Below are 115,343 nucleotides of genomic sequence, written 5' to 3' on the forward strand. Positions count from 1 at the left end.
CGCGGCTCGTCGGCCAGCAGCAGCGCGTCGCCGCCGCGCAGCGCGTGGCCGTTGACGTCCAGTTCGCCGCGCACCAGGTGCACGTAGCCGAGCCGCGCCGGCGCGAGCGCCAGTTCGGCGGCTTCGGCGCCGTCGAACAGGCCCGCGTAGACGGTCGCGTCGGCATGCAGGCGCAGCGAACCGTCACGGCCGTCGCGGCTGGCGATCGGCCGCAGCCGGCCGCGCCTGTCGGCGTCGTCGAAGCGCTTCTGCTCGTAGCTTGGCTCTATGCCCGCTTCGTCGGGCACGATCCAGATCTGCAGGAAGTGCGTGACGCCGTCGTGCGCGTGGTTGTATTCGCTGTGACGCACGCCGCGGCCGGCGCTCATGCGCTGCACCTCGCCGGCGCGGACCACGCCGCCGTGGCCGTGCGCGCCGATGCTGTCCCGGTGCGCCAGCTCGCCTTCGAGCACCACGCTGAGGATCTCCATGTCGCGGTGGCCGTGCGTGCCGAAGCCGGTGCCCGGCGCGATGCGGTCTTCGTTGATGACACGCAGATTGCCCCAGCCCATGTGCCTGGCGTCGACGTAGTCGGCGAACGAGAAGCTGTGAAAGCTCTTCAGCCAGCCGTGGTCGGCGTGGCCGCGGTCGCAGGATTTGCGCAGCGTGATCATGCGCTCACTGTAGGAGCCACCCAGGGCGCGGGCGCCGAGCCGGCCTTGAAGTTCCCGTTCAAATAAGATGAACCCCTGCCCCAGCCACCACCCGCCGCCATGACCGACCGCCGCAACGTGCTCACGCCCGAGGCCCTCGCGATGATGGACACGATCGCGCGCACCGGCAGCTTCGCCGCGGCGGCGCGCGAGCTGGGCAAGGTGCCTTCGGCGCTGACCTACAACGTGCGCCAGCTCGAGGACGCGCTCGACGTGCTGCTGTTCGACCGCAGCTCGCGCCAGGCGCAGCTCACCGCCGCCGGCGAGGAACTGCTCAACGAAGGCCGCCGCCTGCTCGCCGAGATGGACGCGGTGGCCAACCGCGTGCGCCGCGTCGCCACCGGCTGGGAGACGCAGTTGACGGTGGCGGTGGACACCATCGTCTCGCAGGTCACGGTGTTCGAGCTGTGCGAGGCCTTCTACGCGCGCTGCAGCGAGCAGAGCGTCGAACACGGCACGCGGCTGCGCGTGCGCAGCGAGGTGCTGGCCGGCACCTGGGAGGCGCTGCTGTCGGGCCAGGCCGACCTGGCGATCGGCGTGAGCATGCACACCACGCCGCCGGCGGGCATCGAGTTCGCGCCGCTGGGCGAGGTGGACTTCGTCTTCGCGGTCGCACCGCACCATCCGCTGGCGGCGCTGGACGAGCCGATCGACGACACGGAACTGCTGCGCCACCGGGCCGTGGCGGTGGCCGATTCGGCGCAGCGCATGACGCCGATCACCGTCAACCTGCTGCCCGGGCAGGACGTGCTGACCGTCAGCAGCACGCAGGCCAAGATCGAGGCGCAGATCCGCTGCATGGGCTGCGGCTACCTGCCCGAGCCGATGGCGCGCGCGCACGTCGAGGCGGGGCGGCTGGTGGTCAAGGAGGTCGGCCGCGCGCGCACGCGCGTGCCGATGGGCTACGCCTGGCGCGCCGGCAGCGGCGGACGCGGCAAGCGCCTGCCGCTCGGCCTGGCGCTGCAATGGTGGCTGGGCCAGCTCGACAGCCCGGCCACGCGGCGCGCGCTGCTCGAACGCCACACCTGGTTCGGCTGACGCGCGCATGAGCGCATACGTCGGGCGCTTCGCGCCCTCGCCCACCGGGCCCCTGCACGCCGGCTCGCTGGTGGCCGCGCTGGCCTCGTGGCTGGACGCGCGCGTCAACGGCGGGCGCTGGCTGGTGCGCATCGAGGACGTCGACACGCCGCGCTGCGTGGCCGGCGCCGACACGCTGATCCTCGACCAGCTCGCCGCCTGCGGCCTGGTGCCCGACGAGCCGCCGCTGTGGCAATCGTCGCGCGGCGCGCTCTACCAGGCGGCGCTAGCCCGCCTCGCCGCGAGCGGCTGGGCCTACGGCTGCGCCTGCACGCGCAGCGACATCGAGCGCGCATTGCAGGCGCAGGGCCGCGCCAAGCCGCGCGGCGGCGAACTGGTCTACCCCGGCACCTGCCGCAACGGGCTGCACGGCCGCGCGGCGCGCGCGATGCGCATGCGCACCTCGTTCGGCGCCTGCGCCGACGAAGCCGCGATCGCCTGGCACGACCGCCGCCTCGGCGCGCGGCGGCAGCACCTGTGCGAAGCCGTCGGCGACTTCGTGCTCGAGCGCGCCGACGGCCTGTGGGCCTACCAGCTCGCGGTGGTGGTCGACGATGCCGCGCAAGGCGTCACCGACGTCGTGCGCGGCGAGGACCTGGCCGACAACACGCCGCGCCAGATCCTGCTGCAGCGCGCGCTGGGCCTGCCGACGCCGCGCTACCTGCACACGCCGCTGGTGCTGGGCGCCGATGGCCGGAAGCTGTCGAAGCAGAACGGCGCGGCGGCGCTCGACCTCGGCGACCCGCCGGCCGCGCTGCGCGCCGCCGCGCGCGTGCTCGGCCTGGCCGTCGATGACAGCGCCGGCGTGGCGGGTTTTCTGAGTGCCGCCACCACGGCATGGCGGCGCGCGATGGCATGATGGCGGCCCGTTCCAACCGCCCGCGAAGAGACCACGCCATGCCCCTGACCACCACCGCCTCCGGCCTGCAATACGAAGACACCACCGTCGGCGGCGGCGCCGAGGCGCGCGCCGGCCAGCACGTCACCGTGCACTACACCGGCTGGCTCTACAGCGACGGCGTCAAGGGCGCCAAGTTCGACAGCAGCAAGGACCGCAACGACCCCTTCCAGTTCGGCCTCGGCCAGGGCATGGTGATCCGCGGCTGGGACGAGGGCGTGCAGGGCATGAAGGTCGGCGGCACGCGCGTGCTGGTGATCCCGCCGCAGCTCGGCTACGGCGCGCGCGGGGCCGGCGGCGTGATCCCGCCCAACGCGACGCTGCTGTTCGAGGTCGAACTGCTCGGCGTATGACGCCCCCCGAGGGGGCCGCGGGCCGGCTTGGGAGCGGCCCGGCGCCCGGCCCGCAAGACGCATCGACATGACGGTTCGCTACGACATCGTCCACACGACGATCTACAGCTACCGCGAGCCGGTGCGTTTCGGCGAGCACCGCGTGATGTTCCGCCCGCGCGACAGCCACGACCTGCGCGTGCTCGCCACCGACCTGCAGGTCAGCCCCGAGGCCTCGGTGCGGCTGATCCAGGATCCGCACTCGAACTCGATCGCCATCGTCCAGCCGCTGGCCGAGGCGGCCGAGCTGCGCATCACCTGCAGCTTCACGATCGAGCACGCGCACTCGCAGAACCTCGAACTGCCGCTCGACCCGGCGGCCGAGCGGTTCCCGTTCGCCTACAGCGTGGCCGAGCGCTTCGACCTCGAACACTACCTGCGCCCGCACCACGACGACCCCCGGGGCGAGCTGACCGACTGGGCGCGCCAGTTCATCCGCACCGACGGCCCCACACACACCCGCGAGCTGCTGGTGGCGATGAACCAGCACATCCGCGACCATTTCAGCTACGCCGCGCGCGAAGACGAAGGCACGCAAGGACCGCTGGAGACGCTCGCCAAGGGCAGCGGCTCGTGCCGCGACTTCGCGCTGCTGATGATGGAGGCGGCGCGCCGCCTGGGCATCGCCACGCGCTTCGTTTCCGGCTACCTGTACGACCCGGCGCTGGACGACGCGGCCGCCCCCGGCGGCGGCGCGGCGGCCACCGTGGGCGCGGGCAGCACGCACGCCTGGCTGCAGGCCTACCTGCCCGGCGCCGGCTGGCTGCCGTTCGACCCGACCAACAACCTGCTCGGCGGCAACACGCTGATCCGCGTCGGCGTGGCGCGCGAGCCGCAGCAGGCGGCGCCGGTCTCGGGCACCTGGTTCGGCGCCGCCGACGCCTACCTGGGCATGGACGTGCAGGTGCAGGTGCAGCGCGTGGGTTGAAGCCCGCGGCGCGTGCAGGACGCGTCCTACAGCCACAGCGGGCTTGCGCCTATGGCCGCTTGCGTTGGCGGCAGGCAAACTGTGCAACCGAACCATGTGCGCCTCCGATGCCCGCCTGCGTGTCTTCCTCGTCGAAGACAGCCCCGTGATTCGAGAGAATCTCGTCGCCACATTGGAGGAGATCGCGCGCGTCGAAGTGGTCGGCTGGGCCGACGAGGAGGGCACGGCGCGGCAGTGGCTGGAAAGCGCCGGCGACACCTGCGACCTGGTGGTGGTCGACGTCTTCCTGCGCCGCGGCTCGGGCCTCGGCCTGCTCGACTGGCTGGCCTCGGCGCAGCACCCGGTGCGGCGCGTGGTGCTGAGCAACTATGCGTCGCCCGACATGCGCCGGCGCTGCCTGGCGCGCGGCGCCGATGCGGTGTTCGACAAGCCCGACGAGGTCGACGCGCTGATCGAGCACTGCCGCGCGCTCGCCGAATCCGCCCCGGACGCCCCCGCGCCATGAGCGCCGCGCAGCCCGGCGCGGCCAGCCCCGCGGGACGGATGCTCGCAGCGTTGCGCACCCGCATCCGCCGCTGGCGCAGCAGCGCCTGGGCCTATCCGGTGGCGGTGGCCGTCGGGCTGGCGCTGATCGCCATCAGCGAGGCCTCGTACTGGCTCGCCTCCGGCTCGATGGACGACCTCGGCCAGATCGGCCGCGCGCGCACCAGCATGCAGTTGCTGCACCGGCTGATGCTCGACGCCGAGACCGGCCAGCGCGGCTACCTGCTGACCGGCAACGCCGACTACCTCGCGCCCTACCGCGCCGCCAACGAGGAGATCGCCGCCACGCTGGCCAAGCTGCGCGCGCATTTCCGCGGCACGCCGCAGGCCGGCGCGATGCAAGAGCTGGAGCACCTGGTGCTGCAGAAGTCGTCGGAACTGCAGGAAGTGCTCGCGCTGTACGACCGCGGCCAGCACGCCGCCTGGCGCGAGCTGATGGTCACCGGCATCGGGCGCGAGCAGATGGAGCGCATCCGCACGCTGTCGGAGCAGTTGCTCGCGCACGAGACCGCCGCCGCCGCGCGGGGCCGCGCCGGCGTGTACCGCGCGCTGCTGATGAACCGCGTCGGCGTCGGCGCGATGACGCTGGCCAGCCTGTTCGTGCTGATGCTCTACCTGCGCCAGCACCGCGCCACCGAACAGTTGCGCGAAGCCCAGCGCCTGGCGACGCAGGCCGAGCGCGACCAGCTCGAACGCGAGGTGCTGCGCCGCACGCACGACCTCAGCCAGTTGGCGCGCCACCTGCAGAACACGCGCGAGGACGAGCGCCACCGCCTCGCCCGCGAACTGCACGACGAGCTGGGCGCGCTGCTCACCGCCGCCAAGCTCGACGTGGCGCGGCTGCGCCCGCGCATCGCCGGCGCCGGCCCGGAGGCGCTCGAACGGCTCGAACACCTCTCGCGCATGCTCAACGACGGCGTCGCGCTGAAGCGCCGCATCATCGAGGACCTGCGCCCGTCGGCGCTGGACAACCTCGGCCTGGTGGCGGCGCTGGAGATCCTGACGCGCGAGCATGCGCAGCGCAACGGCATGGAGGTCGAGTGCCTGCTCGAACCCGTGCCGCTGGGCAAGGAAGGCGAGCTGACCGTCTACCGCTTCGTGCAGGAGGCGCTGACCAACGCCTGCAAGCACGCCAAGGCGACGCGCATCGAGGTGCGCCTGGGCGTGCGCGACGGCCAGGTGCAGGTGGGCGTCAGCGACGACGGCGCGGGCTTCGACGTCGACGGCGTGCAGCCGCGCTCGCACGGCCTGGCCGGCATGCGCTACCGCTTCGAGTCGGCCGGCGGCCGGCTCGACATCTTCTCCGCGCCCGGCCAGGGCACGCGCCTCGAGGCCGTGCTGCCGGCCGAGGACGCGTAGCTCAGCGCGCGAACGGGCTGGCGCGGCGCGCGCCGGACGGCTTGGCGCCGCCGTGGGCGCCGCGCGGGCCGGGCTTCTTCGCCGGGCCGCCGAAGCGGCGCGCTCCGGCGCCGAAGCCGGCGCGTTCGTTGCGCGCCGCCGGCGCGCCGGCGAACACACGCGGCGCCGGCGTCTTCGGCTCCAGCCCGGCGACGGTGGCCACCGGGATGTCCTGCGTCGTGAAGTGCTGGATGCGGCGGATCATGCCCACGTCCATGCGCTCGGCCAGCGTCACCGCCAGGCCGTTGCGGCCGGCGCGGCCGGTGCGGCCGATGCGGTGCACGTAGTCCTCGGCCTTCATCGGCAGGCCGTAGTTGATGACGTGGCTGATGGTCGGCACGTCGATGCCGCGCGCCGCGACGTCGGTGGCCACCAGCACGCGCAGGTGGCGGTTGCGCAGGCCTTGCAGCACGCGGTTGCGCCGGCCCTGCGGCATGCCGCCGTGCAGCGAAGCGACCGCGTGGCCGAGTTCGGCCAGGCGGTCGGCCAGCCAGTCGGCGTCGCGCTGCGTGCTGGTGAAGATCACCGCCTGCTCCAGGTCGCGCTCGGTCAGGATGTGGTCGAGCAGCGCGTTCTTGTGGTGGTGGTTGTCGGCCCAGTGCAGGCGCTGCTCGATGTTGACGTGCGTGTCGGTGTGCGAGGCCACGTCCACGCGCTGCGGATCGCGCAGCATGTTGCGCGCCAGCGCGCCGACGTTGCCGGCGAAGGTGGCGCTGTACATCACCGTCTGGCGCGCCGCCGGCACGTGGTCGGCGATGGTGGTGATGTCGTCGATGAAGCCCATGTCGAGCATGCGGTCGGCTTCGTCGAGCACCAGCATCTCGACGTGCTCGAGCACGGCCTTGCCGGTCTGCAGGTGGTCGAGCAGGCGGCCGGGCGTGGCGATCAGGATGTCGAGCGGGCCGCGCAGCGCCTTGATCTGCGCCGGATAGGGCACGCCGCCGACCACCGTGGCCACGCGCAGGCCCTGCACGTGGCGGCCGTAGACCGTGGCCGCCTTGGCGACCTGCATCGCCAGCTCGCGCGTCGGCGCCAGCACCAGGATGCGCGGGCCGTGGACCACGCCTCGGGCCCGGTCCCGGCCGGGTCCCTCCCCGGCCTCGCGCCGCTTGCTGTTGTCGCCGCGCGCGGCCAGCACGCGCTGCAGCGCCGGCAGGATGAACGAGGCGGTCTTGCCGCTGCCGGTGCTGGCCGAGACCATCAGGTCGCGGCCGGCCAGGGCCGGCGGAATGGCGCGCTGCTGCACGTCGGTGGCGTTGTCGTAGCCGGCGTCGGCCACGGCACGGGTCAGGGCCTCGTGCAGGCCCAGGGAATCGAAGCTCATGAAACTCTCTCTCGGGAGGGCGAAAGGCATCGCCGCCAACCTTGGCTGCGCGCCTCGGGCGGCGCGCCAGTTCCGAGAAGAGCCGAAACGAGGTCGAAGGAGATGAACGAAAAGCGCGCGGATGTCACCGCGCGCCAAACGGCATTGTAGCTGCAATGGCGAATTCTTGCTGCGCCGCAGCACGACAGCGCTGGCATGACCCCGCTCAAGCGGGCGTGCACGGGCGGCATGGCAGACTCCCGCCCCATGCGCGACAGCCCCGCCCTCGCCGAGTCACGCCGCTTCGGCACGCGTCGCGTGCCCGTGCTGCGCCCGCTGGGCTGGCTGGCCGCCGGCTGGAGCGACTTCGTGCGCTGCCCGCTGCCCGGGCTGCTGCACGGGCTGGCGCTGGCGCTGTTCGGCGCCGCGCTGTTCTGGGCCGCGCGCGATCATTTCTGGCTGCTGTCGGGCGCGTTCTCCGGCTTCCTGCTGGTCGCGCCGGTGCTCGCCACGGGCCTGTACGCGGTCAGCCGCGAGCTGCAGCGCCACGGCCGCGCCCGCCTCGGCACCGCGCTGGCCGCCTGGCGCCCGCGCGACGGCCGCCTGATCGTGTTCGGCCTGCTGCTGGCCTTCGCCGGCACCGGCTGGGTGATGACCTCGGCGGCGCTGATCACCGGCTTCGCGCCGGCGCCGGTGCGCAACCCGATCGAGTTCCTGCGCGTGGTCGTGCTGGCCGAGCGGGGCCACCTGTTCGAGATCTGGCTCGCGCTCGGCGGCGTGCTCGCCGCGCCGGTGTTCGCCTCCAGCGTGGTGGCGATCCCGCTGCTGCTCGACCGCGAGATCGGCGTGCTCGCCGCGGTGTTCACGAGCTGGCGCGCGGTGATGGACAACCCGGTGGCGATGGCCTTGTGGGCCGCGCTGATCATCGGCCTGACGCTGCTGGGCATGGCCAGCGTGATGCTCGGCCTGGCGGTGGTGGTGCCCTGGCTCGCGCACGCGAGCTGGCACGCCTACCGCGACCTGGTCGACACCTCGGGCCTGGCGCAGCGGCCCTGAGCGGCGGCAACGAGGGCAGGCTGCACGATGTTCGGCTTCAGCGAAGAACAGATCGCCTGGTTCGGCCTGACCGTCGGCGTGACGGCGTTCATGCTGTACATGGTGTTCATCATCCTGCAACTGGCGCGCGAGTCGAAGGCCGGCAAGTTCGGCACCTTCGTGCTGCTGCTCGGGCTGGGCGTGGGCCTGCTCGGCTTCGCGGCCAAGGGGCTGATCAAGTTCTTCATGTCGGGCATCGTCGAGTGAGCGCCGCGCGATGAACGCCGTGAACCCGCCGCTGCGCCACGCCTGGTACGACGACGCGCTGGCCTTCGTCACCGGCACGCTGTTCATCGCCATCGGCGTGACGATGTACACGCACGCCGGGCTGCTCACCGGCGGCACCGCCGGGCTCGCGTTCCTCGCGCATTACGCGACGGGCATCGGCTTCGGGGCGCTGTTCTTCGCGATCAACCTGCCCTTCTACCTGCTGGCCTGGCGCGCGATGGGGCGCGCCTTCACGCTCAAGACCTTCGCCGCGGTGACGCTGCTTTCGGCGCTGACCAGCGCGATCCCGCGCTGGGCCGGTTTCGCGACGCTGGACCCGTGGTTCGCCGCCATCGCCGGCGGGCTGCTGATGGGCACCGGCTTCCTGGTGCTGTTCCGCCACCACGCCAGCCTCGGCGGGCTGAACATCCTCGTGCTGGCGCTGCAGAAGCGCCGCGGCTGGCGCGCCGGCTGGGTGCAGATGGGCATCGACGGCACGATCCTGCTGGCCTCGCTGATGCTGGTGGAGCCGCAGCGCATCCTGATGTCGATCGCCGGGGCGCTGGCGCTGAACCTGACGCTGGCGCTGAACCACCGGCCGGGGCGCTACGTGGCGTTCTGAGGCGGCCTCGCGATCATGCCGGAGCGCCGCACGACGCCATTCGGGCTCGACAAGTGGTTCTTCTGCTTTCTGGCGGGCCTGCTCGTCGGCGGATTCATCATCCTCACCTCCGAAGTCCGCGAGGCCCTGGCCGGTGAGAAGGAGCTGATCGGGCTGATCGACCAGACGCTGCTCGCCCTCGCCGTCGAGCACCGCACGCCGGCGCTGAACGGCGTGGCCGTCGACATCACGGCGCTGGGCTCCGCGGCCGGGCTGTCTATCCTGATCGGCTTCGTCTGCCTCTTCTTTCTGCTCGGCGGACGCCGGACCGCGGTGGCGCACATGCTGCTGGCCGCGGCCGGCGCCGCGGGCCTGACCGCGGCGCTCAAGTTCTACTTCGAGCGGTCGCGGCCGGACGTGTCGCTGCGGCTGGTCGACGTGCAGGGCTTCTCCTATCCCAGCGGCCATTCGCTGGCCTCGGCCGCGATCTACTTCACCTGCGCCATCCTGGTCACCAAGCCGTTCGGCGAGCAGCCGCGGCGATGGCTGCTGTGGGCCTTCTTCCTGGCCCTGATCGCTGCCATCGGATTCACGCGGATCTACCTCGGCGTGCACTTCTTCAGCGACGTGGTCGCCGGCATCATGCTCGGCATCGCCTGGGCTTCGCTGGTCGAATTCGGCATGAACCGATGGAACACAAGAACCTGAGCTTCAGGCAGCGCCTGGGCTTCGCGATGAACGGCATCCGGGCGGCGTACCGGACCGAAAAAAGCCTTCGGGTCCAGGCCGTGGCCGCATTGCTGCTGCTGCCGTTCCTGGCGGCGACGCGCCCGTCCGCGCTGTGGTGCGCCGTGTTGGTGGCGATGGCGGCGTTCGTCGTGTGCCTGGAGCTGGTGAACACGGCCGTCGAGTCCGTGCTCGACAAGCTGCACCCCGGGAAAGACGAGGCGATCGGCTTCGCGAAGGACTGCCTCGCGGGTGCGGTGCTGGTCGCCAGCCTGGCGTCGGTGCTGGTCTTTCTTCTGTACGTCTTCGCCGAGCTGTTCTGAAGCCCGGCCGGCAGGGGCATCGCGGCCTTGCGCCGCGATGCCTCGCCTCAGCGATGGCCCGGGCGGCGCATCAGCCCATGTGCAGGCCGCCGTTGCACGAGAAGTCGGCACCGGTGGTGAAGCCCGACTCCTCGCCCGCCAGCCAGGCGACGATGGAGGCGATCTCCTCCGGCGTGCCCAGGCGCTTGACCGGGATGCCGGCGACGATCTTGTCGAGCACGTCCTGGCGGATCGCCTTGACCATGTCGGTGCCGATGTAGCCCGGGCTCACGGTGTTCACCGTCACGCCCTTGTTGGCCACTTCCTGCGCCAGCGCCATCGTGAAGCCGTGCATGCCGGCCTTGGCGGCCGAGTAGTTGGTCTGGCCGAACTGGCCCTTCTCGCCGTTGACCGAGCTGATGTTGACGATGCGGCCCCAGCCCTTGTCGAGCATGCCGTCGATCACCTGCTTGGTGACGTTGAACAGGCTGGTCAGGTTGGTTTCCATCACCGCGTCCCAGTCGGCGCGGGTCATCTTGCGGAACACGCCGTCGCGCGTGATGCCGGCGTTGTTGACCAGCACGTCGACCGTGCCGTGCTCGGCCTTGACCTTCTCGAAGGCGGCCACCGTCGAGTCCCAGTCGCCGACGTTGCCGACCGAGGCGTAGAAGCTGTAGCCCAGCGCCTTCTGCTCGCCCAGCCACTTGTCGAAGTCGCGGCTCGGGCCGCAGCCCGCGATCACCTTGAAACCGTCCTTGTGCAGGCGCTGGCACATCGCGGTGCCGATGCCGCCCATGCCGCCGGTGACGTATGCAAGCTTCTGAGCCATTTGTCTCTCCTGGTTGAAATCGTGTCTGTGTTGGATGGTTTCAGCGTTCGACCGTCAGCGCCACGCCCATGCCGCCGCCGATGCACAGCGAGGCGATGCCCTTCCTGGCGTTGCGGCGCTGCATCTCGTGCAGCAGCGTGACGAGGATGCGGCAGCCCGAGGCGCCGATCGGGTGGCCGATCGCGATCGCGCCGCCGTTGACGTTGACCTTGCTCGTGTCCCAGCCCATCTCCTGGTGCACCGCGCAGGCCTGTGCGGCGAAGGCTTCGTTGATCTCCAGCAGGTCGAGGTCGGCGGGCTTCCAGCCGGCGCGCTCGAGCGCCTTGCGCGCCGCCGGCACCGGGCCCATGCCCATGATCTTCGGGTCGAGGCCGGCGCTGGCGTAGCTGGCGATGCGCGCCAGCGGCGTCAGGCCGAGCCTGTCGGCGGTCTTGGCGCTCATCACCACCACGCCGGCGGCGCCGTCGTTGATGCCCGAGGCGTTGCCGGCGGTCACGCTGCCGGTCTTGTCGAAGGCCGGGCGCAGGCCGGCCAGGCCTTCGGCGCTGCTCTTGCGGTTGATGAACTCGTCGGCCGCGAAGACGATCGGGTCGCCCTTCTTCTGCGCGATCGAGAACGGCACGATCTCGTCCTTGAAGCGGCCGGCGTCCTGCGCGGCGGCGGCCTTCTGCTGGCTGGCCAGCGCCAGCGCGTCCTGCGCCTCGCGCGTGATGCCGTACTGCCTGGCCACGTTCTCGGCGGTGATGCCCATGTGGTACTGGTTGTAGACGTCCCACAGGCCGTCGACGATCATCGAGTCGACCAGCTTCCAGTCGCCCATGCGCGCGCCGTTGCGCGAGTTGGGCAGCACGTGCGGCGACAGGCTCATGTTCTCCTGGCCGCCGGCGATGACGATCTCGCTGTCGCCGTCGCGGATCGCCTGCGCGGCCAGCATCACCGCCTTGAGGCCCGAGCCGCACACCTTGTTGATGGTCATCGCCGGCACCGCCGCCGGCAGCCCGGCCTTGATCACCGACTGGCGCGCCGGGTTCTGGCCGGCGCCGGCCTGCAGCACCTGGCCGAGGATGACCTCGCCGACCTGGCCGCCCTCGAGCCGGGCGCGCTTGAGCAGTTCGTTGATGACCGCCGCGCCGAGTTCGGGTGCGGGCGTGGAAGCGAGCGTGCCGCCGAACTTGCCGACCGCGGTGCGGGCGGCGGCGACGATGACGATGTCGGTGCTCATGAAAGCGGGTCTCCTGCGGTGGAACGGAACGGGAAATGAAACGAGGGTCGATGCCGACTGTGGCGCGCCCGCCGGGGTGCGGCAAGCCCCCGACAAACCCGCATCAGGCCTTCTGCTTGACGTAGCGGCCCGGCGCCGGCTCGATCGCCTTGTGCGTGCGGTTGCCGTAGGCCTTGGGCGCGGCGACCTGCTTGCCGGCGTGCGGCTCGAGCCAGTCGGCCCAGTCGGTCCACCAGCTTCCGGGGCGCTCCTGGGCCTTGGCGAACCAGGCCTGCGCGTCGGCCGGCAGCGTGCCGCCGGTGCCGATCCAGTGGCTGCGCTTGCCCTTGGCGGGCGGGTTGATCACGCCGGCGATGTGGCCCGAGGCGCCCATCACGAAGCGCACCTTGCCCTTGGCGCCGGTGAGCACCTGGGTGTTCTTGTAGGCGGCGTCCCAGGGCACGATGTGATCCTCGCGCGAGGCGTACACGTACACCGGCGCCTTGATCCGGCCGAGGTCGATCTTCTCGCCGCACACCGTCAGCTTGCCCGGCACGACGAGGTTGTTCTCGTGGTAGGTGTTGCGCAGGTACCAGCAGTACATCGGCCCCGGCAGGTTGGTGCTGTCGCTGTTCCAGTACAGCAGGTCGAAGGGCGGCGGCGTCTCGCCCTTCAGGTAGTTGCCGACCACGTAGTTCCACACCAGGTCGTTGGGGCGCAGGAAGCTGAAGGTCGAGGCCAGTTCCTGGCCGCGCAGCAGCCCGCCGCCGCCGAGCGTCATCTCGCGCATCTGCACCGAGGTCTCGTCGACGAAGATGTCGAGGATGCCGGTGTTGGAGAAGTCCAGCAGCGTGGTCAGCAGCGTCACGCTGGCCGCCGGCTGCTCGCCGCGCGCGGCCAGCACCGCCAGCGCGGTCGCGAGGATGGTTCCGCCGACGCAGAAGCCCAGCATGTCGAGCTGCTTGCTGCCGCTGATCGCCTGCACCTCGCGGATGGCGCGGATCGCGGCGTCCTCGATGTACTGGTCCCAGGTGCAGTGCGCCAGGCTGTCATCGGGGTTGCGCCAGCTCACGACGAAGACGCGGTGGCCCTGCTCGACGGTGTACCGGATCAACGAGTTGTCCGGCTGCAGGTCCATGATGTAGTACTTGTTGATGCACGGCGGCACGAACAGCATCGGCCGCTCGTAGACCTTGGCCGTCAGCGGCTTGTACTCGATGAGCTGGAACAGCTCGTTCTCGAACACCACCGCGCCCTCGGTGGTCGCGACGTTGCGGCCGACCTCGAACACCGTCTCGTCGGTCTGCGACAGGTGGCCCTGCTGGATGTCGTTCCACAGGTGCTTGAGGCCCTGGCCGATGCTCTCGCCCTTGGTTTCCAGCGCCTTGCGCTGCGCCTCGGGGTTGAGCGCGAGGTAGTTGCTCGGGCTCGCGGCGTCGACCCACTGCTGCACCGCGAAGCGCACGCGCTGGCGCGTCTTGGCGTCGCCCTCGACGGCCTCGGCGAGCTGCATCAGCGTGCGCGCGTTGAGCAGGTACATCTGCGCGATGTAGGCGGCGGCGGGGTTGCCGGCCCAGTCCTGCGCGGCGAAGCGGCGGTCCGACGGCGCGGCGGGCTTGCCCTCGCGCTGCAGCGTCTGGTTCCACAGCTCGGTGGCCTGCTTGATGTAGTCGGCCTGCAGCGTGGTCAGCGCCGGCAGCGGCAGGTTCAGCGCCTGCATCGACTTCCAGATCTCGCCGATGCCGTTGCCGAAGGCCTGCGCGACCTCGGCGGGGGTGGATGTCGCTTTCATGTCAGTCTCCTCGCGGATGCTTCGGCATGCCGAAGCTGTTCTTTGTGTGCAGTTTTACCAGTCAAACTTACCGCGTCATGACGCGCGGTTTCACGATTCGATAGCTCACTGTGTATCTCGTTGCAATCGCCTGGCTCTACGTGGTGCTGATGATGGCCGTGGCCGAAGCCACCGGCAGCAACGGCAGCGTGCTCGGCGCGGTCTTCACCCTCCTGCTGTACGGCGTGCTGCCGCTGTCCATCGTGCTCTACCTGATGAACACGCCGCACCGCAAGCGTGCGCGGCGCGAGGCCGAGGCGCGCGAGGCGGCCGCATCAGGCGCGCCGCTCCAGCCAGACCGCGGCGGCCATGCGGCCGGTGACGCGGTCGCGCCGGAAAGAGAAGAACCTTGAGGCGTCCTCGACGCTGCACCAGCGCCCGCCGCCGACGCGCTCGACGCCGGCGCGCCGCAGCCGCGCCCGGGCCAGGCCGGGCAGGTCGGCGAGCCACTTGCCGGCGCCCAGCGGCGTGAAGAAGGCCTCGTCGCCGGCGAAGGCCTGGCGCACGTCGGCGCCCACCTCGAAGCGGCGTGGCCCTATGCACGGCCCCAGCCAGGCCTGCACCTCGCCGGGCGCGCAGGCCGCGGCTTCGCACAGCGCGGCGACGCTGGCTTCGAGCACGCCGCCGGCCAGCCCGCGCCAGCCGGCATGCGCGGCCGCGACGCCGCGCGGCGCGGCGAACAGCACCGGCAGGCAGTCGGCCACCTGCACCGCGCAGGCGATGCCGGGCTCGGTGCAGACGCTGGCGTCGGCGGCCTGAACCTGTCCGCCCTGAGCTTGTCGAAGGGTGCCCGAGGAGCGCGAGGGGGCTTCGACAAGCTCAGCCCGAACGGAAACGGGTTCGCCTTTGGCGGCGAGCCGCACCACCGTCGCGCCGTGCACCTGGTTCAGCCACACCGGCCGCGCGCCGATCGCGGCGGCGAAGATCGCCTGGTTGCGCGCCACCGCCGCCGGGTCGTCGCCCAGGCCGTCGCGCAGGTTCAGGCTCGCGAACGGCCCTTCGCTGACGCCGCCGGCGCGTGTGCTCATCAGCGCGCCGACGCCGGGCGCCGACCAGTCGGGGCGCAGCCAGTCGGGGTGGGCGCCCGCCATCACCACCATCAGGCCGCGTCCGGGCAGGCCGAGGGCTGCGTCTTGGCGAACGCGTCCAGCGCCATGCAGGCCTCGAAGATGCGCATCACCGTGGGCACGTGGTCGAGCCGGCAGTCGAAGCGTTGGGCGTTGTGGATCTGCGGCACCAGCACCACGTCGGCCAGCGTCGGCGTGTCGCCGTGGCAGAAGCGGCCGGTGGCCGGGTGCCCGGCGAGCTGGTTTTCCACCGCCGCGAGGCCGGTCTCGACCCAGTGCCGGTACCAGCGGTTCTTGTCGTCCTCGGGCACCTTCAGGTCGTGCACCAGGTAGCGCAGCACGCGCAGGTTGTTCAGCGGATGGATCTCGCAGGCCACGTCCAGCGCCAGCGCGCGTATGCGCGCGCGCGCCGCGGCGTCGCCGGGCAGCAGCGGCGGCTGCGGGTGCGTCTCGTCGAGGTACTCGACGATCGCCAGCGACTGCGTGACCAGGCGCTCGCCGTCCTTGAGCAGCGGCACCAGCCGCGACGGCGACATCGCCGCGTACGACTCGGCGAACTGCTCGTTGCGCTGCAGGTGCACCGGCATGTAGTCGTAGTCCAGCCCCTTGAGCGCGAGCGCGATGCGCACGCGGTACGAGGCCGAGGAACGGAAGTAGTTGTAGAGCTGCATGGTCACGCCACCCGCACCTGCAGCGAGCCGACGCCGCCGACGCGCGCCGCCAGCGTGTCGCCCGCCACGACGGCGGCCACGCCCTCGGGCGTGCCGGTGAAGATCAGGTCGCCGGGCGCCAGCGTCCAGGCCGCCGAGAGGTGCTCGATGATCTCGGGGATGCTCCAGATCAGCTTGGCGATGGTGCTGCGCTGGCGCGTCGCGCCGTTGACCTCGAGCGCGATCTCGGTGTCGGGGCCGACGCCGCACTGCGCGGCCGGGCGGATCGGCCCGATCGGCGCCGACTGGTCGAAGCCCTTGCCGATGCACCACGGCCGGCCCTGCTTCTTGGCCTCGCCCTGCAGGTCGCGGCGCGTCATGTCCAGGCCGACGGCGTAGCCCCACACGTGTTTCATCGCGTCGGCGGCGGCGATGTCGCGCCCGCCGGCGCCGATGGCCACCACCAGCTCCACCTCGTGGTGCAGGTCTTTCGTCAGGCTCGGGTAGCGCATGCGCCCGACCTCGCCCTCGGCCACCGGCAGCACCGCGTCGGCCGGCTTCATGAAGAAGAACGGCGGCTCGCGGCCGCTGAAGCCCATCTCCTTGGCGTGCTCGACGTAGTTGCGGCCGACGCAGTAGATGCGGTGCACCGGGAAGGCCGCGCCGGGCGCGCCTCCGGCCACGGGCACGGCGGGAACGGCGGGCGGCGTGATCACGAAGTTCATGCGCAGGGCTCCAAAGGCGGTCGGATGCAACGCGGACGATGATGCCACGCCACGGTCGGCGCGAGAGCGCGCGATACACTGCCGCGGCCTATGTTCAACCCGCGCAGCATCAAGCACTGCCGTGCCTGCGGCGCGCCGGCGCAGTACCGCGTGCCCGCCGACGACAACCGCGAGCGCGCCACCTGCACGGTGTGCGGCACCATCCACTACGAGAACCCGCTGAACGTGGTCGGCACCGTGCCGGCCTGGGGCGAGCAGGTGCTGCTGTGCCGCCGCGCCATCGAGCCGCGCTACGGGCTGTGGACGCTGCCGGCCGGCTTCATGGAACTGGGCGAGACCGTGCGCGACGGCGCCCTGCGCGAGACCATCGAGGAAGCCGGCGCCCAGGTCGAGATGCAGGACCTGTACACGATGCTCAACGTGGTGCGCGTCGGCCAGGTGCATTTTTTCTACCGCGCGCGGCTGCTCGACACGCACTTCGAGCCCGGCCCCGAGACGCTGGAGGCGCGGCTGTTCCGCGAAGACGAGGTGCCCTGGGACGAGATCGCCTTTCGCACCGTGAAGGAAACCCTGAGGCACTGGTTCGACGACCGGCGCACGGGTCGATTCGGCTTCCACGCGGCCGATATCGGCTGACCGGCGCCGCCCCGCCATGACCCAGCCGACCCCGACCGTGCGCCTGCGCGAAGACCTGATCCACCCCGATCCGCTGCTCGACTGCCTGGTCGAGCTGTGCCGGCTGCACGGCCAGGCCGCCACGCGCGCCTCGCTGGCGGCATCGCTGCCGCTGCGCGACGGGCGCCTGAGCCTCGACCTGGCCGAACGCGCCGCGGCGCGCGCCGGCATGGCCACGAAGCTGCAGAAGCTGGCGCTGGAGGCGATCGACGCCGCCGCGCTGCCGGCCATCCTGATCCTGGCCGGCAACCAGGCCTGCGTGCTGCTCGGCTGGGACGAGGGCGGCGCGCAGGCGCGCGTGCTGCTGCCCGAGACCGGCCAGGGCTCGGTGAGCCTGGCGCGCGACGAGCTCGCCGCGCGCTACGCCGGCGTGGTGCTGTTCGCGCGGCCGCACTTCCGCTTCGACGCGCGCAGCGAGGCCGACGGGGCGCCCGCCCGGCCGCTGCCGTCGCGGCACTGGTTCTGGGGCGCCCTGCTCGAGCAGCGCTTCGTCTACCGCGACGTGCTGTGGGCGGCGCTGCTGGTCAACCTGTTCGCGCTCGCCTTCCCGATGTTCACGATGAACGTCTACGACCGCGTCGTGCCGAACAACGCCGTCGAGACGCTGTGGGCGCTGGCCATCGGCATGCTGCTGGTGCTGGGCGCCGACCTGTTCATGCGCCTGCTGCGCAGCCACTTCGTCGACGAGGCCAGCGCGCGCATCGACGTGAAGATCTCGGCCACGCTGATGGAGCACGTGCTGGGCATGCGCATGGAGCACCGGCCCGAGTCGGTGGGCTCCTTCGCCGCCAACCTGCGCGGCTTCGAGCAGGTGCGCGACTTCATCGCCTCGAGCACCGTGACGGCGCTGGTCGACCTGCCCTTCGCGCTGCTGTTCGTGCTGGTGATCGCCTGGATCTCGCCGTGGCTGGCGCTGCCGGTGCTGCTGGTGGGCGCGGCCATCCTCGCCGTCGGCTGGCTGCTGCAGGGCCGGCTGCACGAGCTGGCCGAGACCACCTACCGCGCCGGCGCGACGCGCAACGCGACGCTGGTCGAGAGCCTGGCCGGCATCGAGACCATCAAGTCGCAGGCCGCGCAGAGCGTGGTGCAGTCGCGCTGGGAGCGCACCAACGTGTTCCTGGCGCGCGCGACGGTGAAGATGCGCGCGCTGTCGGCCTCGGCGATGTACGGCACCAACCTGCTGACGCAGCTCTGCTCGGTGGCCATCATCATGGCCGGCGTCTACCTGATCGCGCGGCGCGACCTGACCATGGGCGCGCTGATCGCCTGCACCATGCTGGCCGGGCGCGCGCTGGCGCCGGCCGGGCAGATCGTCGGGCTGCTGATGCAGTACCAGGGCGCGCGCACCGCGCTGGACAACCTCAACCAGTTGATGGCCCGGCCGCTGGAGCGGCCCGCCGACCAGGCCTTCGTGCAACGGCCGCAACTGCGCGGCGACATCGAGTTCCGCAACGTCGCCTTCGCCTACCCGAACCGGCGGGACGCGGCGCTGGACGGCGTCAGCTTCCGCATCGCCGCCGGCGAGCACGTGGCGCTGATCGGGCGCGTCGGCTCGGGCAAGTCGACCATCCAGCGCCTGATCATGGGTCTGTACCAGCCGAGCGCCGGCGCGGTGCTGCTCGACGGCATCGACCTGCGCCAGCTCGACCCCGCCGACGTGCGCCGCAACTGCGGCTCGGTGGCGCAGGACGTCACGCTGTTCTACGGCAGCCTGCGCGAGAACATCGCGCTGGGCATGCCCTACGCCGACGACGCCGCCATCGTCGCCGCGGCCGAGACCGCCGGCATGGCCGAGCTCGTGAACCGCCATCCGCGCGGCTTCGACATGCCGGTGGGCGAACGCGGCGAGCTGCTCTCCGGCGGCCAGCGCCAGAGCGTGGGCATCGCGCGCGCGGTGCTGCACAACGCGCCCATCCTGCTGCTCGACGAGCCGACCAGCGCGATGGACTTCTCCACCGAGGCGCAGATCACCACGCGGCTCGCGGCCTTCGCGCGCGACAAGACCGTGGTGCTGGTGACGCACCGAACGTCGCTGCTGGCGATGGTCGACCGCGTGATCGTGCTCGACGGCGGCCGCGTCGTGGCCGACGGCCCGCGCGACCGCATCATGGAGGCGCTGGCCAGCGGCCGCGTCGCGAAGGCGGCCTGATGGACCACAAGCCGCTAGCCGCCAGCGCGCCCGACGACCCGGCGGGCTTCCGCGCCTTCGAGCTGGAAGCCGACGAGGTGATGTCGCGCGCGCGCACGCGGCGCGCGCAGACCATCGTGCGCGCCACGGTGGTGGTCGTGCTGCTGCTGATCGTGTGGGCCGCCTTCGCCCGCGTGGACGAGGTGACCAAGGGCGACGGCCGGGTGATCCCGTCGCGCCAGCTCCAGCTCGTGCAGTCGCTCGACGGCGGCGTGGTGTCGGAGATCCTGGTGCAGGAAGGCCAGGTGGTCGAGCGCGACCAGTTGCTGCTGAAGATCGACGAGACGCGCGCCACCTCCGGCGTGCGCGAGAGCGCGGCGCAGGGCTTCGCGCTGCGCGCGCGCCAGGCGCGGCTGCGCGCGCTGGCCGACGGCAGCGCCTTCGTGCCGCCCAAGGCGGCCGACGGCGAGGAAGCGCGCATCGTCGACGAGGAACGCCGCCTCTACGAGACGCGCCAGACCGAGCTGGGCACGCTGCTGGCCATCAACCGCCAGCAGTTGCAGCAGCGCCAGCAGGAGCTGGCCGAGGCGCGCGCGCGCCGCGCCACCGCCGAACGCAGCCTCGACCTGGGCCAGCAGGAGCTGGCCAAGACGCGCCCGCTGCTGGCCAGCGGCGCCGTCTCGGAAGTCGACATCCTGCGCCTGGAGCGCGACGTGGCGCGCGCCCGCGGCGAAACCGAGCAGTCGGGCGCGCAGATCGCGCGCGTGCAGGCCGCCATCGGCGAGGCGCAGCGCAAGATCCAGGAAACCGAGCTGACCTTCCGCAACGATTCGCGCAAGGAACTCGCCGAGGTGGCGGGCCGCCTGAACGCGCTCAACGAGGGCGCGGTGGCGCTGGCCGACAAGGTCGACAAGTCGCAGATCCGCAGCCCGGTGCGCGGCCGCGTGCAGCGCCTGCTGGCCAACACCGTGGGCGGCGTGGTGCAGCCGGGCAAGGACATCGTCGAGATCGTGCCGCTGGACGACGCGCTGGTGCTGGAGGCGCGCATCGCGCCCAAGGACATCGCCTTCATCGCCCCGGGCCAGGCCGCCACGGTGAAGTTCAGCGCCTACGACTTCTCGATCTACGGCGGCATGGACGCCGCGGTGGAGAACATCAGCCCCGACACCGTGGTCGACGAGCGCGGCAACGCCTTCTACCTGGTGCGCGTGCGCACCAAGGGCGCGAGCTTCAACGACAAGCTGCCGCTGATTCCCGGCATGACCGCCGAGGTCGACATCCTCACCGGCAACAAGTCGGTGCTCGCCTACCTGCTCAAGCCGGTGCTCAAGGCCAAGGCCTACGCCTTGCGCGAACGCTGACGCGGCGCGGCCGCGCGCCGCGTGGCTTTTTTCCTCAAGCGGCGCCGGGCGGCGCCGACAAGCGATGGGCCGGTGTTGCACAAACGCCTTCAACCACCCTTCGGCCCGCGGCGCCTTAACCGCGCACCCAAGGGGGGTTCCGGTGATGTGCTTCACGCCCCGAGCGCCACCAGGCGCATTTAACGCAGGTCTCTCGGTTACCCTCCGTTTCCATTGCACCGCAGCATACAAAAGGCCCTGACATGCCCGTCATCGCACGCACCACCGAAGGCAAAGTCGTTTCCGTCTGGGGTCACGCCCTGATCCGCGGCGCGGACGGCCGGCTGCGCGTGCTGAAGGTGGGCGACGTCGTCCACAAGGGCGACCAGATCCTGACCACGCAGGACGGCATCGTGCAGATCAGCCCCGTCGACGGCGCGCTGCGCAGCGCGCAGGCCGAGGGGTCGTCCGGGAAGCCGGCCGCCAAGGCGGCGGCGGGCGACGAGGTCGAGCAGGCGATCACCAGCCTGAACCGGGGCGACACCGACAGCGCGCCGGCGGCCGGCCCGAGCGGCGGCGACGGCTCGCTGCAGGACGGCTACCGCGTCGAGCGCATCGGCGAGGCGCTGGGCGCCGCCGAACTGGTGCGCACCAGCGGCGACGCCGACGTGCGCCGCGACCCCGAAGCCACCGGCACCGGCCGCGCGAACGGCACGGCCGGCGGCCCGCCGGCGCTGGACGCGCCCTCCAGCGCGATCTCCGCCGCCGAAGAGGGCGCGCCCGTCAACCTCGGCCTGCGCGAGCCGGCCGGGCCCGCCGCGGGCGGAACGATCCGCGTCGACCAGGTGCCGGCGATCGGCGAGATCCACAAGGCCGACGGCACGCTGGTGACACCCGGCACGGTGCTGACGCCGGCCGACCTGCCGGGCCTGGTCTACGTGCCGCCGGCCGACTACGACGGCACGGCGCCGGTGGGCGGCTTCGACTACACGCTCACCACCGGCGACGGGCGCAGCAGCGGCGGCGGCACGACGATCGCGCTGACCGCGGTGAACGACGCGCCGCTGGCCACGCCGGGCAGTGCCACCGGCAACGAAGACAGCAGCCTACCGGTCAGCCTGGCCGGCACCGACGTCGACGGCCACATCGTCGGCGTGACGGTGACTTCGCTGCCGGCCGGCGGCACGCTATGGCTGGCCGACGGCACGACGCCGGTGGCGCCAGGCCAGACGCTGACGCCCGAGCAGGCCGCCTCGCTGCTCTACCGCCCGGGTGCCGATTTCCACGGCGACCAGACCATCCTCTTCACCGTCACCGACAACGGCGGGCTGACCTCGGCGCCGGCGGCCATCGCGCTGACCGTGGTGTCGGTGAACGACGCGCCGGTGGCGCTGAACGACACCGCCTCGACGCCGCTGAACACGCCGCTGGCCAGCATCGCGGTGCTGGCCAACGACAGCGACGTGGACGGCGACACGCTGACCGTCACCACGGCGACGCTGGCGAACCCGGCGCTGGGCACGGTGTCGATCAACCCCGACGGCACGCTGAATTTCACGCCGGCGGCCAACGTCTCCGGCCCGGTGCTGGTCAACTACACCATCGCCGACGGACAAGGCGGCACGGCCAGCGCGACGCTGACGGTCAACGTCGGCATGAACACGCCGCCGGCCGGCGCCGATGCCGGCTTCACCATCGACGAGGACAGCAGCAAGACCTTCTCGGCCGGCGACTTCGGCTTCTCCGACGCCGACGCCGGCCAGACCCTGGCGGCGGTGCGCATCGACACGCTGCCGGGCGCCGGCACGCTGACGCTGAACGGCACGCCGGTCGCGGCCGGCCAGGTGATCGCGGCGGCCGAGCTCGCGCAGCTCGTCTTCACGCCCGCGCCGAACGCGAACGGCAACGCCTACGCGGCCTTCACCTTCAGCGTGCAGGACAGCGCGGGCGACTTCGACCCGACGCCCAACACCATCACCGTCGACGTCACGCCGGTGAACGATGCGCCGGTGGCGCAGAACGACGTGGCGTCCACGCCGATCAACACCTCGCTCGGCAACATCGTCGTGCTCGCCAACGACAGCGACGTCGATGGCGACACGCTCACCGTGACGACGGCGACGCCGGCCGACCCGGCACTCGGCACGGTCTCGGTCAACCCGGACGGCACGCTGAACTTCGTGCCGGCGGCCAACGTCTCGGGCCCGGTCGTCATCAACTACACGATCAGCGACGGCCAGGGCGGCACGGCCACGGCCACGCTGACGGTCAACGTCGGCGCCAACACGCCGCCGGCCGGTGCGGACGCCACGGTCACGATCGCCGAAGACACCAGCAAGACCTTCTCGGCGGGTGATTTCGGCTTCTCGGATGCCGACGCCGGCCAGACCCTGGCCAACGTGCGCATCGACACGCTGCCCGGCGCGGGTACGCTGGCGCTGAACGGCGCGCCGGTCACGGCCGGCCAGGTGATCGCCGCCGCCGACCTCGGGCAGCTCGTCTTCACGCCGGCACCCAACACCAACGGCAATGCCTATGCGTCCTTCACCTTCAGCGTGCAGGACAGCGCCGGCAGCTTCGACCCGGTGCCGAACGCGATCACCGTCAACGTCACCCCGGTCAACGACGCGCCGGTCGCTTCGAGCAGCACCATCACGGTCGCCGAAGAATCGACCAATACACCGCTCGGCTTGACCGCGCCGACCGATGTCGACGGCGACGTGCTGACGATCACCGTCACCGGCCTGCCGGGCATCGGCACGGTCACTCTGGCCGACGGCACGCCCGTCACCAACGGCCAGGTGCTCACCGCCGCGCAGCTCGCGGGCCTGCAATTCGACGCGCCGGCCGACCTGCTCGCCGCCACGAGCACCAGCTTCACGTATTCCGTCAACGACGGTACCGTCACCGTCAGCGCCGGCACGACGATCAACGTCACGCCGGTCAACGACCCGCCGGTCGCCGTCGGCGACAGCGCCATCACGGACGAAGACACACCGCTGAGCATCCCCGCCGCCACGCTGCTGGCCAACGACAGCGATGTCGACGGCGACACGCTGAGCATCGTCAGCGTGCAGGGCGCGGTCAACGGCAGCGTCGCGCTGGTCGGCGGCAACGTCGTCTTCACGCCGGCGGCCAACTACCACGGCCCCGCTTCGTTCACCTACACCGTCAGCGACGGCAACGGCGGCACCTCCACCGCCACGGTGGCCGTCACGGTCGCCTCGGTGAACGACGCCCCGGTCGCCGCGCCCGACGCCGCCTCGACGGCCATCAACGTCGCGCTGCCGGCGATCGACGTGCTGTCCAATGACTCCGACGCCGATGGCGACACGCTGACCGTCACCTCGGCGGCGCTGGCCAACCCGGCGCTGGGAACCGTCTCGATCAACGCCGACGGCACGCTGAACTTCGTGCCGGCGGCCAACGTCTCGGGCCCGGTCGTCATCGACTACACGATCTCCGACGGCAACGGCGGCACCGCCACGTCCAGCGTCACCGTCACCATCGGCGCCAACACGCCGCCGGCCGGCGCGGACGCCACGGTCACCATCGCCGAAGACACCAGCAAGACCTTCTCGGCCGCCGACTTCGGCTTCTCGGACCCGGATGCCGGCCAATCGCTGGCGGCCGTGCGCATCGACACGCTGCCGGGCGCCGGCACGCTGACGCTGAACGGCGCGCCGGTCGCGGCGGGTCAGCTCATCGCCGCGGCCGATCTGTCGCAACTGACCTTCACACCCGCCCCGAACGCGAACGGCAACGCCTACGCGTCCTTCACCTTCAGCGTGCAGGACAGCGCCGGCAGCTTCGACCCGGCGCCGAACACGATCACCGTCGACATCACGCCGATGCCCGACCCGGCCGTCATCGGCGGCGCCTCCACCGGCCAGGTCACGGAAGCCGGCGGCCTTGCCAACGGCACGCCGGGCACGCCGAGCGCCTCGGGCACGCTGACGATCAGCGACCCCGATGCCGGCGAGTCCTCGTTCCAGACGCCAGCCTCGCTGAACGGCAGCTACGGCACGTTCACCTTCGACCCGGCCACCGGCGCGTGGACCTACACGCTCGACGACAACCGCCCCGCCACCCAGGCGCTGCCAGCCGGCCAGGTGGTACACGACACGCTGACGGTGACCAGCCTCGACGGCTCGGCCACGCAGGTGATCGACGTCACCGTCAACGGCACGAACGACAACGCCATCATCACCGGCACCGCCACCGGCTCGGTCACGGAAGCCGGCGGCGTCAACAACGGCAGCGCCGGCACGCCGGGCGCATCGGGCACGCTGGCGGTCACCGACCCCGATGCCGGCGAATCGGCGTTCCGGACGCCGGCCTCGCTGAACGGCAGCTACGGCACGTTCACCTTCGACCCGGCCACCGGCGCGTGGACCTACGCGCTGGACAACAACCGCCCCGCCACCCAGGCGCTGCCGGCCGGCCAGGTGGTGCACGACACGCTGACGGTGCAAAGCCTCGACGGCACGGCCAGCCAGGTGATCGACGTCACCATCAACGGCAGCAACGACAACGCCACCATCGGCGGCACGGCCACCGGCGTGGTGACGGAAGCCGGCGGCGTCGGCAACGCGACGCCCGGCACGCCGACCGCATCGGGCACGCTCACGGTCACCGATCCGGACGCCGGCCAGTCGGGCTTCCAGGCCCCCGCGTCGCTGAGTGGCAGCTACGGCAGCTTCACCTTCGACGTCGCCAGCGGCGCGTGGACCTACACGCTGGACAACAACCGCCCCGCCACGCAGGCGCTGGGCGCGGGCCAGGTGGTGCACGAGACGCTGACGGTCACCAGCGCCGACGGCACGGCCACGCAGGTGATCGACGTAACGGTCAACGGCGCGAACGACGCGCCGGTGGCGCGCAACGACAGCGCGGCCGTCAACGCCGGCGCGTCGACCAGCGCGAGCGCGGCCGGCGGCGTGATCCTGGCCGGCGGCAATGCCGGCAGCGCGGACACCGACGTGGAAGGCGACACGCTGAGCGTCGTCGCCGCGACCGCCGGCACCGGCACACCGGGCACGGCGGTCGGCGCCGCGGGCACCAGCTTCACCGGCAGCTACGGCACGCTGCTGCTGCGCAGCGACGGCAGCTACACCTACACCACCTCCGCCGCGGCCGATGCGATCGCCACCGGCACGACGCGCAGCGACGTGTTCACCTACCAGGTCAGCGACGGCCACGGCGGCACCGCCAACGCGACGCTGACGGTGCAGGTGGCCGGCCAGGCCGACACGCTGACCGCCGCGCCGCCGACGACCACCGCGCTGACGAACACGCTGGGCCTGACGGGCGACTACTACGGCTACAACGACTTCAACCCGACCGGTACGAATGCGAACCGCCGCCACGGCGACGACGGCACGGTGGGCAACCTCGACCACGTCTCCGACTTCGACACCATCGTCAACGGACGCAACGCCACGGCCGGCGGCAGCGGCAGCATCCTCGGCACCAACACCGCCGGGGTGTCGGGCGCGGCCGACGCGCACTTCATGGTCCGCACGCTGGACTACGGCAACTCCGCCAATCCCGTCAGCGCCTCGCTGGGCACCAACGTCAACGTCGCCGCGGGCGGCTCGGTCTCGGGCCTGACCGTCGACAACAGCCAGCTCTACAGGTTCCTCAGCGGCGGCGGCGACCAGGGCACGCTGACGGTCACCACCGGAACGGCCGACAACGACAACCTCGGACGCGGCCCGACCAGCGGGCTGGGCAGCACCAGCGACGCCGCGATCCGCATCACCGGCGACGTCTACCTCGCCGCGGGCGTGTACGACATCCGCGTGACGGCCGATGACGGCTACCGTCTCAAGCTGGGCGGGCAGACGGTCGCGATGGTCGACGACATCCAGTCGCCGACCACACACACCTACACCGGCGTCGGCCTGGAAGGCGGCCTGACGCCGCTGGAACTGCTGTACTGGGAACAGGGCGGCAACGCGGTGCTGAAGATCGAGTACAAGCTCAGCGGCTCCAGCACGTGGTCCACGCTGTCCAGCGACAACGCACCGCTGTTCTCCGCCGGCACCGCGCCGGTGCTCGCCGAGACCGACCAGATCATCCGCGTCGGCGGCGACTGGGTGATCCAGCACGGCTCGACGATCGACGGCGGCGCCGGCAACGACAGCATCACCGGCAGCGCGGGCAACGACAGGCTGATCGGCGGTTTGGGCAACGACACCCTGGCCGGCGGCGCTGGCAACGACATCCTGATCGGCGGCCAGGGCGACGACACGCTGACCGGCGGCGCCGGCCGCGACGTGTTCCGCTGGCAGCTCGGCGACGCGGGCACGGCCGGCGCGCCGGCGCGCGACACCATCACCGACTTCAACAACGCGAACTACGCGGGCGACGTGCTCGACCTGCGCGACCTGTTGATCGGCGAGAGCCACGCCCTCAACACGGTCGGCAACTTCGCCACGACGGCCGGCAACAACGGCACGAACGCGCTGGTGACCACCGCCGACGCCGGCAACCTGTCGAACTACCTGCACTTCTCGACCGTCGTCAACGGCGGCACCACGTCGACGGTGATCGAGATCAGCTCGACCGGCCAGTTCTCCAGCGGCTACGCCGGCTCGAAGGTGGACCAGGTGATCACGCTGGCCGGCGTGAACCTCACCGCCGGCTTCGGCGGCGACGACAACGCCATCATCGCCGACCTGTTCAAGCGCGGGAAACTGATCACCGACACCAGCGGGGGCTGAGCCTCGCTCGCGCAGTGCCGCGACGGGGCTTCGACAGGCTCAGCCCGAACGGAATTTCAGCCGCCCTGCGCGCTGATCCACGGCCCGGTCTGCGCGTCGACGCCGCAGCGCCACAGCGCGGCGGCGTCGTCGGCCTGCGCAACGCCCTCGGCGATCACCTGCGCCGACAGGCTGTGCAGCATCGCCGCCACGCCGGTGACGAAGCCGGCGCGCTGCGCATCGCGGCCGACGCCGCGCGTGATCGAGACGTCGAGCTTGACGTAGTCCAGCCCCAGCTCGAAGAGCCGCTCGACGCGGCCGATGCGCTCGCCGGCGTGCTCCAGGCCGATGCGCGCGCCCAGCGGGCGCAACTGGCGGCCCAGCTCGCGCAGCAGCTCGAAGCGCTCGGCGGCGGCGGCCTCGGGCAGCTCCAGCCAGAGCTGGCGCGCCGCCTGCGGCGCCTGCAGCAGTTGCGCGCGCAGCCGCGCGACGAAACCGCCGTCGGCCAGCGAGGCGGCGGCGAGGTTGACGGCGCGCGGCCGGCCGTCCAGCGCGATCGCACCGAGCGCGAGCGACAGCGCGCGTTCGTCGAGCGCCGCGGTCAGCCGCGCGCGCGCGGCCAGCGGCAGCCAGCGCGCGGCCGGCTCGGGTTCGCCCTCGGGGTCGAGCTGCACGCGCAGCGGGCATTCGAGGTGCAGCACCTGGCCGGCCGCATCGCGCACCGGGTACTCCACCAGCGCCACGCGGCCGGCGGCCAGCGCTTCGTGCAGCCGGCGCCGCCAGCCGCCTTCGCCCAGGCTCGCCAGCGACTGGCCGCCCTCGCCCACGGTCTCGACGGCGAAGGCGCCCTGGGCCTCGGCGCGTGCCAACGCCAGGTCGGCCTGCGCCATCAGCGCGGCCAGCGGCGTGCCGCGCGCCACCTCCACCGCGCCGGCGGCCACCGCCGCCTGCTTGCCGAAGGCCGGCAGCAGCGCCTGCAGCGCGGTGGTGACGGCACGCGCGGTCTCTTCGGCCAGGCCGCCCACCGGCAGGCACATCGCGAAGTCGGAGCCGTTCAGGCGCCCGACGAAGCAGCCGTCGACACGCGCCGTGTAGGCCTCCAGCGCCTGCGCGATGGTGGTGATCATGCGGTCGGCGCTGTCGTGGCCGATGGCGCGGTTCAGCTCGGCGAGGTCGAGGATGCGCAGCAGCACCAGGCCGCCGTCGGCGCTGCCGTCCTCGCGGTGCAGCGCGGCGTCGAGCCGGCCCATGAAGTGCGCGCGGTTCGACAGGCCGGTCAGCGCGTCGCCGTTGGCCTGGCGGCGCAGCGCTTCGAGCTGCTTGGCCTGGCCCTCGAACACCTGCTTCAGCCGCGCCACCATCGAGTTCATCGCGCGCACCAGGCGGCGCAGCTCGGGCGTGGAGGGTTCGGCCACGGTCACGTACTCGCCGCGTTCGAGCGAATGCGCCTGCGCCACCGCGAGATCGAGCGGCGCGCGGATGCGCCGCACGATCAGCGCGCCGGCCAGCGCCGCCAGCAGGCCGAGCAGCAGCATCGCCGCGGCGCCGCGCTTGAGCGCGCGCCACAGTTCGGCGTAGGCGTAGGCGTCGTGGCTCTCGACCTCGACGCGGCCGAGCGCGTGCCAGCCGTCCGACACCTGCGCCACGCCCGGCGCGGCGGCGATCGGCAGCGCGCGCTCCAGCCAGGCCGGCGCGGTTTGCGCCTGCGGCGGCGCCTCGCGCACCAAGCGCGGCGCGCCGTCGGCGCCGACGAGGCGGATGCGCCGGTAGTAGCCGGTGTCGAACTGCGCCGCCAGCGCCAGCTCCATCAGCGCGGCGTCGCCCTTGAGCTGCGACAGCACCTGCGCCAGCGCGGTGGCGTTGTCGGCGTTCTTCAACTGGAGCTGCGTCTGCAGCGTGTCGCGCATCGCGTCGGTGTGGATCGCCACGCCGCCGACGAAGGACAGTACCACGACGACGAGCAGCTTGAGCCAGATCTGGCCGATCAAGGACATGGGTTCCTCCCTGCTTTCATTGTCAGTGGAATCCTTCGGCGCGCGCCTTCGCGATGACTTCGCGCCAGCGCGACAGCCGGTTCACCGGGTCACCCGCCGAGGCGCTGCCGGTGCCCTGCCACAGCCCCTCGCTGTTGAAGCTGAACACCGGCGTCAGGTCGGGCCGCTGCGAGGCCGGGCGCAGCTCGGCGACGAGGTTGTCGAGGATCAGCGGCTCGGCGCCGGGCTGCGCGTACCACGCGAGCACCATGTGCGCCTGGCTGACGGCGTCGGCGCCGCCGGGCGCGCCGATGCGGGCGCGCACGTAGACCAGGCGCAGCCGGCCCACCGGCACGCCGGCGGCGAGCAGGCTGAAGTACTTGGCGATCGCGTAGTCCTCGCAGTCGCCCTGCCCCCTGGCGAGCGTTTCCAGCGGGCTGGCCCAGTGGTCGTTCTCGCCCCACACCGCGAGGTCGTCGGCGAAGGCGATGCGGCGGTTGAAGAAGTCGTTGACGGCCACCAGCAACTGCGTCTCCTCGCCGCGCGCGGCCTCGGCCAGCAGCGGCTGCAAGGCCTTGACCGCCGCCACCGCCTGCGGGCCGAGGCGCTGCGCGGCCTGCGTCATGCGGTCGCGGTCCCAGGCCTGGCCCACCGAGGCCGCCAGCAGCGCGCAGCCCAGCGCGGCCGCGACGAGGCGGCGCAGCCAGGGCCACGGCAGCGGCAGGGAGGAAAGCAGCAACGGGCGCATCGACGCCTTGTTCTCGTCCGATCGCCACCCGGCTTGAGCGCTGCGAAGGCGCCGCAGCGCACGCTCGCGGTCGCAATCTGTTGCAAATCGACGCGGGCGTGCAGTTCAGCCGTGAAAAACGTCGGGGGCCGCGTCATTCGCCGCGGACCGAGCGTCGGCGCTCACTACACTCGATCACGTTCCCCTATCGACATACCCGCCCCGCCCGGAGGCCCCACGAGAATGCAACCGACCCCGAAAGCGATCTGCGCCGCCGTGGCGCTCCTGTGCGCCGCCAGCGGCGCGAGCCTGGCCCAGACGAGCGCCGACCCGCTGCGCAGCGCGGCGCAGAAGGCGGTGCAGACCAACCCCGAGGTGACGGCGCGCTTCAACGCCTACCGCGCCGCCGGCGACGCGGTGAACGTGTCGCGCGGCGGCTTCCTGCCGCGCGTGGACCTGACCGCGCTGGCCGGCCGCGACCACGACCGCATCACCGGCCGGCTGCCCGACGAGAGCCAGTCGCTCGGCCGCGGCCAGATCGGCCTGTCGCTGACGCAACTGCTGTGGGACGGCATGGGCACGCGCCGCGACGTCGACCGCCTCACGCACGAGCGCCTGGCGCGCTACTTCGAGTTGATCGAAACCACCGAGCAGACCGCGCTGGAGGCGGCGCGCGCGCACTACGACGTGCAGCGCTTCCGCCGCCTGGTGCAGCTCGCCGAAGACAACTACGTGCAGCACCGCTATGCGTTCTCGCAGATCCAGTCGCGCGTGAAGGCCGGCGTCGGCCGCGGCGTCGATCTCGAGCAGGCCAACGCGCGCCTGGCGCTGGCCGAATCCAACCTCGCCACCGAGCAGGCCAACCTGCACGACGTGACGGCGCGCTACCAGCGCATCGTCGGCGAGCTGCCACCGGCGCAACTGCCGCCGCTGGCCGTGCTGAAGGACGGCGTGCCGGCCAGCGCGTCCGACCTGGTGGCGCAGTCGCTGCGCAACAGCGCGGCGATCAGCGCCAGCATCGAAGGCCTGCGCGCCGCGCGCGAGGCCGCCAGCGGGCGCGAGTCGGTGTACCAGCCGCGCGTCGAGGCGCGCCTGGCCGGCGCCGGCGGCCGCAACGTCGACGGCATCGAGGACCAGAAGCGCAACGCCTCGGCGCACCTGGTGCTGAACTGGAACCTCTACAACGGCGGCGCCGACAACGCGCGCGTGCAGCAGCAGAAGAACCTGCTCAACCAGGCCGCCGACCTGCGCGACCGCGTCTGCCGCGACACGCGCCAGGTGGCCGCCATCGCCCACAACGACACGCGCAAGCTCACCGAGCAGCTCGTCTACCTCGACCGCAACACGCAGGCGATCGTGAAGGCGCGCGACGCCTACCGCCAGCAGTTCGACATCGGCCAGCGCAGCCTGCTCGACCTGCTGAACGCCGAGAACGAGGTCTACACCGCGCGGCGCGCCTATGCGAACGCCGAGCACGACCTGGCGCTGGCCTACGCGCGCGCCCAGGCAGCCATGAACCGGCTCGGCACGACGCTGGGCATCGCGCGCACCGACCAGGTGGCCGACGAGGCCGCCGGCTGGTCGGCCAGCGACGACGCGCCGACACGCTGCCCGGTGGCGGTGGCCGAGGTCGGTGTGACCGACCGCGCCGCGCTCGACGCGCGCGCCGACGCGATGACGCGCAGCGCTCCCGCGCCGCGCTGATCCGCTACTTTTTCACCGGGGGCAGGTCGGTACACGCCCCCTCGAAGGCCTCGGCCGCCAGGCCGATGCTTTCGCCCAGCGTCGGGTGCGGGTGGATGGTCTTGCCGATGTCCACCGCGTCGGCGCCCATCTCGATGGCCAGCGCGACCTCGCCGATCATGTCGCCGGCATGCGTGCCGACGATGCCGCCGCCGACGATGCGGTGCGTCTCCTCGTCGAACAGCAGCTTGGTGAAGCCCTCGTCGCGGCCGTTGGCGATGGCGCGGCCCGAGGCCGTCCAGGGGAACAGGCCCTTCTTCACCTTCAGGCCGCGCGCCTTGGCCTCGTCCTCGGTGACGCCGACCCAGGCCACCTCGGGGTCGGTGTAGGCCACGCTCGGGATCACGCGCGCGTCGAAGGCGGCCTTCTGGCCGGCGGCGACTTCGGCCGCCACGTGCGCCTCGTGCACCGCCTTGTGCGCCAGCATCGGCTGGCCGACGATGTCGCCGATGGCGAAGATGTGCGGCACGTTGGTGCGCATCTGCACGTCCACCGGAATGAAGCCGCGCTCGCCGACGATCACGCCGGCTTTTTCGGCGGCTATCTTCCTGCCGTTGGGCGTGCGGCCCACGGCCTGCAGCACGAGGTCGTAGACGCCTTCGCTCTTGGCGCCGTCCAGGCCTTCGAACATCACGCGGATGCCGTCCTTCGTGGCCTCGGCGCCCACGGTCTTGGTCTTCAGCATCAGCCGGTCGAAGCGCGGCGCGTTCATCTTCTGCCAGACCTTGACGAGATCGCGGTCGGCGCCTTGCATCAGGCCGTCGAGCATCTCCACCACGTCGAGCCTGGCGCCCAGCGTCGAGTACACCGTGCCCATCTCCAGGCCGATGATGCCGCCACCGATCACCAGCATCTTCTTCGGGCGCTGGCGCAGTTCCAGCGCGCCGGTGCTGGTGACCACGCGCGGGTCGTCGGGCAGGAAGGGCAGCTTCACGGCCTCGGAGCCGGCGGCGATGATGGCCTGCTTGAAGCGGATGGTCTGGCTGCTGCCGTCTTTCGTGAGCGTCACCTGGAGATGGAACGGATCGGCGAACTCGCCCGTGCCCTGCACCACCGCGACCTTGCGCATCTTGGCCATCGCCGCCAGGCCGCCGGTCAGCTTGGCGATGACCTTTTCCTTGTGCGTCTTCAGCTTGCCGAGGTCGACCACCGGCTCGGCGAAGCCGACGCCCAGCGCCTCGAAGTGCTTGACCTCGTCCATCACCGCGGCGACGTGCAGCAGCGCCTTGGACGGGATGCAGCCGACGTTCAGGCACACGCCGCCCAGCGTCGGGTAGCGCTCGACCAGCACGGTCTTCAGGCCGAGGTCGGCGGCGCGGAAGGCCGCCGAGTAGCCGCCCGGGCCGGCGCCGAGCACCAGCATGTCGCATTCGAGGTCGGCGATGCCGGTGTGGGTAGCGGCGCGCGGGGCTTCGACAGGCCTGTCCTGAGCCTTGTCGAAGGGCTCAGCCCGAACGGGGGCTGGGGCGGGTGCAGGTGAATCCGTTCGCGCTGAGCCTGTCGAAGCGCCTGCGCCTGCCGCCTCCAGCGTCAGGATCACCGAACCCTCGCTGACCTTGTCGCCCAGCGCGACCTTCAACTCCTTCACCACGCCGGCATGCGAGGAAGGAATCTCCATCGAGGCCTTGTCGCTTTCCACCGTGATCAGCGACTGTTCGGCCTTGACCGTGTCGCCCGGCTTGACGAGCAGTTCGATGATCGCGACGTCCTTGAAGTCGCCGATGTCGGGAACCTTGATGTCGATGAGTGCCATCGTGTTCCCCTCAGAGCAGCACCCGGCGGAAGTCCGCCAGGATGGCCGCGAAGTAGGCGTTGAAGCGCGCCGCCGCCGCGCCGTCGATGACGCGGTGGTCCCAGCTCAGCGACAGCGGCAGGATCAGCCTGGGCTGGAAGGCCTTGCCGTCCCAGCGCGGCTCGGTGCTGCTCTTGCACACACCGAGGATCGAGACCTCGGGCGCGTTGATGATCGGCGTGAAGTAGCGCCCGCCGATGCCGCCCAGCGACGAGATCGAGAAGCAGCCGCCGCTCATCTCGGCCGGCGAGAGCTTGCCCTCGCGCGCCTTGGCGGCGAGTTCGCTCATCTCCTTGCTGATCGCGAGGATGCCCTTCTTGTCGGCGTCCTTGATCACCGGCACCACCAGCCCGTTGGGCGTGTCGGCCGCGAAGCCGATGTGGAAGTACTGCTTGAGCACGAGCTGCTCGCCGTCCAGCGAGGCGTTGAACTCGGGGAACTTCTTCAGCGCCGCGACCGAGGCCTTGATCAGGAAGGCCAGCATCGTGACCTTGATGCCGCTCTTTTCGTTTTCCTTGTTGAGCTGCACGCGGAAGGCTTCCAGCTCGGTGATGTCGGCGTCGTCGTGGTTGGTGACGTGCGGGATCACCACCCAGTTGCGGTGCAGGTTGGCGCCGCTGATCTTCTTGATGCGGCTGAGATCCTTGCGCTCGACGGGGCCGAACTTCGTGAAGTCGACCTGCGGCCAGGGCAGCAGGCCGGGGAAGGCGCCGCCGCCGGTAGCCGCGCCCGCGCCCGCCTTGCCCTTCTGGGCCTGCGTCTGCACGGCGCCGCTCATCACGCCCTTGACGAAGCCGTGCACGTCGTCCTGCGTGATGCGACCCTTGGGGCCGCTGCCCTTGACTTCTTCCAGCGGCACACCCAGCTCGCGCGCCAGCCGGCGGATCGACGGCGAGGCGTGCGGCAGCGCACCCGATGGTGCGCCCGGTTCGTGCGCCGGCAGCGCGGCGGTGGGCGAACTGCGGCCGCCGGCGGGTACAGGTGCCGCCACTGGTGCAGCGGCTGTGTCCGTTCGCCCTGAGCTTGTCGAAGGGCCTGGCGCGGCACTCGAAGGGGCTTCGACAGGCCTGTCCTGAGCCTTGTCGAAGGGCTCAGCCCGAACGGATGGCGCAGCCGCCGCATCGCTGTCCAGCAGCAGCACCAGCGAGCCCTCGCTGACCTTGTCGCCGATGCCGACCTTCAGCGCCTTGACCACGCCGGCGTGCGACGACGGGATCTCCATCGAGGCCTTGTCGCTTTCCACCGTGATCAGCGACTGCTCGGCCTTGACCGCATCACCCGGCTTGACCAGCAGCTCGATGACGGCCACCTCCTTGAAGTCGCCGATGTCGGGGACCTTCACTTCCACCACTGCCATGTTCTCGTCTCCGTGCTCTCGTTATGCGCTCATGCGTACAGCGGGTTGATCTTGTCGGCGTCGATGCCGTACTTCCTGATCGCCTCGGCCACCTTGGCGGCCGGCACCGTGCCTTCGTCGGCCAGCGCCTTCAGCGCCGCGACGACGACGTAGTGGCGGTTGATCTCGAAGTGCTCGCGCAGCTTGCTGCGGAAGTCGCTGCGGCCGAAGCCGTCGGTGCCCAGCACCTTGTAGGCGCGGCCCTTGGGGATGTAGGCGCGGATCTGGTCGGCGTAGCTCTTCACGTAGTCGGTCGAGGCCACCACCGGGCCGGCGTGCGGCTCGAGCTGCTGCGTCACGAAGGGCACGCGCGGCGTCTCGGTGGGGTGCAGCAGGTTCCAGCGCTCGCAGTCCTGGCCGTCGCGCGCCAGTTCGTTGAAGCTCGGGCAGCTCCAGACGTTGGCGGCCACGCTCCATTCCTTCTCCAGCAGTTCCTTGGCGGCCATGCTCTCGCGCAGGATGGAGCCGCTGCCGAGCAGGTTGACGCGCGGCGCCGAGCCGGAGGCGCTCTTCGAGCTTGGCTTCTTGCCTTCTTCCAGCAGGTACATGCCCTTGATGATCTGCGCCTCGGTGCCGGGCTTCAGGCCCGGCATCGCGTAGTTCTCGTTGAGCAGCGTCAGGTAGTAGAAGACGTTGTCCTGCTTCTCGACCATGCGCTTCAGGCCGTGGTGCAGGATCACGCCGACCTCGTGCGCGAAGCTCGGGTCGTAGCAGACGCAGTTCGGGATCGTGCCGGCCAGGATGTGGCTGTGGCCGTCCTCGTGCTGCAGGCCCTCGCCGTTGAGCGTCGTGCGGCCCGAGGTGCCGCCGAGCAGGAAGCCGCGCGCCTGCATGTCGCCGGCGGCCCAGGCCAGGTCGCCGATGCGCTGGAAGCCGAACATCGAGTAGTACACGTAGAACGGCACCATGATGCGGTTGTTGGTGCTGTAGCTGGTCGCCGCGGCGATCCAGCTCGACATGCCGCCCGCCTCGTTGATGCCTTCCTGCAGGATCTGGCCGGCCTTGTCCTCGCGGTAGTACATCACCTGGTCTTTGTCGACCGGTGTGTACTGCTGGCCCGCCGGGTTGTAGATGCCGATCTGGCGGAACAGGCCCTCCATGCCGAAGGTGCGCGCCTCGTCGACCAGGATGGGCACGACGCGCGGGCCCAGCGCCTGGTCGCGCAGCAGTTGCGTCAGGAAGCGCACGTAGGCCTGCGTGGTGCTGATCTCGCGGCCTTCGGCGGTGGGCTCGATCACGGCCTTGAACACCTCCAGCGCCGGCACGGTGAAGTGCTCGTCGGCCTTGGTGCGGCGGTGCGGCAGGTAGCCGCCCAGCGCCTTGCGGCGCTCGTGCAGGTAGCGCATCTCGGGCGTGTGCTCGTCGGGCTTGTAGAACGGGATGTCGCCGAGCTGCTCGTCGGGAATGGGCACGTTGAAGCGGTCGCGGAAGGCGCGCACGTCCTCGTCGATCAGCTTCTTGGTCTGGTGCGCGGTGTTCTTGCCCTCGCCGCTCTTGCCCATGCCGAAGCCCTTGACGGTCTTGATCAGCAGCACCGTCGGCTGGCCCTTGTGGCTGTTGGCGCGGTGGAAGGCGGCGTACACCTTCTGCGGATCGTGGCCGCCGCGGTTCAGGCGCCAGATGTCCTCGTCGCTCATCTTGGCCACCATCTCCAGCAGCTTGGGGTGGCGGCCGAAGAAGTTCTTGCGCACGAAGGCGCCGTCGTTGGCCTTCATCGCCTGGTAGTCGCCGTCGACCACGTCCATCATCACCTTGCGCAGGATGCCGTCCTTGTCGCGCGCCAGCAGCGGATCCCAGTAGCTGCCCCACAGCAGCTTGATGACGTTCCAGCCCGAGCCGCGGAACTCGCTTTCCAGCTCCTGGATGATCTTGCCGTTGCCGCGCACCGGGCCGTCCAGGCGCTGCAGGTTGCAGTTGATGACGAAGATCAGGTTGTCGAGCTTCTCCCGCGCCGCCAGGCCGATGGCGCCCAGGCTCTCGGGCTCGTCCATCTCGCCGTCGCCGCAGAACACCCAAACCTTGCGCTTGGCGGTGTCGGCGATGCCGCGCGCGTGCAGGTACTTCAGGAAGCGCGCCTGGTAGATCGCCATCAGCGGGCCCAGGCCCATCGAGACGGTCGGGAACTGCCAGAACTCGGGCATCAGCTTGGGGTGCGGGTAGCTGGAGATGCCCTTTCCGTCGACCTCCTGGCGGAAGTTCAGCAACTGCTCCTCGCTGATGCGGCCTTCCATGAAGGCGCGCGCGTAGACGCCCGGCGCGCTGTGGCCCTGGATGTAGAGCAGGTCGCCGCCGTGCGTCTTTCCACCATCGGCGCTCTCGGCGTGCCAGAAGTGGTTGAAGCCGGTGCCGAACATCGTCGCCAGCGACGCGAAGCTGGAGATGTGGCCGCCCAGGTCGCCGCCGTCGTCCGGGTGCAGGCGGTTGGCCTTGACCACCATCGCCATCGCGTTCCAGCGCATGTAGGTGCGCAGCCGCTCCTCGATCTCGATGTTGCCGGGCGTGCGCTCTTCCTGGTCGGCCGGGATGGTGTTGACGTAGGCGGTGTTGGCCGAGAACGGCACGTCGATGCCGGCCTGGCGCGCGTGGTCGATCAGTTGCTCGAGCAGGAAGTGCGCGCGCTCGCCGCCTTCGGCGCCGATGACGGCCGACAGGGCGTCGAGCCACTCGCGGGTTTCCTGGCTGTCGGCGTCGTTGGCGGCCGCGGCTAGGAAGGATTCGGGCACTGCGGACATGCTTGTCTCCTGGATGTTTTTGACGACGGGCGCGAGTGTGGCACAAGCGCCCGGATTTTCCAAATAGCAGAACTACGTACCACGATGCGGAATCATAAGAAGCACCCACTCCCCGGCCCGCAGGGTGTCACAGCGTGACGCGGAATGCGCCCGCCGATAATCCGCAGATGCACGCACCCTCGGAAGCCCCCGCGCCGGCGCGCACGCCCCCGGGCTGGCCGCAACGCCTGTTCGGCCGCTGGTGGCGGCGCCAGTCGCCGGCGCGGCAGGACCGCTACGCCACGCTGGGCCCGCTGGTGTCGGTGCTGCTGTTCCTGGCGGCGATCATTTCCGCCTTCTGGTACCTGCGCAACGAGGAGCTGGAGCGCGAGCAGGCGGCGGTCAAGCGCGACACCGAGATCGCCCAGCAGCAGATCCGCCTGCGCCTGATCGAGAACCAGGAGCAGCTTGTGCGCATCGCGCGCGAGATCGGCACGCGCAGCATCGACCAGGAAGAGTTTCTCGGCCAGGCCGCCTCGTTCACGCGCGAACGCCCGGAGATCAACGCGCTGAGCTGGATAGGCGCCAACCGCGTGCGCCGCGCCAGCTACTCGGCCACCACCTTCAGCGCCGAGACCGGCGCGGCGCCCGAGCGCCCCGGCGCGGCAGCGCGCCCGACCGAACCCGACACCGCCTTCGAGGCCGCGCGCGAGCTGCGCCAGCCGGTGTACTCGCAGCCCTTCAACGACGCCGCCGGCGAGGCGGTGTTCCAGGTGCAGGTGCCGCTGATCGACCGCGCCGCCTTCGCCGGCGTGCTGGTGGCCGAGTACTCGGTGGAAAGCCTGGTGCGCTACTTCGTGCCGGCCGAGGTGTCGAACCGCCACGCCATCGAGTTGCTCGACGCCTCCGACCGCGTGCTCGCCAGCACCGTGACCAACGTGCCGGGCGCCGGCACGCCGCGCGTGCCCATCGTGCACGACCTGCCGCTCGCGCCGGCCGGCAACGGCCTGTTCGTGCGTGGCCGCGGCCACCGCACCTCGATCGGGCTGATCTCCAACACGCTGTTCTGGATGGTCGCCGCGCTGTCGGTGCTCACCGTCTGGATGCTGCTGGGCACCTGGCGCCACATGCGGCGCCGGCTGCAGATGCAGGACGCGCTGGTCAGCGAGACCAACTTCCGCCGCGCGATGGAGAACTCCATGCTCACCGGCATGCGCGCGATGGACCAGGAAGGGCGCATCACCTACGTCAACCCGGCCTTCTGCGCGATGACCGGCTTCCTCGAATCCGAGCTGATCGGCCGCCGCCCGCCCTTCCCCTACTGGCCGCCCGACCGCTACGAGGAGAACACCCGCCTCTTGCAGCAGGAGCTGCTGGGGCGCAGCCCGGCCGGCGGCATCGAGGTCAAGGTGATGCGCAAGGACGGCTCGACCTTCGACGCGCGCATGTACGTCTCGCCGCTGATCGACCCCAAGGGCCAGCAAAGCGGCTGGATGACCTCGATGACCAACATCACCGAGGCCAAGCGCATCCGCGACCAGCTCTCGGCCTCGCACGAACGCTTCACCACCGTGCTGGAGGGGCTGGACGCGGCGGTGTCGGTGCTGTCGGTGCAGCAGTCCGAGCTGCTGTTCGCCAACCGCTCGTACCGGCTGTGGTTCGGCGCCGACGCGCGCGGCCACGCGCTGCTGGCCGGCGCCGAGGAGCCGCCCTTCGTGGCCAGCGAGTTCGGCGACACCATCGAGTCGCTCGGCGGGCTGCCCACCGCCGAGCTGACCGAGGCCAGCTCCGACTCGCGCGAGGTCTTCATCGAGCCCTTGCAGAAGTGGTTCGACGTGCGCACGCGCTACCTGCAATGGACCGACGGCCGCCTGGCGCAGATGCTGATCGCCACCGACATCAGCGCGCGCCGCCACGCCGAGAACCTGGCGGCGCACCAGGCCGACAAGGCGCAGGTGACCAGCCGGCTGGTGACGATGGGCGAGATGGCCTCGTCGGTGGCGCACGAGCTGAACCAGCCGTTGACCGCGATCACCAACTACTGCAACGGCATGGTCAGCCGCGTGCGCGGCGACCAGATCGGCAAGGACGACCTGATCGCGGCGCTCGAGAAGACCGCGCGCCAGGCGCAGCGCGCCGGGCAGATCATCCACCGCATCCGCGCCTTCGTGAAACGCAGCGAGCCGCAGCGCCAGCCGGCGCAGGCGCGCGAGATCGTCGAGGACGCGGTCGAGCTGGCCGGCATCGAGCTGCGGCGCCGCAACGTGGCGCTGTCGACCTACGTCGCGCAGCGCCTGCCCACGCTGATGGTCGACCCGATCCTGATCGAGCAGGTGGTGCTCAACCTGGTGAAGAACGCCGCCGAGGCGATCGACAACGCGGGCCTGCCGCCCAAGCGCCGCAACATCGAGCTGCGCGTGGTGCCGCGCCACACCCCCGAGGAAGGGGGCGTGATCGAGTTCACGGTCACCGACTCGGGCCCCGGCCTGAAGGACGAGGTGATCGCGCGTTTGTACGAGGCATTCTTCTCGACCAAGACCGACGGGCTGGGCATCGGCCTGTCGCTGTGCCGCTCGATCATCGAGAGCCACCACGGCCGGATCAAGGCGCAGAACCTCTACAATGGAGACACCGTCACGGGTTGCCGGTTCTCGTTCACGCTGCCGGTCGATGCCACGCGCAGCGACGCCCTTCCGACCTCTCACCCGACCGCCGTTTCATGAGCCTGATCCCCAAGAAAGGCACCGTCTACGTCGTCGACGACGACGAGGCCGTGCGCGATTCGCTGCAATGGCTGCTCGAGGGCAAGGACTACCGCGTCAAGTGCTTCGACTCGGCCGAGTCCTTCCTGTCGCGCTTCGATCCGCGCGAGGTGGCCTGCCTGATCGCCGACATCCGCATGGACGGCATGAGCGGCATCGAGCTGCAGGACCGCCTGATGGAGCGCAAGAGCCCGCTGCCCATCGTCTTCATCACCGGGCACGGCGACGTGCCGATGGCGGTGACGACGATGAAGAAGGGCGCGATGGACTTCATCGAGAAGCCCTTCAAGGAAGAGGAACTGCTGTCGCTGGTCGAGCGCATGCTCGAGCAGGCGCGCACCGCCTTCAGCCAGCACCAGGAGGCGGCCAGCCGCGACGCGCTGCTGTCGCGCCTGACCACGCGCGAGGCGCAGGTGCTCGAGCGCATCGTCGCCGGGCGGCTGAACAAGCAGATCGCCGACGACCTGGGCATCAGCATCAAGACGGTGGAGGCGCACCGCGCCAACATCATGGAAAAGCTCAACGCCAACACCGTGGCCGACCTGCTCAAGATCGCGCTGGGCGCGCAGACCGCCAAGCCCTGAGGCCCCGCCCACTCTCACCAGGCCGCTCCCGAAGCGGCCTTTGTTTTTCAGGAGACACTCGTTCATGACCGCTCAGTTGATCGACGGCAACGCGCTGGCGAAGAAGACGCGCGAGGAAGTCGCCGCGCGCGTCGCGGCCCGGGTGGCCAGGGGCCGGCGCCCCGGCCTGGCGGTGATCCTGGTCGGCGACAACCCGGCCTCGCAGGTCTACGTGAAGCACAAGGTGGCCGACTGCGAGAGCGTGGGCATGCATTCGGTGCTCGACCGCCACCCGGCCGACCTGCCCGAAGCCGAGCTGCTGGCGCGCATCCGCGCGCTGAACGCCGACCCGGCGATCGACGGCATCCTGGTGCAGTTGCCGCTGCCGCCGCACATCGACGCCGGCAAGGTCATCGAGACCATCTCGCCGGCCAAGGACGTCGACGGCTTCCACGTCGCCAGCGCCGGCGCGCTGATGATCGGCGCGCCCGGCTTCAAGGCCTGCACGCCCTACGGCTGCATGAAGATGCTCGAGGCCATAGCCTGCGATCCGCGCGGCAAGCACGCGGTGGTGATCGGGCGCAGCAACATCGTCGGCAAGCCGATGGCGATGATGCTGCTGCAGGCCAGCGCCACCGTGACCATCTGCCACAGCGCCACGCCCGACCTCGCGTTGCACACGCGCCAGGCCGACATCGTGGTGGCCGCGGTGGGCAAGCGCAACGTCCTGACCGCCGACATGGTCAAGCCCGGCGCGGTGATCATCGACGTCGGCATGAACCGCAACGACGAAGGCAGGCTATGCGGCGACGTCGACTTCGCCGGCGTCTCGCGGGTGGCCGGCTGGATCACCCCGGTGCCCGGCGGCGTCGGGCCGATGACACGCGCCATGCTGCTGGTCAACACCATCGAAGCGGCCGAACGCGCCGCCTGAGGGCCCCTCCATGACCGACAACGACAACCCGCTGCTCGCCCTCGATGCGCTGCCCGCCTGGGACCGCATCCGCGCCGAACACGTCACGCCCGCGGTCGACGCGCTGCTGGCCGCCGCCGACGCGGCGCTGGAACAGGCGGTGAGCGCCGCCACGCCGGCCGACTACGACGCGCTGTCGGCCGTGCTCGACGTGGCCACCGAGCGCCTGAGCCGGAGCTGGGGCGCGGTGCGCCACCTCAACGCGGTGATGGACACGCCCGAGCTGCGCGCCGCCTACGGCGAGAACCTGCCGCGCATCACCGAATTCCACACCCGGCTGGGCGCCGACGAACGGCTCTACGCCAAGTACAAGGCCATCCTCGCCGCGCCGGGCGCCGCCGCGCTCGGCGCGGCGCGGCGCAAGGCGCTGGGCAACGCGGTGCGCGACTTCGTGCTCTCCGGCGCCGAGCTGCAAGGCCCCGCCAAGGCGCGCTTCACGCAGATCCAGGAGCGCCAGGCCGAGCTGTCGCGCGCCTTCTCCGAGCACGTGCTCGACGCCACCGACGGCTTCGCCCACTACGCCGGCGAGGCCGAGCTCGACGGCGTGCCGGCCGACGTGGTGCAGGCCGCGCGCGCCGCCGCGCAGGCCGAGGGGCGCGAGGGCCACAAGCTGACGCTGCACTTCCCGAGCTACTTCCCGGTGATGCAGTACGCGCGCAACCGCGCGCTGCGCGAGACGCTGTACCGCGCCTACGTGACGCGCGCCAGCGAGCTGGGCCCGGCCGCGCTCGACAACGGCCCGCTGATGCAAGAGCTGCTCGCGCTGCGCCAGGAGGAAGCGGCGCTGCTGGGCAAGGCGAACTTCGCCGAGGTGTCGCTGGTGGCGAAGATGGCCGAGTCGCCCGCGCAGGTGATAGCCTTCCTGCACGATCTCGCCGCACGCGCCCGCCCCGGCGCCGAGCGCGACCTCGACGAGCTGCGCGCCTTCGCGCGCGACGAACTCGGCATCGCCGACCTGCAGGCCTGGGACATGCCCTTCGCCAGCGAACGCCTGAAGGAGAAGCGCTACGCCTTCAGCGACCAGGAGATCAAGCCGTACTTCGTGCAGGAACGTGTGCTCGACGGCCTGTTCCGCATCGTCGAGACGCTGTTCGAGGTGCGCATCCGCCCCGACGAGGCGCCGGTGTGGCACCCGAGCGTGCGCTTCTTCCGCATCGAGCGCCCGGCCGCCGCCGGCAAGGCCGGCGACGCGCCGGCCGAGCTGGTCGGCCAGTTCTACCTCGACCCGCACGCGCGGCCCGGCAAGCGCCCGGGCGCCTGGATGGACGGCACGCGCGAGCGCTGGCTGCGCCCGGGCCGGCAGTTGCAGACGCCGGTGGCGCACCTGGTGTGCAACTTCGCGCCGCCGCTGGACGGCCGCCCGGCGCTGCTGACGCACGACGACGTGCAGACGCTGTTCCACGAGTTCGGCCACGGCCTGCACCACCTGCTGACGCGCGTCGACGACCTCGGCGTCTCGGGCATCTCCGGCGTCGAGTGGGACGCGGTCGAGCTGCCCAGCCAGTTCATGGAGAACCTGTGCTGGGAGTGGGAGGTGCTGCAACGCCTGACCGGCCACGTCGACAGCGGCGAGCCGCTGCCGCGCGCGCTGTTCGACCGCATGCTCGCGGCGAAGAACTTCCACAGCGGCCTGCAGACGCTTCGCCAGGTGGAGTTCGCGCTGATCGACATGCGGCTGCACGCCGAGCCGGGCAGCGAGGCGCGCATCGACCAGGTGGCCGCCGAGGTGCGCGCGCAGACCGCGCTGCTGCCGACGCCGCCGTTCAACCGCTTCCTGCACAGCTTCTCGCACATCTTCGCCGGCGGCTACGCGGCCGGCTACTACAGCTACAAGTGGGCCGAGGTGCTGTCGGCCGACGCCTGGAGCGCCTTCGAGGAAGCCGCCGCCGGCGGCAGCGTGCTGGACGCACCCACCGGCCGGCGCTACCGCGAGAGCGTGCTGGAAGCCGGCGGCAGCCGCGGCGCGATGGACAGCTTCAAGGCCTTCCGCGGCCGCGAGCCGCGCATCGACGCGCTGCTGCGCCACCAGGGCCTGGTCGCCGGCGACCCGCCGCAGCCGCGGCCGGCGTGAGCAATTGCCCACGCCGGCGCCCGGACTGCGCCGGCGCCTCGCTACCATTGGCGCTGCACCTGCCGCGCCGGAGCCGACCATGACCTCGATTGCCCTTCCCCGCATCCGCAGCCTGATGCTCGGCAGCGCGGCGCTCGCGCTCGCGCTGCCGGCGCTGGCGCTGTACAAGGTGGTCGGCCCGGACGGCAAGGTCACCTACACCGACCGGCCGCCCGCGCCCGCCGCCGGGCGCGTCAGCCCGGTCAACTCGCGCACCGGCATGGCCGAACCCGACGCCGTGCTGCCGCTCGAACTGCGCCAGGCCGCCGGCCGCTTCCCGGTGACGCTGTACACGCAGGCCAGCGGCTGCGAGCCCTGCGACGAAGGGCGCGCGCTGCTGCGCAAGCGCGGCATCCCGTTCAGCGAACGCCAGGTCAGCGGCGCCGAGGACGACGAGGCCTTGCAGAAACTCAGCGGCGGGCGCGAGACGCCGCTGCTGACCATCGGCGCGCAGCAGCTCAAGGGCTTCTCGCCCGAGACCTGGAACAACTACCTCGACCTGGCCGGCTACCCGCGCGAATCGCGCCTGCCGCCCGGCTACGCCTTCGCGGCGCCGCGCCCGCTGGTCGAGCGGCCGGCCGCGCCGGCCTCGGCCCCGGCCGCCCCGCGAGCGGCCGACGAGCCGCCGCCGGCGCCGCCGCCCGGCTCGATCAGGTTCTGACCGGCACGGCGGCCACGCGCCGCGCCGGCACGCTGCCGGCGCCCACCGCCGCGCCCATCAGCCAGAACAGCGCCGAGGCGCCCACCAGCGAGCCGAGCGCGCCGAACAGCAGCGGCATCAGCGCGCTGGAGAAGTTGATCGTCATCGAGCGCAGCGCGATCGCCTCGCCGTGGCGATCGGGCGGCGTGAGCTGGTGCAGCGTCGTCATGATCATCGGCTGCACCGCGCCCAGCGCCAGGCCCAGCGCGGCGGCCAGCACGCCCATCCACCACGCCGCGCGCGCGAACGGGTAGAGCGCGAACACGCCGGCCGTCCACAGCATGCAGCCGGCCAGCACCTGCCCTTCGCGCAGGTGCTGCGCGAACAGCGGGATCGCCAGCCGCACCGCCGCCACCGCGAGCGCGAACACGCCCAGCACCAGCCCGATCGCCGAGGCCGAGAAGCCACGCTCGTGGCCCAGCACCGGCACCAGGAAGGCATGCACGTCCCAGCTCGACGAGAGCAGCCAGTTCACCAGCAGCAGCCGGCGCAGTCCGGGCGTGCGCAGCAGCTCGCGCGCGCTCGGCGCGGCGGCGTCCTTGGCGCGCGGCCGCGGTGCTTCTTTCGGCACGCGCCGCGCCCAGGCCAGCGCGCCCAGCGGCAGCACCAGCAGCGCCGCGTAGGCGGCGCGGAAACCGCCCAGGTCGATCAGCGCGCCGGCCAGCACCGGCCCGATCACGTTGGCCAGCGCCGGCGCCAGGCCGAGCCAGCTGAACACGCGCTTGAGCGCGGTGGTGTCGGTGGCGTGGCGGCCGGCGGTGCGCTGGATCGCGATCAGGCCGACGTTGGCGCCCGCGCCGACCAGCATCGCCGCCGCGCACATCGCCGGGAAGGTGAAGCGCGGCAGCCAGGTGACGGCCAGCGCGACGACGGCGCCGAGCATGGTCAGCGCCACCGCGATGCGCATCGGGTGGTGGTAGCCGCGCCGGTCGGCCAGCCGGCCGGCGGCCAGCGCCAGCACGATCGGCGCGGCCGCGAACAGCCCCATCAGCACGCCCACCACCCAGGCCGCGTGGCCCTCGCGCAGCGCCTGCAAGGGCGCGGCCATGCGCACGCCGGTCATGCAGGCGTGCAGGCAGATCTGGCCGACGATCAGCGCGGCGAGGATGCGGCCCAGGTTCGCGGCGGCCACGTCAGACGGCGTCTTCGGTGGCATCCTCGTCGGCGGCGCCGTCGAGCCCGGGCAGCAGCGCCTGCGCGCGCGTCTCGCCCACCGCCTCGACCGTCTTCAGGCGGCGCGCCATCGCACGGCTGCGCACCTCGGCGGCGTCGATGGTGTTGGAGGCTTCCTCGAGCTTCTTCTTGGTCCTGGCGAGCACGTCGCCGAACTTGGCGAACTCGGTCTTGACCGCGCCCAGCACCTCCCAGACCTCGGCGCTGCGCTTTTCCAGCGCCAGCGTGCGAAAGCCCATCTGCAGGCTGTTCAGCGTGGCCAGCAGCGTGGTCGGGCCGGTCAGCATCACGCGGTGCTCGCGCTGCAAGGCCTCGGACAGCCCCGGGCGGCGCAGCGCCTCGGCGTACAGCCCCTCGGTGGGCACGAACAGGATCGCGAACTCGGTGGTGTGCGGCGGCGCCACGTACTTCTCGCGGATGCTGCGCGCCTCCAGGCGCAGGCGCTGCTCGATCGCCCGGCCGGCCGCCTCGGCGGCGGCCATGTCGGCGCGCTCCTGCGCGTCGAGCAGGCGCTCGTAGTCCTCGCGCGGGAACTTGGCGTCGATCGGCAGCCACAGCGGCACGCCGTCGGCGCGCTGGCCCGGCAGCCGCACCGCGAACTCGACGCGCGCGCCGCTGCCCGGCACGGTCTCGACGTTGCTCGCGTACTGGGCGGCGGTGAACACCTGTTCGAGCAGCGCGGCGAGCTGCACCTCGCCGAACACGCCGCGTGTCTTCACGTTGGTCAGCACGCGGTTCAGCGAGCCGACGTCCTTGGCCAGCCCCTGCATCTCGCCCAGGCCCTTGTGCACCTGCTCGAGCCGGTCGGCCACCTGCTTGAAGCTCTCGCCGAGGCGCTGCTCGAGCGTGGCGTGCAGCTTCTCGTCGACGGTGGCGCGCATCTGCTCGAGCTTCTTCTCGTTGTCGGCCTGGATCGCCTGCAGGCGCTGCTCGACGCTCGTGCGCACCGTCGCGACCTGCTCGCCGAAGGCGTCGGCGAAGCGCTTCAGCGCGGCGTCCTGCGCGTCGCGCGAGGCCTGCGACTGCTGCGCGAGCGACTGCGCGGCCTGCTGCAGCGACTGCGACACGAGCTGCTGCATGGTCGCGAGCTGGGTGCGGAAGGAGTCGATCTGCTCGTTCTGCGTGCGCGCCACGTCGCCCTGCTGCGCCAGCAGCGTCTGCTGGAACAGCGCCAGCGCCTGCGACAGCTCCTGGCGCGTGCCGCGCGCGCTGTCCTGCACCTCGCTGCGCACTTCGCGCAGGCCGCCCTGCCGGTCTTCGGCGCGCGGCCGCAGCACGACCAGCAGCAGCAGGAGCACGACGTTCAGCGCGGCCAGCGCCACCAGCAGCCAGGTCATCCATTCGGGCATGGGGCGATTGTGACAGCGGCGCCCTGCACAAAACGCCGCCCGGCGCTATCGTGCACGGCACACCGGCTCCAGGAGACCCCCGCCATGCTCACCCTGAACGTCAACGGCAAGACCCACGGCGTCGACGCCGGCGCCGACACCCCGCTGCTGTGGGTGCTGCGCGAGAACCTGCAACTCACCGGCACCAAGTTCGGCTGCGGCATGGCGCTGTGCGGCGCCTGCACCGTGCACCTCGACGGCCAGCCGGTGCGCTCGTGTTCGACGCCGGTCTCTGCCGCGGCGGGCAAGAAGATCACCACCATCGAAGGCGTGGGCGCCACGCGCACCGGCAAGGCGGTACAGGCCGCCTGGGCGAAGCAGGACGTACCGCAGTGCGGCTACTGCCAGTCGGGCCAGATCATGAGCGCCTGCGCGCTGCTGGCCGACAAGAAGGCCCCCGCCGACGCCGACATCGACGCCGCGATGAGCGGCAACCTCTGCCGCTGCGGCACCTACAACCAGATCCGCGCCGCCATCAAGGATGCGTCGGCCGCGCTGGTGAAGGGAGTCTGAGCATGCACACCACCCCCCTCAGCGCCACGCGCCGCGGCTTCCTCCAGGGCGGCGGCGCGCTGACGATCGCCTTCGCGCTGCCGCTGCCCGGCCGGCTCGAAGCTGCCGCACCGGCCGTCTTCGCGCCCAGTGCCTGGCTGCGCCTGGCCGCCGACGGCAGCGTCACCGTGATGTGCGGCTCGGCCGAGATGGGCCAGGGCGTGCTGACCGCGATCCCGATGCTGCTGGCCGAGGAACTCGACGCCGACTGGAAGCGCGTGCGCGTTCAGCAGGCGCCGGCCGACCCGGCCTACAACAACCCGATGTTCGGCATGCAGGCCACCGGCGGCAGCACCACGGTGCGCGGGCACTGGGAACCCTTGCGCAAGGCCGGCGCCGCCGCGCGCGAGATGCTGGTGGGCGCCGCCGCCGCGCAATGGAAGGTCGACGCGAGCGAGTGCCGCACCGAAGCCGGCCAGGTGATCCATTCGAGCGGCAAGCGGCTCGCCTACGGCGCGCTGGCGGCGGCGGCATCGCGGCTGCCGGTGCCGGCCGAGCCGAAGCTGAAGGACCCGAAGGACTTCCGCATCCTCGGCAGGCGCACGAACCGCCTGGACACGCCGGGCAAGCTCGACGGCAGCGCGAAGTTCGGCATAGACGCCAGCGTGCCGGGCATGCTGGTGGCGGTGATGGCGCGCGCGCCGCAGCCCGGCGCCAAGCCGGCGGCGCTGGACGACGCCAAGGCCAAGGCGGTCGAGGGCGTGCGCCAGGTCATCACCATTCCGCACGGCGTGGCGGTGCTGGCCGACGGCTACTGGGCCGCGAAGAAGGGCCGCGACGCGCTGGTGATCGACTGGGACCTGGGCGCGGCCAGGGACCTCTCCAGCGCCAAGGTCAGCGAGATGCTGTCCGCCGCCGCGAGCCGGGCCGACGCGGTGGCGCTGGCCGCCGGCAAGCCCGACGACGCCGCCGCCGGCGGCGCCGCGGCGCTCACGGCCACCTACGAAGCGCCCTACCTCGCGCACGCCTGCATGGAGCCGCTGAACTGCACCGCCTGGGTGCGCGGCGACACGGTGGAGATCTGGGCCGGCACGCAGAGCCAGGGGCCCAGCCAGGGCATCCTGGGCCAGGTGGCGTCGGTGACGCCGGCCAGGGTGAAGGTCAACACGCTGCTGCTCGGCGGCGGCTTCGGACGGCGCTTCGCGCCCGACTTCACGATCGACGCGACGCTGCTGTCCAAGCTCTCGGGCAAGCCGGTCAAGCTGATCTACACGCGCGAGGACGACATGGCCGCCGGCTACTACCGCCCGGCCTCGGTGGCGAAGTTCGAGGCCGCGCTCGACGCCAAGGGCCGGCCGGCGCTGCTCAAGTGCGGCGTCGGCTCGCCGTCGCTGGCGGTGGCGTCGGGCTTCATGAAGCTCGCCGACAACGGCGTCGATCCGGTGGCGATGGAAGGCATCGCCGACCACCCCTACGACATCGCCAACCAGCGGCTGGCCTACGGCCGCGCCGAGCCGGGGCCGCAGGTGTGGTTCTGGCGCTCGGTGGGGCACTCGCAGAACATCTTCTTCATCGAGAGCTTCATCGACGAGCTGGCCGCCGCCGCGAAAGCCGACCCCTTCGAGTACCGCCGCGCGCTGCTGACCAAGCAGCCGCGCTACAAGGCCGTGCTCGAACTCGCGGCGAGCAAGGCCGGCTGGGGCACGCCGCCGCCGCGGGGCGTGTTCCGCGGCATCGCGGTGGCGCAGAGCTTCGGCAGCTACGTGGCCGAGGTGGCGGAGGTGTCCGTCGGCGCCGACGGCACGCCCAGGGTGCAGCGCGTGGTCGCCGCGGTGGACTGCGGCATGACGGTCAACCCGCAGACCATAGAGCGCCAGATCGAAGGCGGCATCGTCTTCGGCCTGTCGGCGGCGCTGTACGGCCGCATCGACTTCAAGGACGGACGCGTCGCGCAGAGCAACTTCCACGACTACCCGGTGCTGCGCATGAACGAGATGCCCAAGGTCGAGGTGCACATCATGCCCAGCAGCGAGAAGCCCGGCGGCATCGGCGAACCCGGCACGCCGCCGATCGCACCGGCCGTTGCCAACGCGATCTTCGCGGCCACCGGCAAGCGGCTGCGCAGCCTGCCGTTCGATGCTTCTCAGCTCAAGCCGGCCTGAGCTTTTGAGCGACAAAGGGCCTGCGGGTCGCTCGCAGCCGCGAGCGACCCGCACGGCCCTTTGCCGAACCCGTCGTGGCATGCCTCGCCGCCACCGCGCGGCCGCCGCGGAACCGGCTTCGCCGGGCCGCTGGCGGCGCCCCCTGGGGGGGAGCGCCGCAGGCGCTACGGGGGGGGCGTCATTTCAGCGATGCGCTTGTGCAGATGCGCCAGCGCCTCGTCCACCTGATCCACCAGCACCAGGCACAAATCACCAGGCGCCAGCGCCGCCAGCGCGCGGTCGATGGCGACGAACTCGCCGCGAATTTCCTCGACTTCGCGCGTGCGCGGCGCGCCTTGCAGGCCGTCGCGCAGCAGCGCGATCACCTCGCCGTCGCCACGGCCGCGCTGGGCCGCGTCCTGGTAGAGCAGCACGGTGTCGAAGGCGGCGCCGAGGATGCGCGTCTGCTCGCGGATGTCCTCGTCGCGGCGGTCGCCGGCCGCGCTGATCACCACGCTGCGGCGCCGGCCCGGCATCGCGTCGACCGCCGCCACCAGCGCGCGCATCGCGTCGGGGTTGTGGCCGTAGTCGGCGATCACGGTGGCGCCGCGGTAGTCGAGCACGTTGAAGCGCCCGGGCGCGTTCTGCGTGTCGTTGACGAAACTCGCCAGGCCGCTGCGCACCGCGTCGAAGGGCAGCCCGCAGCCCCAGGCGGCCGCCACCGCGGCCAGCGTGTTCTCGACCTGGAACGAGATCGTGCCGGCGCGCGTCAGCGGCACTTCGCGCAGCGGCAGCCGCGCGCGCGCCGAGCCTTCCACCGCGACGATGTCGCCGCCTTCGACGAACACCGAACGCCCGCCCTGCGCGCGGTGCGCCACCAGCGCCGGCAGGTGGCCGTCGACCGCGAACAGGATCACCCCGCCCGGGCACACCGCGGCCATGCGCAGCGTGATCGGGTCGGCCGCGTTGAGCACCGCGAAGCCGTCCGGCGCCACGTTCTGCACGATCACGCGCTTGAGCACCGCGAGGTCTTCCACCGTCGTGATGTAGTTCAGCCCGAGGTGGTCGCCCGCGCCCATGTTGGTGACCAGGCCGACCTGGCAGCGGTCGAAGCCCAGGCCTTCGCGCAGGATGCCGCCGCGCGCGGTTTCGAGCACGGCGGCCTCGGTGTCGGGGTGCGCCAGCACGTTGCGCGCGCTCTTCGGGCCGCTGCAGTCGCCGCTGTCGATCTGGTGGCCGTCGACCCACACGCCGTCGGTGTTGGTCATGCCCACCTTCAGCCCGGCGGCGGCGAACAGGTGCGCGATCAGCCGCGTCACCGTGGTCTTGCCGTTGGTGCCGGTGACGGCCACCACTGGGATGCGCCCGTCCTGCCCGGCCGGGAAGAGCCGTTCGACGATCGCCTCGCCCACCGGGCGCGGCTTGCCGAAGCTGGGCGCCAGGTGCATGCGCAGGCCCGGCGCGGCGTTCACCTCGACGACGCCGCCGCGCTGCTGCTCGAGCGGCACGCCGACGCTCTCGCACACCACGTCGACGCCGCAGATCTCCAGGCCCACCATGCGCGCCGCCGCCACGGCGCGCGCCGCCACCTGCGGGTGCACGTCGTCGGTCACGTCGGTGGCGGTGCCGCCGGTGCTGAGGTTGGCGTTGTTGCGCAGCACCACGCGCTGGCCGACCGGCGGAATGGAATCGGCCGTCAGCTCCTGCAGCTTCAGCCGCGAGAGCGCGATGTCGTCGAGGCGGATGCGCGTCAGCGCGGTGGCGTGCCCGTCGCCGCGGCGCGGGTCCTGGTTCACCTTGTCGACCAGCTCGCGCACCGTGTGCCGGCCGTCGCCCACCACGTAGGGCGGGTCGCGCCGCGCCGCCGCCACCAGCTTGTCGCCCACCACCAGCAGGCGGAAGTCGTGGCCGGGCAGGAACTGCTCGACCATCACGTCGCCGATCTCGTCGGCGGCGCGGTAGGCGGCCTCGAAGTGCTCGCGGTCGGCGATGTCGACGGTCACGCCCTTGCCCTGGTTGCCGTCGCGCGGCTTGACCACCACCGGCAGGCCGAGGCTCTGCGCGACGGCCCAGCCTTCTTCCTGATCGTTCACCGGCCGGCCGCGCGGCACCGGCACGCCGGCGGCGGCGAGTAGCCGCTTGGTCAGGTCCTTGTCCTGCGCGATCGACTCGGCCACCGCGCCGGTGGAATCGACCTCGGCGGCCCAGATGCGGCGCTGGCGCGCGCCCCAGCCGAACTGCACCAGGCTGCCTTCGGTGAGGCGGCGGTACGGCACGCCGCGCGCCAGCGCGGCGTTGACGATGGAGCCGGTGCTGGGCCCCAGGCGCACGTGCTCGTCGATCTCGCGCAGCTCGGCCACCGCGGCGTCGGCGTCGCAGGCCTCGCCGGCCAGCGCGGCGGCCAGCAGTTGCTGCGCGCGCTCGAAGGCCAGGCGGCCGACCTTCTCCTCGGTGTACTCGACGGCGATCTGGTAGACGCCCTCCTCCGGCGCCGCCGAGGTGCGCGAGAAGCTCACCTGGCAGCCGGCGCGCGCCTGCAGGGCCAGCGTCAGGCGCTCGAGCCAGCGCGCCAGCGGCGCGCCGTCGGCGTCGACCAGCGGGCTGACCAGCGCCGCCTCGGGCAGCAGCTTGCGCAGCCGCAGTTCGAGCGCGTCGCCGTGGCGGATGGCGCGTTCGCGCTCGTCGCAGCGCGCGATGGCCTCGATCGCCGTGTGCCGGCTCCACAGGTTGGGCCCGCGCAGCGCGCGGATGCGGGTGACTTCCATGATCGTCAGTGGTGGTCGGCGGCGGCGGGAACGGCGTTGTGGGCGTCGAAGGTGTCGATGCCGGCGGCCAGCAGCGCCGGCGCGAGGCCGAAGGCCCAGGCCGCCGCCACCGCGGGCAGCAGCACCGGCAGTTGCGCGGCGGTGTCGCTGCGCGGCGCCAGCGCCTCCTCGGCCGTGCCCTCGCACAGCACGATGGCGCCGTCGCGCGCCAGCACGGCGCGGCCGCCGGCCTCGCGGTGCGCGGCCAGCGCCGCCGCGTCGCGGGCGTACAGGACCACGCCGCCGTCGCAGTATTGCGCCAGCTCGGCGATGCGCGCGTCGTCGGCGTTGAGCACGCCCCAGCCGTCGTCGAGCACCACGTCCATCTGCGTGCGCAGCACGCGCGGCAGGCCGTCGGCGTCGCGGATGTCGTGGCGTTCGAGCGCGGCGGCGCCGTCGAGGTCGGTCACCACGCCGACGCGGCAGCGGTCGTAGACCAGGCCCTGGTCGAGGATGGTCGCGGCGTCGTTCTCGAACACCGCGGCGTCGATGTCGCGGTTCAGCAGCAGCCGCTCGGCGAGCGCGCCGGCGGTGGCGTCGCCGTCGTCGACGCGGCGCGTGCCGAGGTACAGGCCGGCGCGGCAGGCCAGCCCGACCTGGCGGCCGGAGAGCTGCAGCAGCCAGGCCACCAGCCGCGCGATACGGCGCGTGTCGCCGCCGCCGGCGATGCCGACGATGGGGATGCGGCCGTCGTCGCCGGGCGGGAACAGGTGGTCGACGATCGCCTTGCCCACCGGCCGCGGCGAGCCCACCGCCGGCTTCAGGTGCGACAGCAGCCCGGGCCCGGCGTTGACCTCCACCACCGCCGCCTGCTGGCGCGCCGGCGGCTGGGCGATGTCCTGCGCCACCAGGTCGATGCCGGCGATGTCCAGCCCGATGGTGCGCGCCGCCAGCGAGGCGATGCGCGCGAAGTCGGGGTGGACCTCGTCGGTGCAGTCGATCGCCACGTTGCCGTTGCGCTGGATCAGCACGCGCCGGCCGGCCTCGGGCACGGCGTCGGCGTGCAGGCCCTGGCGGCGCAGGTCGACGACGATGGCGCCGTCCTCGCGCACGTCGATGCGGCCGAGCGGATGGTCTTCGGTCTCGCCGCGGCGCGGGTCGTTGTTGAGCTGGGCCTCGACCAGTTGCGCCACCGTGTGGCGGCCGTCGGCGCTGACCCAGGCGGCCTCGCCGCGCGCCGCCGCGACGAGCTGGCCGCCCACCACCAGCAGGCGGTGTTCGTCGCCGGGGATGTAGCGCTCGACGATGACCTCGCTGCCTTCCCGCTCGGCCACCGCCCAGGCGGCTTCGACCTGCTCGCGCGTGGCGAGGTCGAGCGTGACGCCGCGGCCGTGGTTGCCGTCGCTGGGCTTGACGGCCACCGGCAGGCCGATCGCCTCGGCCGCCTCCCAGGCCTGCGCGGCGCTGGTCGCGATGCGGCCCTCGGGCACCGGCACGCCGACGGCGGCGACCAGGCGCTTGGTCAGGTCCTTGTCGCGCGCGATGCCTTCGGCGATCGCGCTGGTGCGGTCGGTCTCGGCGGTCCAGATGCGGTGCTGGCGCCTGCCGTGGCCGAGCTGCACCAGGTTGCCTTCGTTCAGGCGCAGGTGCGGAATGCCGCGCTCGGTGGCCGAGGCGACGATGTGCGCCGTGCTCGGGCCCAGGTAGGCGCGGTCGATCGCGTCGCGCACCGCGGCCACCGCCGCGGCCACGTCGGCGCGGCGCGCGTTGATCACGTCCATCAGCACGCGGTGGCCGTGTTCGAGCGCGCAGCGCGCCACCGCCTCGTCGCGGGCGCGGAACACCATGCGGTACACGCCCGTCTTCGAGGTGCTGCGCGTCTGGCCGAAGCCGGTGGGCATGCCGGCGAGGTTGAGCAGCTCGATGACCACGTGCTCCAGCACGTGACCCATCCAGGTGCCTTCGTTCAGCCGTTGCAGGAAGCCGCCGCGCTCGCCGACGCCGCAGTGGTGCTCCTCCAGCGCCGGCAGCGCGGCGACCAGGCGCCCGACGAAGCCGGGCAGCTTGTCGGAAGGGTGCTGCTCGAGTTCGCCCAGATCGAGCCAGACCTCCAGCGCGGAGCGGTAAGTCCAGAGGTTGGGGCCGCGCAGGTAGGTCACGCGCAGCAGGCGGATGTCGTCGAAAGTGCTCATCGGTGGGTGGCGTCGGCGCAGTCCGGCGCGAAGCGGATTATTCGCGCTCGTCGGTCGGCGTGCCGGCCGGGCCAGACGTTACGCGACAATCGCGCGCCCACGCCGCTCCGACCCATGCCCTCCTCCGACTCGTCTCCTGTTCTCGATCCGGCGGCCGCGCTCGATCCCGCGCCGCTGGAGCCCGCAGAGAACGCGCTGGCCAGCCTGGACGTTGACCTGGACGGCGCCGACCGCTTCGGCGCCGGCCGGCTGGTGCTGACCGAGCGCCGCCTGCTGGCGCGCGCCGGCGGCGAGCGCCAGTGGCGGAGCTGGCCGCTGAGCGCGCGGCTGAGCCTGCAGCATGCCGACCACGGCGGCGTCGGCCAGCTCTCGCTGCACGACGAACACGCCCGCCTGGCGCTGTGGCGCTACACGCTGGGCGCCGACCCGGCGGCGCTGCGGCTGCTCGGGCTGTTCGAGCGCCAGCGCGCCCGGCTGGCCGACGGCGGGGGGGAAGTCGACGAGCCGGCCGAGGAAGAAACCGACTTCGCCGCCGAGTCGCCGACACCGCCGTCGACCTGGGTGCTGCTGCGGCTGTCGCGCTTCGCCCGGCCCTACCGCTGGCAACTGCTGCTCGGCTTCGTGCTGATGCTGGTGTCCACCGCCGCCTCGCTGGTGCCGCCCTACCTGACCATCCCGCTGATGGACGAGGTGCTGATCCCGTACCAGAACGGCAAGGCGATCGACACCACGCTGGTGTGGCTGCTGCTGTCGGGCCTGCTCGGCGCCGCGCTGGTGGCCTGGGGCCTGGGCTGGTGGCGCACCTGGCTGCTGGCGATCGTCAGCGAGCGCATCGGCGCCGACCTGCGCACCGCCACCTTCGAGCACCTGCTGCAACTGAGCCTCGACTACTTCGGCAGCAAGCGCACCGGCGACCTGATGTCGCGCATCGGCAGCGAGTCGGACCGCATCTGCGTGTTCCTCTCGCTGCACGCGCTCGACTTCGCCACCGACGTGCTGATGATCGGCATGACGGCGGTGATCCTGTTCAACATCAACCCCTCGCTGGCGCTGGTGACGCTGCTGCCGCTGCCCTTCATCGCCTGGATGATCCACCTGGTGCGCGACCGGCTGCGCACCGGCTTCGAGAAGATCGACCGCGTCTGGGGCGAGGTCACCAGCGTGCTGGCCGACACCATTCCGGGCATCCGTGTCGTCAAGGCCTTCGCGCAGGAGAAGCGCGAGGCCGATCGCTTCCGCCGCGCCAACCGCCACAACCTCGAGGTCAACGACCGGCTCAACAAGACCTGGAGCCTGTTCTCGCCCACCGTCTCGCTGCTCACCGAGATCGGCCTGCTGGTGGTGTGGGCCTTCGGCATCTGGCTGGTCAGCCGCAACCGCATCACGGTGGGCGTGCTGACCGCCTTCATCGCCTACATCGGGCGCTTCTACGGCCGGCTCGACTCGATGAGCCGCATCGTCTCGGTGACGCAGAAGGCGGCCGCCGGCGCCAAGCGCATCTTCGACATCCTCGACCACGTCAGCAACGTGCCCGAGCCGGCGCAGCCGGTGAGGATCGAGCACCTGCGGGGCCGCCTCGAACTGCAGGGCGTGGGCTTCCGCTACGGCAGCCGCTCGGTGATCCGCGGGCTCGATCTGGACATCAAGCCCGGCGAGATGATCGGCCTGGTCGGCCACAGCGGCTCGGGCAAGAGCACGCTGGTCAACCTGATCTGCCGCTTCTACGACGTGAGCGACGGCGCGGTCAAGGTCGACGGCGTCGACCTGCGCCGCCTGGGCGTGGCCGACTACCGGCGCCACATCGGCCTGGTGCTGCAGGAGCCCTTCCTGTTCTTCGGCACGGTGGCCGAGAACATCGCCTACGGCAAGCCCGAGGCGACGCGCGAGGAGATCGTCGCCGCGGCGCGCGCCGCGCATGCGCACGAGTTCATCCTGCGCCTGCCGCACGGTTACGACTCGCTGGTCGGCGAGCGCGGCCAGGGCCTGTCGGGCGGCGAGCGCCAGCGCATCTCGATCGCACGCGCGCTGCTGATCGACCCGCGCATCCTGATCCTCGACGAGGCCACCTCCTCGGTGGACACCGAGACCGAGAAGGAGATCCAGAAGGCGCTCGACAATCTGGTGCAAGGGCGCACGACGATCGCGATCGCGCACCGCCTGTCGACGCTGCGCCGCGCCGACCGCCTCGTGGTGATGGACCGCGGCCGCGTGGTGGAAGTCGGCACGCACGACGAGCTGCTGGCGCGCCAGGGCGCCTACTGGCGGCTCCACGAGGCGCAGGCGCGCCAGATCGACGAGGAGCAGGAGCACAGCCCGGCATGAGCAGCAGCGACGATCTTTCCGCCATCCGCCTGACGCGCGACGCGCACGGCCGCCTGGTGCTGCACGACGCCGAAGGCGGGCTGCACGTCGGCGTGCTGCCGGTGCGGGCCTTTGCGCTGTCCGACCCCGGCGGCGCGATCTCGCTGGTGGGCAGCGACGGCCGCGAGCGGCTGTGGATCGCCTCGCCAGCCGCCGTGCCGGCGCAGGCGCGCGCGCTGCTCGACGAGGAACTGGCGCGGCGCGAATTCGCGCCGGTGATCGAGCGCCTGGTCGATGTCTCGACCTTCACCACGCCCAGCACCTGGCAGGTGCGCACCGACCGCGGCGACGCGCGGCTGGTGCTCAAGGGCGAGGAGGACATCCGACGCCTGGACGGCGGCGCGCTGCTGGTGACCGACAGCCACGGCATCGGCTACCGCATCCCCGACCCGCGCGCGCTGGACCGGCGCTCGCGGCGGCTGCTCGAGCGTTTCCTCTGATCAGGCCGTCTTCAGCGGCAGCACCTGCGGATTGACCGGCGTCGGCGGCGTGCCACCGGTCAGCGCGGCGATCAGGTTGTCGACCGCCAGCGCGGCCATCGCGCGCCGCGTCGCCACCGTCGCGCTGGCGATGTGCGGCGTCAGCACGACGTTGGGCACGCTCAGCAGGTCGGGGTGCACCTTGGGCTCGCCTTCGAACACGTCGAGCCCGGCGGCCGCGATGCGGCGCTCGCGCAGCGCGGCGGCCAGCGCGGCATCGTCGACCACGCCGCCGCGCGCGATGTTGGTCAGCGTCGCGGTCGGCTTCATCAGCGCCAGTTCGGCCGCGGCTATCGCGTGATGGCTGGCCGGTGAATACGGCACCACGATGACGAGGTGGTCGCACTCGCGCAGCAGCGCCTCCTTGCCGACGTAGCGCGCGCCCAGCGGCGCCTCGAGTTCGCTCGCGAGGCGGCTGCGGTTGTGATAGATCACCTTCATGCCGAAGCCGAGCGCGCCGCGCCGCGCCACCGCCTGGCCGATGCGGCCCATGCCGAGGATGCCCAGCGTGGCGCCGTGCACGTCGCCGCCGGCGAACATGTCGTAGGCCCAGCGGGTCCATTCGCCGCGGCGCAGGTAGTGTTCGCTCTCGGCGATGCGCCGCGCGGCGGCCATCATCAGCGCGAAGCCGAAGTCGGCGGTGGTCTCGGTCAGCACGTCGGGCGTGTTGGTGACCAGCACGCCGCGCGCGTTGCAGGCGGCGACGTCGATGTTGTTGTAGCCCACCGCCATGTTGCACACCGCGCGCAACTGCGGGTTGGCGTCGAGCAGCGCGGCGTCGATGCGCTCGCTGCCGGTGATGAAGGCGCCGGCCTTGCCGGCGAGCTTCGCGCTCAGCTCGGCCGGGGTGTGGATGCGGTCGGCCGGGTTGTCCTCGACCTCGAAGTGCGCGCGCAGGCGATCGACGATGTCGGGAAAGGCGGCGCGCGCGACGAGGACGGCGGGGCGGGTCATGGCTTGTCTCTCCTTCTTGTCTTCTTCAGCGGAACCAGATGAAGGTCATCACGGCGAACAGCGGCAGCAGGATCGCGCCCGACCAGGCCATGTAGCCGAAGAAGCCCGGCATGAGGATGCCACGCTCCTCGGCGATCGCCTTGATCATGAAGTTCGGCGCGTTGCCGATGTAGGTGACGGCGCCCATGAACACCGAGCCGGCGGACACGGCCGCCAGCGTCGCGGCCCGCGCGCCCATCAGTTCCTGCGCGTCGCCGCCGGCGAGCTTGAAGAACACCAGGTAGGTCGGCGCGTTGTCGAGGAAGGCGCTGAGCGCGCCGCTGGCCCAGAAGTAGGCCCAGGGCAGCGGCTGGCCGTCGGCGCCGGTGACGGCGCGGGTCACCGCCGCGAAGGCGCCCGCCTCGCCGGCCTGGAGCATCGCCAGCACCGGCACCATGGTCAGGAAGATGCCGATGAAGAGCTTGGCCACCTCCTGCATCGGCGCCCACGAGAACTGGTTGGCCTCGCGCACCGCGCGCGGCGTGATCGCCAGCGACACGGCGATCACCGCCAGCAGCCCCGCGTCGCGCAGCAGCGCGGGCAGCGCGAGCTCGGCGCCGAACACGTCGAAGGCGACGCCCGGCTTCCAGGTGCCGCTCATCAGCACCAGCGCCACGACCACGGCCAGCGGCAGCAGGTTGATCGCGCCGTCGATGCCGAGCCGCGGCGTGTCGGGCGTCGGGTCCGGCGGCGGCACGCCTTCCTGGCGGTACCAGTGGCCGTCGATGACGAAGAACAGCGCGAGCAGCGCGCCGACCAGGAACAGCGTCGCGGGCAGCAGGTGGCGCGCCGTCCAGGAGAAGTCCACGCCCTTCAGGAAGCCGAGGAACAGCGGCGGGTCGCCCAGCGGCGTCAGCGAGCCGCCGGCATTGCCGACGATGAAGATGAAGAACACGACCACGTGCACCACGTGGCGGCGGTTGCGATTGGCGCGGATCAGCGGGCGGATCAGCAGCATGGCCGCGCCGGTGGTACCCATCACGCTGGCCAGCACGGCGCCCGTGGCCAGCAGCGCGGTGTTCAGCGCCGGGCTGCCGTGCAGGTTGCCGCGCACGTGGATGCCGCCCGCGGCGGTGAACAGCGCCGTCAGCAGGATGATGAAGGGCAGGTACTCGGCCAGCAGCGCATGCACCAGCGCGCCGCCGGCTGCCGCCGGGCCGAACAGCGCCGCGCAGGGCAGCAGGAAGGCGAGCGCCCAGCCGAGCGCGATCTTGCCGTGGTGGTGGTGCCAGAGCCGAGGCGCGGCCAGCGGCAGCACCGCGATCGACAACAGCATGCCGGCGAACGGGATTCCCCAGGCGATGGGCAGCCCCGCGCCGGCCGGCGTCATGCGTGGAAACTCGCGAAGCCTTCCACCGGCTCGCGCTCGGTGACCAGCGTGTTCTCCACCGCGTCCGGGTCGGCATGGCCGAGCGACATGCCGCAGATCACCGTCTCGCCGTCGCCCAGGCCGAGCTGCCGCTCGGCGATGCGGTGGAACTGCGCGAACGCGGCCTGCGGGCAGGTGTCGAGCCCGCGCGCGCGCGCCGCCACCATCACGTTCTGCATGAACATGCCGACGTCGAGCCAGCTTCCGTGCTGCATCGCGCGGTCGATGGTGAAGATCAGCCCGACCGGCGCGCCGAAGAAGTCGTAGTTGCGCGCATGCTGGGCGTGCATGCGCGCCTTGTCGGCCTTGGCGATGCCGAGCAGCCCGTACAGGTCCCAGCCGACCTTGCGGCGCCGCTCGATGTACGGCGAACGCCATTCGGTCGGGTAGTAGCGGTAGGGCTCGCTGTGCGCGGCGCGCTCGGCGGGGTCGTCGAAGGCGGCGCGGATCGCGGCGCTGAGGCGCTGCCTGGCCGCGCCGGTCAGCACGTGCACCTTCCACGGCTGCGTGTTGGTGCCCGAGGGCGCGCGCGCGGCGACGCGCAGGATGTCGACGATGGTGTCTTGCGGCACCGGCGTCGGCAGGAAGGCACGGATCGAGCGGCGCGAGGTGATGGCCGCGTCGACGGCGGCGATGGCGGCGTCGTTCATGCGGCGGCGAGCAGCGGCTGCAAAGCGGCGCTCAGCGCCTCGGGCAAGGGCACCGGCCGGCGCGTCAGCCGGTCGACGTAGACGTGGACGAAGTGGCCGGCCGCGGCCGCCTCGGGCGCGCCCTGCGCGAACAGGCCGACCTCGTAGCGCACCGAGCTGCGCCCGAGGTGCGCAACGCGCAGGCCCGCTTCCACCGCCTGCGGAAAGGCCAGCGGCGCGAAGTAGTTGCAGCGCGTCTCGATCACCAGGCCGATGGTGGCGCCGGCGTGGATGTCGAGCGCGCCGGCGTCTATCAGGTAGCCGTTGACCGCGGTGTCGAACCAGGCGTAGTAGACGACGTTGTTGACGTGGCCGTAGGCGTCGTTGTCGGCCCAGCGCGTCTGGATCGGGCGGAAGACGCGGTAGGCGCCGCGCGGCTCGGGAGTCGGTCGATGGCTCATGGCGCGTGATTGTTCCATTGCTTCCAGCTTCGCAGCGCCTCCAGCAGCGTGCGGCGCTGGATCTCCACCGTGACGCCGATGTCGTGCCCGTAGCCGCCGGCCATGCTGACGGCCACCGGGATGCGGCGCGCGCGGCAGGCGGCGAAGACGCGCCGGTCGCGCTCGGCCAGGCCGTCGGCGCTGAGCTTCAGGCGGCCGAGGCGGTCGGCCTCGTGCGGGTCGGCGCCGGCGAGGTAGAACACCAGCCCCGGCGGCGCGGCGCGCTGGCGCGCCCAGAGCTCGCCCAGCGCGGCGTCCAGCGCCGCGAGGTAGGGCGCGTCGGCGCAGCCGTCGGGCAGTTCGACGTCGAGGTCGCTCGCCTCCTTGCGGAACGGGAAGTTGCGCGCGCCGTGCAGCGACAGCGTGAACACCGAGGGGTCGTCGCGGAAGATCGCCGCCGTGCCGTTGCCCTGGTGCACGTCGAGGTCGATCACCGCCACGCGCAGCCCCGGCGCGGCGCTGCCGTGGCGGCGGTGCCATTCGGCCTGCATCAGCCGCGCCGCCACCGCCGCGTCGTTGAACACGCACCAGCCGCCGCCCTGGCCGGCGCCGGCGTGGTGCGTGCCGCCGGCGAGGTTGGCGGCCACGCCCTCGGCCAGCGCGGCGCGCGCCGCGGCGATGGTCGCGCCGACCGAGCGGCGCGAACGCTCGACCATGCGCTGGCTCCACGGAAAGCCGATCTCGCGCTGCGCGGCGGCGCTCAGCGTGCCCTCGAACACCGCGGCGATGTAGGCCGGCTCGTGCGCCAGCGCCAGCTCACCCTCGCTGGCCGGCGGCGCCTCGCGCAGCCGCAGGCCCGGTTCGCCCTCGATGCGCTCGCGCAGCAAGCGGTACTTGGGCATCGGAAAGCGGTGCCCGGCCGGCAGCGGCAGCACGAACTGGTCGGAGCTGAAGACTTGCATGGAACCGTTGGTTTCTAGAAAAACCCCTCCAATTTTGATGCAGTGCAGCAAAAACGCTTGAAAGCCGGCCGCCGGTGCATATACTTCCGGTCATGCTGCATTGCAACATAGATGCAGCGCCACTGTGTCACCCCCCAATGGAGAGCCCCATGTCCTTCCTGACCGCTGAACAAGTCATCGCCGCCAACAAGGCCAACGTCGAAACCCTGTTCGGCCTGACCAACAAGGCCTTCGAAGGCGTCGAGAAGCTGATCGAACTGAACCTGCAGGTCGCCAAGACCGCGCTGGCCGAGAGCGCCGACACCACCAAGGCCGCACTGTCGGTGAAGGATGCGCAGGAGCTGTTCGCGCTGCAAGCCGCGCTGCTGCAACCGGCCGCCGAGAAGGCCGCCGCCTACAGCCGCCACCTGTACGACATCGCCGCGGCCACCAACGCCGAAGTGGGCAAGGTCGCCGAAGAAACCGCCGCCGACGCGCAGAAGAAGTTCATGGCCGTGGTCGACACCGCCGTCAAGAACGCCCCGGCCGGCACCGAGAACGCCGTCGCGCTGGTGAAGTCGGCCGTCGCCGCCGCCAACAACGCCTACGAAACCGTCAGCAAGGCCGCCAAGCAGGCCGCCGAAGTGGCCGAGGCCAACTTCCAGGCCGTGACCAGCACCGCCGTGAAGGCCGCCAAGGGCAGCAAGCGCGCTGCCTGAGCACCTCGCCAGGGGCACCGCCGCGAGCGGCGCTGCCCAAGGCGGGCCTGAAAGTTTGTCTCCTCGGTACCCCACAGGTACCTTCCAAGGCCCGGTTCCACCGGGCCTTTCTTTCTTTGGGCTCCCGGGCCGGCTCAGTCAGTGCATGCGCGCCGCCACCTTGGCGCGCAGTTCCGGCAGCGCGGCCAGCGCCGCCTCGCGGCCGGCCTGGATGACACGCTTGCGCGCCGCGAAGTCGGCGCCCGAGACGCCCGGCAGCCGCGGGCGCAGCACCAGGTCGGCCTCGCGCAGCTCGAACTGATTGATGCTGCGGCCCATGATCGCGAAGGTCTGCAAGAGCATGCGCAGCGGGTCGCCGGTGGGGCTGCCCTCGGGCACCGCCGAGATGTCGACCGCGATCACCAGCTCGGCGCCCATCTGCCGCGCGAAGCGCACCGGCACCGGCGAGACCAGCCCGCCGTCGACGTACTCGCGCGCGCCAATCTTCACCGGCTGGAACAGCGCCGGCACCGCGCTGGAGGCGCGCACCGCCATGCCGGCGTCGCCGCGCTGGAACAGGATGGGCGCGCCGGAGTCGAGGTCGGTGGCGACGATGCCCAGCGGCAGCGCCATCTGCTCGATGTTGCGCCCGCCGGTGTGCTCGCGCACGAAGCGCGCCAGCGCCTCGCCGCGGATCATGCCGCGGCCGGGGAAGGCCCAGTCGGTGATGGCGGTCTCGTCCATCGCATCGGCCAGGCGCACCAGTTCCGGCGCGTGCAGCCCGGCGGCATACAGCGCCGCCACCAGGCTGCCGGCCGAGGTGCCGACCACGAGGTCGGGCCGGACGCCGCTTTCTTCCAGCGCCTGGATCACGCCGATGTGGGCAAAGCCGCGCGCCGCGCCGCCGCCCAGCGCCAGGCCGATGCGCGGCGGCTTGGGCGCAGGCGGCGGGGCCGGCTCGGCCGGCGGCGGGGCGGGCGGCGGGGGCAGCGGCGCGCTCTGGCAGCCGGCCAGCGCCGCCGCGCCGCCCAGCGCCCAGGCGAGCCAGCGGCGGCGCGAGGGCTCAGCCTCTTCTTTATTCTCTTCAGACATAAGCAACAAACGACAAAGTTCTTCTCATATATATAGCTGCCACCTACAGTGCGCGCCATCGGCTGCCTTCCGGCGGCCGTTTCGATTTATCGGCGGCTCATGGACTGGATTGCGATTCTCAGCGGCTTCGGCGTCGGTGCCATCGTCGGCATGACCGGCGTGGGCGGCGGCTCGCTGATGACGCCGCTGCTGCTGTCGGTGTTCAAGCTCAACCCGGCGGTGGCCATCGGCACCGACCTGTGGTTCGCCGCGCTGACCAAGGTCAGCGGCTCCGTCGCCCATGCCCGCCACGGCCACGTCGCCTGGCCCATCGTGCGCCGGCTGCTGGCCGGCTCGGTGCCGGCCTCGCTGGCGACCATCGCGCTGATGCATTTCTCCGGCCTGACCAAAGGCTGGGCGCAGGCGCTGACCTTCTCGCTCGGCATCGCGCTGCTGCTGACGGCCGCCGTCGTCGCGTTCAAGCAAAGCTGGCAGCGGCTGGGCCTGAAGCTGGAGCGCTGGATCCCCGAATCGCGCAAGCCCGCGCTGACGGTGGCCAGCGGCCTGCTGCTGGGCGTGCTGGTGTCGCTGTCGTCCATCGGCGCCGGGGCCATCGGCGCAACGCTGATCCTGCTGATCCACCCGCGCATGAAGGCGCGCGACATCGTCGGCACCGACATCGCCCACGCCGTGCCGCTGACCCTCGTCGCCGGCCTGGGCCACGCCAGCCTCGGCCATGTGGACTGGGCGCTGCTCGGCTCCCTGCTCATCGGCTCCCTGCCCGGCATCTGGCTCGGGGCCCAGTTGACCCGCCGCCTGCCGGACGGCGTCGTGCGCAGCCTGCTGTGCGCCTCGCTGCTGATGGCCGGCTGGAAAGTCATCCACTAAGAGAACTCCGTCGATGTACCAGTACACCGATTTCGACCGCCAATTCGTCAAGCTGCGCGCCCAGCAGTTCCGCGACCAGCTCGACCGCTGGCAGCGCGGCGAGTTGAGCGACGAACAACTGCTGCCGCTGCGCCTGCAAAACGGCTGGTACATCCAGCGCTACGCGCCGATGGCCCGCATCGCCGTGCCCTATGGCGAGATCAGCAGCCTGCAACTGCGCACGCTGGCCCACATCGCCCGCGAGTACGACCGGCCCACGCCCGAACTGCTGGCCCATGCCCAGGCGACGCAGGACGAGCTGCAGGCCGCCCAGCCCGGCCTGACGCTGGCCGCGCCACCGCTGCGCTACGGCTACGGCCACTTCACGACGCGCACCAACGTGCAGTTCAACTGGATCCCGATCACCCGCGCCGCCGACGTGATGGACCTGCTGGCGGGCGTGTCCATGCACGGCATCCAGACCAGCGGCAACGACATCCGCAACATCACCTGCGACGCCTTCGAGGGCATCGCCGAGGACGGCATCGTCGATACCCGGCCCTTCGCCGAGATCACGCGCCAGTGGAGTTCGCTGCACCCCGAGTTCAGCTTCCTGCCGCGCAAGTTCAAGATCGCCTTCAACGGCGCCGAGGAAGACCGGGCCGCGATCGGCTGGTACGACATCGGCCTGCAGGCGGTGCGCGCGGCGGACGGCGAAGTCGGCTTCAAGGTGCTGGTCGGCGGCGGCATGGGCCGCACGCCCATCATCGGCGCGGTGGTGCGCGAGTTCCTGCCCTGGCCGGAACTGCTGAACTACATCGAGGCCATCGTCCGCACCTACAACAGCTACGGCCGGCGCGACAACAAGTGGAAGGCGCGCATCAAGATCCTCGTCAAGAGCGAGGGCCGGGGCTTCATCGACGCCGTGGAGGCCGAGTACCGGGCCATCGTCGAGCAGGACGGCGCGCCGCACACCATCACGCAGGCCGAACTGGAGCGCGTGGCCGCGCACTTCGTCGTACCCGAGCTGAAGCCCGCCGCCCTGCCCGCCAGCGTGGACACGGCCGACATCGCCTACCAGCGCTGGCTGCGCCAGAACGTGCGCGGCCACCGGCTGCCGCAGTTGCGCATCGTCACGCTGTCCTTCAAGCGCGTCGGCTGGGCGCCCGGCGACGCCGACGCCGACACGCTGGACGCGCTGGCCCAGTTGGCCGACCGGTTCTCGGCCGGCGAGGCGCGGCTCACGCACGAGCAGAACCTGCTGCTGCCCTGGGTGTTCGAGAGCGACCTGCCGGCGCTCTACGAGGCCGCGCGCGAGCTGGGCCTGGCGCGACCCAACATCGGCCTGCTGTCCGACATGATCGCCTGCCCCGGCGGCGACTTCTGCTCGCTGGCCAACGCGCGCTCCCTGCCCATCGCCGCCGCGCTGACCGAGCGTTATCAGGACCTGGACGAACTCTTCGACCTCGGCCCCATCGACCTGCACATGAGCGGCTGCATCAACTCCTGCGGCCACCACCACAGCGGCCACATCGGCATCCTCGGCGTCGACAAGGACGGCAAGGAGTGGTACCAGATCACGCTGGCCGGCTCGGACGGCACGGCGCTGTCCGGCCCGGCCGTGGGCGGCAAGGTCGTCGGCCCGTCGTTCTCGGCCGCCGAGGTGCCGGACGTGATCGAAGCCCTGCTCGACACCTTCCGGGCGCTGCGCCAGCCGGGCGAATTCTTCATCGACGCGCTGCGCCGCGTCGGCCACGACCCCTTCAAGGCCGCCGCCAACGCCGCCCGCCACCCCCAACCCGTCGAAGCCATCGCCGCATGAAGCCGCTGAACACCACCGCCGCCCTCCAGATCTTTGCCGCCGGCACCGCGCCCGCCGACGCGGCCGGCCTGAAGATCCTGCAGATCGCCAACGACGCCGAAGTGGCCGAACTCGCCGCCCAGGGCGCGCTCGACGGCGTGGACCGCATCGAACTGCACTTCCCCAAGTTCACCGACGGCCGCGCCTACAGCCAGGCCGTGCTGCTGCGCCGCCGCTACCGCTTCCGCGGCGACCTGCGCGCCACCGGCGACGTGCTGATCGACCTGCTCGTGCACATGCACCGCAGCGGCTTCAGCAGCGCCGTGCTGGCCGAGGGCGTGAACGCCGCCGCCGCCGAGCGCCAGTTCGCGCGCTACGCCGCCTTCTACCAGGGCGACGTGAACGAGCCACGCCCGCTGTTCGCCCGCGAAGCGGCCCACCTCGCCGCGCAGGACGCGGTGCTGGAGGCCGCGTGAGCCCGGTGAGCGCAACCAGCGCCCTGCCCTGGATCGCCGCGCCGGCTGCGGGCAACGCCATCGCGCTCTACGCCAGGCGCACGCCGCAGCTCGACGCCAAGATCGAAGCCGCCTTGCAACGCCTGCGCGACGCCAGCATCGAGCACGGCGACGGCCTCGTGCAGAGCAGCAGCCTGGGCGTGGAGGACATGGTCGTCACCGACCTGATCGCGCGCACCCGGCTGCCCATCGCGATCGCGACGCTCGACACCGGCAAACTGCATGCCCAGACGCTGGCGCTGCTGCCGCGCATCGAGGCGCGCTACGGCCGCACGGTCGAAGTGTTCCAACCCGTGGCCGATGCCGTCGTGCAGTTCGTCGCCCGTGAAGGCGAGGATGCGATGTACCGCAGCATCGAACTGCGCAAAGCCTGCTGCGGCGTGCGCAAGATGGAGCCGCTGTCGCGCATGCTGAAGGGCCGTTCGGCCTGGATCACCGGCCTGCGCCGCGAGCAATCGGGCGCGCGTGGCGACGTCGGCTTCGACGAGGACGACGGCAGCCAACGCCGCAAGATCAGCCCCATCGCCGACTGGAGCTGGGCCGAGGTCTGGGCCTATGTCGAGCAATACGACGTGCCCTACAACCCGCTGCACGACGAGTTCATGCCCAGCATAGGCTGCGCGCCCTGCACGCGCGCCATCGCCGTCGGCGAGCCCTTCCGCGCCGGCCGCTGGTGGTGGGAGGACGAAGCCGCCAAGGAGTGCGGCTTGCATGTGAAAGCCGCCTCTGCCGTTTCGATCATTGGAGCCCCGCGATGAATGCGCGCCTGTCCATCGAGCAGTTGCTGCCCGATCTCGACCACACCCACCTCGACTGGCTGGAGGAAGAAGCGATCTTCATCCTGCGCGAGACCGCCGCCGCCTTCGAGCGCCCGGCGCTGCTGTTCTCCGGCGGCAAGGACTCCTGCGTGGTGCTGCGCCTGGCCGAGAAGGCCTTCAAGATCAGGCAGGCCGACGGCTCGTACAAGGGCCGCCTGCCCTTCCCGCTGCTGCACGTGGACACCGGCCACAACTTCCCCGAGGTGATCGAGTTCCGCGACCGGCGTGTCGCCGAGATGGGCGAGCGCCTCGTGGTCGGCCATCTCGAAGACTCGATCCAGCGCGGCACGGTGCGCCTGGCGCACCCGCTCGAATCGCGCAACGGCCACCAGACCGTGACGCTGCTCGAAGCCATCGAGGAGCACCGCTTCGACGCGCTGCTCGGCGGCGCGCGCCGCGACGAAGAAAAGGCGCGCGCCAAGGAGCGCATCTTCAGCCACCGCGATTCTTTCGGCCAGTGGCAGCCCAAGGAACAGCGGCCCGAACTGTGGACGCTGTTCAACACGCGCATCCGCCCCGGCGAGCACATGCGCGCCTTCCCGATCAGCAACTGGACCGAACTCGACGTGTGGCTGTACATCGCGCGCGAGAACATCCCGCTGCCCAGGCTCTACTACGCGCACGACCGTGAGGTGATCCGTCGCCGCGGCCTGCTGGTGCCCCTCACCGACGTGACGCCGCCCGAGGCCGGCGAGCGCGTCGAGACCGCGCAGGTGCGCTTTCGCACCGTGGGCGACATGACCTGCACCTGCCCGGTGGAAAGCGACGCCGCCAGCGCCGCCGACATCGTCGGCGAGACGCTGCAGGTGACCGTCAGCGAGCGCGGCGCCACGCGCATGGACGACCGCACCTCGGAAGCCTCGATGGAGCGGCGCAAGAAGGAAGGCTATTTCTGATGAGCACCACCAACCCCGTGAAGGACCACCGGGCGCTGCGCTTCCTCACCGCCGGCAGCGTCGACGACGGCAAGAGCACGCTGATCGGCCGGCTGCTGTACGACAGCCGCGCGATCCTGGCCGACCAGCTCGACACGCTGGAGAAGAAAGCCGCGGGCAACGCCATCGACCTGAGCCTGCTCACCGACGGCCTGGAAGCCGAGCGCGAGCAGGGCATCACCATCGACGTGGCCTACCGCTACTTCGCCACCAAGGCGCGCAAGTTCATCATCGCCGACGCGCCCGGCCACGAGCAGTACACGCGCAACATGGTCACCGCCGCGGCGGGCAGCGACGCGGCGGTGGTGCTGGTGGACATCACCAAGCTCGACACCGCGCGGCAGCCGGTGACGCTGCTGCCCCAGACGCGCCGCCACGCGCTGCTGGCGCACCTGCTGCGCGTGCCCAGCATCGTGTTCGCCGTCAACAAGCTCGACGCGGTGGCCGATCCGGCGTGGGCCTACGCCGCGGCGCGCGACGCGCTGCTCGGCTTCGCCGAAGCCGCCGGCATCCGCGTGGCCGGCATCGTGCCGGTGTCGGCGCTGCGCGGCGACAACGTCACGCAGCCGCTCGCCGCCCCCTGGTACGACGGCCCCTCGCTGCTGCAACTGCTGGAGAGCCTGCCCACCGCGCAGGAGCGCAAGGACGGCGCGCTGCTCGTGCCGGTGCAGTACGTGGCGCGCGAAGGAGAAGGCACCGGCAACCAGCCGCGCACGCTGTGGGGCCGCATCGCGCACGGCCAGGTGAAAGCCGGCGACACGGTGCAGCTCTTCCCGAGCGGCCAGACCGCCACGGTGGCCGAGCTGCGCCTGGCCGGCGCGACGGTCGGCGTGGCGCAGGCGGGCCAGTCGGCCGGCATCGTGCTCGACCGCCAGCTCGACGTCTCGCGCGGCGACTGGATCGCCACGCCGGGCGCGATTCACGCGGCGCAGCGCTTCAGCGCCACGCTCGCCTGGCTCGACACCGAGCCGGCCGTGGTCGGCCGCAAGTACTGGGTGCGCCACGGCAACCGCTGGGCGCAGGCGCGCATCGCCGCGATCGACCACCGCCTGGACATCCACACGCTGGAAGAGACCGACGCGCACGAGCTGGCCGTCAACGACATCGGCCACGTGACGGTGGAGGTGCAGCAGCCGCTGCCGGTGGAGAGCTACGAGACCAACCGCGTCGGCGGCGCGCTGATCGTCGTCGACCCGGCCAGCAACCGCACCAGCGGCGCGCTGCTGGTGCGCGCGGCGGCCTGAGGCGGCGATGGGCCGCGTCGTCTTCATCGGGGCCGGGCCGGGCGCGGCCGACCTGATCACCGTGCGCGGCGCGCGCACGCTCTCGCGTGCCGACGTGGTGCTGTTCGACGCGCTGACCGACCCGGCGTTGCGCGAGCTGGCGCCGCGCGCGCGCTGGGTGAACGTGGGCAAGCGCGGCTTCGCCGACAGCACCGGCCAGGCCACCATCAACGCGCTGCTGCTGCGCCACGCGCGCGCCGTGGCGCTGGTGGTGCGCCTGAAGGGCGGCGACCCGAGCGTGTTCGGCCGCCTGGAAGAAGAGCTGGAGGCGCTGCAACACGCCGGCATCGCCTGCGAGGTGATTCCCGGCGTCACCGCCGCGCTGGCCGCCGCCGCCGAGACGCAACGCCCGCTGACGCGCCGCGGCGCCGGCCGCAGCGTGGCGCTGGCCACCGCGATGACGCGCGAGGGCGCGTTGCGCGGCAGCCGCGGCGCCGACACCGAGGTCCTCTACATGGCCGGCAAGCAGCTCGCCGCGCTGGCGCGCCGCCTGCGCGAAGCCGGCTGGGCCGACGACGCGCCGGTCAGCGTGGTCTCGCGCGCCGGCTGGCCCGATGCGCTGGCCAGCACGCACGAGGTGGCCACGCTAGGCCGCGCCAGCGTGCTGCACAGCGGCCGGCCGACCGTCGTGACCGTCGGCGCCGGCGCGGCGACGCTCGGAGCCGGCACGCGCGCGCCAGGCGAATCACCGCATCTTGAGACCGGTCAAGCCCTCGCGGAAACCCCGAGCCCCTAAAATCGCCTGTTCGCCGGCGCCAGGCCGTCTTCTCCAACACGCAACCTTCGCATTCCCATGACCCACGTCGTCCTCGAAGCCTGCATCCGCTGCAAGTACACCGACTGCGTGGACGTCTGCCCGGTCGACTGCTTCCGCGAGGGCCAGAACTTCCTCGCCATCGACCCCGACGAGTGCATCGACTGCGCGGTGTGCATCCCGGAATGCCCGGTGAACGCCATCGTTCCCGAGGAAGACGTGCCCGGCAACCAGCAGCACATGATCCCGCTGAACGCCGAGCTGGCGAAGAAGTGGCCGAGCATCACCAAACGCAAGGGCTCGCTGCCCGAGGCCGAGGAGTGGAAAGACCGCACCGGCAAGCTCGACCAGCTCATCAAGTGAACTCATGGAACCTCAATTGAACGACGAAGTGGCACGCACCGCCGGTGCGCACGAAGGCCCGATCGAGACCGACGCCGTGATCGTCGGCGCCGGCCCGGTGGGGCTGTTCCAGGTCTTCGAGCTCGGGCTGCTGGAGATCAAGGCGCACATCATCGACTCGCTGCCCTACCCCGGCGGCCAGTGCATCGAGCTGTACCCCGACAAGCCGATCTACGACATCCCGGCCGTGCCGGTGTGCACCGGCAAGGAGCTGACCGACAACCTGCTCAAGCAGATCGAGCCCTTCGGCGCCACGCACCACTACGGCCAGGAAGTGACCGTGGTGCAGAAGCTCGACGACGGCCGCTTCAACGTCGAGACCAGCAAGGGCACGCGCTTCCTGACCAAGACCATCTTCATCGCCGGCGGCGTGGGCTCGTTCCAGCCGCGCACGCTGAAGGTCGAGGGGCTAGACGCCTACGAGGACAAGCAGGTCTTCTACCGCGTCAAGAACCCGGCGCAGTTCGCCGGCAAGAACCTCGTCATCATCGGCGGCGGCGATTCGGCGCTCGACTGGACGCTGAACTTCGTGCAGGACGGCCCGAACAAGGCCGCGAGCGTCATCCTCATCCACCGCCGCGACGGCTTCCGCGCCGCGCCGGCCAGCGTGGCGAAGATGAAGGAGCTGTGCGACGCCTACGAGATGCAGTTCATCGTCGGCCAGGCCACCGGCATCGAGGAAGCCGACGGCCGCATCACCGGCGTGAAGATCACCGGCGGCGACGGCGTCACGCGCGTCGTGCCGATGGACATGCTGCTGGTGTTCTTCGGCCTTTCCCCGAAGCTCGGCCCGATCGCCGAGTGGGGGCTGAACATCGAGCGCAAGCAGATCGTCGTCGACACCGAGAAGTTCGAGACCAGCACGCCGGGCATCTTCGCGGTGGGCGACGTGAACACCTACCCGGGCAAGAAGAAGCTGATCCTGTCGGGCTTCCACGAAGCCGCGCTGGCGGCCTTCGCGGCGGCGCCGTACATCTTCCCGGAAAAGCGCATCCATCTGCAGTACACGACCACCAGCCCGAAGCTGCACAAGGTGCTGGGCGTGGAGACGCCGACCTTCGACTGACGCCTATCGGCACGACGGATGGCGGGGCCCGCGATGCGGGCCCCTTTTCATTTGCTGGATAATCATCGAGCGGCGCAACCCGTGTGCGCCGCATCCGCTAGGGGTGTTGGCCGCTTCGACAGAAGCGGCCGACTGAGAGAGTCCCTTCGAACCTGATTGAGGTAATCCTCGCGCAGGGAAGCATGGCCGACACGCCGCCGCGTTCTGCGGCGGCACGGCCCGCCGACCTGCCATCCACGCAAACAAGCAGATGGCACACCTTCACCGCAAACACACCAGCACCCATCGAACGCCGGTCGCCTTCGCGATCGCCCTGGCCTTCTCGACAACCGCCCACGCACAGCCGCAGCAGGAGACGCAGCAGGAGACGCAGCTCGCGCCCGTCGTCGTGCAGGGCCGCGCCGCGCCGGCCGCCAGCGTGGCCGGCTGGGGCGACCTGCCGCTGTCGCTGACGCCGATCCAGGCCGCCGTGTTCGGCACCGACGAGGCCAGGGACCGCGGCGCGCAGCGCCTGTCCGACGTCGCCGGCGCCGACGCGGCCGTCAGCGACGCCTACAACACCGAGGGCTACTGGGACTACCTGACGGTGCGCGGCTTCGTCATCGACAACCGCTTCAACTACCGCCGCGACGGCCTGCCGATCAGCGCCGAGACCTCGATCGCGCTGGACAACAAGGAACGCATCGAGGTGCTCAAGGGCACCAGCGGCATGCAGGCCGGCACCAGCGCGCCGGGCGGGCTGGTGAACCTCGTCGTCAAGCGCCCCACGAGTGCGCCGCTGCGGCGCGCCTCGCTCGAATGGCACGAGCGCGCCTCGCTGACCGGCGCCGTCGACCTGAGCCAGCGCTTCGGCGAGGGCGAGGCCTTCGGCGTGCGCGTCAATGCGGCGGCCGCGCATTTCGAGCCCAAGGTGCGCGACGCGCGCGGCGAGCGCTACCTCGCCGCCATCGCCGCCGACTGGCGCATGTCCGCCGATGCGCTGCTCGAAGCCGAGATCGAGACCAGCCGCCGCTCGCAGCCCAGCGTGCCGGGCTTCAGCCTGCTGGGGGCGAGCGTGCCGGCGCCGGTCGACCCGCGCATCAACCTCAACAACCAGGCCTGGGCGCTGCCGATGGTGCTGCAGGGCACGACCGCATCGCTGCGCTGGCAGCAAAAGCTCGCCGAGGGCTGGAAGTTCGTCGCGCACGCGGCGACGCAGCGGCTGGCCAGCGACGACCGCATCGCCTTCCCGTTCGGCTGCACCGACAGCGACGGAACCTACTACGCCGACCGCTTCTGCCCGAATGGTGACTTCGACCTCTACGACTTCCGCAGCAACGGCGAGCGCCGCCGCAGCGACGCGCTCGAGCTCGGCGTCTCGGGCCGGCTGCGCACCGGCGCGATCGAGCATGCGCTCGCGGCCGGTATGTTGCACGGCCGCGTCAGGAACCGCTTCGGTCTGCAGACCTTCGCCTACAGCGGCACCGGCCACATCGACGGCAGCATCACCGACCTGCCCGCCAACCCGACGCCGAACGACTTCAACACCGACCGCGACGAGCGCTCGACCGAGCTGAGCCTGCGCGACGCCATCGCCTTCGACGCGAGGAACACGCTGTGGCTCGGCCTGCGCCACACGCGGCTGCACCGCCGCAGCGAACGCAACGACCCAGCCGACCCGCGCACGGCCGACTACAGGCAGTCGTTCACCACGCCCTTCGTCGCCGCCAGCCACGCCTGGGCGCCGGGTCAACTGGCCTATGCCAGTTGGGGCCGCGGCGTGGAATCCGACGTGGCGCCGAACCGCGCGCGCTACGCCAACGCCGGCCAGACCTTCACGCAGACCAGCCGCCAGGTCGAACTGGGCCTCAAGGGCGGCGCCGGCGAGGCCGAATGGAACGCGGCGCTGTTCGACATCCGCCGGCCGCGCCTGGGCGACTTCGGCGACTGCGACCTCGACGGCTCGTGCATCCGCCGCCTCGACGGCGAACAGCACCACCGCGGCATCGAGATCGGCGCCACCATGGCGCTGCGCGACTGGACGCTGCGCGCCGGCGTGCAATGGCTGCGCGCGCGCGTGCAGGGCCCGGCGGACCCGACGGTCGACGGCAGGCAGCCCACCAACGTGCCGGCGCGCACGCTCGAGCTGCAGGCCGAGCACCGCCTCGCCGCCCTGCCCGGCCTGACGCTGCAAGCCGCCCTGCGCGCCGAGAGCCGGCGCCAGGTGCTGCCCGACAACAGCGTGCAGATCCCGGGCTGGGCGCGCATCGACCTCGGCGCGCGCTGGCACACGCACTGGGCCGGCAGCGCGCTGACCTGGCGCGCCGGCGTCGACAACCTCGCCGACCGCCGCGCCTGGCGCGAATCGCCCTACCAGTTCGGCCACGCCTACCTGTTCCCGCTCGCGCCGCGCACCTTCCGCCTGTCGGTGCAGGCCGAGCTGTAGGAGGCCCCGAATCCCGGCTATAATGCGAGGCTCTGTTCCTCGATAGCTCAGTCGGTAGAGCGCCGGACTGTTAATCCGTAGGTCCCTGGTTCGAGCCCAGGTCGGGGAGCCAAAAATCGCTAGCAATAGCAAGCACTTAGCCCAGCCCTCACCGGCTGGGCTTTTTGCTTTCTGGGCCAATGTCAGCGGGTTCTCAGCGTGCCAACAAGGTCGCTGGCACACGCTCAGCATTCAAGACAGCACCCGCGCATGGCGGGTGCCGAATGCAGGTTCCCCGCTGGAGAGGCGGTGCCCGCTGGTGCACATCTGTCGCCTGTCGCACCCGAACGCGGTGACGCGCGCTGAAAGCGACCGCGCGTCACGAAGGCACCGTCACGCCGCTCAGTCGTCGCACTCCACGTACTCACCCGTATCCAGCTTCCGGCCGAAGAACAGGCGCAGGTTCGGCGTCAGCCCGCCGTTCAGGGCCACCGCAGCATCGCGCAGAGTCTTGGCCGCCACGTCGATCTGCTCGGCATGTGCCGCCACGCTCGGCCTGATGCCACCCAGCGATGCCAGCCGCTGCGCGAGCGCCTGCACGTCGATGGCGGCCGTTTCAACGTCCTGGGCGAGGATGACGCGGCGGTCCATGTGTGGTCACCTGCCGCGAGGGGGTGTGCTCGACCGGCCCCGCGATGCGCCCGTGTGTCCCGTGCCTCGGCTGGTGCGCGACGCGCCTGGCTGAGCCACGCCCGACAGCGCCTCGCGCCGCCGAGCTTCGTGCGCCTGCTGGGTGCCTTCACGCCAGCGCTTCAGTTCTTCGTCCGTCAGCTTCATGTTCACCTTGTGATGCTTGGCAGAGGCGGACGCTTCGGGCGCGCCTCTTGAGGCCGGTTCGGGTCGGGCGTGTGGTAGTCGATACCCTCGCGCCGCACGCCCAGCGGTTCACCTACAGGGCGCAGCGGTGCACCCCCGTCCCGCGTGTCCTCCACAGCGGCTGACCACGCGGCTGCCTGCTTCGGCACCGCAATGGCCTCCCACTCGTCGCAGCTAAGGATGCGAGGGATCAGCAGCACGCCCCGCCGTGCGCCTCCGTCTTCGTCGCCCAGCAGCGAGGACTCGACCGAAGACAGTCGCTTGAGCGTGGAGGCAGAGACGCGGCTCACTGGAACCTCGGCAGCGGACCGTCGAACGCGCAGAGGTCAGCCAGCATCCCCAGCGCCTGCACGCGGCGCATCGGATCGCGCTCGTGGTCCGCGTCGTGCCACAGGGCGCGCTTGACGTTGAATAGTGAGTCCGCCTGCTGCGGGTCAGCGGGCGGCGGTGTGGTCATGCAGCGCACGAGCACCTGATGCTGGAGCCCGCGCGTCAGCTTCATCTCGCGCACCGCATCCACCACCCGCGCCCACAGCGCGCGGCAGTCCTCGCCCGGGGCTCTGACCACGCTCGTGCGCGTGGCAGGGAAATCGTCGTCGCTATGCGCGGTGCACTGCACCCACAGCGGCGGGCCTTCCTCGTCGCCCACGATCACTGTGTAGATCATGATGCAGTCGTTGCTCGCCATGCTGACTAGGGTGGAGGCGCGTGTGGTGGTCATACGGGTTGTCCTGTCTGAAGCACGCCGCCGCGAGCGCCGGTGTGCTGTGCCTCTCTCGTGGCCTGCTCCAGTAGTTCGATGCGCGCGGCCAGTTCATCGGTCTGTCGCAGCCCCGCGAACGAGGACAGGCACTCGACCAGGAGCTTCCCGGTCTCGGGGTCCAGTTCGCCCGCTGCCACTGCCACGAGCACCTGCTGCGCCTGTGCGGTGAGCGGGCCGGTCGGGTCGAGCGCAAACTGCACCCGCTCCGCTCGCGGACGCACGGGGGGCTGGATGCGTTCGAGCACCAGCTTCGCCGCCTGCATGTCGCCATCCTTGGCGGCGTCGATGACCGCTTTGGTCACGTCCTCGGCAGCGGCATCGAGCGCGATGGAGACTCGAGTCTTCTTGTTGAGTGCACCCGGAGGACGCCCGCGAGGGTTGCCGGATTGGCCGGCCTTGAACTTGCCGTCGGTCATTGCTTGCAGGTAGGAAACAGGGTCAGCCGAACGACGCAGCGGCCTGGGCATCGCGCAGTCGCTTGACCGTCTCGTACTTGACGCCCATCGCGCGCTCGACGGTGCCGAACAACGAAGCGCCTGCGTGCTCCAGCTTGCCCGACACGGCCTGCAGCAGTGCCAGCCGCTTCGTCAGCGCAGGGTTGCGCTTGGCGTTCCATTGCTTGATGAGTGCGGCCCGCATGTCTTCGGTCAGGCCCGACAGGAACGCGGGCGCACCCAGGATCGCGCTGACGGACTGCGCGTCGCCCTGCGCGATGAGATTGCCGACGAACTGCGCCGGGCTCTTCTCCGACTTGGCGTGCGCTCGAATCTCGGTCGCCAGCGTCGTATGGGTGCCCACCGCGACGGCGCGGCCTAGTTCTTCCTCGGTGGCCTTGATCTGCGCCGTGAGCGACTGGTAGGCGCTGTCCGCCTTCCGCGACGCCGCCTCCATCAACTTGTCGGCGAAGGTCGCCACCTTGAGCACTTGCGCCGCTTCGCTACCCAGCGTCGGGTCGCGCGTGGACTTGTCGCGGGCGTCGATGATGCTGACCACAGCGGCATGCATCGCGTCGAACGCCGCGACCGAGCCCGCGAGCGAGGCCGCGTGATCCTCGTAGCCGTCGAGCTTGCTGATGTTCTCGGACTGGTAGGCCAACGGAGGGCGCGTCAGCATCTCGCGGCGCAACTTGCTCTCGTACCGCTGCGGGTGCCCGATGGGGCGCGAGCTGAGCGCGGCGTCGATGGGTGCAGCGCCTAAGCGCACGGCAGCCTGCTGCTCACCCGTGGTCAGCGGGCGTTCGGGTTCCTCGGTGATGCTGTCCTGCTCGTCGTCGGCAGTGACGGTGGACTCGGTGGCGGTGGACATGGTCGGTTGCTCCATGCAAACGGATGCGTTTGCTGTGCGTAGCTGGTAAACAGCTGGCACGGTACGGCTCAACCGGGTTCGAGCACAACGACCACATAGGGACGCACGTCCCATCGGCCAAAGGATTCAATGTCCGCGGGCCTAGAAACTCCAGCCGCGGTGCTCGATGAAGTCCGCCAGCTTGTAGCAGGTGATCTGCTCAGCACGGCAAACATCGGGAATGCGAGGGCTATCCTTCCTCCCGTTGTCCTCTTCGCTCACCACGATGATCTTGCCGTGGCGGACCCGAGCAAGCGCGATGACAAAGGGATCGCCGCCGGACTTGCCCTTCACTGTATCGACCAGGCGCGGATACGTTCCCATGATGTGCTGCATGTGTTCCTGCTGAGCGTCATCTACCTCGACGCACAGATCGCCCGCGCGCGCCTTGCACCAAGCGTGCACATCGTCGTCCTTTTTTGACAACTCGTTCAGCACTTCAACCGAAGCAACGACCAGTCCCGAGGACACACACTCCTCAAGCTTCAACCAGAACGACGGGAAATTCTTTGGCCGGTACGCACGGTTCCATGCATGGATGAGGGAACTTGAGTCGAAGCTGAACAGCGTGTTGTCGTTGAGCGGCATCGTGCGTCACCCCACAAAGCGCCGTTGGAGCGATTCGATGTGTTTCACGCGGATGCCGAGGTACCCGGCAACGTCGCTCAGCGTGATCCTGCGCTGGTAGTAGTTGCCCAGCACCAGCCCTACGAACGGCCGCCCAAGGTCGCTCAACGACTCCTGTGCCATGTTCCGCTTCATCCCCGCTGCTGGGGGCCTTGCCGCCTTCTCACGCTCGTACTCGGCGGCGTACTCAGCAACCTTCTCGAAGTACAGATCCCAGTTCGCGCGTCCTGCACCGACGAGGCGGATCAGAAGCGCCGGTCGGCTCACCCCGAAACGACGAGCAACGCGGACGATGGCATCGTCCGTGAGTGCGGCACTGCCAGCGAGCGCAGCATCCAGTTCGGCTAGCACCGCGTCCCGCGGCATTAGAGCCGCCGATGCAATGGCATTGCACCGAAGCTCAATGTCGGGGCTAGCGGGCTGCGCAGCGTCGAACTTCATGTCCGATACGCCACTCTCACGCAACGCGACGTGCGCGAACTCGTGCATCATCGAAAAGAGGCGACGCTGCACCACATCCTTCCTGTTCACGACAACGACCGGCATCGTGTCGTAGGCCAACGCGAAGCCAGACGCTTCTGCCTGCGGAATACGAGAGCTCTGGAAGACGAGGACACCCTTGCTCTCCAACGCCATCCGCCACGTCCTGAACGCAGTCCTGCCGGTGGCGTCGCCTCCGAAGCTCCCAATCTGGCCGATGGTCACGCCAAGGAAGTCGCGGATCGCTTCGCCTGCTCGCTCAGCGTTCTCGCTGCCAAGCCTGAACGCAAGGGGCTCTACCGGTTCGTCGAGCTCGGTTTGAAGCTCAAGGGCCAGTTCGCGACGTTGCTGCGCGGAGCGGATCTCCTGTGTCAGTGCAGGCGAGTAGGCCCGATCCTGCCCTGCGACCGGGCGACGCAGATCACTAATCACCTGGAAGCGCACCGGAACTTCTTGCAGGTAAAACGCTGCGAGAGGGCGCTTGTACAGCGCAGCGAGGTTTCGCAGTTGTGGGAGGCTCGGGCGGTCGTCGCCGGACTCCCATGCCGCGAGTTGACCCAAGTCCATCTTCAAGGCAGCCGCTGCCGCTTCGACCGTGAAGCCGGCAGACGACCGAGCCCACTGAAGGATCTCCGGCTTGACGGTGGCGAAGACGCGGGTGGCCATGTTCGGGAGGGAGTGTAGAGCCTTCGATTCTGGGCGTGCAGTGGCTCACCAAGCGAGCCATCGCTCAGGCTGGGAACGTGCTCCCACAGGGTCCGAATCGCGACGCCTTGGTAGGTACGACGACAGGACTTCTAGAACGCCGGCCCCTGGGGGTGTATGGGGGTGTAGTGGGGTGTAGCCGGGGGGCAGCTCACCCTACCGTATTGCTTGGGAGTGAACCCTACGCGAGATAAACCCCCCATACACGCGGCTACACCCCCATACACGTCTCCGCTTAAAGGTCCTGCCTGCGCAGTTCTGCCAGCACGGTGTCGAGGCTGGCGTGTGCCCATCTGTCGGCGCTCCTCACGATCCACACCGCGACTGGCGTGCTGGTCCTGCCAGCCAGCCTCACCTTGCCTGTGCCGTTGCCCTTCCAGCGAACGATGCCAGCTTGCTCGGCGCGGTACTTGAGTCTCCCGTCCTGCCTGTCCTGGTCGTAGAGCTGCTGGGCCAGTTCCGTACCGGTAATCACGTCGCGCGGCCATGTGCGCACAAGCTCGAGCGCACGGTCGTCCGCCTCGCTGCGTACCGACTCAATGACAGCTTGCTTGGCCTCGTTCATGACAGGCCGCGCGCCTGGGTTGAAGAACTGCAAGTCTCGCTGTCGGAGCCACTCACGCACAGAAGCGATGAACAGCGGGTCATCCAGCAGCGTGTAGAGCCCGGCGTAGTAGCTCTCGTCCTGCATCGGGTCGCCGTTTCGCACGACGTTCCAGCGCCGGTCGTTGTCACCAATAGGAATCGCGCTCACGTAGTTGCTGAAGATCAGCCAGCGGCAGCAGTTGTGCTCGACGTGCTCGAAGCCGTACTTCGGGTTTATGTGTCGCTCAGTCGCCGTCACCATCGACTTGAACTTCTCGGAGTTCCGCGTTGCGGTGCCATGGTGCCCCTCGTTCGCCTCATCAATCACGGCCAGGAGACGGCGGGAGAGCCGTCCATTGAACCCGCTGGACAGCGTCTGGTTCAAGTCGAAGTCCAGCGCGACGTGCCCCTTCCATACATGGGCAAGGACCGCTGCCATCCAGTTCCGCCCGACGCCCTGCTTCGGCGCGACCATCAGGTAGCCACTGTGAGGCAGCACGCCGGGGTTTTGCTCGATGTGCGCGAGCCAGTCCAAGAACCGGGTGCACTCCGCCTGCATCGGCACAAGGAACTCGACGTGCTTCACGAAGGGCTGGGCACGCGCCTGCCAATCGAGTGGCGCGGCATGTGGTCGGGGACGCCACAAGTTCAGCGCATGGTTGCCGAAGGGGTCGGCGCAAAACGGCCCATGCCGTGGATCGAACGTCAGCGTGTCGGCGCGAAGACGGTTCGGTCGCTTCAGCCAAAGCTCAATCGACGGTCGAGCGGCAGTCCTCTTCTCGCCCTTGGCATCTTCCTCTTCGATCTCGGTGAAGCTTGCAGCGAAGTCATTGCGCATGTCGGCTAGCGGCGCGTTGGCAGTGGGACGGTCCAGGAACGCGACGAACGACTTGGCGCGGATGAAGACCAGTTGCTTCTCCATGTCGTCCGCCGAGAGCACCGGCATGGGCGTTGGCTCCAGCGTCCCATCGCCCACCTTCTTGATACGCTCCCAGCGTTCGATCTTCACGCGCGCAAGCGCTTCCGCTTCAGCGGCCATGCGCGACCGGATTCGCCTCAGCGTGTAGTCGAGATACCTGTCGTTCTTGGTCGCCTTCGCGCGCTTCCCGAGCTCGGATTCCCGGAACATATCGCGGCACTGCTGATTGCTCGGACTGTAGAAGGCGAGCATCGCCATCAGGGCCATGTCGGCTTCAGACTGGCTCGGGTACTCCGGACGACCGATCCACGCGCCACGCCACAGCATGTTGAACTTCTCGGCGTTGGCCGCTGTGCTCGCGCGCAGGAAGATCGCTGAGTTGGGTTCGGCGGGCGGAACCTCGACCAGTTCGATGACCGGCGGACGCTCTGCCATCGTCTCCATCTGCGTGAGCATGTTCGACAGGTACTCTTGCCTGTCGATGATCGGTCGATCCAGTCGCACGTCGCCCGTGCAAGCGATGAACCGCTCTTGGCTGTAGACCTCCACGCCGTTGCGCTTCCGGCCCGCACCGATCTTGCCCCGGACCCATATGTGAAGCCCCTGGCCTGACTGACTGCGCTCGCAGTAGCTGTCGAAGCCTTCGATCATTCGGGCGTAGAGGTGGAGATCCTCTTGCGGTGTCCAGCGGTCCGGCTCGTCGGGGTAGTTGTTCCCATTCCTCACGTCGAGGTCGATGCAGGTATACGGGTCGCCTGCCGACAGTACGTAGCCGATGCCCAGACCGTGAGCCCAAGCGGCATCCGCCGCGCGGTCGAACGATAGCCACGTCGCAGGGTTCGTGCTGCTCCCTGCGTGGAATCGTCCGTCGGGCGTGATGCTGGTTGGCACCTTCAGTTCGCCCCGCGCGTTCGGCCCAGCCAATAGCCACTGCGGCCGCTCGCGCAGTTCCTGCGGTATGCAACCCCAGTGCACCACCCGTTGGGCGGGCTGCGCGGCGGCAGGGGCCGCGATCGGCAGTGCGCCGGTACTTGGGGTGCACCCCGCGCGATCGTCGCTTGCAGCGCCCGCGCTGCGCTGGTGCTCCAACTGCTGGCCGTCGTAGGCTTGTGCGCTCGTACTTGGTTGGGCGGCGAGGGTGTCGGAGCCCTCCCGCCCGCTTTCTTGATCACTCATGGTCTTGAAGCTCGTATGAGGCTGACACGCCGCGACGCAGGCGAGACCGCGCCAGCCAGATTGATTGGTGTGTCGTGTGGCACGACGGACGGAACGGAGGTCCGTGCGTCTTAGGCCGTTGCCAGTTCGGCGAGCTTGGCTGCGGCGGGCACAACGCGCCGCGCATCGAGCCAAGCCTTCACCTCGGAGCGGCGGTATCTGACCTTCTTGCCGCATTTGTAGTGGGGCGGCCCATCACTTCCCCGGCTGCGCTCGCTCTCCACGGTGCTGCGTGCCTTACCGACGATGGCGCAGAAGTCGTCTGTGCCCATCCAGTCGTCGGGGTCCAAGATGCTGTTCGACATGGTGATGCTCCGAACACGGGCTCACCACGCACAAAGGAAAAGCGGGTGAGCGCCAACAGGAACCAGCGCGCTATCGCGCTGGGCCTGCGGTCGTCACCCGCGTCGGTGTCCGGCAACGTAGAGGGAATCTCACCCGCGTGGCATCGGCTCTGTCTCTGGAACTTTCCTCGTGGGCGCGCCCCAGTGCGGCGCGTTGGGTATTGCTAGCTGCTGCAAGCGTAGCACGCGACCCGCATCCAATGTTCCATCAAACTCGCCGCCTCACACCTCCGCAGTGATCCACTTGGCGATGGCCTCAACGTCCGCCGTGAGCGCCTGCTTGCTGTTGGCGTAGTGCCGTGCGTGCACGTCGCCGCTGATGTGATTCGTCAACAGGCGTTCACGGTCGGCGCTCACGCCCACCTGGGCGCACACATCCACGAAGGTGCGGCGCAGGTCGTGGATCGTCACCCGCGTGCCCGCTACCTCGGACACTGCCTGCATGGTCGCATCGGCGTCTGTGATGTAGCCCAACCTCCCCCACGACGGGAAGACGTACTCGCTGGAACGCTCGGCACGCCGGCGCTCTGCAACCTTCTCGCTAGGCTCGGGAAGCTCGCGCCGGGACTTGAGCAGCGCGCGGAGTGGCGTGCTCATTGGCAGCGTGATGCCGTTGTGGTTCTTCACAACATCGCCTGGCAGGTGAAAGGTCCCCGCCTCGAAGTCCACGTTCGACCAAAGCAGCGAGCCCGACTCGGTCTTGCGTGTGCCCGTGAGCAGCATGAATGACACCCAATCGGCGCTTGTCCGATCATCGACCGTCCTGGCCGCTGCGCGCCGCTTCTCAAGCATCGCCCAGACGGCGCGAACCCGATCCAGCGGGACGCGGGTGTCGCGGGGCTTCTCGGGCTTGGGCTTGCGCTTCTTGAACATGCGCTGCACCGGATTGACCGCTAGCAGCGGGTACTCTCCGTCGTCGGTTTCGAACATGTCGCGCGCGTGGTTCAAGAGCGCTCGCAAGTTGGCGAAGCACTGCGCCGCCTGAGACGGGGAGCTCTCGCTGATGGCGTCGAACCGCTCGATGCAGGCATCACGCTTGATGCTGGCGACAGGCTCGTCGGCCCAATCCGCAAGGTTCACCGTGACGTGACGCTCGATGTCGCGGATGCTGGCGGCCCGCAGTGCACCGTGGCGCGTCCTTTGGTGCTGTACGTAGTGCTCCATGACCTGCCGCAGCGTGATCGTCTGCGCCTCGGTGAGCACCGCCGCCGCCCTGTCAGCTTCCACCTTCTGCTGATCGCGGACAACCGGGTCCACGCCGTCCAGCATCTCGACCTTGAGCGCCATCGCCTTCGCCCGCGCTTGGTCGATCCGCCAAGGGTCGTTGTGCCTGCCGATCTTGATCTGGCGCTCCTGGCGGGTGCCCTTGACGCGGTACTGGAGCAGGTACGTTCGCACTGTGCCCGCCGCGTTGATACGGACCCCCAGCCCCTTCACCTTGTCGTCCCACACGATCACGTTCGGCCTTCCGGATGGGCAGGCCGCTGACTCAACGAGGGTGTTCGTCAGCCTCTTCACATTGTCTTTCGCTTCCATGTTCACTCCCCTGTTTCTCAGCACCGTATCAGCACGTATGCTATGGCTAATGCAAGCTGCAAGGGGCGATTCATGTCAGCAGCTCGTCTACAACTTATTGATTTACATGAGTTTTGTCCGACTACTGCAACCGAGCACAAGCTATCGCAAGCACCCGCTAGATAGGACTGTTAATCCGTAGGTCCCTGGTTCGAGCCCAGGTCGGGGAGCCAAGATAGTCAAGTGCCCGCCAGTGAGCGGGCACTCTCATTTTGGCGGCGATATGGGACAGGTATGAGCCGGCGTCCCATATCCAGTAGTTGGCCCTACCCCCTCACCCCGTCGACCGAAGCCATCGTCCGCACGGCCCTGACCAAGCGCCATGCCGCACGCCGCGCATCGCTGCGGCGGTTGCGTACCAGACGAAGGCCATGCTGGAACACGCCGAAGTGTCGATCCAGGAAGCGGAGAAGCTTGCCGGCTCTGGTGCGTTAGCAAAGGAAGACAAGCAGACGAAGAGCTTGAAGCGCGCCATTGGCCTTTTGCGCGAGCAGTGGGCTAGTGACCAGCTTCCTACAGATGTGCGTCGACTGGCCGAGAACCTGCTTGCGCTGACAACAGCGCCTCCAGCTCGACCTTGACAGGGTAAAAGCAATCCTTGACGCGAGGAAGGCTGCCTCCGGCTCTCATCCGACGAACCTGTCACCCTATGCCACGGTCGTCCAATATCTCCTGTCCGAGGAACAAGCGGCAATGGTTGCCTATCTCGAAGCTGACCCGGCGGGGCATGAGAGGCCACCCACAGCAGTCTTGATCCCAGCCGAGATCGATGTGCCGGCTGGCATCGACCGCACGAAGTGGAGGAACGCCGTTAGCGTGAGTTAAGTTTCCACGCGACGCGGTGCGACGTTGCCCATGCCTCTTCTCGGTACAGCTTGCCCAAACGCCCGCCGGCAAGTCGCCATCCAGGATGCCGGCCTCCCACATCGCATCGCCGGACATACGCATCAAGAAGGTGGCCTGCGGATGGCTAGGCCAGGCAGCACGTACGCGGGCCGACGACGATCGAGGAAGCGGGCGATGAAGAAGGGCTGTACAAAAGTGCAGTACTATGAGCCGTTCTCGATCGCAGCGTGCATGGCCGCTGAGTAGGCTGAGGACGGATACACGCTAGACGGGCGCGACACGCATGAACGAAGCGGTTATCGACTCCTTGCGGCATGAAGCCAATGCCAAGCTCGACCCCAAGAAGAAGGGTGCTCTCGGGCAGTTCATGACGCCCTTCAAGATCGCCGAGTTCATGGCCGGGATGTTCAAAAAGCGCGATGGTGTGGTACTGCTCGATGCGGGGGCCGGCATCGGCTCTCTGACACTTGCCGCCGCCAGTGCCGTCAACGTGGTTCGCGCTGAGGCCTGGGAAATTGATCCCGTGATGATTGGCTACCTGCGGGACAACCTTGCGAGCCTCGGCGTGCCGTTCGCGCTGCACGAAAAGGACTTCATCCTCGACTCAGTCGACCGAATCCAGTTCGATGAGGGGACGCGGTTTACTCATGCGATCCTTAATCCGCCGTACAAGAAGATCAGCACAGAATCACATCACCGGCAGGCCTGCCGGCAGGTTGGCCTTGAAATAGTCAACCTCTATACGGCGTTCTTCGCGCTGGCAATGCTGCAAATGAAGGACGGCGGCGAGATCGTCATCATCATCCCGCGCTCATTCTGCAACGGTCCGTACTACAAGCCGTTCCGCGACCTGATGCTCGGCAAATGCTCGATCGACGCAATCCATGTTTTCGAATCGAGAAGTCAGGCCTTCAAGGACGATGAGGTACTTCAGGAGAACATCATCCTGAAGCTCACACGCGGCGCAAAGCAAGATGCAGTCCGGTTGTCCTATTCGCGTGACGCGAGCTTCTCGGATCTGCATAGCCGTGAAGTACCATTCGACATGGTCGTGCATCCGCTGGACAAGGAGCGGTTCATCCGCATCCCGAGGCACGACGAGGATCAGGACGATGACACCGATCTGTTTACGCACTCGCTCAAGGACCTGGGCCTTGAGGTTTGCACCGGCCCAGTCGTCGACTTCCGGCTGAAGCAATGGTGGAGTCGGGATCCCCAACCAGGAACCGTACCCTGCATCTATCCGCACCACTTTACCAAGAATGGCTTTGAGTGGCCGAAAGAGCACAAGAAGCCGAACTCGCTGTTGCGCAGTCCCGAGGTTGACAAGTGGCTGATGCGCGAGGGCATCTATGTGATCGTCAGGCGCTTCTCCGCCAAGGAGCAGCGGCGGCGGGTTGTCGCATACATCGTGACGCCCGAGGACACAAAGAGTGAGCTGGTCGGTTTTGAGAATCACTGGAATGTCTTCCATGTCCACCAAGGCGGATTGCCGCTTGACATTGCTAAGGGGCTCGCGGCGTTCCTCAACACGACGGTGCTCGACAATTACTTCCGGATCTTCTCCGGTCACACGCAGGTCAACGCGACAGATCTGCGCAATATGAAGTATCCGAGCCTTGAGCGCCTGCGCGTGCTGGGCAAGCACTACCGCTACGGTATGGAACAACAAGATATTGACAGATTGCTGGGAGAATGAGCAAGGAACTGAAGCTGACGGAGGCGCTTCGAGTCCTCAATGATTTGGGCATGCCGCGTGCGCAGCAGAACGAGCGAACCGCTCTCTGCCTGCTAGCTTTGGTAAACATGATGCCGACGAAGCGATGGGCTGATGCGGAAGCGCCGCTAGTCGGGATAACGCCGATCATGGAATGGGTGAAAGAGCACTACGACATCGACTACGCACCCAATACCCGCGAGACGTTCCGACGGCAGTCGATCCATCAGTTCATCGAAGCAGGCGTATGTCTCTACAACCCCGATCAGCCCGATCGGCCGGTGAACAGTCCGAAGACCGTGTACCAGATTGAGCCGCATCTGCTCAAGGTATTGCAGCGGCTCGGCACACCAGGCTATAGGGGTGCACTCAAGGGCTTCCTCGCGACGCGTGGGACGCTGGTACAGAAGTACGCGAAGGCGCGCGAGATGGAGATGGTGTCAATCAAGGTGAAGGAGGGCTACCAGATCGCGCTATCGCCTGGCGATCATTCGGAGCTGATCCGCGCGATCGTCGAGAACTTCGGGCCGCGCTTCGCGCCCGGTGGTGAGTTGATCTATGTCGGCGACACTGGAAACAAGCACGGCTTCTTCGACAAGGATTTGCTCGCAAGCCTGGGCATGGTGCTCGACAACCATGGCAAGCTGCCGGATGTCGTCGTTTACATGCGCAACAAGAACTGGCTTCTGCTGATTGAGTCGGTGACGAGCCACGGGCCCGTGGAGTCAAAGCGGCAGATTGAGCTGGCGAAGCTCTTCAAGTCATGCACGGCAGGCCTTGTGTATGTGTCAGCGTTCCCAGACCGCAAGACCTTCCTGCGCTTCCTGGATGTAATTGCCTGGGAGTCGGAGGTCTGGATCGCGGATGCTCCAACGCACATGATCCACTTCAACGGAGCCAGATTCCTCGGCCCCTACTGAACGTGCCTGCTGTCGTGCATCCGGAAGGCTGGCTCTCGATCGACCTCAAGGAGGTGCCGAGAAGTGGGCGAAGCAGGTCTGCAAGGAGCGGGACAAGCGGTACGACAACATCCTCTCCGAGGAGGAGACGGATCGACGCTGGACCAGTGATCTAGGCGAACGGGTCTTCGATCGCTGGTTGCGGCATCACCGCGTTCAGGAGTATCCAGGAAGAACTCACGTGCCACGCGTTGCATCGCCAGCAGATCTGAGCCTTCGGCATCGATCGGGTCGATAAACATTCGTTCTCCAAGGCCGAACTGCAAGCCTATTGGAAGCTGATCGTTGATTGGCCAGGTTCCCGCGGCAGCGTCACGAACGCGCCGCTGTCGAGCGACTTGATGGCCGCGGAGGCCGCTAGCCATGGGCGCCACCCCTACAACGCAACCGTCGAAATCCACGGCACCGCCGCGATGATCACCACGCCCACCAGCAGCGCGGCCAGGTAGGGCCAGATGGCGCCCATCACGTCGTCGGGCGAGGCGTCGCCGATGCGGCAGGCCACGTAGAAGCCCACGCCGATGGGCGGCATCATCAGGCCGATGTTCATCGCGCAGACGATCACCATCGCGTAGTGGATGTCGTGGATGCCCAGCTTCTTGGCGATGGGGAACATGATCGGCGCCAGCAGCAGCACCGCCGGCAGGCCCTCGAGCAGGCAGCCCAGGATGAGGAAGACGACGATGCTGACGGCCATGAACGCCACCACGCCACCGGGCAGCGTGGTGAGGAAGTTCGACAACTGCTGCACCACGCCGCTTTGCGTGATGGCCCAGGCCATCGCCGAGGCCGTGCCCAGGATCAGCAGCACCGCGCCGCTGAGCGAGGCGGTCTCGACCAGCATCGCGTAGAGCTTGCGCCACCCGATGCCACCGTAGATCAACTGGCCGGTGATCAGCGCGTACAGCACGGCGATCGTCGACACCTCGGTGGCCGTGGCCACGCCGCCGCCCACGACGCTGCGGATCAGGAAGGGCAGCACCAGCGCCGGCGCCGCGACCAGCAGGAGGCGCCCCACCGCCTTCATCGGCGCGCGCTTCACGTCGGCCATGTGTTCGTGGCGCGCCTTCCAGCGCGCCAGGATCACCAGCACGGCCAGCAGCACCATCGCGACGACGAAGCCGCTCTGGAACAGGCCGGCGATGGACACGCCGGCCACCGAGCCCAGCACGATGAGCACGATGCTGGGCGGCACGGTGTCGGCCATCGCCGCGCCGGTGGCCAGCAGCGCGACCATTTCGCGCGGCTTGTGGCCGCGGCGCTTCATCTCGGGGAACAGCGCCGGCGCCACCGTGGCCATGTCCGAGACCTTGCTGCCCGAGATGCCCGAGACGATGAACAGCGAGCCCAGCAGCACGTACGACATGCCGGCCTTGACGTGGCCGAGCAGCGAGCCCAGGAAGTCGACGATGGCCTTGCCCATGCCGGTGGCGTCGAGCACGCAGCCCAGCAGCACGAACACCGGCACCGACACCAGGATGATGCTGGACATGCCTTCGTCCATGCGCCCGACGATGACCATCAGCGGCGCGTGCGTGGCGAAGGCCAGGTAGCACAGCGCGCCCAGGCCGAAGCAGAACGCGATGGGCGTGCCGGCGGCCAGGCACAGCGCCACCAGCAGCACCAGGAAGATCAGGATGTTCCAGGTGCCCAGCTCCAGCAGTTGCGGCGTCAGCCACCAGCAGGCCAGCCCCAGCACGGCCACCAGCACGGCCGCGCCGGCCAGCGGGCCCCGGCCGACGGTCTGCACCGCGTAGGCCAGCACCACCAGCAGCATCGCGACGACGCCGAACGGAATGGCGGCGACGCGGAAGGTGTTGGGAATGTTCAGCGCCGGCGTCGTGATCGCCCATTCGTCGTAGGCGTAGACCACCGAGGGCTCGACCAGCGCCGCCAGCGTGGCGACGATGGCCATCAGCGCCAGGGCCTGCACGAAGGCGCGCGGACCCGGCGCCAGCTTCTCGACCACCAGCGTGAGCCGCAGGTGCTCGTTGCGGTGCAGCGCGATGACCGCGCCGATCATCGTGACCCAGATGAACGAGATCGACACCGCCTCGTCGATCCACACCATCGGCAGCGAGAAGACGTAGCGCGACACCACGCCGCCGAGCAGCAGCACGACGATGACGGCCATCAGCGCGGCCGACACCACTTCCAGCGGCTTCAGCGCGGCGGCGACGAGTCTGGCGGAATCGGCACGGGCGCCGGTGTCGGCCGGCAGCCCGGCCTCTGGCGCGGCGGCGCTCACGTCAGGCGAGCTTGCCGGAGTAGCGCTCCAGCAGCGACCAGGCCTCGTCGCCGTACTTGCCCTTCCACTCGGCGTAGAAGCCGGCCTGGCGCAGGCGGTCGCGGAAGCTGTCGGCCTTGGCCTGGTTGAACAGCATGCCCTTCTCGCTGAGTTCCTTCTGCAGGTTGGCGTTCAGCGCGGCCACGTCGGCGCGCTCCTTGAGGCCGGCGGCGTTGATGTGCTTGGCCATGATGGTGCGCACGTCTTCGGGCAGGCGCTCCCAGGCGCGGCGGTTGGCCAGGAACCAGAAGCCGTCCCACATGTGGTTGGTGATGCTGCAGTACTTCTGCACCTCGTTGAGCTTGGCCGTGCTGATGATGGCCAGCGGGTTCTCCTGGCCGTCCACGATCTTGGTCTGCAGCGCGCTGTAGACCTCGTTGAAGTTGATCGACGCCGGCGCGGAATCGAAGGCCTTGAACATCGAGGTCCACAGCGGCGACACCGGCACGCGGATCTTGAAGCCCTTGAGGTCATCGGCGGTCTGAATGGGCTTGGTGCTGGACGTGATCTGGCGGAAGCCGTTGTCCCAGATGTGGTCCATCGCCAGCAGGTTGGCCTTGGCGATCTCCTTGCGCACGAAGGCGCCGAGTTCGCCGTCGAGCGCCTTCCACACCGTGTCGTAGTCGTGGAACGCGAAGCCGATGCCGGTGATCGACGCGGCCGGCACCAGCGTCGACAGGATCAGCCCCGACAGCGTGAAGAACTCGATGCCGCCCGAGCGCACCTGGCTGAGCATGTCGGTGTCGGAGCCGAGCTGGCTGGACGGGAAGATCTGCAGGTCGACGCGGCCCTTGGTGTCGGTGCGGATGGCCTCGGCCATCTCCTTGGCGCGCACGTTCATCGGGTGCGTGACCGGCAGGTTGTTCGCGTACTTCAGCGTGAACTCGGCCTTGCCCTGCGCGAAGGCGGAAATCGTGGGCAGCGCCACGGCCGCGCCGGTGGCGGTCAGCAGGGTGCGTCGCGTCAGCGTCATCTGTCGTCTCTCCATGGGTGTCGTTGTGGGTCGGGCCGCGGCAGCATCGGCGCCACGCTGCGGCGTGTCAATCTGGGTTCGCCCGGGGTGTCGGCGGTTTCCGTCAGGCGCCGCGGGTGACGAGGCCGGCGGCGAGGAAACCGCCGTCCACGGCCAGCACGTGGCCGGTGGTGAAGCTGGCGCCCTCGCTGGCCAGGAAGGCCACCGCGTGCGCCACCTCGTCGGTGCTGCCGAAGCGCCGCATCGGCAGCATGCGGGCGTAGGTTTCGGTGCTGGCGCCGCCGTCCAGCGTCTTGACCAGCGGCGTTTCCACCGGGCCGGGCGCGACCGCGTTGACGGTGACACCCCACTCCGCCGCCTCGATGGCGAACTGTTTCGTCAGCGCGATCAGCGCGGCCTTGCTGGTGCCGTAGCCCACGCGCCCGGTGCCGGCGCGCACGCCGCTGATCGACGCGATGTTCACGACGCGGCCCCAGCCCTTGGCCTTCATCGCGCGCAGCGTGTGCTGGGTGATGAGGAACGGGGCGGTCACGTTGACGGCCAGCGTGGCCTGCCACTGCGCCAGCGGAAAGTCGAGCGCCGGCACGGTGGCGGCGATGCCGGCGTTGTTCACGACGATGTCCGGCGTTCCCGCTTCCGCGTCGACGGCCGCCAGCATGGCCTGCACCGCGGCCGGGTCCGCCAGGTCGGCGACGAAGGCCCGCGCGCGGCCGCCGCGCTCGCGCAGGGCCTGCGCCACCTGTTGCGCGCCATCGGCCGCGCGGTCGACGATGCAGACCGAGGCGCCCTCGTCGAGGGCGAAATGCTCGGCGACGCGCCGGCCGATGCCGCTGGCGGCGCCGGTGACGAGAACGGTGCGCGAGGCGTGCTGGGGCTGGCTCATGGGCCCATATTGTGCCGGCCATCGGGGCACGTCCTATCCACCTCGGCCCGCCGCGTGCAGTATCGTGAGCGCAGGCAAACGGGAACACACGATGCAGGAACGAGCGTACATCGTCGGCTGGGGCCACACGCCCTTCGGCAAGCTGGACAACATCGACGCGGAGCAGTTGATCCGCGACGCCGCGCTGCCCGCGATCGCCAGCGCCGGGCTGGCACCGGCCGACATCGACGGGCTGTTCGTCGGCCACTTCAACGGCGGCTTTCTCCGGCAGGACTTCAGCGGCGCGATGGCGGCCGTCGCCATTCCCGAACTGCGCCGCGTGCCGGCGGTGCGCCTGGAGAACGCCTGCGCCACCGGCTCGGCCGCCATCTGGGCCGCGCTCGACGCGCTGGCCGCCGGCCGCATGAAACACGTGCTGGTGCTGGGCTTCGAGAAGATGAACACGCTGCCGGCCGAGCAGATCGGCCAGACGCTGCTGAAGTGTTCCTACGTGAAGGAGGAAGGCGACACGCCGGCCGGCTTCGCGGGTGTGTTCGGCCAGATCGCCGGCCGGTATTTCGAGCGCTTCGGCGACCAGAGCGATGCGCTGGCCGCCATCTCGGCGAAGAACCACGCCAACGGCGTGCACAACCCCTACGCGCACATGCGGCGCGACCTGGGCTTCGAGTTCTGCCGCACGCCGTCGGAGAAGAACCCCTTCGTCGCCGGGCCGCTGAAGCGTTCCGACTGTTCGCTGGTCAGCGACGGCGCCGCCGCGCTGGTGCTGTCGCGCGCGCCCGTCGCGGGGGCCGCCGTGGCGCCGGTGCGCTGGCGCTCGCGCACGCAGGTCAACGAATGGCTGCCGATGTCGCGCCGCGACCCGACACGCTTCGAGGGCGCGGCCCTGGCCTGGCAGCAGGGGCTGGACGCCGCGCAGGTGTCGCTGGCCGACCTGAAGTTCGTCGAGACGCACGACTGCTTCACGATCGCCGAGCTGCTGGAGTACGAAGCGATGGGCCTGGCGCCGCAGGGCCAAGGCGCGCGCGCGATCCTGGACGGCGTCACGCGCAAGGACGGCCGGCTGCCGGTGAATCCGTCGGGCGGCCTGAAGTCGCGCGGGCATCCCATAGGCGCCACCGGCGTGTCGCAGCACGTGATGGCGGCGATGCAGCTCAGCGGCACGGCCGGTGACATGCAGATCGGCAACGCCGACCTGGGCGCTGTCTTCAACATGGGCGGTGCCGCCGTCGCCAACTACCTCGGCATCCTGGAAGCCGCCTGACATGCATGCCGCCCAGGTGATGAACCTGGCGCAACTGCTGCGCCAGACGGCGCGCCTGTTCCCCGAGCGCACCGGCCTGATCCACGGCGACCGGCGCTGGCGCTGGCGCGAGATCGATGCGCGCGTCGATGCGATGGTAGCCGCGTTGCGCGGCCTCGGGCTGAAGCACGGCGACCGCATCCTCGTGCAGTCGCGCAACAACCTGGCGCTGTTCGAGAGCTGCTGGGTCGCGTTCCGCCTGGGCTGCGTCTGGGTACCGACGAACTTCCGGCTCACGCCGCCGGAAGTGGCCTATCTCGCCGAGAGCAGCGGCGCCGTCGCGATGATCGCGGAAGACCTGTTCGCGGGCCATGTCGACGCGGTGCGCGCCGCGTCGCCCGCGCTGAAGCACGTGGTCGCCATCGGCCGGCCGCGCGCCGGCGAACACGGCTACGAAGCGCTGGTCGAAGCGCACCGCGGCGCGGCGCCGTTCGAGGCCACGGTGCAGGCCGACGATCCGCTGTGGTTCTTCTACACCTCGGGCACCACCGGCCGCCCCAAGGCCGGCGTGCTGACGCATGGCCAGATGGCCTTCGTCGTCGCCAACCACTTGGCCGACCTGATTCCCGGCACCGACGAGAACGACGTGTCGGCCGCCGTGGCGCCGCTGTCGCACGGCGCCGGCGTGCACATGCTGCTGAACGTGGCGCGCGGCGCCGCCACGGTGCTGATGCCGGGCGAGAAGCTCGACCCCGAGGTCTTCTGGCAGCTCGTAGCGCAGCACCGCGTCAGCAACCTGTTCACGGTGCCCACCATCGTGAAGATGCTCGTCGAGCACCCGGCGGTGGACCGCTTCGACCACGGCTCGCTGAAGTACGTCATCTATGCCGGCGCGCCGATGTACCGTGCCGACCAGAAGCTGGCGCTGCAAAAGCTCGGCAAGGTGCTGGTGCAGTACTTCGGCCTGGGTGAAGTCACCGGCTGCATCACGGTGCTGCCGCGCGAGATGCATTCGGCCGACGACGCCGACCCCAACGCCAACATCGGCTCCTGCGGGCGGCCGCGCACCGGCATGGAGGTGGCCATTCTCGACGCGCAGATGCAGCCCGTGGCCACCGGCGACGTGGGCGAGATCTGCGTGCGCGGCCCGGCCGTGCTGCACTCGTACCACGCCAACGCCGAAGCCACCGCCAAGGCGCTGCGCGGCGGCTGGTTCCACACCGGCGACCTCGGTCGTGTGGACGAGCGCGGGCTGCTGTACATCACCGGCCGCGAGTCCGACATGTACATCTCGGGCGGCTCCAACGTCTACCCGCGCGAGGTGGAGGAAGTACTGCTGACGCATCCGGGCGTCGCCGAAGTGGCCGTGCTGGGCGTGCCCGACGCGAAGTGGGGCGAGGCGGGCGTGGCCGTGGTGGTACGCCGCGAAGGCGTGGCCGCCGTCGATGCCGACGCGCTGCTGCGCCACCTGGAGGGCCGCTGCGCGCGCTACCGCTGGCCGCAGCGCTTCTTCTTCTGGGACGCGCTGCCGAAATCGGGCTACGGCAAGATCACGAAGAAGGACGTGCGGCGGCTGCTCGAAGAACAGGGCGCGCTGTGACCGCCACCGCGCGCCGCCTGCAGCAGCCCGGGCCGCCGGCGGCGCTGCGCATCAACGCACGCCACGCCGCGCAGGCGCGGCACGTGCGGCTGCACCTGCCGGCGGGTGCGAGCCTGTTCGACGCGCTGGTGCAGCCGCTCGCGCGCATCGGCATCCGCCATGCGTCGGTCACGCTGCTCGGCGGCTGGCTGGAGCGGGCGCAGTACTGCGTCTCGGTGCCCGACCCGGCCGGCCAGGCCTTGCTGACGCACGGCGCGCCCCTCAGCACCGGCCGCGTGGGCCTGGTCACCGCGAACGCCACGCTGGCCACCGGCGTGGACGGCCGGCCGCTGGTGCATTGCCATGCCGTGTTGCAGGCGCCGGATGCGCCGCTGGTCGGCGGCCACCTGCTGACACCGCACTGCCTCGTCGCCGCGCCGGGGCTCGTCGCGCGTGTCGCCGGCTTCGAGGGCTTCGAGCTGCGCGCCGCGTTCGACCCGGAAACCCGCCTGCCGCTGGTGCAGCCCGCATGAACAGCAGCACAAGCACCGTAGAGACCGGCCGCCACGGCCGCGTGAGCTATGCGCGCATCGCGCCCAACGAAGACCTGGTCACCGCCGTCGAGGCGCTGTGCGCCGAGCTGAAGCTGCAGCGCGCCTTCGTGCGCGGCTCGCTGGGCAGCCTGATCGACGCCTGCATCCGCACCCGCGAAGACGGCGCGCCGCTGCACATCCACGGCCCGGCGGTGGAGATCGCCAGCCTGGCCGGCGAGATCCGCCCCGATGCCGACGGCGTGCCGCGCGCCTTCATCCACGGCGTGGTGGCCGACGCGAACGGCCGCGTCTGGGGCGGCGCCTTCGTGCGCGGCCTCAACCCCATCTGCATGACCTTCGAGCTGACGCTGGAAGAATGGCTGCCCGACCCTCGACCCGCCCTGAAACCATGACCGCAATCGCTTCCGCAGACGCTCCCGTGGCCTTCGTGACCGGTGCCGCGCGCGGCATCGGGCTGGCGGTGACGCGGCGCTTCCTGAAACAGGGCTGGCGCGTGGCGCTGCTCGACATCGACGGCGAAACGCTGCACACCACCGCACGCGCGATGGACGCGCCGGACCGCGTGCTCGCCTTCACCGCCGACGTGGCCGTCGAGCCGCAGGTCGAGCAGGCCGTGGCCGGCACCGTGCGGGCCTTCGGCCGCATCGACGCGCTGGTCAACAACGCCGGCACCGCGGTGTTCAAGCCCATTCTCGAAACCCGCAGCGCCGAGTGGCAGCGCGTGATCGACGTCAACCTCACCGGCCCGTTCCTGTGCACCCAGGCCTGCGCGCGCGTGATGCTGGAAGGCGGGCGCGGCGGCGCGGTGGTGAACATCGCGTCCATCTCGGGCCTGCGCGCCAGCACGCTGCGCACCGCCTACGGCACCAGCAAGGCGGCCTTGATCCACCTGACCCGGCAGCAGGCCGCCGAGCTCGGCGACGTGGGCATCCGCGTGAACTGCATCGCGCCCGGCCCGGTGGAAACGGCGATGGCCAAGCAGGTGCACAGCCAGGCCATACGCGACGGCTACCGCGACAGCATTCCGCTGGCGCGCTACGGCACCGAGGACGAGATCGCCAGCGGCGTGTGGTTCCTGTGCAGCCCCGAGGCCGGTTACGTCAACGGCCAGACGCTGGCGGTGGACGGCGGCTTCGACGCCACCGGCATCGGGCTGCCCGCGCTGCGCGCCGAGCGGCGGTAGGCGCCCGCCGCCGGCGCGCCGAACCGACATGTGGTCTGCCTCCGCGCTCGTTGCCGCCTGGCTGGCCAGCGCGGCCTTGGCCATCGCCTCCGCGCCGTGGGCGCTGGCCCAGCCCTGGATGAATTTTGTCTTCAAGCCGCTGGCCACCGTGCTCGTCATCGCGCACGCCTGGCCGCGCGGGCGCGACACGCCCCAGTTGCGGCGCTGGGTGCTGGCCGGGCTGGTGCTGTCGCTGGCCGGTGACGTGGCGCTGCTGTGGCCACAGCGGGGCTTCCTGCCCGGGCTGGTGAGCTTCCTGCTCGCGCACCTGGCCTACCTGTGGGCCTTCACGCGCAGGGCGCGGCTGGCTGCGCGCCGGCTGCCCTTCGCCGTCTACGCGCTGGTGGCCGGGGCCGTGCTGTGGCTGCTGTGGCCCGGCGTGCCCGGCGCGCTGCGCATTCCGGTGCTGGCCTACGTGGCCTGCCTGGCCGCGATGGCGGCGCAGGCCGCGGTGCTGTGGCCACTGGCGCCGCCGGGCCCCCGGCGCCGCCGCGCCGCGGGGCTGGCACTGGGCGGCGCGCTGTTCGTGCTGTCCGACGCGCTGCTGGCCACCAACCGTTTCACGCTGCCGCTGCCGGCGGCCAGCCTGTGGATCCTGGCCAGCTACTGGGCGGCGCAGTGGCTGATCGCGAGCTGGCTGGCTCCCCCCTTCCATTCCCACTGATCCATATCAATACCCGTGCACGTCGGTCGGCGCGCACGGGCGCGGGGCCGCTACCGTTCGGAATGCCACGCATCTACAATCCTCAATGAGAATCAATCTCGTTGAGAGCAAGCACCTGAGGGAGTTGCCGACCATGACCCGCCCGCCCGCGCCCGCCCACCTGGGGCGCACGTCGATCCACGCTGCCGTCGTCGCGCTGGCGCTGTGCGCCGGCAGCGCCTTCGCGCAGGACGCCGCCGCGCCGTCCGGCGACCTGGCCGCGCGGCTGCGCGAGCAGCAGCAGCAACTCGAGCAGCAGCGCCTCGAACTGGAGCGCCAGCGCCAGGCGCTGGAGCAGCAGCAGCGCCAGCTCGAAGCGCTGGCCGCCGCGCTGGAGCAGCAGATGAAGGGCGCGCCGCCGGCAGCGGCCGCGGCAACCGCCACGGCGCAGGGCCAGCAGCCCGGCGCGCCGGCCGGTGCCGCTGCCGCCACCCCGGGCGAGGCGCAGGCCTCGGCCTCCGGCCGCGGCAGCCTGCGCTGGGCCGGTTACGGCGAGATGAGCTACCAGCGCTACGACTTCTACGCCAACACGCAGACCGCCAAGGCCACCGAGCGCGGGCGCACCGACATCGGCCGCTTCGTGCTCTCGCCGCACATGAACCTGGGCGGCAAATGGTCGCTGTTCGGCGAGATCGAGTTCGAGCACGGCGGCACCGGCTCGACCGTCGAGTACGAGGCCGAGGAGACCGGCGAGTACGAAGCCGAGATCGAAAAAGGCGGCGAGATCGTGCTCGAGCAGTTGTGGCTGCAGTACAGCCACAGCCCGGCGCTGAACGTGCGCTTCGGCGAGCTGGTGGTGCCGGTCGGCATGGTCAACCTGTACCACCAGCCGACCGAGTTCTTCACCATCGAGCGCTCGCTGGCCGAGACCTCGCTGATCCCCTCGGTGTGGCACGAGACCGGCGTGCAGGTGCTCGGCACCATCGGGCAGTTGCGCTACCAGGTGCTGGGCGTCACCGCGCTCGACTCCACCGGCTTCTCCGGCCACGAGTTCGTGCGCGGCGGCATGCAGCGCAAGCTGGAGACGAAGAACGCCGACGCCTTCGCCTTCGCGGCGCACGCCGAGTACGCCTTCGCGCCCGGCGTGCTGGTCGGCGGCGCCTTCTACGCCGGCGACTCCGCGCCCAACCGGCCGCGCCAGAACCTCTCGGCCAAGGCCTTCGTCACGCTCGGCGAAGTGCACGGCCGCTACGAGGTCGGCCCGTGGACGGTGCGTGGCCAGGTGCTGCTCGGCCAGGTGCAGAACTCGCGCAAGGTCACGCAGGCCAACTTCAACACCTTCAACGGTGGCGTGCTGGGCGTGTCGCGCACGCCGGTGGGCAAGCGCGCCAAGTCGTTCTTCGTCGAGGCGGGCTACGACGTGCTCTCGCTGTGGGCCAACGGCGGCGTGCCCGGCCGGCTCGACCTGTTCGCCCGCTACGAGGACTACGACACCCACGCCGACACCGCCCCCGGCATCGCGCGCGTGCCGCGCTACCACCGCAAGGCCGCCACCGTGGGCCTGAACTACAAGCCGCAGCCCGGCATCGTGATCAAGGGCGAGTACTCGCGCCGCAGCAACGACGGCCTGATCGCCGACAAGCAGGACGTGCTTGGTGTCGCTGCGGGCTTCGAGTTCTGAACACCTCCTCAACCCATTTCCGTCCGTCCCTCGAAAGGAACATCATGCAAAAGATCGCCCGCAGACAGCTTCTCTGGAGCCTGGGTGCCGTACCGCTCGCGCTCGCCGGTTGCGGCGGTGGCGACTCGTCCGACAGCGGCTCGCAGGGTTTCAACGCCAAGCCGATGGTCGACAATATCGTCGACAACGTGATCGTCCAGACCTACAGCAACCTCAACACTCAGGCCGGCTTGCTGCTGACGGCGGTGACCACCTTGCGCGCTGCACCTAACGACGCCAACTTGGATGCCGCGCAGGCCCAATGGCGCGCCACGCGCGTGCCCTGGGAATCGAGCGAAGGATTTTTGATCGGCCCTGTGACCGGGGGTGAGTTAGGCATCGACGGTGCGATCGACACCTGGCCGCTGGATACGCCGAGCTTGGTGGGCTTCCTAGCCACCAACCCGAACCCGACGGTACCGCAGATCGAGGACGCCCCTGATGACTTGCGTGGCTTCCACGCAATCGAGTACGTGCTGTTCGGCGATGGCGTGAACACTAACGACAAGGTGGCCAGTTCTCTGACCGAGCCAGAACTGAACTACTTGGTCGCTCTGGCGCAGGCGCTGAAGAATCGCACGCAGGCGCTCGCGGACGCCTGGACCAAACCCTACAACAACCGCACGATCTCTTACGCAGCCCAGCTCAAGACACCAGGCACAAGCAATAGCGTGCACACGGGTTATGCCGGCGTGCTCGGTGCACTGGTTGACGGCCTATCGACGATCGCAGACGAGGTGGGCAATGCCAAGCTGGCCGACCCGCTGGGCGACACGCTGGCACAGGCTGACACGAGCCTAGTCGAGTCGCAGTATTCATGGAACTCGCTGACTGACTTCCACAACAATATCCAGAGCATCTTGAATGTCTACACCGGAGTGCTCGGCTTCAGCGGCACGGCACCGTCAGCTTCGGCCACCGGTCTGTACACCTTCGTCGCCGAGCGCAACGCAACGCTGGCAACCCGGGTGTTCAACGAGATCGTCAACGCGCAGAAGAAGATCGCGCTGATCAAGGGCGACGGCAATGACACGACGACGGTGATCTCTGGCAGCGCGCAACCGTTCCGCGTGCAAATTGGCACCACCGCCGGCCGTGCGTTGATTACCACCGCGATCGGCGCTTGCAACACGCTGCAAGCGACCTTGCAGAACGACGTCAAGCCGCTGGTCGCCAGCACCATGTTCGCTTGACCGCCACGTCGCCCCTCAGCCGCCGCCAAGGAGTCATCATGATCGAAGCGCCAAGGCTGCGTGCAGCCGCCGCAGCCCTGGCCACCACCCTCGGATTGGTTGCAGCCTGCGGTGGAGGTGACGATCCTTATGACGGCGGCGGAGGCGGCGGCGGCGGCAACCTCGCCGTGCCCGACTGGGCGGTGGTGACTGCGCTCGGCGACGCCACCACCAACACCACGGCCAATCAGGCCAATCGCGGCTTCGACACGCCCGCTCCCAATTTAGACACGGACGGCCTCGCGCTGCATCTAGCCGGCGACGTGGACTTCGAGCAGAACTTTCTCAAGGCGCCGAGCACCGACTTCCCCGTTGTCGATGGCCTCGGGCCGGTGCACAACAACATCGCCTGCATTCGCTGCCACGCCAGCGACGGTCGAGCCGCCTACACCTCTGCTGTGCTGAACAGCACCGTTGGTGAGTGGACCAAGCTCGGCAGCGAGGCCGGCGTGTTCCTGCGCATCAGCGTCAACGGCCAGGCCGCGTGCACACCCAGCGCGGCCAACCGCTACTGCGCGCCGCAGGCGGTGCCGGGCTTCTCCGACCAGCTCTTCCACCGCAGCGTGCTGGGCGTGCGCCCCGACAGCGAATTCAGCGGCCAGGCCGACGTGTACGTGAGCTTCGAGCGCAGCACGGTCAACTACGGCGACGGCACGCCGGTCACGCTGTACAAGCCGCTGTTCCGCATCTGCAACCCCTACGACGACCCGGGCGAAGCCAAGTGCAGCGGCGGCGCGAGCACGAGCGCTCTGCTGCAAGCGGGCGTCTCGACCAGCCCGCGCATGGGCATGCCGACTTTCGGCCTCGGGCTGCTGGAGGCTATTCCCGAGAGCGCGATCCTCGCGCTGGCCGACGAGAACGATGCCAACGGCGACGGCATCTCGGGCCGGCCGAACTGGGTGTTCGACCCGGTCAAGGCCGCTCAGGGCAACCCCGAGCCGCGCTCGCTGGGCCGCTTCGGCTGGAAGGCCAGCACGCCCTCGGTGCTGGTGCAGGGCGCCGGCGCCTACCGCGGCGACATGGGCATCACCAACTACCTGTTCCCCGACGAGAGCATCGCCGGCACGCCGCTGTACGACGCCTACCGCGCCGCCAACCCGGACGACGACGGCCAGGCCGCGAGCGGCTACGAGGCGAGCGAGGAAGTCGTCAAGCGCGTGATCTTCTACAACAACACGCTGGCCGTGCCGGCGCGGCGCGACGTGAGCGCGAGCGACGTGCGGCGCGGCGCGGCGCTGTTCGTCGATGCCAAGTGCAGCGTGTGCCACAACCCCTCGTTCACCACCGGCACGCACCCGGGCATCTGGGGGCCCAGCGGCACGACGCCGGTGGCGGCCGTGGCGAACCAGCGCATCTACCCCTTCACCGACATGCTGCTGCACGACATGGGCGAGGGCCTGGCCGACCAGCGCAGCGACTTCGGCGCCAACGGCAGCGAGTGGAAGACGCGGCCGCTGTGGGGCATCGGGCTGACGCACGTGGTCAACAGCCTCGCCGGCTTCCTGCACGACGGCCGCGCGCGCACGCTGGAAGAGGCGATCCTGTGGCACGGCGGCGAGGCCGAAGCCTCCAAGGAACGCTTCCGCACGATGAGCGCCGCCGACCGCGCCGCGCTGGTGGCCTTCCTGAAGTCGCTGTGAGCGTTCGGCGGGCGGTGCTCGTGGCGGGGCTGGCGGCGCCGCTGCTGGCCGCGCGCGGCGCCGCCGCCGCGCCCGATGTCTACAAGGAGCCCGACGAGTTCATCCGCTCGGCCTTCGCCGGCCAGCCGCCGGCGCCGCAACTGCTGTGGCCCTCGCCGGCGCTGCAGCAGCGCATGCAGGCGGTGCTCGGCCATCCCTACCGCCAGCTTCGCATCCGCTACTGGCGTGCCGACAAGAGCGACAAGCGCACCGCCTGGGTGCTCGACGAAGTCGGCAAGGACGAGGAGATCACCATCGGCTTCGTGCTCGCCGGCGATGCGATCGAGCGCACCGAGGTGCTGGTCTTCCGCGAGTCGCGCGGCTGGGAGATCCGCTTCCCGGCCTACACCCGACAGTTCGGCGGCGCGCGCCTGGCCGACGGCGACAGGCTGGACCGCAAGATCGACGGCATCACCGGCGCGACGCTGTCGGTGCAGGCCTACGAGCGGCTCGCGCGGCTGGCGCTGGTGCTGCACCGCGAGGTGATCACGCATGCGCCCTGAGCGTCATGCGCGTCATGGACGCCGCAGCCGACGCGGCGGAGCGCTGGCGTTCTGGATGCGCTGGCACCGCCGCCTCGGCCTGGCCGCGGCGCTGTGGCTGGTGCTGGCGGCGGTGACCGGCGTGCTGCTGAATCACACCGGTGAACTGGGCCTGGCGCAGCGCGGCGTGCAATCGGCCTGGCTCAAGCGCTGGTGGCAGGTGCCCGAGGCGCAGCCCGCGGCGGCGCAGGCACTGCCGGGCGGGCACTGGCTGAGCCAGTGGGAGCGGCAGCTCTTCCTCGACGAGCGGCGGCTCGAACTGCCCGAGGTCGAGCGCCTCGTCGGCGCCGCGCCGCTGGCGCCGGGCTGGCTGATCATCGATGCGCGGCAGGCGCTGGTCGTCGACGACGCGAGCCGGCTGGTCGAGCGCGTGGCGCTGCCGGCGGGCTTCGCGGCGCGGCGTGTCGGCACGATCGGTGACAGCGCCTATGCACACGTCGTGATCGAAAGCGAAGACACACGCCGCCGCTACACCGACGCGCAGGCCAGCGCGTGGAGCGACACGGCGCCCGCCGGCGAACCGCGCTGGGCCGCGCTGCAAGCGCTGCCCGACGAACTGCGACAAGGCATCGCGCCCGGCGTGTCCGGCGGGCTGACGCTCGAGCGTGTGCTGCTCGACCTGCACTCGGGCCGCTGGCTGGGCCCTATCGGCGTGTGGCTGACCGACCTTGCCGCGATCGTGCTGCTGGTGCTGGCCGCCAGCGGCACCTGGAGCGCGCTGCGGCGCAAGGAGCGCAGGCCATGAGGCGACGCCGCTTCCTGCGCGGCTGCCTGGCGCTGGCCGCCACGCCCGCGCTGGCGCACGACGGCGAGAGCCGCGTCGAGCGCCACGCCCTCGCCTTCGGCACGCGCGTGGCGATCACCATCGCCGGCCTGCCGCGCGCGCAGGCCGAACGCGCCGCCGATGCCGCGATGGCGCGCATCGCGCGGGTCGAGCGGGCCGTCGATCTGCACGACCCGGCCTCGCCGCTGGCGCGCCTGAACCGCGACGGCGTCGTCGAGGCGCCGGCCGATGGCGACCTCGCCGCGCTGATGCGCCACGCGCTGGCCTGGAGCGCGCGCAGCGAGGGCGCGTTCGACGTCACGATCCAGCCGCTGTGGCAGCGCCATTTCAGCGCCTGGGCGCAGGGGCGCGCGGCCAGCCGCGCCGAACTGCGGCCGTTGATGGCGGCGGTGGGCTGGCAGGGCATCGCGATCGAGGGCGATCACATCCGCCTCGCCGCGCCGCGCATGCAGTGCACGCTCAACGGCCTGGCGCAAGGTTATGCGAGCGACGCCGCCTGGGCGGTGCTCGCCGCGCACGGCGTGCGCCACGCCCTGGTCGATGCCGGCGAGCCCTTCGCCGCCGGCTTCGCGCGGCCGGGCCAGCCCTGGCGCATCGGCGTGCGCGACCCGCGGCCGCGAGCCGCCGACGCCGCCGACTGGCTCGACGTGCTCGCGATCAACGATGCCGCGCTGGCCACCTCGGGCAACGACGGCTTCGCCTTCACGCGCGACCGGCGCCTCTTCCACATCCTCGACCCGCGCACCGGCGTCTCGCCCGGTGAACTGCAAAGCGCCACCGTGCTCGCGGCCGACGCCTGCACCGCCGACGCGCTGTCGACCGCCTGCATGGTGCTGGGCCGCCGGCGCGCGCTAGACGCCGTGGCCGAGGCCGGCGCGCAGGCGCTGCTGGTGCTGCACGACGGCCGCGTGGTCGCCACGCGCGGCTGGCCGGGGCGGCGCGGCTGAGAGCGGCGGCACAACGCGGTGGCGCCACGCAAAATTGTCGAATATATTCGACAATCCTTGTCGCTCCGGGAGCACCCATGTCTGCACTGCGTCTGGACGAGATCGGCCGGATGGTTCGCCGGCGACGCGAGGATCTGGGCTTGTCCCAGGCCAGGCTGGCACGTTTGTCCGGTTTGTCGCGCGCGACGATCAACCAGTTGGAAACCGGCACCATCGTCGACCTCGGCGTCAGCAAGCTCGCTCACCTTCTCGACCTCCTCGGGCTGACGCTGCGCGCGGAACAGCAACAACACGACCCGCAGCGAGGACTGCGGGCCGCCAGCCAGGCCGCGAGCGTCAGCTACCTGCAATCGCTCACGCCGCAACGGCTCGCCCAGGCACTCGCCAGCGGTGAACTTCCGGCGCAGTGGCTGCCTCATCTATCGACGATGCTCGACGAGGTGCCGGAGAAGTTCATCGTGTCCGCCGTCGAGGAAGCGGCCCGCTCGCAGGGCGTACCCGCGAAGACCGTCTGGCAACACCTCTTGCGCTGGGCGCGTGAATTCAAGTCGCCGCGCCCGGCATGGGCATGATCGCCGAGCCCGCCGGCCGGCAGCCGGCGCGCCTGCCCGGCGGGCCTTGGCGAGCCCTGCTCGCACAGGCCCTCCAGTTGCTCGACGCGCTCGACCGGCACGGCGTGAGCGACCCGTTCTGGACTCTCGGCGGCGGCACGGTGCTCATGCTCCGATACCGCCACCGGCGCAGCAAGGACATCGACATCTTCGTGCCCGACCCGCAGTACCTCGGGCACGTGACGCCCCGGCTGAGCGACCTGGCCGATGCCATCGCCAGCGACTACGTGGAAGGCGCCGGCTTCGTCAAGCTCCTGCGGCCCGAGGGCGAGATCGACTTCGTCGCCTCATCCAATCTGACGACCGCGCCTTACGAGACCTGGCGCTTGCTGAAGCGGATGGTTCGCGTCGAGACCGCCGCCGAGATCGTCGCAAAGAAGCTCTGGCACCGGGGTGACAGTCCGAGCGCTCGTGACCTCTTCGATCTGTCGCTGGTCATCGAGCGCGAGCCGGAAGCCTTGCGGCAGGCCCACCATTTCCTGACACGGCACCGCAGCGCGTTCATCGGACAATTGCACAGCCGAGACGCGGTGCTGCGCGCGCAGTTCGAAGCGATCGACGTGCTGCACTACAAGCCCGGCTTCGATGAAGCACTGCACCGGGCGGTGGACTTCCTGCAACGGCTGCCGGCGCACCGCAAGCGCTCATGACCTCGCAACGGCGCCCATCGCTGTTGTCCACAGCCGCGGTGGAGAACCCTGTGCACAAGCCGTGGAATCACGCGCCGGGGCCTTGCCACGCCTCACGCTGGCTTGCATCGCCCGTTCACCGGGCAGGCGCGCTACAGTCGGCGCATCGACACGCCAGCGCCACCGTGAAGCTCAGCCCCACCCTGCTGTTTTCCCTGCTTGCGGCCTGCGCCGCATCGGTGTTCGCCGCGCCGCCCGATGCGGCGCGCGCCGCCGAGCGCTGCGAGCAGGCGGTGAGCGAAACCCTGCACCGCCTGCGCGGCCGCGACGCGAAGGAGGTGCAGTTCCTCGCCGCGCGCCGCGTGCTCGCGCCGGGCGGCGACGACGAGACCAGCGTGCGCGGCGAGGGCCGCTACCGCGCCGCCGGCGGCAAGAGCGTCGCGTTCAGCTACGGCTGCTCGTACGACGCACAAAACGATTCCACCTCCGGCGTGGTGCTGCGCGACGGTGCCGGCGCGCGCGCCGCGGCGGCCGAGAAGGCCTTCGACCCCGACCTCACCAACGTCTCGCCGCAGGCCTGCGAGAGCGCCGCCGCGGCGGCGCTGAAGAAGCTGCATCCACGTGTCGGCCGCATCAACTTCGGCTCGGATTCGCGGCGATTGCAAGCGGCCGAGTTCGGCCGCGTCGAGATGACGGGCGCGGGCTCGGTGGAGCGCGCGCCGGGCATGAACCTGATCCCGTTCAGCTACCGCTGCGAACTCGAGCCGCGCAGCGGCCGCGTCACCGCGATCAGCACGAAGGAATAGAGCCCCCCAGTCGCTACGCTCCTGCCCCCAAGGGGCGCCGTCCGGCTTGGGGCGGCCCAGCGCCGGACGCCCCCCAGTCGCTACGCTCCTGCCCCCAAGGGGCGCCGTCCGGCTTGGGGCGGCCCGGCGCCGGATCTGCCTCGCGGCAGGGCTGGTCAGACCGGCGTGAGCTTGGCGACGGACAGCGCCAGCCACTTCATGCCGTGGCGCCCGAAGTTCACCTGCGCGCGCGCATCCTCGCCGCTGCCTTCGAGCGTGACGACCACGCCCTCGCCGAACTTGGTGTGGAACACGCTCTGCCCGGTGCGCAGGCCATGCGACGCCGCCGCCTTGGGCGCGGCACGCGGCTCCACGCGCCCCGCACCGACGATCGAACCCAGCCCGGCGCCGCGCTGCCAGGCCTGCTGGTACTCGCGCGCGAAACCCGAGCCGAAGCCCTGCGTGCGCGGCGTGATCCACTTCAGGCAGCGCTCGGGCAGTTCGTCGAAGAAGCGGCTCTTGACGTTGTAGCGCGTCTGGCCGTGCAGCAGCCGCGTCTGGCTGAAGCTCAGGTACAGGCGCCGGCGCGCGCGCGTGATCGCCACGTACATCAGGCGCCGCTCTTCCTCCAGCCCGTCCTGGTCGGCGAGGCTGTTCTCGTGCGGGAACAGGCCCTCCTCCAGCCCGGTGATGAAGACGGCGTCGAACTCCAGGCCCTTGGCCGAGTGCACCGTCATCAACTGGATCGCGTCCTGCCCGGCCTGCGCCTGGTTGTCGCCGGCTTCGAGCGAGGCGTGCGTCAGGAAGGCTGCCAGCGGCGACATGATCTCGCCGGTCTCGGCGTCGGGCGCCTGCTGCGCGGCCGCGGCGCCCTGCTCGTCCACCGGCAGCGCCACCGCGTCGCGGCCGAAGCCTTCCTGCGTCACGAAAGCCTCGGCGGCGTTGACCAGTTCGTCCAGGTTCTCGAGCCTGTCCTTGCCTTCCTTGTCGGTCTTGTAGAAGTCGACCAGGCCCGAGGCATGCAGCATGTGCTCGATGATCTCGCGCAGCGTCAGGCCGCGCGTCGCGTCGCGCATCGTGTCGATCAGCGCGACGAAGGCCTGCACGTTGGCGCCGCCCTTGCCCGAAAGCGCGCCGGCGCTCTGCGCGAGGCTGCGGCCGCTGGCGCGCGCCGCGTCCTGCAACTGCTCGACGGTGCGCGCGCCAATGTGACGCGCCGGGAGGTTCACCACGCGCAGGAAGCTGGTGTCGTCGTTGGCGTTCTCGACCAGGCGCAGGTAGGCCAGCGCGTGCTTCACCTCGGAGCGCTCGAAGAATCGGAACCCGCCGTAGACCTTGTACGGAATGCCGGCGTTGAACAGCGCGCTCTCCAGCACGCGGCTCTGCGCGTTGCTTCGGTACAGCAGCGCGATCTCGTGGCGCGCCATGCCGTCGCGGTGCAGTTGCTGCGCCTCCTCGACGAACCACTGCGCCTCGGCGAAGTCGCTGGTGGCCTCGTACACGCGCACCGGCTCGCCGGCGCCGGACTCGGTGTGCAGGTTCTTGCCCAGGCGCTTGCGGTTGTGCGCGATCAGCTCGTTGGCGCTGTCCAGGATGTTGCCGTAGCTGCGGTAGTTGCGCTCCAGCTTGATCACCTGCTCGACGCGGAACTCGCGCTCGAAGGCGCTCATGTTGCCGACCTGCGCGCCGCGGAAGGCGTAGATGCTCTGGTCGTCGTCGCCGACGGCGAAGATCGCCGCCTGCGTGCCCGCGAACATCTTCAGCCAGGCGTACTGCAGCTTGTTGGTGTCCTGGAACTCGTCGACCAGGATGTGGCGGAAGCGGTGCTGGTAGTGCTCGCGCAGCGCGGCGTTGTCGCGCATCAGCTCGTAGCAGCGCAGCATCAGTTCGGCGAAATCGACCACGCCCTCGCGCTGGCACTGCTCCTCGTAGGCCTGGTAGACCTGCACCATCACGCGCGTCAGCTCGTCGCGCACCTCCACGTCCTTCGGGCGCAGGCCGTCTTCCTTCTGGCCGGCGATGAACCAGGTCACCTGCTTGGGCACATAGCGCTCTTCGTCGAGGTTCATCGCCTTGATGACGCGCTTGACGGCCGAGAGCTGGTCGGACGAGTCGAGGATCTGGAAGCCCTGCGGCAGCCCGGCGAGCTTCCAGTGCGCGCGCAGGAAGCGGTTGCACAGGCCGTGGAAGGTGCCGATCCACATGCCGCGCACCGGCAGCGGCAGCATCGCCGACAGGCGCGTCAGCATCTCCTTGGCGGCCTTGTTGGTGAAGGTCACCGCCATCACGCCGGCCGGCGACACCATGCCGTTGCCGATCAGCCAGGCGATGCGCGTGGTCAGCACGCGCGTCTTGCCCGAGCCCGCGCCGGCGAGGATCAGCGCCGGCCGGGCCGGCAGCGTCACCGCGGCAAGCTGCTCGGGGTTCAGGCCGCGCAGCAGGCCGCCCGATGCGTCCAGCCCCGGCGGCGGCGCGGCCGCTTCGTGTTCCTCGAAGAGCGGAATCTCGCGATCGTCGGGCGGCGCTGTCGAATTCATCGAGGCATTCTAGGATCGGGGCATGGTCTGGCCCTTCACCTCCCCGGCCGCGGCGCGCCCCGCGCTCGGCCTCGCGCTGCAAGGCGGCGGGGCGCACGGCGCCTACACCTGGGGCGTGCTCGACGCGCTGCTCGAAACCGGGCGTTTTCGCTTCACGGCGATCAGCGGCACCAGCGCCGGCGCGATGAACGCGCTGGCGCTGGCCGACGGCTGGATGCGCGGCGGCGCCGAGGGCGCGCGCGAGGCGCTGGCCGCGTTCTGGGGCGCGGTGGGCGGCAAGCTGCCCTTCGAGCAATGGCTGGTCGGCCCCACCGAGAGCCCCGGCCTCGCGCCGGGCCTGCGCGCGCTGATGCACTGGACGCGCCTGTTCTCGCCCTACCAGCTCAACCCGCTGGGCCTGAACCCGCTGCGCGAGGTGCTGGCCGCGCAGATCGACTTCGAGCGCCTGCGGCGGCGCGGCGCGCCGCGCCTGCTGATCGCCGCGACGCACGCCAACACCGGGCGCCTGCGCCTGTTCCGCAACCACGAGCTCGAGCTGGACGCCGCGCTCGCCTCGTCCTGCCTGCCGACGCTGCACCAGGCGGTGATGATCGACGGCGAGCCCTACTGGGACGGTGGCTACAGCGCCAACCCGGCGCTGTTCCCGCTGCTGCACGAGGGCGTGGCCGACCTGCTGATCGTGGCGCTGAGCCCGCTGTCGCACGAGAACGTGCCGATCAGCGCCGAGGAGATCCGCAGCCGCGCGCTGGAGTTCAGCTTCAACGCCGGCTTCCTGCGCGAAGCGACGCTGCTCGCCGAGGCCGCCGCCGAGGCGCGGCGCTCGGCCTTCGCGATCGGCCGGCTGGAGCGGCGGCTGCGCGCGCTGCGCCTGCACCTGATCGACGCGCACGACGACCTGGGCACGCTGGCCGCCGAGACGCGCCTGATCGCGCACCGGCCCTTCCTCGAGCGGCTGCGCGACCTCGGCCGCGCCCGCGCGCAGCGCTGGCTGGACCAGCACGGCGCGCGGATCGGCCGCGCCTCCAGCGTGGACCTGGCCGCGCGCTTCGCGCCGCCGGGCGGCACGGCGTAGAATTCGCCACCGGGCCCAAATTTTGGCGCCCGGTTTTCTTTTGGCGAACCGGGTTTCCAAGTCAAGCGCTCACCGTTGAATTACAAGGAGCCGCTTCATGGAAATCTTCGACTACGACAACATCCTGCTGCTGCCGCGCAAGTGCCGCGTCGAGAGCCGCAGCGAGTGCGACCCCTCGGCGGAACTCGGCCCGCGCCGCTTCGCGCTGCCGGTGGTGCCGGCCAACATGAAGACGGTGCTCGACGAGCCGATCGCGCAGTGGCTGGCCGCCAACGGCTACTTCTACGTGATGCACCGCTTCGAGATCGACAACATCGCCTTCGCCAGGCGCATGCGCGAGCGCGGCCTGTTCGTCTCGATCAGCTCGGGCGTCAAGCCGGCCGACATCGAGGTGATCGACCGCCTCGCGCTCGAAGGCGTGGGCGCCGACTACATCACCATCGACATCGCGCACGGCCACGCCGACAGCGTGCGGCGCACCATCGCGCACATCAAGGAGAAGATGCCCGACACCTTCGTGATCGCCGGCAACGTGGCCACGCCCGAGGCGGTGATCGACCTGGAGAACTGGGGCGCCGACGCCACCAAGGTCGGCGTGGGCCCGGGCAAGGTGTGCATCACCAAGCTCAAGACCGGCTTCGGCACCGGCGGCTGGCAGCTCTCGGCGCTGAAGTGGTGCGCGCGCGTGGCGAGCAAGCCCATCATCGCCGACGGCGGCATCCGCCACCACGGCGACATCGCCAAGAGCATCCGATTCGGCGCCTCGATGGTGATGATCGGCTCGCTGTTCGCCGGCCACGAAGAGTCGCCCGGCCGCACCGTCGAGGTCGACGGCCAGCTCTTCAAGGAGTACTACGGCTCGGCCAGCGACTTCAACAAGGGCGAGTACAAGCACGTCGAGGGCAAGCGCATCCTCGAGCCGATCAAGGGCAAGCTGGCCGACACGCTGCGCGAGATGCGCGAGGACGTGCAGAGCTCGATCAGCTACGGCGGCGGCACGAAGCTCGCCGACCTGCGCAAGGTGAACTACGTCGTGCTGGGCGGCGAGAACGCCGGCGAGCACCTGCTGATGTAGCGCGGCCGCGCGCGCCGGGTTTCGGCGGCGGGCGCCGGTGCCGCCGTCGCGGGCACGAACATGTAGCCGTGGCCGCGGATGGTCTGCAGGAAGCGCGGGTGCGCCGGATCGGGCTCGACGCGCTTGCGCAGCCGCATCACCGCCACGTCGATGGCGCGCGGCAGCAGCCCGTCGCTGCGGCCGTGCGAGGCGGCCAGCAGGCGCTCGCGCGACACCGCGATGCCCGGGTTGGCCACCAGCTCGGCGAGCACCGCGTACTCGACGGTGCTGAGCACGTGGACCTGGCCGTCGCGCAGCAGGCTGCGCGAGGCGATGTCGAAACGCAGCGCGCCGATGTCCACCGGCGCCATCGACAGCATCGGCTGGCCGGGCGCCACGTTGGCGCGGCGCAGCAGCGCCTGCATGCGCGCCAGCAGCTCGCGCGGCGCGCAGGGCTTGCCGGTCACGTCGTCGGCGCCCATCTCCAGCGCCAGCACGCGGTCGACCTCCTCGTTGCGCGCGCTCAGCAGGATCAGCGGCACGCGGTCGCCCTCGCCGCGCAGTTGCCGGCACGCCTGCAGGCCGCTCAGGCCAGGCAGCGCGGCATCCATCACCACCACGTCGGGGCGCTGGCGGTGCATGCGCCGCAGCAACTCGGCGGCCGAGTCCATCACGGTGACGCTCAGGCCGTGGGCCTCGAAGTAGCGCGCCAGCGCGCCACGGCTGGCGTGATCGGCGTCGACGAGGTGGACGTGGTGACTGCTCATGGGCCGCATGCTGGCGGCCCTGCGTTGCGGCGCTGTGCCGCAATATGTCGAAATGTGTCTGGTTTGCTAGTCCGCCGTCATGCCGCGCCGCTCGCCGGGCTCGGCGAACGGGCGCCGCGCGCGCTCGGCCAGCGCGCTGGCGCGTTCGCGCTCGTCGGCCGAGGCCGCGGGGCAGGCGCCGGTGCGCAGGTAGTCCAGCGCCGCGGCGGTGAGTTTCTCGGCCGGGTCGCCGAGCACGCCGGCGAAGTCTTCGGCCACCGCGCAGGTGGGTGTCATCCCGGCTTCGTAGTCGGCCTCGCCGAGCGCGTTGACGGCCCGGAAGTTGACCGCGCTGTAGGTGTTGCCGCAAGACTCCCTCGGGCTGAAGCCATAGGGCTTGCCGCAACTGGCGGCGCCTATCGTCACCACCTGCCGCGCGTAGGGGCGCAGGCCGTTGACCAGCAGCTCGCTGGCCGAGCAGGTGCGCGCTCCGGTCAGCACCGCGATGCGTTCGAAGGCCGGGCCACTGGCGCCGGCCATCGTGTAGCGGGTGTCGGCGCCGGTATGCCGGGTGTTGTAGCGCAGCGTGGTGAAGACCTTGCCGGCGTGCAGCGCGCCCACCACCTGCGAGGCGAAGTGGTTGGCGGTGGAGATGCGCCCGCCGCCGTTGTAGCGCAGGTCGATGACCAGGTCGCGGGCGCCGCCGGCCTTGATCGCGTCTAGCCGCGCGGCGAGCGGCGCCTCGGCCTGCGTGATGAAGTCCTTCAGCAGCACGTAGCCGACCTGGCCGGGCAGCGTCGCCGCGGCCGACACCGGCGTCAGCGAATATTCGGCGGCCGTGACCGTCACCCGCTGCGCGGCGCCGTCGCGCTCGATGTCCAGCGTGATCTGCTGACCGGTGCGCGAGGGCGTCAGCAGCGCGAAGTCGCCGGCGATCAGCACGCTGTCGGGCACGCCGTCGATCGCCTTGATCACGTCGCCGCGCAAGAGCCGGCCGGCCGCCGGCGAGGCCGGCTCGACGTAGCGCACCTTCAAGGGCAGCATGCCCTCGCGGCCGTTGACCGCGAAGCCGTAGTCGCTGGCCTTGCCCTCGGCGAAGAATCGGTTGTAGCTGGCGCTGTCCTGGATGTAGCTCCAGGGGTCGACGCGGCCCGGCACGCCCGAATAGGCGGTGTACTTGAGCGCCTCGAAGTAAGCCGCCACCGTGGCGTAGCCGCCGGGCTCGGGGTCGGGCGACTGGCCGGCCCAGTAGTACCAGTCGCGCATGTAGTCGCGCAGCCAGTCCTTCTGCGTCGCCACGTCGCAGGCCGCGGCACCGCTGCCGCCGCTTCCACCACCGCCGCCGCAGGCGGCCAGCAGCAGCGCCAGCAGCGGCGCGAGCGTCGTGAAGCGAGGCAAGGGCATGGCCGCGCACCATAGCAGCAACACCCCGCCGCCTACAATCTTGCGCATGACCGAACTCGCAAAATCCTTCGAGCCCGCCGCCATCGAAGCCCATTGGGGCCCGCTGTGGGAAGCGTCGGGCGCCTACCGCCCCACGCTGGATGCGAGCAAGCCCTCGTTCTCGATCCAGTTGCCGCCGCCGAACGTGACCGGCACGCTGCACATGGGCCACGCGTTCAACCAGACCATCATGGACTCGCTGACGCGCTACCACCGCATGCGCGGGTTCAACACGCTGTGGGTGCCGGGCACCGACCACGCCGGCATCGCGACGCAGATCGTCGTCGAGCGGCAGTTGCAGGAAGCGGGCATCGGCCGCCACGAACTCGGCCGCGAGGGCTTCCTGAAGCACGTGTGGGACTGGAAGCACAGCTCGGGCGCCACCATCACGCGCCAGATGCGCCGCATGGGCGCCAGCGTGAGCTGGGAGCACGAGTACTTCACGATGGACGACAGGCTCTCGCCCGTCGTCACCGACACCTTCGTCCGGCTCTACGAAGAAGGTCTGATCTATCGCGGCAAGCGCCTCGTCAACTGGGATCCGGTGCTGATGTCGGCGGTGTCCGACCTCGAAGTCGAGAGCGAGGAGGAAGACGGCTCGCTGTGGCACATCGCCTATCCGCTGACCGACGGCAGCGGCTCGCTGGTGGTGGCCACCACGCGGCCCGAGACCATGCTCGGCGACGTGGCGGTGATGGTGCACCCCGAGGACGAGCGCTACGCCCGGCTCGTCGGCAAGACGGTGCGCCTGCCGCTCGGCGACCGCGACATCCCGGTGATCGCCGACGCCTACGTCGACCGCGAGTTCGGCACCGGCGTCGTCAAGGTCACGCCGGCGCACGACGCCAACGACTACGCGGTCGGCCAGCGCCACGGGCTGCCCGTCATCGGCATCCTGTCGCTCGACGCGAAGGTGAACGAACACGCGCCGGCCGCGTACCGCGGGCTGGACCGCTTCGCCGCGCGCAAGAAGGTCGTCGCCGACCTCGAAGCGCAAGGCCTGCTGGTCGAGGTCAGGAAGCACAAGCTGATGGTGCCGCGCTGCGCGCGCACCGGCCAGGTGGTCGAGCCGATGCTGACCGACCAGTGGTTCGTGGCCACCACCAGGCCGGGCGCGAACGGCAAGAGCATCGCGCAGCAGGCGATCGAGGCGGTGGACAGCGGCGCGGTGAAGTTCGTGCCCGAGCAGTGGGTCAACACCTACCACCAGTGGATGAACAACATCCAGGACTGGTGCATCTCGCGCCAGCTCTGGTGGGGCCACCAGATCCCGGCGTGGTACGGCAGCGACGGCCGCGTCTACGTGGCGCGCAACGAAGCCGACGCGCGCGCCAAGGCCGAGGCCGACGGCTACGGCGGCCCGCTGACGCGCGACCCCGACGTGCTCGACACCTGGTACTCGTCGGCGCTGGTGCCCTTCTCGACGCTGGGCTGGCCGGCAAAAACGATCGAGCAGGACCTGTTCCTGCCCTCGAGCGTGCTGGTGACCGGTTTCGACATCATCTTCTTCTGGGTCGCCCGGATGATCATGATGACGGTGCACTTCACCGGCAAGGTGCCGTTCCGCCACGTCTACATCCACGGCCTGGTGCGCGACGCGCAGGGCCGCAAGATGAGCAAGAGCGAGGGCAACGTGCTCGATCCGGTCGACCTGATCGACGGCATCGCCCTGCCCGCGCTGCTGGACAAACGCACCACCGGGCTGCGCCGCCCCGAGACCGCGCCGCGCGTGCGCAAGGACACCGAGAAGGAGTTCCCCGACGGCATCCCCGCCTTCGGCGCCGACGCGCTGCGCTTCACCTTCGCCTCGCTGGCGAGCCTGGGGCGCAACATCAACTTCGACAGCAAGCGCTGCGAGGGCTACCGCAACTTCTGCAACAAGCTCTGGAACGCCAGCAAGTTCGTGCTGATGAACTGCGAGGGCTTCGACTGCTCGGAAGGCGACGCGGGCCGCTCGGCGGCCGACCGCTGGATCGTCGGCGAACTGCAGCGCGTCGAGGCGGCGGTGGCGCAGGGCTTCGCCGACTACCGGCTCGACAACGTCGCGGGCGCGATCTACGCCTTCGTCTGGGACGAGTACTGCGACTGGTACATCGAGATCGCCAAGGTGCAGATCGCCGGCGGCACGCCCGGGCAGCAGCGCGCCACGCGGCGCACGCTGATCCGCGTGCTCGAGGCGGTGCTGCGCCTGCTGCACCCGATCACGCCCTTCATCACCGCCGAGCTGTGGGAGAAGGTCGCGCCGGTGGCCGGCAAGAGCACCGCCCAGGGCATCGTCGCCGCGCCCTACCCGCAGGCGCAGCCGCAGAACATCGACGCGGCGTCCGACGCCTGGGTCGCCCGGCTGAAGGAACTGGTCGGCGCCTGCCGCGCGCTGCGCGGCGAGATGAGCCTGTCGCCGGCGCAGCGCGTGCCGCTGCGCGCCACCGGCGACAACGCCTTCCTGCGCGAAGCCGCGCCGCTGCTGGCCGCGCTGGCCAAGCTCAGCGAGGTGCAGGTGTTCGA

General features: G+C 70.4%; 96 protein-coding genes, 1 tRNA gene and 1 riboswitch (2 of these 98 only partly in view). Of the genes, 59 read left to right on the plus strand and 38 right to left on the minus strand.

Annotated elements, in window-relative coordinates:
- Positions 1-653, minus strand: partial view of a pirin family protein gene (locus QM792_RS14710; protein WP_415150847.1) — the 5' portion only. Its footprint begins 58 nt before the window's first position; only the first 653 of its 711 coding nucleotides appear in the window; its start codon is at positions 651-653; its stop codon lies beyond the left edge, outside the window.
- Between the two features lie 99 nt (positions 654-752).
- On the opposite strand from QM792_RS14710, the gene QM792_RS14715 reads away from it, so the two are divergent.
- The 6 genes from QM792_RS14715 (at position 753) to QM792_RS14740 (ending at position 5,889) form a co-directional block, all read left to right on the plus strand.
- Positions 753-1,730 carry a LysR family transcriptional regulator gene (locus QM792_RS14715; protein ID WP_415150848.1) on the plus strand — a complete coding sequence of 326 codons (978 nt, stop codon included), beginning with the start codon at positions 753-755 and terminating at the stop codon, positions 1,728-1,730.
- A 7-nt stretch (positions 1,731-1,737) separates the two neighbouring features.
- On the plus strand, positions 1,738-2,628 hold the full coding sequence (gluQRS, locus tag QM792_RS14720) for a tRNA glutamyl-Q(34) synthetase GluQRS (RefSeq protein ID WP_415150849.1): 891 nt from the start codon (positions 1,738-1,740) through the stop codon (positions 2,626-2,628).
- A 38-nt stretch (positions 2,629-2,666) separates the two neighbouring features.
- Entirely contained in the window at positions 2,667-3,020 is a 354-nt protein-coding gene (locus tag QM792_RS14725) for an FKBP-type peptidyl-prolyl cis-trans isomerase (protein WP_415150850.1), read from the plus strand.
- Between the two features lie 67 nt (positions 3,021-3,087).
- Complete coding sequence (locus tag QM792_RS14730; RefSeq protein WP_415150851.1) at positions 3,088-3,987, plus strand: transglutaminase family protein; 900 nt, start codon at positions 3,088-3,090, stop codon at positions 3,985-3,987.
- Between the two features lie 94 nt (positions 3,988-4,081).
- Positions 4,082-4,492: a response regulator gene (locus QM792_RS14735; protein WP_415150852.1), complete on the plus strand. Its 411-nt coding sequence runs from the start codon at positions 4,082-4,084 to the stop codon at positions 4,490-4,492.
- On the plus strand, positions 4,489-5,889 hold the full coding sequence (locus tag QM792_RS14740) for a CHASE3 domain-containing protein (protein ID WP_415150853.1): 1,401 nt from the start codon (positions 4,489-4,491) through the stop codon (positions 5,887-5,889). Before QM792_RS14735 ends, QM792_RS14740 begins: the two co-directional genes overlap by 4 nt.
- Position 5,890: 1 nt before the next feature.
- On the opposite strand, the gene QM792_RS14745 is transcribed toward QM792_RS14740, so the two are convergent.
- Positions 5,891-7,252, minus strand: coding sequence for a DEAD/DEAH box helicase (locus QM792_RS14745; protein ID WP_415150854.1), 1,362 nt, complete (start codon positions 7,250-7,252; stop codon positions 5,891-5,893).
- A 246-nt stretch (positions 7,253-7,498) separates the two neighbouring features.
- On the opposite strand from QM792_RS14745, the gene QM792_RS14750 reads away from it, so the two are divergent.
- The 5 genes from QM792_RS14750 to QM792_RS14770 are packed head-to-tail and all read left to right on the plus strand — an operon-like array spanning position 7,499 to position 10,183.
- Complete coding sequence (locus QM792_RS14750; protein ID WP_415150855.1) at positions 7,499-8,287, plus strand: DUF2189 domain-containing protein; 789 nt, start codon at positions 7,499-7,501, stop codon at positions 8,285-8,287.
- Between the two features lie 27 nt (positions 8,288-8,314).
- A complete protein-coding gene (locus QM792_RS14755) occupies positions 8,315-8,533 on the plus strand; it encodes a DUF2788 domain-containing protein (protein ID WP_415150856.1) in 219 nt (72 codons plus the stop codon).
- Positions 8,534-8,543: 10 nt separating this feature from the next.
- A complete protein-coding gene (locus tag QM792_RS14760) occupies positions 8,544-9,155 on the plus strand; it encodes a YitT family protein (RefSeq protein ID WP_415150857.1) in 612 nt (203 codons plus the stop codon).
- 15 nt (positions 9,156-9,170) lie between these two features.
- A complete protein-coding gene (locus QM792_RS14765; protein WP_415150858.1) occupies positions 9,171-9,842 on the plus strand; it encodes a phosphatase PAP2 family protein in 672 nt (223 codons plus the stop codon).
- The gene (locus QM792_RS14770; RefSeq protein WP_415150859.1) at positions 9,824-10,183 is read left to right on the plus strand and encodes a diacylglycerol kinase; all 360 of its coding nucleotides are present in this window, start codon (positions 9,824-9,826) and stop codon (positions 10,181-10,183) included. The genes QM792_RS14765 and QM792_RS14770 overlap by 19 nt, the downstream gene beginning before the upstream one ends.
- 70 nt (positions 10,184-10,253) lie before the next feature.
- Here QM792_RS14770 and QM792_RS14775 read toward each other — a convergent pair whose 3' ends face one another.
- From QM792_RS14775 to phaC, 3 genes are all read right to left on the minus strand, one after another.
- Positions 10,254-10,991: a 3-ketoacyl-ACP reductase gene (locus QM792_RS14775; RefSeq protein ID WP_415150860.1), complete on the minus strand. Its 738-nt coding sequence runs from the start codon at positions 10,989-10,991 to the stop codon at positions 10,254-10,256.
- Positions 10,992-11,031: 40 nt separating this feature from the next.
- The gene (locus tag QM792_RS14780; RefSeq protein ID WP_415150861.1) at positions 11,032-12,213 is read right to left on the minus strand and encodes an acetyl-CoA C-acetyltransferase; all 1,182 of its coding nucleotides are present in this window, start codon (positions 12,211-12,213) and stop codon (positions 11,032-11,034) included.
- A gap of 103 nt (positions 12,214-12,316) precedes the next feature.
- Positions 12,317-13,984: a class I poly(R)-hydroxyalkanoic acid synthase gene (phaC, locus tag QM792_RS14785; protein ID WP_415150862.1), complete on the minus strand. Its 1,668-nt coding sequence runs from the start codon at positions 13,982-13,984 to the stop codon at positions 12,317-12,319.
- Between the two features lie 110 nt (positions 13,985-14,094).
- Between phaC and QM792_RS14790 the strand changes: the two genes are divergently transcribed.
- Positions 14,095-14,376 carry a hypothetical protein gene (locus QM792_RS14790; protein WP_415150863.1) on the plus strand — a complete coding sequence of 94 codons (282 nt, stop codon included), beginning with the start codon at positions 14,095-14,097 and terminating at the stop codon, positions 14,374-14,376.
- On the opposite strand, the gene pgeF is transcribed toward QM792_RS14790, so the two are convergent.
- Genes pgeF through QM792_RS14805 form a run of 3 tightly spaced genes read right to left on the minus strand, consistent with a single transcriptional unit; the run spans position 14,299 to position 16,465 of the window.
- Complete coding sequence (gene pgeF, locus QM792_RS14795) at positions 14,299-15,114, minus strand: peptidoglycan editing factor PgeF (protein ID WP_415150864.1); 816 nt, start codon at positions 15,112-15,114, stop codon at positions 14,299-14,301. The genes QM792_RS14790 and pgeF overlap by 78 nt on opposite strands.
- Positions 15,115-15,122: 8 nt before the next feature.
- The gene (maiA, locus tag QM792_RS14800; protein WP_415151642.1) at positions 15,123-15,761 is read right to left on the minus strand and encodes a maleylacetoacetate isomerase; all 639 of its coding nucleotides are present in this window, start codon (positions 15,759-15,761) and stop codon (positions 15,123-15,125) included.
- A 2-nt stretch (positions 15,762-15,763) separates the two neighbouring features.
- The gene (locus tag QM792_RS14805; RefSeq protein WP_415150865.1) at positions 15,764-16,465 is read right to left on the minus strand and encodes a fumarylacetoacetate hydrolase family protein; all 702 of its coding nucleotides are present in this window, start codon (positions 16,463-16,465) and stop codon (positions 15,764-15,766) included.
- Positions 16,466-16,555: 90 nt separating this feature from the next.
- Here QM792_RS14805 and QM792_RS14810 point away from each other — a divergent pair, with 90 nt between their 5' ends.
- The 4 genes from QM792_RS14810 to QM792_RS14825 all read left to right on the plus strand — a co-directional run bounded on the left by QM792_RS14810 (position 16,556) and on the right by QM792_RS14825 (position 27,336).
- The gene (locus tag QM792_RS14810; protein ID WP_415150866.1) at positions 16,556-17,101 is read left to right on the plus strand and encodes an NUDIX hydrolase; all 546 of its coding nucleotides are present in this window, start codon (positions 16,556-16,558) and stop codon (positions 17,099-17,101) included.
- 16 nt (positions 17,102-17,117) lie between these two features.
- Positions 17,118-19,289: a type I secretion system permease/ATPase gene (locus QM792_RS14815; protein ID WP_415150867.1), complete on the plus strand. Its 2,172-nt coding sequence runs from the start codon at positions 17,118-17,120 to the stop codon at positions 19,287-19,289.
- Positions 19,289-20,629, plus strand: a complete 1,341-nt coding sequence (locus QM792_RS14820; RefSeq protein ID WP_415150868.1) for an HlyD family type I secretion periplasmic adaptor subunit — start codon at positions 19,289-19,291, stop codon at positions 20,627-20,629. The genes QM792_RS14815 and QM792_RS14820 overlap by 1 nt, the downstream gene beginning before the upstream one ends.
- Before the next feature lie 242 nt (positions 20,630-20,871).
- Positions 20,872-27,336 carry an Ig-like domain-containing protein gene (locus QM792_RS14825; protein ID WP_415150869.1) on the plus strand — a complete coding sequence of 2,155 codons (6,465 nt, stop codon included), beginning with the start codon at positions 20,872-20,874 and terminating at the stop codon, positions 27,334-27,336.
- Between the two features lie 56 nt (positions 27,337-27,392).
- Here the strand turns inward: QM792_RS14825 and QM792_RS14830 are convergent, their stop codons facing one another.
- Complete coding sequence (locus QM792_RS14830) at positions 27,393-29,309, minus strand: EAL domain-containing protein (protein ID WP_415150870.1); 1,917 nt, start codon at positions 29,307-29,309, stop codon at positions 27,393-27,395.
- Between the two features lie 22 nt (positions 29,310-29,331).
- The gene (locus QM792_RS14835; RefSeq protein WP_415150871.1) at positions 29,332-30,036 is read right to left on the minus strand and encodes a transglutaminase-like cysteine peptidase; all 705 of its coding nucleotides are present in this window, start codon (positions 30,034-30,036) and stop codon (positions 29,332-29,334) included.
- A 222-nt stretch (positions 30,037-30,258) separates the two neighbouring features.
- On the opposite strand from QM792_RS14835, the gene QM792_RS14840 reads away from it, so the two are divergent.
- Entirely contained in the window at positions 30,259-31,719 is a 1,461-nt protein-coding gene (locus tag QM792_RS14840) for a TolC family outer membrane protein (RefSeq protein ID WP_415150872.1), read from the plus strand.
- Between the two features lie 4 nt (positions 31,720-31,723).
- Here the strand turns inward: QM792_RS14840 and lpdA are convergent, their stop codons facing one another.
- From lpdA to aceE, 3 genes are read right to left on the minus strand one after another with little or no spacing between them, the layout of a single operon-like run.
- Entirely contained in the window at positions 31,724-33,511 is a 1,788-nt protein-coding gene (lpdA, locus tag QM792_RS14845; RefSeq protein ID WP_415150873.1) for a dihydrolipoyl dehydrogenase, read from the minus strand.
- Between the two features lie 10 nt (positions 33,512-33,521).
- Positions 33,522-34,907 carry a dihydrolipoyllysine-residue acetyltransferase gene (aceF, locus tag QM792_RS14850; RefSeq protein WP_415150874.1) on the minus strand — a complete coding sequence of 462 codons (1,386 nt, stop codon included), beginning with the start codon at positions 34,905-34,907 and terminating at the stop codon, positions 33,522-33,524.
- Between the two features lie 29 nt (positions 34,908-34,936).
- Positions 34,937-37,678: a pyruvate dehydrogenase (acetyl-transferring), homodimeric type gene (aceE, locus tag QM792_RS14855; RefSeq protein WP_415150875.1), complete on the minus strand. Its 2,742-nt coding sequence runs from the start codon at positions 37,676-37,678 to the stop codon at positions 34,937-34,939.
- A 167-nt stretch (positions 37,679-37,845) separates the two neighbouring features.
- Between aceE and QM792_RS14860 the strand changes: the two genes are divergently transcribed.
- The 5 genes from QM792_RS14860 (at position 37,846) to QM792_RS14880 (ending at position 44,726) form a co-directional block, all read left to right on the plus strand.
- Positions 37,846-40,380, plus strand: coding sequence for a PAS domain S-box protein (locus tag QM792_RS14860; RefSeq protein WP_415150876.1), 2,535 nt, complete (start codon positions 37,846-37,848; stop codon positions 40,378-40,380).
- Positions 40,377-41,003, plus strand: coding sequence for a response regulator transcription factor (locus QM792_RS14865; protein WP_415150877.1), 627 nt, complete (start codon positions 40,377-40,379; stop codon positions 41,001-41,003). Before QM792_RS14860 ends, QM792_RS14865 begins: the two co-directional genes overlap by 4 nt.
- Before the next feature lie 64 nt (positions 41,004-41,067).
- Positions 41,068-41,916: a bifunctional methylenetetrahydrofolate dehydrogenase/methenyltetrahydrofolate cyclohydrolase FolD gene (gene folD / locus QM792_RS14870; protein WP_415150878.1), complete on the plus strand. Its 849-nt coding sequence runs from the start codon at positions 41,068-41,070 to the stop codon at positions 41,914-41,916.
- 10 nt (positions 41,917-41,926) lie between these two features.
- Positions 41,927-44,026, plus strand: a complete 2,100-nt coding sequence (locus QM792_RS14875; protein WP_415150879.1) for a M3 family metallopeptidase — start codon at positions 41,927-41,929, stop codon at positions 44,024-44,026.
- Positions 44,027-44,105: 79 nt separating this feature from the next.
- On the plus strand, positions 44,106-44,726 hold the full coding sequence (locus QM792_RS14880) for a glutaredoxin family protein (protein WP_415150880.1): 621 nt from the start codon (positions 44,106-44,108) through the stop codon (positions 44,724-44,726).
- Here QM792_RS14880 and QM792_RS14885 read toward each other — a convergent pair.
- On the minus strand, positions 44,716-45,897 hold the full coding sequence (locus tag QM792_RS14885) for an MFS transporter (RefSeq protein ID WP_415150881.1): 1,182 nt from the start codon (positions 45,895-45,897) through the stop codon (positions 44,716-44,718). The two genes, QM792_RS14880 and QM792_RS14885, sit on opposite strands and share 11 nt — an antisense overlap.
- A gap of 1 nt (position 45,898) precedes the next feature.
- Positions 45,899-47,287 (minus strand): DNA recombination protein RmuC, encoded by a 1,389-nt coding sequence (locus tag QM792_RS14890; RefSeq protein WP_415150882.1) that lies wholly within the window; start codon positions 47,285-47,287, stop codon positions 45,899-45,901.
- An 84-nt stretch (positions 47,288-47,371) separates the two neighbouring features.
- Here QM792_RS14890 and QM792_RS14895 point away from each other — a divergent pair, with 84 nt between their 5' ends.
- Both QM792_RS14895 and QM792_RS14900 read left to right on the plus strand, forming a co-directional pair.
- Positions 47,372-47,839, plus strand: a complete 468-nt coding sequence (locus QM792_RS14895; RefSeq protein ID WP_415150883.1) for a (2Fe-2S)-binding protein — start codon at positions 47,372-47,374, stop codon at positions 47,837-47,839.
- A 2-nt stretch (positions 47,840-47,841) separates the two neighbouring features.
- Positions 47,842-49,980: a molybdopterin cofactor-binding domain-containing protein gene (locus tag QM792_RS14900; RefSeq protein ID WP_415150884.1), complete on the plus strand. Its 2,139-nt coding sequence runs from the start codon at positions 47,842-47,844 to the stop codon at positions 49,978-49,980.
- A 164-nt stretch (positions 49,981-50,144) separates the two neighbouring features.
- Here the strand turns inward: QM792_RS14900 and cphA (QM792_RS14905) are convergent, their stop codons facing one another.
- Positions 50,145-52,724: a cyanophycin synthetase gene (gene cphA / locus QM792_RS14905; RefSeq protein WP_415150885.1), complete on the minus strand. Its 2,580-nt coding sequence runs from the start codon at positions 52,722-52,724 to the stop codon at positions 50,145-50,147.
- Between the two features lie 5 nt (positions 52,725-52,729).
- Positions 52,730-54,895 (minus strand): cyanophycin synthetase, encoded by a 2,166-nt coding sequence (gene cphA / locus QM792_RS14910; RefSeq protein WP_415150886.1) that lies wholly within the window; start codon positions 54,893-54,895, stop codon positions 52,730-52,732.
- A gap of 114 nt (positions 54,896-55,009) precedes the next feature.
- On the opposite strand from cphA (QM792_RS14910), the gene QM792_RS14915 reads away from it, so the two are divergent.
- Entirely contained in the window at positions 55,010-57,217 is a 2,208-nt protein-coding gene (locus QM792_RS14915; protein ID WP_415150887.1) for an ABC transporter ATP-binding protein, read from the plus strand.
- On the plus strand, positions 57,214-57,696 hold the full coding sequence (locus QM792_RS14920) for a DUF1854 domain-containing protein (protein ID WP_415150888.1): 483 nt from the start codon (positions 57,214-57,216) through the stop codon (positions 57,694-57,696). Before QM792_RS14915 ends, QM792_RS14920 begins: the two co-directional genes overlap by 4 nt.
- Here QM792_RS14920 and QM792_RS14925 read toward each other — a convergent pair whose 3' ends face one another.
- The 5 genes from QM792_RS14925 to QM792_RS14945 are packed head-to-tail and all read right to left on the minus strand — an operon-like array spanning position 57,697 to position 62,128.
- Entirely contained in the window at positions 57,697-58,689 is a 993-nt protein-coding gene (locus QM792_RS14925) for a 2-hydroxyacid dehydrogenase (protein ID WP_415150889.1), read from the minus strand. It abuts the gene before it with no gap.
- A gap of 25 nt (positions 58,690-58,714) precedes the next feature.
- A complete protein-coding gene (locus tag QM792_RS14930) occupies positions 58,715-60,058 on the minus strand; it encodes a sodium:proton antiporter (protein ID WP_415150890.1) in 1,344 nt (447 codons plus the stop codon).
- On the minus strand, positions 60,055-60,747 hold the full coding sequence (locus QM792_RS14935) for a nitroreductase (RefSeq protein ID WP_415150891.1): 693 nt from the start codon (positions 60,745-60,747) through the stop codon (positions 60,055-60,057). The genes QM792_RS14930 and QM792_RS14935 overlap by 4 nt, the downstream gene beginning before the upstream one ends.
- Positions 60,744-61,187, minus strand: a complete 444-nt coding sequence (locus tag QM792_RS14940) for an acyl-CoA thioesterase (protein ID WP_415150892.1) — start codon at positions 61,185-61,187, stop codon at positions 60,744-60,746. Before QM792_RS14940 ends, QM792_RS14935 begins: the two co-directional genes overlap by 4 nt.
- The gene (locus QM792_RS14945) at positions 61,184-62,128 is read right to left on the minus strand and encodes a histone deacetylase (protein ID WP_415150893.1); all 945 of its coding nucleotides are present in this window, start codon (positions 62,126-62,128) and stop codon (positions 61,184-61,186) included. The genes QM792_RS14940 and QM792_RS14945 overlap by 4 nt, the downstream gene beginning before the upstream one ends.
- A 149-nt stretch (positions 62,129-62,277) precedes the next feature.
- Between QM792_RS14945 and QM792_RS14950 the strand changes: the two genes are divergently transcribed.
- Entirely contained in the window at positions 62,278-62,826 is a 549-nt protein-coding gene (locus tag QM792_RS14950; RefSeq protein ID WP_415150894.1) for a phasin family protein, read from the plus strand.
- Between the two features lie 138 nt (positions 62,827-62,964).
- Here the strand turns inward: QM792_RS14950 and QM792_RS14955 are convergent, their stop codons facing one another.
- Positions 62,965-63,897: a patatin-like phospholipase family protein gene (locus QM792_RS14955; protein WP_415150895.1), complete on the minus strand. Its 933-nt coding sequence runs from the start codon at positions 63,895-63,897 to the stop codon at positions 62,965-62,967.
- Positions 63,898-63,996: 99 nt separating this feature from the next.
- Here QM792_RS14955 and QM792_RS14960 point away from each other — a divergent pair, with 99 nt between their 5' ends.
- The 11 genes from QM792_RS14960 (at position 63,997) to QM792_RS15010 (ending at position 74,854) form a co-directional block, all read left to right on the plus strand.
- A complete protein-coding gene (locus tag QM792_RS14960) occupies positions 63,997-64,764 on the plus strand; it encodes a sulfite exporter TauE/SafE family protein (RefSeq protein ID WP_415150896.1) in 768 nt (255 codons plus the stop codon).
- Between the two features lie 13 nt (positions 64,765-64,777).
- On the plus strand, positions 64,778-66,565 hold the full coding sequence (locus QM792_RS14965) for a nitrite/sulfite reductase (RefSeq protein WP_415150897.1): 1,788 nt from the start codon (positions 64,778-64,780) through the stop codon (positions 66,563-66,565).
- The gene (locus QM792_RS14970; RefSeq protein ID WP_415150898.1) at positions 66,562-67,020 is read left to right on the plus strand and encodes a DUF934 domain-containing protein; all 459 of its coding nucleotides are present in this window, start codon (positions 66,562-66,564) and stop codon (positions 67,018-67,020) included. Before QM792_RS14965 ends, QM792_RS14970 begins: the two co-directional genes overlap by 4 nt.
- A 5-nt stretch (positions 67,021-67,025) precedes the next feature.
- On the plus strand, positions 67,026-67,817 hold the full coding sequence (locus QM792_RS14975; protein WP_415150899.1) for a phosphoadenylyl-sulfate reductase: 792 nt from the start codon (positions 67,026-67,028) through the stop codon (positions 67,815-67,817).
- Positions 67,814-68,773, plus strand: a complete 960-nt coding sequence (cysD, locus tag QM792_RS14980) for a sulfate adenylyltransferase subunit CysD (protein WP_415150900.1) — start codon at positions 67,814-67,816, stop codon at positions 68,771-68,773. The genes QM792_RS14975 and cysD overlap by 4 nt, the downstream gene beginning before the upstream one ends.
- The gene (locus tag QM792_RS14985; protein ID WP_415150901.1) at positions 68,773-70,056 is read left to right on the plus strand and encodes a sulfate adenylyltransferase subunit 1; all 1,284 of its coding nucleotides are present in this window, start codon (positions 68,773-68,775) and stop codon (positions 70,054-70,056) included. The genes cysD and QM792_RS14985 overlap by 1 nt, the downstream gene beginning before the upstream one ends.
- Before the next feature lie 7 nt (positions 70,057-70,063).
- On the plus strand, positions 70,064-70,831 hold the full coding sequence (cobA, locus tag QM792_RS14990; RefSeq protein ID WP_415150902.1) for a uroporphyrinogen-III C-methyltransferase: 768 nt from the start codon (positions 70,064-70,066) through the stop codon (positions 70,829-70,831).
- A gap of 57 nt (positions 70,832-70,888) precedes the next feature.
- Positions 70,889-71,212, plus strand: a complete 324-nt coding sequence (gene fdxA / locus QM792_RS14995) for a ferredoxin FdxA (RefSeq protein WP_415150903.1) — start codon at positions 70,889-70,891, stop codon at positions 71,210-71,212.
- A 4-nt stretch (positions 71,213-71,216) separates the two neighbouring features.
- On the plus strand, positions 71,217-72,317 hold the full coding sequence (locus tag QM792_RS15000) for an NAD(P)/FAD-dependent oxidoreductase (RefSeq protein WP_415150904.1): 1,101 nt from the start codon (positions 71,217-71,219) through the stop codon (positions 72,315-72,317).
- An 89-nt stretch (positions 72,318-72,406) separates the two neighbouring features.
- Positions 72,407-72,513, plus strand: a riboswitch (TPP riboswitch).
- A gap of 54 nt (positions 72,514-72,567) precedes the next feature.
- Complete coding sequence (locus QM792_RS15005; RefSeq protein WP_415150905.1) at positions 72,568-74,742, plus strand: TonB-dependent siderophore receptor; 2,175 nt, start codon at positions 72,568-72,570, stop codon at positions 74,740-74,742.
- 36 nt (positions 74,743-74,778) lie between these two features.
- A tRNA-Asn gene (locus QM792_RS15010) sits at positions 74,779-74,854 on the plus strand.
- 269 nt (positions 74,855-75,123) lie between these two features.
- Here the strand turns inward: QM792_RS15010 and QM792_RS15015 are convergent.
- From QM792_RS15015 to QM792_RS15055, 9 genes are all read right to left on the minus strand, one after another.
- Positions 75,124-75,372 carry a hypothetical protein gene (locus QM792_RS15015; protein WP_415150906.1) on the minus strand — a complete coding sequence of 83 codons (249 nt, stop codon included), beginning with the start codon at positions 75,370-75,372 and terminating at the stop codon, positions 75,124-75,126.
- A 511-nt stretch (positions 75,373-75,883) separates the two neighbouring features.
- The gene (locus tag QM792_RS15020) at positions 75,884-76,318 is read right to left on the minus strand and encodes a hypothetical protein (RefSeq protein ID WP_415150907.1); all 435 of its coding nucleotides are present in this window, start codon (positions 76,316-76,318) and stop codon (positions 75,884-75,886) included.
- Positions 76,315-76,776 carry a DUF5681 domain-containing protein gene (locus tag QM792_RS15025; protein ID WP_415150908.1) on the minus strand — a complete coding sequence of 154 codons (462 nt, stop codon included), beginning with the start codon at positions 76,774-76,776 and terminating at the stop codon, positions 76,315-76,317. The genes QM792_RS15020 and QM792_RS15025 overlap by 4 nt, the downstream gene beginning before the upstream one ends.
- Before the next feature lie 22 nt (positions 76,777-76,798).
- Complete coding sequence (locus tag QM792_RS15030) at positions 76,799-77,665, minus strand: hypothetical protein (protein WP_415150909.1); 867 nt, start codon at positions 77,663-77,665, stop codon at positions 76,799-76,801.
- Between the two features lie 141 nt (positions 77,666-77,806).
- Positions 77,807-78,292 carry a DUF4411 family protein gene (locus tag QM792_RS15035; protein WP_415150910.1) on the minus strand — a complete coding sequence of 162 codons (486 nt, stop codon included), beginning with the start codon at positions 78,290-78,292 and terminating at the stop codon, positions 77,807-77,809.
- Positions 78,293-78,298: 6 nt separating this feature from the next.
- Positions 78,299-79,477 (minus strand): ImmA/IrrE family metallo-endopeptidase, encoded by a 1,179-nt coding sequence (locus tag QM792_RS15040; RefSeq protein ID WP_415150911.1) that lies wholly within the window; start codon positions 79,475-79,477, stop codon positions 78,299-78,301.
- A 274-nt stretch (positions 79,478-79,751) separates the two neighbouring features.
- Entirely contained in the window at positions 79,752-82,196 is a 2,445-nt protein-coding gene (locus QM792_RS15045; RefSeq protein WP_415150912.1) for a DUF5906 domain-containing protein, read from the minus strand.
- Between the two features lie 110 nt (positions 82,197-82,306).
- A complete protein-coding gene (locus QM792_RS15050) occupies positions 82,307-82,540 on the minus strand; it encodes a helix-turn-helix transcriptional regulator (RefSeq protein ID WP_415150913.1) in 234 nt (77 codons plus the stop codon).
- 261 nt (positions 82,541-82,801) lie between these two features.
- Complete coding sequence (locus QM792_RS15055) at positions 82,802-84,115, minus strand: tyrosine-type recombinase/integrase (RefSeq protein WP_415150914.1); 1,314 nt, start codon at positions 84,113-84,115, stop codon at positions 82,802-82,804.
- Between the two features lie 410 nt (positions 84,116-84,525).
- Between QM792_RS15055 and QM792_RS15060 the strand changes: the two genes are divergently transcribed.
- The 3 genes from QM792_RS15060 to QM792_RS15070 all read left to right on the plus strand — a co-directional run bounded on the left by QM792_RS15060 (position 84,526) and on the right by QM792_RS15070 (position 87,637).
- Complete coding sequence (locus QM792_RS15060) at positions 84,526-84,735, plus strand: hypothetical protein (RefSeq protein WP_415150915.1); 210 nt, start codon at positions 84,526-84,528, stop codon at positions 84,733-84,735.
- A 548-nt stretch (positions 84,736-85,283) separates the two neighbouring features.
- Positions 85,284-86,699: an Eco57I restriction-modification methylase domain-containing protein gene (locus tag QM792_RS15065; protein WP_415150916.1), complete on the plus strand. Its 1,416-nt coding sequence runs from the start codon at positions 85,284-85,286 to the stop codon at positions 86,697-86,699.
- Positions 86,696-87,637 carry a BsuBI/PstI family type II restriction endonuclease gene (locus QM792_RS15070; protein ID WP_415150917.1) on the plus strand — a complete coding sequence of 314 codons (942 nt, stop codon included), beginning with the start codon at positions 86,696-86,698 and terminating at the stop codon, positions 87,635-87,637. Before QM792_RS15065 ends, QM792_RS15070 begins: the two co-directional genes overlap by 4 nt.
- A 415-nt stretch (positions 87,638-88,052) precedes the next feature.
- Here the strand turns inward: QM792_RS15070 and QM792_RS15075 are convergent, their stop codons facing one another.
- From QM792_RS15075 to QM792_RS15085, 3 genes are all read right to left on the minus strand, one after another.
- Positions 88,053-89,924, minus strand: coding sequence for a TRAP transporter large permease subunit (locus QM792_RS15075; protein ID WP_415150918.1), 1,872 nt, complete (start codon positions 89,922-89,924; stop codon positions 88,053-88,055).
- A 1-nt stretch (position 89,925) separates the two neighbouring features.
- Entirely contained in the window at positions 89,926-90,936 is a 1,011-nt protein-coding gene (locus QM792_RS15080) for a TRAP transporter substrate-binding protein (RefSeq protein ID WP_415150919.1), read from the minus strand.
- A 103-nt stretch (positions 90,937-91,039) separates the two neighbouring features.
- Complete coding sequence (locus QM792_RS15085) at positions 91,040-91,819, minus strand: SDR family NAD(P)-dependent oxidoreductase (RefSeq protein WP_415150920.1); 780 nt, start codon at positions 91,817-91,819, stop codon at positions 91,040-91,042.
- Positions 91,820-91,910: 91 nt separating this feature from the next.
- On the opposite strand from QM792_RS15085, the gene QM792_RS15090 reads away from it, so the two are divergent.
- From QM792_RS15090 to QM792_RS15160, 15 genes are all read left to right on the plus strand, one after another.
- Positions 91,911-93,080 (plus strand): acetyl-CoA acetyltransferase, encoded by a 1,170-nt coding sequence (locus QM792_RS15090; protein ID WP_415150921.1) that lies wholly within the window; start codon positions 91,911-91,913, stop codon positions 93,078-93,080.
- A gap of 1 nt (position 93,081) precedes the next feature.
- A complete protein-coding gene (locus QM792_RS15095) occupies positions 93,082-94,659 on the plus strand; it encodes an acyl-CoA synthetase (protein WP_415150922.1) in 1,578 nt (525 codons plus the stop codon).
- On the plus strand, positions 94,656-95,171 hold the full coding sequence (locus QM792_RS15100; protein WP_415150923.1) for a PCC domain-containing protein: 516 nt from the start codon (positions 94,656-94,658) through the stop codon (positions 95,169-95,171). Before QM792_RS15095 ends, QM792_RS15100 begins: the two co-directional genes overlap by 4 nt.
- A complete protein-coding gene (locus QM792_RS15105) occupies positions 95,168-95,584 on the plus strand; it encodes a PPC domain-containing DNA-binding protein (RefSeq protein WP_415150924.1) in 417 nt (138 codons plus the stop codon). Before QM792_RS15100 ends, QM792_RS15105 begins: the two co-directional genes overlap by 4 nt.
- Positions 95,581-96,375 (plus strand): SDR family NAD(P)-dependent oxidoreductase, encoded by a 795-nt coding sequence (locus QM792_RS15110; RefSeq protein ID WP_415150925.1) that lies wholly within the window; start codon positions 95,581-95,583, stop codon positions 96,373-96,375. Before QM792_RS15105 ends, QM792_RS15110 begins: the two co-directional genes overlap by 4 nt.
- 28 nt (positions 96,376-96,403) lie before the next feature.
- Positions 96,404-97,078: a lysoplasmalogenase gene (locus tag QM792_RS15115; RefSeq protein ID WP_415150926.1), complete on the plus strand. Its 675-nt coding sequence runs from the start codon at positions 96,404-96,406 to the stop codon at positions 97,076-97,078.
- Positions 97,079-97,211: 133 nt separating this feature from the next.
- Positions 97,212-98,738, plus strand: a complete 1,527-nt coding sequence (locus QM792_RS15120; RefSeq protein WP_415150927.1) for a hypothetical protein — start codon at positions 97,212-97,214, stop codon at positions 98,736-98,738.
- A gap of 44 nt (positions 98,739-98,782) precedes the next feature.
- A complete protein-coding gene (locus QM792_RS15125) occupies positions 98,783-99,970 on the plus strand; it encodes an imelysin family protein (protein WP_415150928.1) in 1,188 nt (395 codons plus the stop codon).
- Between the two features lie 38 nt (positions 99,971-100,008).
- Positions 100,009-101,649 carry a di-heme oxidoredictase family protein gene (locus QM792_RS15130; RefSeq protein WP_415150929.1) on the plus strand — a complete coding sequence of 547 codons (1,641 nt, stop codon included), beginning with the start codon at positions 100,009-100,011 and terminating at the stop codon, positions 101,647-101,649.
- Positions 101,646-102,191, plus strand: coding sequence for an FMN-binding protein (locus tag QM792_RS15135; RefSeq protein ID WP_415150930.1), 546 nt, complete (start codon positions 101,646-101,648; stop codon positions 102,189-102,191). The genes QM792_RS15130 and QM792_RS15135 overlap by 4 nt, the downstream gene beginning before the upstream one ends.
- Complete coding sequence (locus QM792_RS15140; protein ID WP_415150931.1) at positions 102,181-102,975, plus strand: PepSY domain-containing protein; 795 nt, start codon at positions 102,181-102,183, stop codon at positions 102,973-102,975. Before QM792_RS15135 ends, QM792_RS15140 begins: the two co-directional genes overlap by 11 nt.
- Positions 102,972-103,961 (plus strand): FAD:protein FMN transferase, encoded by a 990-nt coding sequence (locus QM792_RS15145; RefSeq protein WP_415150932.1) that lies wholly within the window; start codon positions 102,972-102,974, stop codon positions 103,959-103,961. Before QM792_RS15140 ends, QM792_RS15145 begins: the two co-directional genes overlap by 4 nt.
- 77 nt (positions 103,962-104,038) lie before the next feature.
- Positions 104,039-104,533, plus strand: coding sequence for a helix-turn-helix transcriptional regulator (locus QM792_RS15150; RefSeq protein WP_415150933.1), 495 nt, complete (start codon positions 104,039-104,041; stop codon positions 104,531-104,533).
- A complete protein-coding gene (locus tag QM792_RS15155; RefSeq protein ID WP_415150934.1) occupies positions 104,524-105,222 on the plus strand; it encodes a nucleotidyl transferase AbiEii/AbiGii toxin family protein in 699 nt (232 codons plus the stop codon). The genes QM792_RS15150 and QM792_RS15155 overlap by 10 nt, the downstream gene beginning before the upstream one ends.
- A gap of 164 nt (positions 105,223-105,386) precedes the next feature.
- Positions 105,387-106,007: a hypothetical protein gene (locus QM792_RS15160; RefSeq protein WP_415150935.1), complete on the plus strand. Its 621-nt coding sequence runs from the start codon at positions 105,387-105,389 to the stop codon at positions 106,005-106,007.
- A gap of 155 nt (positions 106,008-106,162) precedes the next feature.
- Here QM792_RS15160 and QM792_RS15165 read toward each other — a convergent pair whose 3' ends face one another.
- Entirely contained in the window at positions 106,163-108,523 is a 2,361-nt protein-coding gene (locus QM792_RS15165) for a UvrD-helicase domain-containing protein (protein ID WP_415150936.1), read from the minus strand.
- A gap of 22 nt (positions 108,524-108,545) precedes the next feature.
- Between QM792_RS15165 and QM792_RS15170 the strand changes: the two genes are divergently transcribed.
- Positions 108,546-109,595 carry a patatin-like phospholipase family protein gene (locus QM792_RS15170; RefSeq protein ID WP_415150937.1) on the plus strand — a complete coding sequence of 350 codons (1,050 nt, stop codon included), beginning with the start codon at positions 108,546-108,548 and terminating at the stop codon, positions 109,593-109,595.
- Between the two features lie 97 nt (positions 109,596-109,692).
- The gene (locus QM792_RS15175; RefSeq protein WP_415150938.1) at positions 109,693-110,670 is read left to right on the plus strand and encodes a GMP reductase; all 978 of its coding nucleotides are present in this window, start codon (positions 109,693-109,695) and stop codon (positions 110,668-110,670) included.
- Here the strand turns inward: QM792_RS15175 and QM792_RS15180 are convergent.
- On the minus strand, positions 110,622-111,416 hold the full coding sequence (locus tag QM792_RS15180) for a response regulator (RefSeq protein WP_415150939.1): 795 nt from the start codon (positions 111,414-111,416) through the stop codon (positions 110,622-110,624). The genes QM792_RS15175 and QM792_RS15180 overlap by 49 nt on opposite strands.
- A 66-nt stretch (positions 111,417-111,482) precedes the next feature.
- On the minus strand, positions 111,483-112,799 hold the full coding sequence (locus tag QM792_RS15185) for a S41 family peptidase (protein WP_415150940.1): 1,317 nt from the start codon (positions 112,797-112,799) through the stop codon (positions 111,483-111,485).
- A 46-nt stretch (positions 112,800-112,845) separates the two neighbouring features.
- Here QM792_RS15185 and QM792_RS15190 point away from each other — a divergent pair, with 46 nt between their 5' ends.
- Positions 112,846-115,343: the 5' portion of a valine--tRNA ligase gene (locus QM792_RS15190; RefSeq protein ID WP_415150941.1), read on the plus strand. It continues 295 nt past the right edge of the window; only the first 2,498 of its 2,793 coding nucleotides appear in the window; its start codon is at positions 112,846-112,848; its stop codon lies off the right edge, out of view.

Origin of the sequence: Piscinibacter sp., from assembly GCF_047600445.1 — a bacterium.
Lineage (GTDB): Bacteria > Pseudomonadota > Gammaproteobacteria > Burkholderiales > Burkholderiaceae_C > Piscinibacter.

Coding starts and splice junctions, on each gene's coding strand:
- QM792_RS14715 (WP_415150848.1), top strand. CDS start 753: ATGACCGACCGCCGCAACGTGCTCACGCCCGAGGCCCTCGCGATGATG.
- gluQRS (WP_415150849.1), top strand. CDS start 1,738: ATGAGCGCATACGTCGGGCGCTTCGCGCCCTCGCCCACCGGGCCCCTG.
- QM792_RS14725 (WP_415150850.1), top strand. CDS start 2,667: ATGCCCCTGACCACCACCGCCTCCGGCCTGCAATACGAAGACACCACC.
- QM792_RS14730 (WP_415150851.1), top strand. CDS start 3,088: ATGACGGTTCGCTACGACATCGTCCACACGACGATCTACAGCTACCGC.
- QM792_RS14735 (WP_415150852.1), top strand. CDS start 4,082: ATGTGCGCCTCCGATGCCCGCCTGCGTGTCTTCCTCGTCGAAGACAGC.
- QM792_RS14740 (WP_415150853.1), top strand. CDS start 4,489: ATGAGCGCCGCGCAGCCCGGCGCGGCCAGCCCCGCGGGACGGATGCTC.
- QM792_RS14745 (WP_415150854.1), bottom strand. CDS start 7,252: ATGAGCTTCGATTCCCTGGGCCTGCACGAGGCCCTGACCCGTGCCGTG.
- QM792_RS14750 (WP_415150855.1), top strand. CDS start 7,499: ATGCGCGACAGCCCCGCCCTCGCCGAGTCACGCCGCTTCGGCACGCGT.
- QM792_RS14755 (WP_415150856.1), top strand. CDS start 8,315: ATGTTCGGCTTCAGCGAAGAACAGATCGCCTGGTTCGGCCTGACCGTC.
- QM792_RS14760 (WP_415150857.1), top strand. CDS start 8,544: ATGAACGCCGTGAACCCGCCGCTGCGCCACGCCTGGTACGACGACGCG.
- QM792_RS14765 (WP_415150858.1), top strand. CDS start 9,171: ATGCCGGAGCGCCGCACGACGCCATTCGGGCTCGACAAGTGGTTCTTC.
- QM792_RS14770 (WP_415150859.1), top strand. CDS start 9,824: ATGGAACACAAGAACCTGAGCTTCAGGCAGCGCCTGGGCTTCGCGATG.
- QM792_RS14775 (WP_415150860.1), bottom strand. CDS start 10,991: ATGGCTCAGAAGCTTGCATACGTCACCGGCGGCATGGGCGGCATCGGC.
- QM792_RS14780 (WP_415150861.1), bottom strand. CDS start 12,213: ATGAGCACCGACATCGTCATCGTCGCCGCCGCCCGCACCGCGGTCGGC.
- phaC (WP_415150862.1), bottom strand. CDS start 13,984: ATGAAAGCGACATCCACCCCCGCCGAGGTCGCGCAGGCCTTCGGCAAC.
- pgeF (WP_415150864.1), bottom strand. CDS start 15,114: ATGGCGGGCGCCCACCCCGACTGGCTGCGCCCCGACTGGTCGGCGCCC.
- maiA (WP_415151642.1), bottom strand. CDS start 15,761: ATGCAGCTCTACAACTACTTCCGTTCCTCGGCCTCGTACCGCGTGCGC.
- QM792_RS14805 (WP_415150865.1), bottom strand. CDS start 16,465: ATGAACTTCGTGATCACGCCGCCCGCCGTTCCCGCCGTGCCCGTGGCC.
- QM792_RS14810 (WP_415150866.1), top strand. CDS start 16,556: ATGTTCAACCCGCGCAGCATCAAGCACTGCCGTGCCTGCGGCGCGCCG.
- QM792_RS14815 (WP_415150867.1), top strand. CDS start 17,118: ATGACCCAGCCGACCCCGACCGTGCGCCTGCGCGAAGACCTGATCCAC.
- QM792_RS14820 (WP_415150868.1), top strand. CDS start 19,289: ATGGACCACAAGCCGCTAGCCGCCAGCGCGCCCGACGACCCGGCGGGC.
- QM792_RS14825 (WP_415150869.1), top strand. CDS start 20,872: ATGCCCGTCATCGCACGCACCACCGAAGGCAAAGTCGTTTCCGTCTGG.
- QM792_RS14830 (WP_415150870.1), bottom strand. CDS start 29,309: ATGTCCTTGATCGGCCAGATCTGGCTCAAGCTGCTCGTCGTCGTGGTA.
- QM792_RS14835 (WP_415150871.1), bottom strand. CDS start 30,036: ATGCGCCCGTTGCTGCTTTCCTCCCTGCCGCTGCCGTGGCCCTGGCTG.
- QM792_RS14840 (WP_415150872.1), top strand. CDS start 30,259: ATGCAACCGACCCCGAAAGCGATCTGCGCCGCCGTGGCGCTCCTGTGC.
- lpdA (WP_415150873.1), bottom strand. CDS start 33,511: ATGGCACTCATCGACATCAAGGTTCCCGACATCGGCGACTTCAAGGAC.
- aceF (WP_415150874.1), bottom strand. CDS start 34,907: ATGGCAGTGGTGGAAGTGAAGGTCCCCGACATCGGCGACTTCAAGGAG.
- aceE (WP_415150875.1), bottom strand. CDS start 37,678: ATGTCCGCAGTGCCCGAATCCTTCCTAGCCGCGGCCGCCAACGACGCC.
- QM792_RS14860 (WP_415150876.1), top strand. CDS start 37,846: ATGCACGCACCCTCGGAAGCCCCCGCGCCGGCGCGCACGCCCCCGGGC.
- QM792_RS14865 (WP_415150877.1), top strand. CDS start 40,377: ATGAGCCTGATCCCCAAGAAAGGCACCGTCTACGTCGTCGACGACGAC.
- folD (WP_415150878.1), top strand. CDS start 41,068: ATGACCGCTCAGTTGATCGACGGCAACGCGCTGGCGAAGAAGACGCGC.
- QM792_RS14875 (WP_415150879.1), top strand. CDS start 41,927: ATGACCGACAACGACAACCCGCTGCTCGCCCTCGATGCGCTGCCCGCC.
- QM792_RS14880 (WP_415150880.1), top strand. CDS start 44,106: ATGACCTCGATTGCCCTTCCCCGCATCCGCAGCCTGATGCTCGGCAGC.
- QM792_RS14890 (WP_415150882.1), bottom strand. CDS start 47,287: ATGCCCGAATGGATGACCTGGCTGCTGGTGGCGCTGGCCGCGCTGAAC.
- QM792_RS14895 (WP_415150883.1), top strand. CDS start 47,372: ATGCTCACCCTGAACGTCAACGGCAAGACCCACGGCGTCGACGCCGGC.
- QM792_RS14900 (WP_415150884.1), top strand. CDS start 47,842: ATGCACACCACCCCCCTCAGCGCCACGCGCCGCGGCTTCCTCCAGGGC.
- cphA (WP_415150885.1), bottom strand. CDS start 52,724: ATGGAAGTCACCCGCATCCGCGCGCTGCGCGGGCCCAACCTGTGGAGC.
- cphA (WP_415150886.1), bottom strand. CDS start 54,895: ATGAGCACTTTCGACGACATCCGCCTGCTGCGCGTGACCTACCTGCGC.
- QM792_RS14915 (WP_415150887.1), top strand. CDS start 55,010: ATGCCCTCCTCCGACTCGTCTCCTGTTCTCGATCCGGCGGCCGCGCTC.
- QM792_RS14920 (WP_415150888.1), top strand. CDS start 57,214: ATGAGCAGCAGCGACGATCTTTCCGCCATCCGCCTGACGCGCGACGCG.
- QM792_RS14925 (WP_415150889.1), bottom strand. CDS start 58,689: ATGACCCGCCCCGCCGTCCTCGTCGCGCGCGCCGCCTTTCCCGACATC.
- QM792_RS14930 (WP_415150890.1), bottom strand. CDS start 60,058: ATGACGCCGGCCGGCGCGGGGCTGCCCATCGCCTGGGGAATCCCGTTC.
- QM792_RS14935 (WP_415150891.1), bottom strand. CDS start 60,747: ATGAACGACGCCGCCATCGCCGCCGTCGACGCGGCCATCACCTCGCGC.
- QM792_RS14940 (WP_415150892.1), bottom strand. CDS start 61,187: ATGAGCCATCGACCGACTCCCGAGCCGCGCGGCGCCTACCGCGTCTTC.
- QM792_RS14945 (WP_415150893.1), bottom strand. CDS start 62,128: ATGCAAGTCTTCAGCTCCGACCAGTTCGTGCTGCCGCTGCCGGCCGGG.
- QM792_RS14950 (WP_415150894.1), top strand. CDS start 62,278: ATGTCCTTCCTGACCGCTGAACAAGTCATCGCCGCCAACAAGGCCAAC.
- QM792_RS14955 (WP_415150895.1), bottom strand. CDS start 63,897: ATGTCTGAAGAGAATAAAGAAGAGGCTGAGCCCTCGCGCCGCCGCTGG.
- QM792_RS14960 (WP_415150896.1), top strand. CDS start 63,997: ATGGACTGGATTGCGATTCTCAGCGGCTTCGGCGTCGGTGCCATCGTC.
- QM792_RS14965 (WP_415150897.1), top strand. CDS start 64,778: ATGTACCAGTACACCGATTTCGACCGCCAATTCGTCAAGCTGCGCGCC.
- QM792_RS14970 (WP_415150898.1), top strand. CDS start 66,562: ATGAAGCCGCTGAACACCACCGCCGCCCTCCAGATCTTTGCCGCCGGC.
- cysD (WP_415150900.1), top strand. CDS start 67,814: ATGAATGCGCGCCTGTCCATCGAGCAGTTGCTGCCCGATCTCGACCAC.
- QM792_RS14985 (WP_415150901.1), top strand. CDS start 68,773: ATGAGCACCACCAACCCCGTGAAGGACCACCGGGCGCTGCGCTTCCTC.
- cobA (WP_415150902.1), top strand. CDS start 70,064: ATGGGCCGCGTCGTCTTCATCGGGGCCGGGCCGGGCGCGGCCGACCTG.
- fdxA (WP_415150903.1), top strand. CDS start 70,889: ATGACCCACGTCGTCCTCGAAGCCTGCATCCGCTGCAAGTACACCGAC.
- QM792_RS15000 (WP_415150904.1), top strand. CDS start 71,217: ATGGAACCTCAATTGAACGACGAAGTGGCACGCACCGCCGGTGCGCAC.
- QM792_RS15005 (WP_415150905.1), top strand. CDS start 72,568: ATGGCACACCTTCACCGCAAACACACCAGCACCCATCGAACGCCGGTC.
- QM792_RS15015 (WP_415150906.1), bottom strand. CDS start 75,372: ATGGACCGCCGCGTCATCCTCGCCCAGGACGTTGAAACGGCCGCCATC.
- QM792_RS15020 (WP_415150907.1), bottom strand. CDS start 76,318: ATGACCACCACACGCGCCTCCACCCTAGTCAGCATGGCGAGCAACGAC.
- QM792_RS15025 (WP_415150908.1), bottom strand. CDS start 76,776: ATGACCGACGGCAAGTTCAAGGCCGGCCAATCCGGCAACCCTCGCGGG.
- QM792_RS15030 (WP_415150909.1), bottom strand. CDS start 77,665: ATGTCCACCGCCACCGAGTCCACCGTCACTGCCGACGACGAGCAGGAC.
- QM792_RS15035 (WP_415150910.1), bottom strand. CDS start 78,292: ATGCCGCTCAACGACAACACGCTGTTCAGCTTCGACTCAAGTTCCCTC.
- QM792_RS15040 (WP_415150911.1), bottom strand. CDS start 79,477: ATGGCCACCCGCGTCTTCGCCACCGTCAAGCCGGAGATCCTTCAGTGG.
- QM792_RS15045 (WP_415150912.1), bottom strand. CDS start 82,196: ATGAGTGATCAAGAAAGCGGGCGGGAGGGCTCCGACACCCTCGCCGCC.
- QM792_RS15050 (WP_415150913.1), bottom strand. CDS start 82,540: ATGTCGAACAGCATCTTGGACCCCGACGACTGGATGGGCACAGACGAC.
- QM792_RS15055 (WP_415150914.1), bottom strand. CDS start 84,115: ATGGAAGCGAAAGACAATGTGAAGAGGCTGACGAACACCCTCGTTGAG.
- QM792_RS15060 (WP_415150915.1), top strand. CDS start 84,526: ATGCTGGAACACGCCGAAGTGTCGATCCAGGAAGCGGAGAAGCTTGCC.
- QM792_RS15065 (WP_415150916.1), top strand. CDS start 85,284: ATGAACGAAGCGGTTATCGACTCCTTGCGGCATGAAGCCAATGCCAAG.
- QM792_RS15070 (WP_415150917.1), top strand. CDS start 86,696: ATGAGCAAGGAACTGAAGCTGACGGAGGCGCTTCGAGTCCTCAATGAT.
- QM792_RS15080 (WP_415150919.1), bottom strand. CDS start 90,936: ATGACGCTGACGCGACGCACCCTGCTGACCGCCACCGGCGCGGCCGTG.
- QM792_RS15085 (WP_415150920.1), bottom strand. CDS start 91,819: ATGAGCCAGCCCCAGCACGCCTCGCGCACCGTTCTCGTCACCGGCGCC.
- QM792_RS15090 (WP_415150921.1), top strand. CDS start 91,911: ATGCAGGAACGAGCGTACATCGTCGGCTGGGGCCACACGCCCTTCGGC.
- QM792_RS15095 (WP_415150922.1), top strand. CDS start 93,082: ATGCATGCCGCCCAGGTGATGAACCTGGCGCAACTGCTGCGCCAGACG.
- QM792_RS15105 (WP_415150924.1), top strand. CDS start 95,168: ATGAACAGCAGCACAAGCACCGTAGAGACCGGCCGCCACGGCCGCGTG.
- QM792_RS15110 (WP_415150925.1), top strand. CDS start 95,581: ATGACCGCAATCGCTTCCGCAGACGCTCCCGTGGCCTTCGTGACCGGT.
- QM792_RS15115 (WP_415150926.1), top strand. CDS start 96,404: ATGTGGTCTGCCTCCGCGCTCGTTGCCGCCTGGCTGGCCAGCGCGGCC.
- QM792_RS15120 (WP_415150927.1), top strand. CDS start 97,212: ATGACCCGCCCGCCCGCGCCCGCCCACCTGGGGCGCACGTCGATCCAC.
- QM792_RS15125 (WP_415150928.1), top strand. CDS start 98,783: ATGCAAAAGATCGCCCGCAGACAGCTTCTCTGGAGCCTGGGTGCCGTA.
- QM792_RS15130 (WP_415150929.1), top strand. CDS start 100,009: ATGATCGAAGCGCCAAGGCTGCGTGCAGCCGCCGCAGCCCTGGCCACC.
- QM792_RS15140 (WP_415150931.1), top strand. CDS start 102,181: ATGCGCCCTGAGCGTCATGCGCGTCATGGACGCCGCAGCCGACGCGGC.
- QM792_RS15145 (WP_415150932.1), top strand. CDS start 102,972: ATGAGGCGACGCCGCTTCCTGCGCGGCTGCCTGGCGCTGGCCGCCACG.
- QM792_RS15150 (WP_415150933.1), top strand. CDS start 104,039: ATGTCTGCACTGCGTCTGGACGAGATCGGCCGGATGGTTCGCCGGCGA.
- QM792_RS15155 (WP_415150934.1), top strand. CDS start 104,524: ATGGGCATGATCGCCGAGCCCGCCGGCCGGCAGCCGGCGCGCCTGCCC.
- QM792_RS15165 (WP_415150936.1), bottom strand. CDS start 108,523: ATGAATTCGACAGCGCCGCCCGACGATCGCGAGATTCCGCTCTTCGAG.
- QM792_RS15170 (WP_415150937.1), top strand. CDS start 108,546: ATGGTCTGGCCCTTCACCTCCCCGGCCGCGGCGCGCCCCGCGCTCGGC.
- QM792_RS15175 (WP_415150938.1), top strand. CDS start 109,693: ATGGAAATCTTCGACTACGACAACATCCTGCTGCTGCCGCGCAAGTGC.
- QM792_RS15180 (WP_415150939.1), bottom strand. CDS start 111,416: ATGAGCAGTCACCACGTCCACCTCGTCGACGCCGATCACGCCAGCCGT.
- QM792_RS15185 (WP_415150940.1), bottom strand. CDS start 112,799: ATGCCCTTGCCTCGCTTCACGACGCTCGCGCCGCTGCTGGCGCTGCTG.